This window comes from Clostridium pacaense, assembly GCF_020709765.2.
In the GTDB taxonomy this organism is placed as follows: domain Bacteria; phylum Bacillota; class Clostridia; order Lachnospirales; family Lachnospiraceae; genus Enterocloster; species Enterocloster hominis.
Genome location: NZ_JAJFEB020000020.1, coordinates 1 through 92,176 on the forward strand (window position 1 = coordinate 1; position 92,176 = coordinate 92,176).

At 51.9% G+C, this 92,176-nt stretch carries 77 protein-coding genes, 2 tRNA genes and 2 pseudogenes; 9 read left to right on the top strand and 72 right to left on the bottom strand.

Annotated elements, in window-relative coordinates:
* Window positions 1-80 precede the first annotated feature (80 nt).
* Complete coding sequence (locus tag LK536_RS52685) at window positions 81-716, top strand: GNAT family N-acetyltransferase (protein WP_120056773.1); 636 nt, start codon at window positions 81-83, stop codon at window positions 714-716.
* A 104-nt stretch (window positions 717-820) separates the two neighbouring features.
* On the opposite strand, the gene LK536_RS52690 is transcribed toward LK536_RS52685, so the two are convergent.
* The 6 genes from LK536_RS52690 to LK536_RS52715 form a co-directional block, all read right to left on the bottom strand.
* Window positions 821-1,198: an MGMT family protein gene (locus tag LK536_RS52690; protein ID WP_506092229.1), complete on the bottom strand. Its 378-nt coding sequence runs from the start codon at window positions 1,196-1,198 to the stop codon at window positions 821-823.
* A gap of 180 nt (window positions 1,199-1,378) precedes the next feature.
* Entirely contained in the window at window positions 1,379-2,074 is a 696-nt protein-coding gene (locus LK536_RS52695) for an L-ribulose-5-phosphate 4-epimerase (RefSeq protein ID WP_008722423.1), read from the bottom strand.
* A 128-nt stretch (window positions 2,075-2,202) separates the two neighbouring features.
* Window positions 2,203-3,810 carry a xylulokinase gene (locus LK536_RS52700; RefSeq protein ID WP_227796904.1) on the bottom strand — a complete coding sequence of 536 codons (1,608 nt, stop codon included), beginning with the start codon at window positions 3,808-3,810 and terminating at the stop codon, window positions 2,203-2,205.
* A 72-nt stretch (window positions 3,811-3,882) separates the two neighbouring features.
* Window positions 3,883-5,379: an L-arabinose isomerase gene (araA, locus tag LK536_RS52705; protein ID WP_008722420.1), complete on the bottom strand. Its 1,497-nt coding sequence runs from the start codon at window positions 5,377-5,379 to the stop codon at window positions 3,883-3,885.
* Entirely contained in the window at window positions 5,366-5,764 is a 399-nt protein-coding gene (locus tag LK536_RS52710) for a hypothetical protein (protein ID WP_227796905.1), read from the bottom strand. The genes araA and LK536_RS52710 overlap by 14 nt, the downstream gene beginning before the upstream one ends.
* Window positions 5,765-5,777: 13 nt before the next feature.
* Entirely contained in the window at window positions 5,778-6,872 is a 1,095-nt protein-coding gene (locus LK536_RS52715) for a GntR family transcriptional regulator (RefSeq protein ID WP_227796906.1), read from the bottom strand.
* Window positions 6,873-7,411: 539 nt separating this feature from the next.
* On the opposite strand from LK536_RS52715, the gene LK536_RS52720 reads away from it, so the two are divergent.
* Window positions 7,412-8,254 (top strand): DegV family protein, encoded by an 843-nt coding sequence (locus LK536_RS52720; RefSeq protein WP_227796907.1) that lies wholly within the window; start codon window positions 7,412-7,414, stop codon window positions 8,252-8,254.
* 339 nt (window positions 8,255-8,593) lie between these two features.
* Here LK536_RS52720 and LK536_RS52725 read toward each other — a convergent pair whose 3' ends face one another.
* The 10 genes from LK536_RS52725 to LK536_RS52770 form a co-directional block, all read right to left on the bottom strand.
* On the bottom strand, window positions 8,594-9,616 hold the full coding sequence (locus LK536_RS52725; protein ID WP_227796908.1) for an ABC transporter permease subunit: 1,023 nt from the start codon (window positions 9,614-9,616) through the stop codon (window positions 8,594-8,596).
* Window positions 9,616-10,668, bottom strand: coding sequence for an ABC transporter permease (locus LK536_RS52730; protein WP_034576169.1), 1,053 nt, complete (start codon window positions 10,666-10,668; stop codon window positions 9,616-9,618). Before LK536_RS52730 ends, LK536_RS52725 begins: the two co-directional genes overlap by 1 nt.
* Complete coding sequence (locus tag LK536_RS52735) at window positions 10,668-12,182, bottom strand: sugar ABC transporter ATP-binding protein (RefSeq protein ID WP_008722414.1); 1,515 nt, start codon at window positions 12,180-12,182, stop codon at window positions 10,668-10,670. Before LK536_RS52735 ends, LK536_RS52730 begins: the two co-directional genes overlap by 1 nt.
* A gap of 130 nt (window positions 12,183-12,312) precedes the next feature.
* Window positions 12,313-13,410, bottom strand: coding sequence for an ABC transporter substrate-binding protein (locus LK536_RS52740; protein ID WP_025482826.1), 1,098 nt, complete (start codon window positions 13,408-13,410; stop codon window positions 12,313-12,315).
* Window positions 13,411-13,585: 175 nt separating this feature from the next.
* Entirely contained in the window at window positions 13,586-15,169 is a 1,584-nt protein-coding gene (locus LK536_RS52745; RefSeq protein WP_040381482.1) for a sensor histidine kinase, read from the bottom strand.
* Window positions 15,124-16,752, bottom strand: coding sequence for a response regulator (locus LK536_RS52750; RefSeq protein ID WP_227796909.1), 1,629 nt, complete (start codon window positions 16,750-16,752; stop codon window positions 15,124-15,126). The genes LK536_RS52745 and LK536_RS52750 overlap by 46 nt, the downstream gene beginning before the upstream one ends.
* A 155-nt stretch (window positions 16,753-16,907) precedes the next feature.
* Window positions 16,908-17,864 carry an alpha/beta hydrolase gene (locus LK536_RS52755; RefSeq protein ID WP_227796910.1) on the bottom strand — a complete coding sequence of 319 codons (957 nt, stop codon included), beginning with the start codon at window positions 17,862-17,864 and terminating at the stop codon, window positions 16,908-16,910.
* A 167-nt stretch (window positions 17,865-18,031) separates the two neighbouring features.
* Window positions 18,032-21,796: a sensor domain-containing diguanylate cyclase/phosphohydrolase gene (locus LK536_RS52760; protein ID WP_227796911.1), complete on the bottom strand. Its 3,765-nt coding sequence runs from the start codon at window positions 21,794-21,796 to the stop codon at window positions 18,032-18,034.
* A 59-nt stretch (window positions 21,797-21,855) separates the two neighbouring features.
* Entirely contained in the window at window positions 21,856-22,215 is a 360-nt protein-coding gene (locus LK536_RS52765; protein WP_008722405.1) for an Hpt domain-containing protein, read from the bottom strand.
* 247 nt (window positions 22,216-22,462) lie between these two features.
* Window positions 22,463-22,546 (bottom strand) — tRNA-Leu (locus LK536_RS52770).
* A 196-nt stretch (window positions 22,547-22,742) separates the two neighbouring features.
* Here LK536_RS52770 and LK536_RS52775 point away from each other — a divergent pair.
* Window positions 22,743-22,826 (top strand) — tRNA-Leu (locus tag LK536_RS52775).
* 53 nt (window positions 22,827-22,879) lie between these two features.
* Here LK536_RS52775 and LK536_RS52780 read toward each other — a convergent pair.
* The 6 genes from LK536_RS52780 to LK536_RS52805 form a co-directional block, all read right to left on the bottom strand.
* Complete coding sequence (locus LK536_RS52780; RefSeq protein ID WP_025482832.1) at window positions 22,880-23,710, bottom strand: class I SAM-dependent methyltransferase; 831 nt, start codon at window positions 23,708-23,710, stop codon at window positions 22,880-22,882.
* Window positions 23,711-24,014: 304 nt separating this feature from the next.
* Complete coding sequence (locus tag LK536_RS52785; RefSeq protein WP_227796912.1) at window positions 24,015-25,118, bottom strand: hypothetical protein; 1,104 nt, start codon at window positions 25,116-25,118, stop codon at window positions 24,015-24,017.
* A complete protein-coding gene (locus LK536_RS52790) occupies window positions 25,115-26,302 on the bottom strand; it encodes an ABC transporter permease (protein WP_025482836.1) in 1,188 nt (395 codons plus the stop codon). Before LK536_RS52790 ends, LK536_RS52785 begins: the two co-directional genes overlap by 4 nt.
* A 98-nt stretch (window positions 26,303-26,400) precedes the next feature.
* Window positions 26,401-28,371, bottom strand: coding sequence for a zinc ribbon domain-containing protein (locus LK536_RS52795; protein WP_227796913.1), 1,971 nt, complete (start codon window positions 28,369-28,371; stop codon window positions 26,401-26,403).
* A gap of 56 nt (window positions 28,372-28,427) precedes the next feature.
* Window positions 28,428-29,102 (bottom strand): ABC transporter ATP-binding protein, encoded by a 675-nt coding sequence (locus LK536_RS52800; protein ID WP_008722396.1) that lies wholly within the window; start codon window positions 29,100-29,102, stop codon window positions 28,428-28,430.
* A 115-nt stretch (window positions 29,103-29,217) separates the two neighbouring features.
* The gene (locus tag LK536_RS52805) at window positions 29,218-30,126 is read right to left on the bottom strand and encodes a DMT family transporter (RefSeq protein WP_025482839.1); all 909 of its coding nucleotides are present in this window, start codon (window positions 30,124-30,126) and stop codon (window positions 29,218-29,220) included.
* Window positions 30,127-30,260: 134 nt separating this feature from the next.
* On the opposite strand from LK536_RS52805, the gene LK536_RS52810 reads away from it, so the two are divergent.
* Window positions 30,261-31,067, top strand: coding sequence for an N-acetylmuramoyl-L-alanine amidase family protein (locus LK536_RS52810; RefSeq protein WP_227796914.1), 807 nt, complete (start codon window positions 30,261-30,263; stop codon window positions 31,065-31,067).
* Window positions 31,068-31,154: 87 nt separating this feature from the next.
* Here the strand turns inward: LK536_RS52810 and rplT are convergent, their stop codons facing one another.
* The 26 genes from rplT to LK536_RS52940 all read right to left on the bottom strand — a co-directional run bounded on the left by rplT (window position 31,155) and on the right by LK536_RS52940 (window position 60,434).
* Window positions 31,155-31,511, bottom strand: coding sequence for a 50S ribosomal protein L20 (rplT, locus tag LK536_RS52815; protein WP_008722392.1), 357 nt, complete (start codon window positions 31,509-31,511; stop codon window positions 31,155-31,157).
* Window positions 31,512-31,538: 27 nt separating this feature from the next.
* On the bottom strand, window positions 31,539-31,736 hold the full coding sequence (gene rpmI / locus LK536_RS52820; RefSeq protein ID WP_002565216.1) for a 50S ribosomal protein L35: 198 nt from the start codon (window positions 31,734-31,736) through the stop codon (window positions 31,539-31,541).
* A gap of 28 nt (window positions 31,737-31,764) precedes the next feature.
* Window positions 31,765-32,259, bottom strand: coding sequence for a translation initiation factor IF-3 (gene infC / locus LK536_RS52825; protein ID WP_008722378.1), 495 nt, complete (start codon window positions 32,257-32,259; stop codon window positions 31,765-31,767).
* 315 nt (window positions 32,260-32,574) lie between these two features.
* Window positions 32,575-34,059 (bottom strand): GntR family transcriptional regulator, encoded by a 1,485-nt coding sequence (locus LK536_RS52830; protein WP_227796915.1) that lies wholly within the window; start codon window positions 34,057-34,059, stop codon window positions 32,575-32,577.
* A complete protein-coding gene (locus LK536_RS52835) occupies window positions 34,043-36,628 on the bottom strand; it encodes an ATP-binding protein (protein ID WP_227796916.1) in 2,586 nt (861 codons plus the stop codon). Before LK536_RS52835 ends, LK536_RS52830 begins: the two co-directional genes overlap by 17 nt.
* A 39-nt stretch (window positions 36,629-36,667) precedes the next feature.
* Window positions 36,668-38,611, bottom strand: coding sequence for an extracellular solute-binding protein (locus LK536_RS52840; RefSeq protein ID WP_025482847.1), 1,944 nt, complete (start codon window positions 38,609-38,611; stop codon window positions 36,668-36,670).
* A 209-nt stretch (window positions 38,612-38,820) separates the two neighbouring features.
* A complete protein-coding gene (locus LK536_RS52845) occupies window positions 38,821-39,135 on the bottom strand; it encodes a DUF1540 domain-containing protein (RefSeq protein WP_025482848.1) in 315 nt (104 codons plus the stop codon).
* Between the two features lie 60 nt (window positions 39,136-39,195).
* On the bottom strand, window positions 39,196-40,812 hold the full coding sequence (locus LK536_RS52850; RefSeq protein ID WP_227796917.1) for a glycoside hydrolase family 113 protein: 1,617 nt from the start codon (window positions 40,810-40,812) through the stop codon (window positions 39,196-39,198).
* The gene (locus tag LK536_RS52855) at window positions 40,809-42,182 is read right to left on the bottom strand and encodes an MATE family efflux transporter (protein WP_025482850.1); all 1,374 of its coding nucleotides are present in this window, start codon (window positions 42,180-42,182) and stop codon (window positions 40,809-40,811) included. Before LK536_RS52855 ends, LK536_RS52850 begins: the two co-directional genes overlap by 4 nt.
* Before the next feature lie 51 nt (window positions 42,183-42,233).
* A complete protein-coding gene (locus tag LK536_RS52860) occupies window positions 42,234-42,824 on the bottom strand; it encodes a nucleotidyltransferase family protein (protein WP_227796918.1) in 591 nt (196 codons plus the stop codon).
* A gap of 1 nt (window position 42,825) precedes the next feature.
* A complete protein-coding gene (gene yqeC / locus LK536_RS52865; RefSeq protein ID WP_227809772.1) occupies window positions 42,826-43,644 on the bottom strand; it encodes a selenium cofactor biosynthesis protein YqeC in 819 nt (272 codons plus the stop codon).
* A gap of 459 nt (window positions 43,645-44,103) precedes the next feature.
* On the bottom strand, window positions 44,104-45,144 hold the full coding sequence (locus LK536_RS52870) for an XdhC family protein (RefSeq protein ID WP_227796920.1): 1,041 nt from the start codon (window positions 45,142-45,144) through the stop codon (window positions 44,104-44,106).
* The gene (locus LK536_RS52875) at window positions 45,141-46,082 is read right to left on the bottom strand and encodes an NTP transferase domain-containing protein (RefSeq protein WP_025482852.1); all 942 of its coding nucleotides are present in this window, start codon (window positions 46,080-46,082) and stop codon (window positions 45,141-45,143) included. Before LK536_RS52875 ends, LK536_RS52870 begins: the two co-directional genes overlap by 4 nt.
* Before the next feature lie 15 nt (window positions 46,083-46,097).
* A complete protein-coding gene (locus LK536_RS52880) occupies window positions 46,098-47,261 on the bottom strand; it encodes a sulfate/molybdate ABC transporter ATP-binding protein (protein ID WP_235712258.1) in 1,164 nt (387 codons plus the stop codon).
* Window positions 47,262-47,264: 3 nt separating this feature from the next.
* Window positions 47,265-47,936, bottom strand: coding sequence for a molybdate ABC transporter permease subunit (gene modB, locus LK536_RS52885; RefSeq protein ID WP_025482854.1), 672 nt, complete (start codon window positions 47,934-47,936; stop codon window positions 47,265-47,267).
* A 162-nt stretch (window positions 47,937-48,098) separates the two neighbouring features.
* Window positions 48,099-49,007, bottom strand: a complete 909-nt coding sequence (modA, locus tag LK536_RS52890) for a molybdate ABC transporter substrate-binding protein (protein WP_227796921.1) — start codon at window positions 49,005-49,007, stop codon at window positions 48,099-48,101.
* Window positions 49,008-49,202: 195 nt separating this feature from the next.
* The gene (locus tag LK536_RS52895; RefSeq protein WP_227796922.1) at window positions 49,203-50,261 is read right to left on the bottom strand and encodes an MOSC domain-containing protein; all 1,059 of its coding nucleotides are present in this window, start codon (window positions 50,259-50,261) and stop codon (window positions 49,203-49,205) included.
* A gap of 10 nt (window positions 50,262-50,271) precedes the next feature.
* Complete coding sequence (moaA, locus tag LK536_RS52900) at window positions 50,272-51,333, bottom strand: GTP 3',8-cyclase MoaA (RefSeq protein ID WP_227796923.1); 1,062 nt, start codon at window positions 51,331-51,333, stop codon at window positions 50,272-50,274.
* Window positions 51,334-51,350: 17 nt separating this feature from the next.
* Window positions 51,351-51,830 carry a cyclic pyranopterin monophosphate synthase MoaC gene (gene moaC, locus LK536_RS52905; protein ID WP_008722265.1) on the bottom strand — a complete coding sequence of 160 codons (480 nt, stop codon included), beginning with the start codon at window positions 51,828-51,830 and terminating at the stop codon, window positions 51,351-51,353.
* A gap of 13 nt (window positions 51,831-51,843) precedes the next feature.
* Window positions 51,844-52,902, bottom strand: coding sequence for a molybdopterin-binding protein (locus tag LK536_RS52910; RefSeq protein ID WP_227796924.1), 1,059 nt, complete (start codon window positions 52,900-52,902; stop codon window positions 51,844-51,846).
* A 133-nt stretch (window positions 52,903-53,035) separates the two neighbouring features.
* The gene (locus LK536_RS52915; protein WP_227796925.1) at window positions 53,036-54,091 is read right to left on the bottom strand and encodes a histidine phosphatase family protein; all 1,056 of its coding nucleotides are present in this window, start codon (window positions 54,089-54,091) and stop codon (window positions 53,036-53,038) included.
* Window positions 54,092-54,101: 10 nt separating this feature from the next.
* Window positions 54,102-55,046 carry an NTP transferase domain-containing protein gene (locus LK536_RS52920; RefSeq protein ID WP_008722259.1) on the bottom strand — a complete coding sequence of 315 codons (945 nt, stop codon included), beginning with the start codon at window positions 55,044-55,046 and terminating at the stop codon, window positions 54,102-54,104.
* A 294-nt stretch (window positions 55,047-55,340) separates the two neighbouring features.
* Window positions 55,341-56,798, bottom strand: a complete 1,458-nt coding sequence (locus tag LK536_RS52925) for a glycoside hydrolase family 1 protein (protein WP_227796926.1) — start codon at window positions 56,796-56,798, stop codon at window positions 55,341-55,343.
* 75 nt (window positions 56,799-56,873) lie between these two features.
* On the bottom strand, window positions 56,874-58,841 hold the full coding sequence (locus LK536_RS52930) for a beta-glucoside-specific PTS transporter subunit IIABC (RefSeq protein ID WP_227796927.1): 1,968 nt from the start codon (window positions 58,839-58,841) through the stop codon (window positions 56,874-56,876).
* A 165-nt stretch (window positions 58,842-59,006) separates the two neighbouring features.
* Window positions 59,007-59,852 (bottom strand): BglG family transcription antiterminator LicT, encoded by an 846-nt coding sequence (licT, locus tag LK536_RS52935; protein ID WP_227796928.1) that lies wholly within the window; start codon window positions 59,850-59,852, stop codon window positions 59,007-59,009.
* A 234-nt stretch (window positions 59,853-60,086) separates the two neighbouring features.
* Complete coding sequence (locus LK536_RS52940) at window positions 60,087-60,434, bottom strand: TIGR04076 family protein (protein ID WP_040381431.1); 348 nt, start codon at window positions 60,432-60,434, stop codon at window positions 60,087-60,089.
* A 123-nt stretch (window positions 60,435-60,557) separates the two neighbouring features.
* Between LK536_RS52940 and LK536_RS52945 the strand changes: the two genes are divergently transcribed.
* Window positions 60,558-61,232 carry a Crp/Fnr family transcriptional regulator gene (locus LK536_RS52945; RefSeq protein ID WP_025482862.1) on the top strand — a complete coding sequence of 225 codons (675 nt, stop codon included), beginning with the start codon at window positions 60,558-60,560 and terminating at the stop codon, window positions 61,230-61,232.
* Here the strand turns inward: LK536_RS52945 and LK536_RS52950 are convergent.
* Window positions 61,156-61,383: pseudogene (locus tag LK536_RS52950) on the bottom strand (DUF6783 domain-containing protein). The gene LK536_RS52945 and the pseudogene LK536_RS52950 sit on opposite strands and share 77 nt — an antisense overlap.
* Here LK536_RS52950 and LK536_RS52955 point away from each other — a divergent pair.
* A pseudogene (locus LK536_RS52955) lies at window positions 61,300-61,509 on the top strand (DUF6783 domain-containing protein); the annotation flags it as partial. The pseudogenes LK536_RS52950 and LK536_RS52955 overlap by 84 nt on opposite strands.
* A 151-nt stretch (window positions 61,510-61,660) precedes the next feature.
* Here LK536_RS52955 and LK536_RS52960 read toward each other — a convergent pair.
* The 15 genes from LK536_RS52960 to LK536_RS53030 form a co-directional block, all read right to left on the bottom strand.
* The gene (locus LK536_RS52960) at window positions 61,661-63,511 is read right to left on the bottom strand and encodes an EAL domain-containing protein (protein WP_227796929.1); all 1,851 of its coding nucleotides are present in this window, start codon (window positions 63,509-63,511) and stop codon (window positions 61,661-61,663) included.
* A gap of 442 nt (window positions 63,512-63,953) precedes the next feature.
* Window positions 63,954-64,817, bottom strand: a complete 864-nt coding sequence (locus LK536_RS52965; protein ID WP_040381429.1) for a helix-turn-helix domain-containing protein — start codon at window positions 64,815-64,817, stop codon at window positions 63,954-63,956.
* 82 nt (window positions 64,818-64,899) lie between these two features.
* A complete protein-coding gene (locus LK536_RS52970) occupies window positions 64,900-66,087 on the bottom strand; it encodes a trans-sulfuration enzyme family protein (protein WP_162158510.1) in 1,188 nt (395 codons plus the stop codon).
* Between the two features lie 41 nt (window positions 66,088-66,128).
* Window positions 66,129-67,595 (bottom strand): Na+/H+ antiporter NhaC, encoded by a 1,467-nt coding sequence (gene nhaC, locus LK536_RS52975; protein WP_008722243.1) that lies wholly within the window; start codon window positions 67,593-67,595, stop codon window positions 66,129-66,131.
* A 24-nt stretch (window positions 67,596-67,619) separates the two neighbouring features.
* Window positions 67,620-68,321: an RraA family protein gene (locus LK536_RS52980; RefSeq protein WP_227796930.1), complete on the bottom strand. Its 702-nt coding sequence runs from the start codon at window positions 68,319-68,321 to the stop codon at window positions 67,620-67,622.
* Window positions 68,318-69,988, bottom strand: a complete 1,671-nt coding sequence (gene ilvD / locus LK536_RS52985; RefSeq protein ID WP_227796931.1) for a dihydroxy-acid dehydratase — start codon at window positions 69,986-69,988, stop codon at window positions 68,318-68,320. The genes LK536_RS52980 and ilvD overlap by 4 nt, the downstream gene beginning before the upstream one ends.
* A 9-nt stretch (window positions 69,989-69,997) precedes the next feature.
* The gene (locus tag LK536_RS52990) at window positions 69,998-70,756 is read right to left on the bottom strand and encodes an SDR family NAD(P)-dependent oxidoreductase (protein WP_025482873.1); all 759 of its coding nucleotides are present in this window, start codon (window positions 70,754-70,756) and stop codon (window positions 69,998-70,000) included.
* A complete protein-coding gene (locus LK536_RS52995) occupies window positions 70,753-71,619 on the bottom strand; it encodes an SMP-30/gluconolactonase/LRE family protein (RefSeq protein WP_227796940.1) in 867 nt (288 codons plus the stop codon). Before LK536_RS52995 ends, LK536_RS52990 begins: the two co-directional genes overlap by 4 nt.
* 322 nt (window positions 71,620-71,941) lie before the next feature.
* Window positions 71,942-73,090: an ABC transporter substrate-binding protein gene (locus LK536_RS53000; RefSeq protein ID WP_227796932.1), complete on the bottom strand. Its 1,149-nt coding sequence runs from the start codon at window positions 73,088-73,090 to the stop codon at window positions 71,942-71,944.
* Between the two features lie 52 nt (window positions 73,091-73,142).
* Window positions 73,143-74,159 (bottom strand): ABC transporter permease, encoded by a 1,017-nt coding sequence (locus tag LK536_RS53005; protein WP_008722232.1) that lies wholly within the window; start codon window positions 74,157-74,159, stop codon window positions 73,143-73,145.
* Window positions 74,160-74,175: 16 nt separating this feature from the next.
* Window positions 74,176-75,669, bottom strand: coding sequence for a sugar ABC transporter ATP-binding protein (locus tag LK536_RS53010; RefSeq protein ID WP_227796933.1), 1,494 nt, complete (start codon window positions 75,667-75,669; stop codon window positions 74,176-74,178).
* 50 nt (window positions 75,670-75,719) lie between these two features.
* A complete protein-coding gene (locus LK536_RS53015) occupies window positions 75,720-76,169 on the bottom strand; it encodes an RbsD/FucU family protein (RefSeq protein WP_227796934.1) in 450 nt (149 codons plus the stop codon).
* The gene (locus LK536_RS53020) at window positions 76,163-76,867 is read right to left on the bottom strand and encodes a class II aldolase/adducin family protein (RefSeq protein ID WP_008722229.1); all 705 of its coding nucleotides are present in this window, start codon (window positions 76,865-76,867) and stop codon (window positions 76,163-76,165) included. Before LK536_RS53020 ends, LK536_RS53015 begins: the two co-directional genes overlap by 7 nt.
* A 71-nt stretch (window positions 76,868-76,938) precedes the next feature.
* Window positions 76,939-78,414, bottom strand: a complete 1,476-nt coding sequence (locus LK536_RS53025; protein WP_227796935.1) for a rhamnulokinase — start codon at window positions 78,412-78,414, stop codon at window positions 76,939-76,941.
* A gap of 12 nt (window positions 78,415-78,426) precedes the next feature.
* On the bottom strand, window positions 78,427-80,220 hold the full coding sequence (locus LK536_RS53030; RefSeq protein ID WP_227796936.1) for an L-fucose isomerase: 1,794 nt from the start codon (window positions 80,218-80,220) through the stop codon (window positions 78,427-78,429).
* A 231-nt stretch (window positions 80,221-80,451) separates the two neighbouring features.
* On the opposite strand from LK536_RS53030, the gene LK536_RS53035 reads away from it, so the two are divergent.
* Window positions 80,452-81,303, top strand: coding sequence for an AraC family transcriptional regulator (locus LK536_RS53035; RefSeq protein ID WP_025482880.1), 852 nt, complete (start codon window positions 80,452-80,454; stop codon window positions 81,301-81,303).
* 264 nt (window positions 81,304-81,567) lie between these two features.
* Here LK536_RS53035 and LK536_RS53040 read toward each other — a convergent pair whose 3' ends face one another.
* From LK536_RS53040 to LK536_RS53075, 8 genes are all read right to left on the bottom strand, one after another.
* Window positions 81,568-82,986, bottom strand: a complete 1,419-nt coding sequence (locus LK536_RS53040; RefSeq protein ID WP_227796937.1) for a 6-phospho-beta-glucosidase — start codon at window positions 82,984-82,986, stop codon at window positions 81,568-81,570.
* A gap of 35 nt (window positions 82,987-83,021) precedes the next feature.
* On the bottom strand, window positions 83,022-84,977 hold the full coding sequence (locus LK536_RS53045; RefSeq protein ID WP_227796938.1) for a beta-glucoside-specific PTS transporter subunit IIABC: 1,956 nt from the start codon (window positions 84,975-84,977) through the stop codon (window positions 83,022-83,024).
* Window positions 84,978-85,137: 160 nt separating this feature from the next.
* On the bottom strand, window positions 85,138-86,022 hold the full coding sequence (locus LK536_RS53050) for a MurR/RpiR family transcriptional regulator (RefSeq protein WP_008722216.1): 885 nt from the start codon (window positions 86,020-86,022) through the stop codon (window positions 85,138-85,140).
* 12 nt (window positions 86,023-86,034) lie between these two features.
* Complete coding sequence (locus LK536_RS53055; protein ID WP_120056806.1) at window positions 86,035-86,217, bottom strand: hypothetical protein; 183 nt, start codon at window positions 86,215-86,217, stop codon at window positions 86,035-86,037.
* Window positions 86,218-86,634: 417 nt separating this feature from the next.
* A complete protein-coding gene (locus tag LK536_RS53060; RefSeq protein WP_130789561.1) occupies window positions 86,635-87,942 on the bottom strand; it encodes a sodium/glutamate symporter in 1,308 nt (435 codons plus the stop codon).
* A gap of 34 nt (window positions 87,943-87,976) precedes the next feature.
* The gene (locus LK536_RS53065) at window positions 87,977-88,672 is read right to left on the bottom strand and encodes an RraA family protein (protein ID WP_008722209.1); all 696 of its coding nucleotides are present in this window, start codon (window positions 88,670-88,672) and stop codon (window positions 87,977-87,979) included.
* Window positions 88,673-88,689: 17 nt separating this feature from the next.
* A complete protein-coding gene (locus LK536_RS53070) occupies window positions 88,690-89,613 on the bottom strand; it encodes an NAD(P)-dependent oxidoreductase (RefSeq protein ID WP_025482884.1) in 924 nt (307 codons plus the stop codon).
* Between the two features lie 559 nt (window positions 89,614-90,172).
* On the bottom strand, window positions 90,173-91,036 hold the full coding sequence (locus LK536_RS53075; protein WP_025482886.1) for a MurR/RpiR family transcriptional regulator: 864 nt from the start codon (window positions 91,034-91,036) through the stop codon (window positions 90,173-90,175).
* A gap of 474 nt (window positions 91,037-91,510) precedes the next feature.
* Between LK536_RS53075 and LK536_RS53080 the strand changes: the two genes are divergently transcribed.
* Window positions 91,511-91,726: a helix-turn-helix domain-containing protein gene (locus LK536_RS53080; RefSeq protein WP_025482888.1), complete on the top strand. Its 216-nt coding sequence runs from the start codon at window positions 91,511-91,513 to the stop codon at window positions 91,724-91,726.
* A 51-nt stretch (window positions 91,727-91,777) separates the two neighbouring features.
* Window positions 91,778-92,080: a zinc ribbon domain-containing protein gene (locus LK536_RS53085; RefSeq protein ID WP_025482889.1), complete on the top strand. Its 303-nt coding sequence runs from the start codon at window positions 91,778-91,780 to the stop codon at window positions 92,078-92,080.
* Window positions 92,081-92,176 lie beyond the last annotated feature (96 nt).

The following is a 92,176-nucleotide window of genomic DNA, read 5'->3' on the forward strand; positions in this document are numbered from 1 at the left end:
TTTACAACACAGCGTAGAGAGTTGGAAGACTTTCATAACTATTTGTGCCGCCATCCGAAGGCGGCGGAATGGAGATTTATATGATTAAAATCAGAAATGAAGAAGCAGCAGACTACAGGACAGTGGAGGAACTCACAAGAAAGGCTTTTTATAACATATACATCCCAGGGTGCGCCGAGCACTATCTTGTGCATGTCATGCGTTCCCACGAGGACTTTCTCCCGGAACTGGATTTTGTAATCGAAGACAACCATCAAATCGTAGGGAATATCATGTATACAAAATCCTGGCTGACCGATGAGGCCGGAGAAGAAAAAGAAATCCTGACCTTCGGCCCGGTATCCATACTACCTGAATACCAGAGGATGGGATATGGGAAATCATTAATGGAACATTCCTTTAAAAAGGCCGTTGAACTCGGCTACGATGTGATTGTAATATTCGGGAATCCCGGTAATTACGTCGGACGTGGCTTTAAAAGCTGTAAAAAGTATAACATCTGCGCTGAGAACGGAACTTATCCCGCAGCGATGATGGCAAAGGAACTAAAGCCAAATGCTTTGGACGGCAGGAAATGGTTCTACCGCGACAGCCCTGCCATGAAAATCGATGAAGAAGAAGCCCAGCGCTTTGACCAGGGATTTGAAGGGATGGAGAAAAAGTACCAGGCGAGCCAGGAAGAATTTTACATCCTTTCCAACGCCGTCATACAATAAACATCCCATCTGCGGCGCCGGACCGGAGCCGCCGGACCAAATTAACTCTATATAATGAAGTATGCAGATTGAGACCAGAGTGACGGATAACCGCTACTCTGGTCTCAGATTTTCTCCCTTTCAAATTGCCTCAGAAGCATTTCTGCTTCCATCATGGTATTCTTCCAGCCAAACTCCTTTAAATCCACCCTGTTATCCCCGGACACCTTCACGCCCTCTTCCTCCAGAAGGCGTCTTTGCAGTCCCGGATAATCGAAGCTGGCCGCACCGCTCAGATACCCCTGCCCGTTAACCACCCGGTGGGCAGGAACCGGTCCGGAGAGGTCATTCCTCAGGGCATACCCAACCTGACGTGAATTCTTTGGCCTGCCACAGAGAAGGGCAACCTGCCCATAGGATACCACACGTCCCTCAGGAACAGCCCTCAGCACGATTCCTACCCGGCGGTAAAAATCCATGTTTGTCTTGCCTGCATTTTCCATATACATATTATCCAATCCGCTTCTTCTCATGTGCACACTATATCAGCATCATCTAATCCGCACTACCTAATCTGCACTTCTGAATCCGCACTTCCGATTCCGCACTTCCAAATCCGCATCGCGGCGTACACACCGCGATGCGCCACTCAACAATCCCGGGCGTGTTTGAAAGTCCATTCCCTACTTATGTCCCTGTCCATAATAAGCATTCGGTCCATGCTTACGCATGAAATGCTTATCCTGCAGCCACTGGGGCGCCGGTTCCACCTGGCGGTTCAGCATTTCCGTCATGAAGTTCATCTTAGCCACTTCCTCCAGGACCACCGCGTTATGCACTGCCTCAGCCGCATCCCTGCCCCAGGTAAACGGCCCATGGTTCTTGCACAGCACGGCCGGGATATACACCGGATTCTTACCCTCAAAGGTCTCGATGATGACCTTGCCCGTATTCATCTCATACCCTTCCTCAATCTCCTGGGCGGTCAGGTTCCTTGCGCACGGGATTTCCCCATAAAAATAGTCCGCATGGGTGGTGCCATAACAGGGAAGCGCCCTTCCGGCCTGGGCCCAGGCAGCCGCATGAGGGGAATGGGTGTGCACGATGCCCCCGATTTCCTTAAATGCCTTGTACAGCTCCACATGGGTCGGCGTGTCGGAGGACGGGTTCATATCCCCCTCCACCTTATTGCCGTCCAAATCCATTACCACCATATCCGATGCCTTCAGCTTATCATAATCCACACCGCTGGGCTTAATGACAAAAAGGCCTTTTTCCCGGTCAATGCCGCTGACATTGCCCCAGGTATAGGTAATCAGCCCTCTCTTAGGCAATTCCATGTTCGCCTCATATACAATCTGTTTCAGTTCCTCTAACATTTTTGTTCCTCCGTCATTTTCAACCGTATCCAATCATCCATATCCAGGCGGCATCTCAGGGCGCGTCTAAACATTGTTTTCCGTCACCCCGGCCGCCCGCAGCCCTTGAAGCCCTTCTATCCTGTTTCCTATCTCATATGCTCCACAGCAGCCCGCTCAACGGCAAGGCCCTCTGCATACCGCTCCATGAATGCCTCAAATCCTTCCACATCTTCCTTAACAGGTTCCACCGTGATGCCCTTATCACCGCCAAAGACCTTATCTGCCAGATATGCATCCAGTGACTCGCCCACTTGCCGGTTCTTCATATAGGATGCCAGCAGAGCGATTCCCCATGCGCCGCCTTCACCGGCCGTCTCCATGACGGACACCGGGGCGTTCATTGCGCCTGCCAGGATCCTCTGTCCCACGCCCTTTGTCTTAAACAGGCCGCCGTGTCCCAGAAGGGTATCCACCTTCACATTTTCCTTCTTTAACAGGATATCCATGCCGGTCTTAAGGGCGCCCAGGGAAGTATACAGGTGCACCCTCATGAAGTTGGCAAGGTTAAACCTGCTGTCAGGCATACGCGCAAACAGCGGGCGTCCCTCCTCAAAGTGGGTGATGTGTTCTCCTGAGAAATAATTGTACGCCAGCAGTCCGCCGCAGTCCGCGTCCCCTTCCAGCGCCTTGTTGTAAAGCTTCCCGAACAGGTCATCCATATCCACCTTCATGCCCATTGTCTGTGCAAACTCCCTGAACAGGTTTACCCAGGCGTTCAGGTCGGACGTACAGTTGTTGCAGTGCACCATGGCCACCATATCGCCTGCCGGCGTGGTTACCAGGTCAATCTCAGGATACACATGCTCCAGCTCCTTTTCCAGCACCACCATGGCAAACACGCTTGTACCGGCGGAAACATTGCCCGTACGCACCGCAACGCTGTTGGTGGCAGCCATCCCGGTCCCCGCGTCCCCCTCAGGCGGACACATGGGGATGCCGGCTTTCAGGTTTCCGGACACATCAAGCAGCTTTGCGCCTTCCTCTGTCAATACGCCCGCATCCTGTCCGGCCACCAGGGCCTTTGGAAGAATGTCCCTCAGTTTCCATGGGAAATGCTCCCCTGCCACCAGTTCATCAAACTGGTCAATCCGCTTCTGGTCAAAATCCTTTGTATGGATGTCCACCGGGAACATGCCTGCCACATCGCCAATACCAAGAACCCGCTTCCCGGTCAGCATCCAGTGCACATACCCCTCCAGTGTAATGAGATAATCAATATCCTTTACATGTTCCTCCTTATTAAGGATAGCCTGGTACAGATGGGCAATGCTCCATCTCTGGGGTACATTGTACTGGAAAACCTGGGTCAGCTTCTCAGAGGCAGGCCCTGTAATGGTATTCCTCCATGTGCGGAAGGGAACCAGCAGCTTCCCATCCTTATCAAAGGCCATATACCCGTGCATCATGGCGGAAAATCCAATGGAACCAATGGTGGTAAGGGTCACGCCGTACCTTTCCTTCACATCAGCCGCCATCTTTGAATAACAGTCCCTGATTCCATTCCATATGTCCTCCAGGGTATAGGTCCAGATGTGGTCCACATACCGGTTTTCCCAGTCATGGCTTCCAGAGGCAATGGGCGTATGGTCCTCCCCAATGAGCACTGCCTTGATCCTGGTGGAGCCCAGCTCGATTCCCAGCGATGTATTTCCCTTTTCGATTCCTTCCTTAACTGCATTATGATCTAAACTCATGAATTACCCCTCCTTCATTGAAACACCGGGAGCCGCAGCCGTCATCCCGGCTGCGGCTTCACCCGCGTTTTCCTATCTGTAAGCCGCTGCGTTCCAGCGCAGTTCATTTTTCAGGCCCCGGATGGTTGTATCCTTGTCAATATACACAACCTCAATGCCCATGGAATCTGCCCAGTCGCCCATCTGCTCCGCCGTCAGGTCATAGGAGAATGCCGTATGGTGGGCGCCTCCTGCCAGGATCCAGGCTTCTGCCCCGGTTGCCAGGCTTGGCTCCGGTGTCCAGAATGCGGTTGCAACCGGAAGCTTAGGCATTGCCTTTTCCGTCTTCCTGCATTCCACATCATTGATGATCAGGCGGAACCTGGTTCCCAGATCCACCAGCGAGGTGGCGATTCCGTGACCCGTCTTGGAAGTGAACACCAGTCTTGCAGGGTCTTCCCTGTCACCCATGGACAGCGGGTTCACCTTGATGCTGATATCCCCGTCGGCAATGGACGGGCAGACCTCCAGCATGTGCGCTTCCAGGATGCCCTCCTTACCCGGAACCAGGTTATATGTATAATCCTCCATAAAGGATGTGCCCTTGGCATCCTTCACTCCCTGGGCCATGATCTTCATCAGCCTTACCATGGCAGCCGTCTTCCAGTCGCCTTCCCCGCCGAATCCGTAACCCTTTTCCATCAGTCTCTGGATTGCCAGGCCGGGAAGCTGCTGCAGCTCGCCTAAATCGCCGAAATGTGTGACAATCGCATGATAATCCTTCTCAACAAGGAACTTCTCAAGGCCAGCCTCAATCTGGGCCTGGACAGCCACATGGCGCTTAAATTCCTCGGGGTCCCTTCCCTCTAACAGGATGGTGTACTTACTGTAATACTCATCCAACAGGGCCGTGATATCCCCCTTTGGAACTGCCTTCACATATTCGCACAGCTCATTCACAGGATATGCATCCACTTCCCAGCCAAACTTCATCTGGGCCTCAACCTTATCGCCCTCGGTAACAGCAACATTCCTCATGTTATCGGCAAATCTTGCCACCCTTACATGACTGCTCTCCATGATGCCCACCGCGGTGCGCATCCACCCGGCAATGCGTCCCTGCACCTTCTCATCGCTCCAGTGTCCCACAATGACCTTGCGCTCAATACCCATGCGGGTAACCATATGTCCGTATTCCCTGTCCCCATGCGCGGACTGGTTCTCATTCATGAAATCCATGTCAATGGTGTCATAGGGAATCTCCTGGTTGAACTGTGTATGGAAATGCATCAGAGGCTTCCGAAACTCCTGAAGTCCCAGGATCCATGACTTGGCCGGTGAAAATGTATGCATCCATGTGATGACGCCCGCGCACTCCTCATCAGAATTAGCTTCATTAAAGGTCCTGCGGATCAGTTCATTGGTAATCAGGGTTGGTTTCCACACCACCTCATAGGGCAGGATACCCGACTGGTTCAGGTTGTCTACAATAATCCTGGAATGCTCCGCCACATGCGCCAGGCATTCATCCCCATACAGATCCTGTGAACCGGTACAGAACCAGAACTTATAACTTTTAACTCCTATCATTTCCATCGTCCTCCTGAATATTTATTATTTTTTCGGTGTCATCTGCCTCAGGCGTTTCCTCCGCAGCTTCTTTTGTCCCATCAGCCGCTCCCGCATCCTCAGCCGATTCTTCGTCCGTCTGCGTTTCCCCTCCATCAGCACGTTCACCGTTTTTCACATAATCACCTTTTATAAGCTTCATTCCAGACCAGACAGCCAGTCCGGCCCCCACTGCAAAGAAAAACGCAGCACATCCCAGCTGGTAAATCTTCCCGCCCTCCACGGGATTAAGATAAATCTTAAATAAATCATGGGCCAGATACACCAGATACCCTCCTGCAATCAGGCGTATGACCACCGTTGCCTGAAGAGGTTTTGCGCCTCCCCTGTCCTTCCCTTTCTCCATAAGCCGCCTCCTTTTAGCTGCCACTGCCAAGTATCTTCACGGAAGCCCGTTCCACCACATCTGAATCAAACAGGTAATTCCCGTCAAAACACGGATTCTCAATCATCTTCACAATATTCTCCGCCGCCTTCCTGCCCAGTTCCTCCATAGGATAGGGAAGGGATGTAATCTGCACATCGGCCAGTGTGGAAAGCTCGGAATTATCAATGCCAACCAGCGATAACTGGTCCGGTATACGGATTCCCCGTCTTTCGCAGATTCCGGAAAATATATACGCCACCTCATCGTTATAGCACACAAGGGCCGTACAGTCCCCTATCCTGCTAAACAGATAGTCCGACCAATATTCCATATCCACCAGATCCTCTGAATCAATCCATACCACATTGCGGTCCTTTGCCCTCAGTCCGGCTTCCTGCATCCCCTGCATGAACCCTTTATACCGAAGGAGTCCCTGGCCGTCATCACACTTGAAAATGCCTCCAATCCGCCTGTGTCCGGCCTTCACCAGATATTCCACAGCCTTCCTTCCCACCCGGACATCATCCATGGCCACATAGGGCAGCCCCAGTTCCGGATAATTGCTGTTAAAGAAAAGGACAGGTATCTGCCGCTTCATCAGTTCCCTGTAATAATGCAGGTTGGGATTGGGCAGGGCGCTCTTGGCCGGTTCCACAATCAGCCCGTCAATGATATCCTTATCAATCAGGTTACTTAATATCTCCTGCTCCCTGCCAACCCGGTTGCCTGTAAATGCAATCTGGGTCGTATATCCCTTCCCGGACAGCACGCTCTCAATCTCCCTTAACACGGTGGGGAACACGTAGCTGTCCACATACGTACTGATGACAGCAATATTCATATACCGCTCCCGGCGTCCCTGCCTGACTTCCCCGCCCACATAGGTCCCGCTGCCCCTGACCCTGGTCACCAGCTTCTGCTGTCCTAAAAGGTCAATGGCATGGCGGATTGTCTGACGGCTCAGCCCAAACCGCGCACTAAGCTCATTCTCCGAGGGAAGCCTGTCTCCCGCCTTCAGCTCCCCGCTGTTGATATTATCAACAATCCAGTTATAAACTGCCTTATACTTAGGCTCCTGTATCCCCATAAGCATCCCTGTTCCTTTTCCTTATCCATCCCCCGGTCACGCCTGCATCCATCTAATCCTGATTCCCGAGTCTTAGGGCGTGATTCTCATGTGTCAGCCATCAATCGTCAGTCCTCAGTTTTCGACCATCGACTACCAACCACCAACCACATCACCAAGTCTCATACCACCAGGCCTACACCACCAGCACTTCTGTACGTACAACTTGTTTCATGCTAACAATCCATTTATTTTTTGCCATCTCACAACATCCAACGAATCTTATCACCCAGCCCATGCACTCATCAGTACTTTTCACTGATTCTACCAGAAATTCCCCAATCAATTCCGTTCATTTCCCCAATAAATCCTCTATACTCCTACTATACATTTTTCATTCATCATTGTCAATAAGTATTGATAACTTTTTTAATCTCCCAAAATTTGTACGTACAACTTTGCTTATAAATTACACTCCTATCACCTTTCACCTTGACACAGGCCATATATTATGAGATACTTTAATATATAGTTTTAAATACTACATACGGAGGTGTTGTATGAAGACTGCAATATTAATTGACTCTGGCTGCGATGTATCAGAAGAGCTGCTTCAGAGATACCACATGAAGGTGATGCGCCTTCATGTCATTTACCCGGAAGGGGATTATGTTGACGACATGAACATCACGGCTGAAACCGTTTATCAGCGTTTCCCCCGTGAGATTCCCATCACATCCACCCCCAGCCCCCAGGAAGTACAGAGCATGGCAGAAGAAATCAAAGCAGAAGGGTACACCCATGTCCTGGCTTTCTGCATATCCAGCGGTTTAAGCGGAACCTACAACACGGTATGCTGCGTCCTGGAGCAGGAAAAGGACCTGACCACCTTTGTCCTGGACACCCGGAACATATCCTTTGGCGCCGGAGTCCTGGCTGTCTGGGCTGCCATGGAATTAGAAAAAGGAAAAACCTTTGATGAACTGACGGAAATACTTCCTGAGAAAGTCAAGGATTCCAAAGTATTCTATTACATGGATACACTGACCTACCTGCGCAAGGGCGGCCGAATCGGCCTGGTCACCTCCGTGGTAGGCAGTATGTTAAACATCAAGCCCATCATCTCCTGTGATGATGACGGCGTTTATTACACGGTTGCCAAGATACGCGGGGCAAGACATGGGCAGTCCAGGCTGTTGGAAGAAGCCCGGGCATTTGCCGGCAGCGGTCCATGCCTGACCGCACTGTTAAACGGCCAGGGCCAGGAAGCTGCCAATGCCCTGCGTCCCAGGCTGATTTCAGGCATTCCAAGTGGACATCTCATCATGGAGAAATCCATCGTCCCCTCCATGGCCGTCCACACCGGTCCGGGCCTGGTAGGCATCGGAATCCTACGCCTCTAACCACCATTGAAACAATTGACCTGCCTTCCTGGCCATTTGGCCCATATCCCGGCCGGAAGTCCCCAGTCCGCGGAGGACGCCAGGGCGGGCGGCGGTTTGGGCGCATTGTGGAGGAGGCCGCAGCTTCTTAGATTCTGGCAGGCGGAAAGACGGGGGTGGATTCCTGCATCAAAGCAAGAATCCAAGGTGCTCTGAGCTGAGAAAGTCCATCAGGATTTCTCAGCGAATAGCACCGGTCCCCCGTCTTTCCGCCTGTCAGGGTCTTAGGGCATGTCTGAAAATTCATTCCCGCCCTCTGCACGCCCACCTCCGCGGACGCAGCCTCCGCACACCCATCCCTTACTTACTCTTCCTCTTAAACGCCGCAATCAAACTCTGCAGCACAATAAAGAAACAAAGCAGCGCCGCAATGGTAATCCTTACCCACCAGGAAGACAGCGTCCCCTGGAAGGTGATAAATGATTCAATGGTACCTTTAATCAGCACTCCGAACAGGCTGCCGATTACATTTCCCACACCGCCTGTAAGAAGGGTCCCGCCGATTACAGATGATGCAATGGCATCCATCTCAAATCCCTTGGCCTGCTCCACGAAACCGGAACAGGTATTCATGCAGAACAGGAGTCCCCCAAGTCCGGCCAGGAAGCCATCCAGTATGTAAGCCTGAAGCTTGATTTTCCTGACATTCAGGCCCAGAAGCAGGGCTGACTGTTCATTTCCGCCGATGGCGTAGATGGAGCGTCCGAATTTCGTATATTTCAGCACCACGAAAATCAGCAGGAGCACCACAAGGGCAATGATGACACTGGGATAGATATAAGGGTATATCATGATTCCCTTCTTGTTCAGGTATCCCCCAAAGGGCAGGTACATCTTAAAGGTTGCAATGGATTTAAACGTTTCGTTGTTAATGCTTATCATCTCCTGGCTGATGATGGAGGTCATGCCTCTTGCAAAGAACATGCCTGCCAGGGTCACGATAAAGGGCTGGATTTTCAGGTACGCCACCAAAAAGCCCTGCACCAGGCCGAACACACAGCCTGTTATGAGCACGATGATGATTGCCGGAACCGCGCCGATTCCCGCCTTTTCCATCATCCATGCCAGCATCATGCATATGAGGGCCACCACGGAGCCAACGGAAATATCAATGCCGCCCGTAATCATGACAATGGTCATGCCGGTAGCCACCACAATCAGTCCGGCATTGGAGATGAACAGGTTCAGGAAATTCTGTACCTTTGCAAATCCGCGGTCACCGAACATGATGATACCCACAATGTACATTGCAAAGAACAGTACGATAGTCACGACCAGCAGGAAGGAGTTGCCGTCCAGTTTTTTCTTATTGCTGTTTTTCATTATGCCGCTCCTCCTTCCACTGTCTTGGATGTATGTTTTGCAGTCATGCGCTTTTTCAGTTTCCTAAGTTCCTCAGACTGTACCGCCACGATCAGGATGACCACGATTGCCTTATACACGGGAATCTGGTCGGAAGGCACGCTCATGGCGTACAGGGTGGTGGTCAGGGCCTGGATGGTATAGGCGCCGATGACGGAACCCAGCAGAGAGAACTTTCCGCCTCCCAGTGAATTTCCGCCCAGGGCAACCGCCGCAATGGCGTCCAGTTCCATGTTAAGGCCGATGTTATTGGCGTCCGCGGAATAGATACGGGAGGATGCCACCAGTCCTGCAATGCCTGCGCACAGGCCGCAGAACGCATAGGCCAGCCAGATGATCTTGGTGGATTTAAGTCCCACCAGCCGTGAGGCCCGTTCATTGATGCCCACTGCCTGTATATACATGCCAAGGGCCGTCTTCTTGAGAAGCACATAGGTCAGGGCCACCACGATCACAGCCACGAAAATCGGGGTTGGGATGGGGATTCCCGGAATATTGTTGCCCAGAAGCTTATATGCGTCCACACGGATATATGTAATCTGTCCGTTGGTGACCAGCTGTGAGATGCCGCGCCCTGCCGTGAACAGGATCAGGGTCGCCACCATGGGCTGTATCTTCAGCTTCGCCACCAGGAAACCGTTAAAGCAGCCGCACACAACCGCCACGGCCAGGCCTCCCAGGACCGCCAGGATATAAGGGTTGGCATATTCATTGACCGACACCTCCCCTGCCGCAAGGATGCGGGTGCACACAGAAGCAGCCACCGCCATCACGGCGCCCACGGAAATATCCGTACCAGCCGAGGCGGACACCACCAGGGTCATGCCCACAGCCAGCACTACCAGCTCGCTGGCACGGTTGATGACATCGATGATGTAGCCGTAGAGGACTCCATTGGTAATGGATATCTTGAAAAATGTAGGCGTGGTTATCAGGTTGATCAGCAGTACGATGAGCAGACAGGACAGCGGGAGAAAAAGCCGGTATCCTGTTATCTTCTTCACTTTTTCCATTATTCTTCCCCTCCTCCTGCAATTGCCTTCATGATGGAATCCTGGCTCAGCTCGCCCTCTGCCAGCTCCCCTACCTTCTCGCCGTCACGCAGGACCGCCATACGGCTGCAGGTGCGGAGCATTTCCTCAATCTCTGAGGAAATGAACACCACGCTCATCCCATCTTCAGCCAGCTTAAGTACCAGCTTCTGTATCTCTGTCTTGGTTCCGATGTCAATACCCCTGGTCGGCTCATCCAGTATAAGGAAATCCGGCTGGGTCAGAAGCCATCTTCCCAGGATTACCTTCTGCTGGTTGCCGCCTGACAGCTGCTTGATGGGTGTCTCCCTGTCAGCCGTCTTGATCTGGAGGATATCAATGTATTTATCCGTAAATTCTTCCTGTTCCTTTTTGGACATCAGCTTGAACATGCCCTGTTTGGCCTGAAGGGCAATGATGATATTCTCACGCACGGACAGGTCGGCGATGATGCCTTCCTCCTTGCGGTTCTCGGGCAGGTATGCCATTCCCTGCATCATTGCATCGATGGGTGTGCTGGCCTTTAACTTCTTCCCCTTCACGGTCAGCTCCCCGCTGTCAGGCTTATCCGCTCCGTAGATGACCCTGACCAGCTCGGAACGGCCTGAGCCCAGAAGTCCTGTAAGCCCGATGACCTCGCCTTTATGGATATCCAGGTCAAAGGGCTTGATGGTCCCCTTATGTCCCAGCCCCTTGGCGCGGATGATCACATCCTCCTTTACCGTGGAAACGCCTTCCTTCTTAATGGCTGCCAGGTCATCAAAATCCTTACCCATCATCCTGGCCACCAGCTGTACCCTGGGCAGTTCCTCTGTCTTAAACTCACCCACCAGGGTTCCGTTCCTGAGGACCGTTATCCTGTCGCAGACCGCATACACCTGTTCCAGGAAATGTGTCACGAAAATGATTCCAATCCCCTTATCCCGCAGCTGGCGCATCAGCACAAATAATTTCTCCACCTCACCGTCATCCAGGGAAGAGGTTGGCTCATCCAGTATCAATACCTTGGCCGACATATCCACTGCCCGGGCAATGGCTATCATCTGCTGGATGGCGATGGAGTAATTCTCCACTGCCGCCGTCACATCAATGTAGATGTCCAGGCTCTTAAGCAGTTCCTGTGCATTCCTCTTCATGGCCTTCCAGTCAATCATAGGCCCAAGTTTTGGCTCCCTGCCGATATAGAGGTTCTCTGCCACGGACAGGTTGGGACAGAGATTGACCTCCTGGTACACTGTGCTGATTCCATTTTCCTGCGCTTCCTGGGGCGACCGGTTGATGATTGTGCTGGACGAACCATCAATTCGGATTGTGCCGGTCTCAAATTCCTCCACACCGGTCAGCACCTTTATCAGCGTAGACTTCCCGGCACCATTTTCACCCATAAGGGCGTGAATTTCGCCTTTCCTCAAAGTAAAATCCACATTCTGCAGTGCCTTTACACCGGGGAAATTCTTATTAATCCCCCGCATTTCCAAAACAACGTTCTGCTCCATGCGATTTCCGCCTTTCTACCGTTTTCCGCCCCATCCACAGGGCACGTTTTTGCTGTCTGCCTGGCCGCCAGGCCCTAAAAGGGGGAGAGCCGTGAAACGACTCTCCCCACCGCCTTTCCTCTAATGGCTATTAATAAGCACGCTCAGCCTTGATGGCTTCCAGATCCATGGATGTATCGAAGTAAGCCTCGTCTACATACTGGATTTTCTCAACCGTCTCGCCTTTTTCCAGCTTCTTGATGATTTCATCCACACGTGGTCCGTGAAGTGGGTTACACTCAAATGCTGCGTTTAAGTCGCCTGCTATCATTGCGTCAAATGCCGCCTTAACCGCGTCGAAGGAGAAGATGATGATGTCACCATCAGGTCCGCAGGTCTTGCCTGCTGCCTTGATTGCATCAATTGCGCCGAATGCCATGTTATCGTTCTCAGCCACTACCACATCGATATCATCATAGGATTTTAAGAAGGATTCCATGACTTCCTGGCCCTTGGCCTGTGTGAACTCACCGGTCTGCTTATCTAACATCTTCCAGTTGCTGTGCTGTGCAAGGATGTTTGCAAAACCGTCCGTACGGCCAACCTGTGCGGATGCGCCGATGGTTCCCTGAAGGGTTACGATATTGATTTCCTCATCGCCCCTGCCCTGGTCCTCTAAGTACTTAGCCAGCCAGTTGCCTGCGTCCTCACCTTCCTTGATGAAGTTGCCGCCAACCCAGCACTCATATAAACTTTCATCCACATCCATCATACGGTCGGACAGGATGACCGGGATCCCAGCTTCCTGTGCTTCCTGAAGGACTGCTTCCCATCCGGTCTCAACCACAGGCGCTACTACGATGTAATCAACATCCTGCTGGATGAAGCTTCTGATGGCCTTGATCTGATTCTCCTGTTTCTGCTGTGCATCATCGAAAATCAGCTTATATCCGTTTGCTTCCGTAAATGTGGATTTAAAGGACTCTGTGTTTGCTGTCCTCCAGTCAGACTCAGCTCCGACCTGGGCATATCCAACCACGATCAGGTCATCTGAAGATGCCGCCTCAGCTGCGGGAGCCTCTGTGTCAGCCTCAGGAGCCGCTGTTGTGTCAGCTGCAGGAGCTGCGGTTGTCTCTGCTGCGGGAGCCGCTGTTGTTGCGTCAGCTGGTTTGCTTCCTCCGCCGCACCCTGAAAGCAGGGACGCTGCCATTGCTGCACCTAATACAACACTTAATGTTTTCTTCCTCATAATACGTAAACCTCCTTAGATTTGATGTTTTGTTTCCCCTTGTTGATGGTTATATGATACCAGTTGTAAATAACAAAAACAACGGAATTTCTCCGTTGTTTTGTACACGATTTTTCGAATTTTCACAGTTTGTTCATACTTCCGGGTGTTTTTTTACGAAAAAAGGGGGAATTTTTTAAACAGCCTCATATTCCATGTCCAGAGGGATGCATACCAGCGCAGTGGTCCCCTCTCCCTGGACGCTGTGGAATTCCAGGCTGCACCGCCCTCCATAGTTAAGCCTCAGCCGTTCCGCCACATTGAACAGCCCGAACCCGCCCTTGGAGGCTGACCCGTTCCTGTCCGAAGGCCGGTCCCCGCCCTTAAGCTTGCGCTGCACCGCCTCCATTTCCTCCTGCGTCATCCCGGCCCCATCGTCCCGGATCTCGAAGACAGCCATGTCGTCCCTGGCATATCCCCGGACCCAGATATGCCCCCTGCCCCGTTTGTTCTTAATGCCGTGGTAGAGGGCATTTTCCACAAGAGGCTGCAGGGTAAGCTTGAGTATGCGGTACTCTTCCAGGGATTCATCCAGCGTCACTTCATAATCCAGGATATCCTGGTAGCGGATTTTCTGAATCTGCAGGTAGCTCTCAATATGGCCCATCTCCTCCTTGATGGTTATGAAATCCTTGCCCCCGCTTAAGGTGGTCCTGAAGAATTCGGACAGGGAGGTAACCATGTCCACCACCTCCCGGTTCTGCCCTCCCTCTGCCAGCCATACAATGGTGTCCAGGGTGTTGTAGAGGAAATGCGGATTGATCTGCTCCTGCAAAAGCTGCAGCTCCATGACCCTGCGCTGGTTCTGCTCCTGGCGTATATCCTCAATCAGACGGCCGATTTCCCCTTTCATATGGTCAAAGCTTCCGGTGAGGATAGCCAGTTCATCCCCTGATTCAATCTTCGGCCCCGAGGTAAAGTCCCCCCGCGCCACCCGTTCTGTCTCATTGCATAATTTCTGGATTGGCTCCGTGACGCTCTTTGTTATCCTGCGGCTGAGGATCAGGCCCAGGCCCAGGATCATCCCCAGGAGGCTCAGGCTTACCACCATGGCCGTGCGTTCCTGGCGTTCCAGCTGCCGCTGGATCTCCTGCACATGAAGCGTCTCATAGTAGATGTATTCCTGGCTCTGTTCCGCGATATCCTCTGTCAGCATATAGACTCCCATGTCCAGAAGCTGCATGTTCTTGTCATAGCCGCCGTAGGGAAGGTTGTCCTCTATCTCATTGACCCTGTCCTCCAGCTGGTCCAGGCAGTGGATGATCCAGGTAATCCTGCGCCGGTTCCCATCATCCGTGGTCCGCTTTAAGAGCTGGCGGTACACCTTCCTGGTGGAATTAATCATCTCATGGGGATCCTTTATCTGTTCCCATCCGTATGGCCTGTCCTCCTCAGGCATATCATGGATATCCTGGTAGGTCATGGTGCCGATTGCAATCCGGTACATGGTGTAGTCCAGGTCTTCCCGGAAATACGCCATGCTGTTGTTCACATCCGTGATGTTGACAATGCTCTGGTTATAGGCATTGCAGAACTTCACCACAGTGGCCATAAGATAGATGACCAGCACGGTCAGCGGGATGATGATGATGAATGTCATGGTGTTCAGCCTTTTTTCCAGGGGAAGGCGGTCTAAAAGCCGTTTTTCCCTTTCCCGGAACTGTCCGGGCGCCCTCATAAGCGCTCCCTGCTTCCTGCCCGGTACTCTTTTGGCGTGCATCCCACTGTCTTCTTAAACAGATATCCGAAATAGTGGGAATCCTTATACCCGACTTCATAGCCGATTTCAGTGGTTTTCATGTTGGAGCACATGAGCAGTTCCTTGGCCCGCTCCATCCTGACGCCGGTCAGGTATTCCACAAAGGTCACGCCCATCTCCTGGCTGAATATGGAGCTGAAATAGCTGGGACTGATGTTCACCCTGGCAGCCACCGTGTTAAGGGAAATCTCCTCCTTGGCATAGTTCTCACGGATGAACGCCCTGGCCTCCTCCAGCACCTGACTGTATTTGCTGGCTGTCTGGCTGTCCCGAAGGAGCATGGTCCCCTCAAACAGACGGATCAGGCTCTCCTTTAAGGCCGTAATGGAGTGGCTTTCCTTCAGCACCATATCCATGTCAGCCACTCCCTCGGGAAGCTTTAACATATCCATTCCCAGTTCCTCCAGGAAGGTGCGCGCACACAGATAGCAGTCCATGATGATATACTGGCGGAACATGAAGGACTGGTAATTCTTCTCACCCACATTCTGGAAATATTCCTCCACAAAGCCCCTGGCTTCCTCTGATGTCCCCTGTTTCAGGAAATTCTCCAGGGTTTTCCGGTTTACTTTGGAGCCGTCCACCGAATGGATATCAATGGGTTCCCCTGTGGCGGAAAACATCTGCTCCATCTGATTGTAATCCACCACCTGGTTCATTTCCGAGAAAAAGCGGCAGGCAAATGCCTGGCTGGCCTGCTGGTAGGACTGCTGGAGATCCCCCAGCCGGTTGACACAGCTCCCGATACTGCCAAAATACTGTATGTCCCTGTATGTATGCACCAGTTCCCCCAGACGGACCGCGCATTCCTTCATCCTGCGCCCCACCTCCTGCTCGGACTCCCCGGTCAGGATAAAGGCCCAGCCCTCGTCCCCCCGGTCAAATACAAGGATGTGGGACCTTCCCTCCATATGTTCCTCAATGGCCTCCTGGCAGGAAACCACCATGTCGGACCATATGCTGGAAGGGCCGGAAGGAACCAGCTTAAAAAGCATGAGCTGGTAAAAGGAGGCCGACAGCTCCAGGCCCAGCTCCTCCCCCCGTTCAAAGGCCTCCTTAAAGTTGATGCGGCTGGTCACCAGATCCTTGAACAGGCGCTGGCGCTCCAGCACCGTGTTCTCCGCCATCTCCAGGCGGTAGCGCTCCAGCATCCCCTCCTCTTCCCTCTCTTTCTCAATCACATCCGCCACCTTTTTCACTGCCTCCAGCAGTTTGGACGCGGTAATGGGCTTTAAGAGGTAATCCGTGACCCCGATGTGGATGGCCTGTTTTGCATAGTCAAACTCATTATAACCGCTGAGGATGATGATCTTGATTTTGGGGAATTCCTTTTTCACCAGCTCTGAAAGCTCCAGTCCGTCCATGAACGGCATGCGGATATCCGTAATCAGGATATCCGGCTGCGCTTTCTTTATCATGGGATACGCCAGTTCCCCGTCGCTTGCCTCACCTGCGAACATGAGGCCCTCCTTTTCCCACGGAATGTTGTTCTTGATGCCATTGCGCATGACAACCTCATCTTCCACAAGAAATACCTTTATCATAACCTGCCCGCCCCTCTTATGCAATTCAGTCCCGTACATCCCATTTTCCTGCTGCCAGGGTATGTACGGTCCGATTGTTTGTTGTTACTTAGTATAGAATATAAGCAGGTTAATTTCAAGATGTTTCCTTTTTACCTGAAAAACCGGGGCCGCTGTTATCTGTTTTTCCGGTTTATCCACTCCGTGGAAACATCCATCGCAGCCCTGCACGCCCTGGTCTGGTCCAGGGAATTGAGCATGACAAAATCATGGATGATGGCCTGGAAGCGGATGGCGGTCACATCCACCCCGGCTTCCCTCAGGCGCCTGGCATAGGCCTCGCCTTCATCCCGGAGCACATCGGCTTCCCCATTGAGGATCATGGCAGGAGGCAGCCCCTTTAACTGGTCCCTTACAGCCCTGAGCGGGGATGCTGTTATCTGGTTCCTGTCCTTCTGGCACATGGTATACTGATTCCAGAACCACTCCATCCCGGCCCGGTACAGATAATATCCTTCCGCAAACTCATGGTAGGTACATGTGTCAAAGCAGGCATTGGCCACAGGATAATACAGCAGCTGCTTCTGGATGGCCGGCCCTTTCCTGTACTTTGCCATGATTGTCATCACCGTGGCCATATTGCCTCCCACGCTGTCCCCGGCCACGGTCAGCGTTCCCGGATTGGCGGTAAAGCCCATGGACCGGACCAGTTCCGGCACCATGCACAGCACGCTGTAGCACTGTTCAATGGCCACAGGGTAACGTGCCTCCGGGGAACGGCTGTATTCCGGGAAGATAAGCAGGGAACCGGTCCTGGACGCCAGCTCCCGCACCAGCTTCTCATGGGTATGATAGCTGCCGAACACCCAGCCGGCGCCGTGGATGAAGAAAATCACATTGGACAACGCCGGCGTATTGCCCGGATTCACCAGGTAAACCGGTATCGTCCCCCATCTTCCGGTATTGACACTGACCCGGCTTACCTGGGCAGGATATTTGTACACCGGACTGTCCTGGGCCGTTTCTAATGCCATCCTTCCCTGGGCAGGGGGAAGTTCAAATATAAGGGGCGGTTTGGAATTGGCCTCGCAGACAGCTTCCGCTGCCGGTTCTAACGGTACGCAACGTTTCATATGGTAACTCCTCTTGGCGCCGCCGGGTGTGGACCAGGGATACAATACCCCCAGTGCACGGGGGGTTGGCCCCGGTACACTGAGGGTATCCGGCTATTGATACCAGGCGGCACCTGTTTCTTTATAATCAGGATATTCCGTTCCTTCCATATGTGCCCCTGAAAATCTTAATTCTTTGTTATTTCCTCCCGGCCTTCCTTATACTTGGTGATATCATGGCATGCAAGAAGGCAGGCGTCCCGCTTTCCCCAGCGGATCAGGGAGGCATCCGCCAGCGACCATACCTTAAGGATTGGGTTATATACCTCCAGCGTACAGTTGATTTTCTGTCTAATATCATTCATCGGACATTTGATACAAGGCTCATCCCTGCAGAAAAACGCTTCATGGCAGCGCATCCCCACCCTGGAATCCGGGGCAATCCCGTGGGTCTTCTCATTGATGTAGAGAAGCTCCCTTGTCTCTGCATCCACCACATATATCCATGAATTCTGGTGGTCCAGCACCGTGCGCAGATCCTCCGCCAGCTCCATGGCATTGTCCTGGGCCCTGCGCTTTAGAAGGAACAGAGACAGCAGTTCGGAGATAAATGACAGGACCTCTATCTGGCTGATGGTCCACATGCATTTGGACGTACAGTCGTCAAAACCCACCCAGCCCTTAAATTCACCATTATCCTTGATTGCGCACTGGAGCATGGACTGGATTCCCTGGCTGGCCAGATTCTCCCTTATATCCTTCGGGAGCTTGTTTATGTCATCACAGTAGAGGATGCCCCTCTCGTTGAAAAAGCTTTTATAATCCACGCTCAGACCGGCGTATGGCATGTCCTGGAGCATATCCTTCTGGGACTTGATTCCCTCCCTGCACCATTCAAATGTATTGCTGTAGGACCGGCCGTCTTCTGAATTCTCAAATATATAGGCACGGCTTACCTGAAGGCGTTCCCCCAGCAGCTCCAGCACATTCTCAACCGCCCGGTCCAGCTGCACCGCCTTGCTGAAGATATTAAAGGCCCGTGGAAGGAGGTCGTTCAACACCACTTCACTGCCTTCCTCCGATTCGATGGTCGTGTTGGCAGCTGTCTGTCTTGGGGCATTCTGGCCATATGCCTTATTCTCCATGGACTGTTCATAAATCTGGTATTGTTTTTTGCCGCAGGCCTTTGCATGGTACAGGGCCACATCCGCTTTTTGGAACAGGGTCTGGAAATCCTCCCCATCTTCCGGGCACACTGCAATTCCCGTGCTGCATGTAATACTGCATTCCTTGGGCAGTTCCTCCAGGACCCGGTCAAAGCATTCCAGGATACGGTCCGCAACCACCCGCACCTGGTCCCCGTTCAGCACGCCCTGGAGCAGGGCCATGAACTCATCCCCGCCGATACGCGATACAATATCGCTGCTTCTGAACAGACGGGAGAGCTGGGCCGCAATCTTGGTAAGCACGGCATCGCCGAACATATGGCCGTACATATCATTGACCAGCTTAAAGTTATCAATGTCAATGATGAACAGGGCAAGCCCTTCCCCCTCTTCCCGGTTCACCAGCATGTATTCAATCCTCTGGCGGGCAGAGGCCTTATTGTACAGCTTGGTAAGGGTATCCCGTTCAGCCCTGGCCTTCAGTTCCTGGGCCGCCATTTTCTCGTCATTGATATCTATCACGATCCCGATTGCCTTGCACGGCCTTCCCTGGTCATCAAACTGCATGGTTGCCCTGAGCTTGCACCACTGGTAGCGGCCCCTGGAATCCGATACCTTGAACTCCAGCTCCCCGTAACGTCTGCCGGAGCGCATTTCCTTAATGAATGCCCCAAAGGGGGCCATATCCTCCGGATGGAGATGGGATATCTTGGGTATACGCTCCGATGCCCTGGTTGAGATGGGATCGTATCCGAACTTTGTCTTCCAGTTAGAGGAATAGGCAACCGTATCTGTTTCCACATCCCACTCAAAAAAGATATCGTTGGTCTGTTCCATGACGATTTTATACCGCTCCAGGCCAAGGCGCAGTTCCTCCTGGGCATGTTTTGTCTGGTTGATATCAATGACCACGCTGTAAAGATACTCCTGGCCCGACCGGTCCGTCATCAGGCAGCCCTTGGTCAGCACCCAGTTGATGCATCCATCCGCGTCAATCACCCTGTGCTCCAGCTCAAACTCACTTCCCCTGTTCAGCTGGTCCAGCAGTTCCTTCTTAACACGTCCCCTGTCCTCCGGATGGATGATTTCCAGATAGCGGTCATTAAACTTACTGCGGATGGCATCCCTTCCATATCCCATGAATCCATCGTCAATATCAAGGATGGTAAACCACTGGTCGTTGCGGTAACGGGAAATCCCCTTTAATATCTGATGGAGGATCCGGCTGTCATCTTTATCCTCAGGAACAGCCTGTTTCCCTTCCCCAGCCGAATCCTCCTCCAGGGCCTTCCACAAAAGCAGGGCCTTTCTCTGGCGCGGATGCTCCGTATCAATCCTGAGGATGGTCAGCTCATACCAGCACCAGCCCAGCCCTTCCCTGACACGGTGCTTCCAGGACTGCTTTAACAGTCCCTGCGCAAAGAACCCGGGCATTTCCTCCTTCCATGCAATCTGCATGTACTCCCGGTCTTCCGGTTTGACCATCTCGGAAATATACCGTTCTGCCGCATCCTCCAGGCGCTCTCCCTGAAAGGCACGCTTAATCCGGAGATTGGGCGCATATACCAAGTGATAGCTTCCCGAAGAAAAATCCACCTCGGCCACCATCGTATTCTCATAACGCAGCATGGCCAGGTATTTCAGCTGCTCCAACTGAAGCGCGCTGATGCCGTTCTCAACCGCAGCCTGCTCCTGGTCCTGCATGTTAAGCGGGTCCCCAAAGGGCACATTGCCGTCGGCATACTTCTGGCACAGGGCGGACAGCACCGGCAGCATCGGCTTAAAGCATTCCATCAGCCTGGGGGAGTATGTGCCGCATTCCCCATTGAGGATCATATTGGCGGCCTGCTGGTAAGGGATTGCCTTCTTATATACCCGGTCCGAAGTCAGGGCGTCAAATGCATCCACCACCGACACGGCCTGGGCGCAGACCGGGATTGAATCCCCGCAGAGTCCTTCCGGATATCCCTTTCCATCCCACCGTTCATGGTGATAGCGGCAGATATTATAGGCATACTGCAGATATTCCTTGTCACTCATCCTCCCCAGGCTTTCCAGTATCTGGCATCCCTTGGTGGTATGGGTCTTCATCACATTGAACTCTTCCGGGGTCAGGCGCCCGGGCTTGTTGAGGATGCGGTCCTCAATGGCAATCTTGCCAATGTCATGGAGGGCTGAGGCAGATGCAATCACCTCAATCTTATGCTGGTCCAGTCCATATTCCGGACAGTTTTTGGCCAGTTCCTGAAGAAGGACCTTGGTAAGAAGGCGGATCCGCTTTATGTGCTGGCCCGATTCCAGGCTCCTGTACTCAATGACAGAGGACAGGGCGTCCACCAGCACGTCATTGGATTCCTTCAGCTTATGGGCCTGCTGGTCCACCATGTCCTCCAGGTTATGCTTATGCAGGTAAAGCTCAATGATATTATGTACACGCCGCTTCACCACATGTGGCTCAAAGGGCTTTACAATGATGTCCGAGGCGCCCAGGTCAAAGGAGCGCAGTTCCCCTTCCAGGGAGTTATCTGCTGTAATGACCACCACCGGCACCTCACCCAGAAGTCCGCTGCCCCCCATCTCCTTCATGACCTGATATCCATCCATAACAGGCATGACCACATCCAGCAGCATGATTGCTATATTGCTGTGATACTGCTTCAGAAGCAGAAGGGCCTGTTCTCCGTTCTCAGCTTCCAACAGATGATATTCTTCCTGGAACAAACCGCTCAGTATGACCCGGTTAACCTCCATATCATCTACTATCAGAATCGTATCTCGCTGACGCATGTCAATTCTTCCTCTCTACGGATCCCCGTGAATCCGCACTTCCGTTCCATGGAGTATTTTTAAAGAAAGCCTTTTTCCAGAATCCCGCAGATTTCATCATATGCGGTTTTCAGGTCAGGAAAAGTCCCGGCCGCCGCCCCATAATCACCGCCCCTTATCAGGTTCACCATCTCAGATGAAATATCATAAAGCTTTGTAAGCCCCAGGTTGGCCGTCAGCCCCTTAAAGGTATGGGTGGCTGTCAGGGCCTTCTGCTCATCCCCTGCCGCAAATGCATCCGACACCATCCCAAAGGTTGGGTCGGATAAAAACTTATTAAGGAACCGCTCATAAAGCCCTGAATTGCCGCTGAACCGCCTCACTGCGCCCTCTGTATCCACCCCAGCCTCCTGAAGTGTAAGTATTGTATTTAAATCCATAATGCCTCCTTCTACCGGAACCGGACATGAGCGATTCCCACACTGCCGCCGGTTTTATATACACATCGTCTGATCTGTCACTCTCAGGTCATATGTTCTTATCCACATGTTTTCATTTTAGCATATCCCATCCCAAATTACACCTGTATTTTGTAAAATCCCGGGCCTGTCCCAAGGTGTGTCCGGAACCACATGCGCAGAAAAAAAGGAACCTTTGCAATCCAGCAAAGATTCCTCTTACAAATAGTGCGGGAGATGGGACTTGAACCCACACGATCATACAACCACTAGATCCTTAGTCTAGCCTGTCTGCCAATTCCAGCACTCCCGCAACACGAATGATAGTATATCACAGAGTTTTTAAATTGGCAACTATTTTTTGAAATTTTTTCTAATTTTTTTTATGTATGTTTTATGCGCAATAAATTTGGTAATCACAGGAAATTTTTTTGAAAATAGTGTTGACAAAAAGGCCAACCTATCTTATAATAACTTTCGTTGCCTGAGACAACAGCCTGGCATCAGACGCAGAAGTGGCGGAATTGGCAGACGCGCACGGTTCAGGTCCGTGTGGTAGTAATACCTTGAGGGTTCGACTCCCTTCTTCTGCACTTGCAGGAAAAACCCGGATTTCAATTATGGAATCCGGGTTTTTTGTTTACTGTCACTTCATAGCCAGGACACAGATCGTATCATCTGCATCTTCACATTTTTTACCGGCAACATTGCCGTAGAACTGTATCCGGCCAAATCCGGCCTTCCTCAGATCCCGTTCCAGCTCTTCAAATGTAAAGGTATGCTCCCAGATATTATAATAGGCGGTTCCATCTTCCATCCCAACCACATACTGGTTCAGGAATGTGTTGTCCTCATCATACCGCCAGAACGAATGGAGCAGCAGGTATTGTTTCTCATGCCAGAAACCATTTTCCTCCACCTTCCAGTCCCTGGTTTCTTCCATCCCGCTGTATCTTACCGGTTTGAACACATCGAACAGCAATGCGCCTTCCGGGGCCAGGGAATCGTAAATGCGGGCCAGCAGCGTCATCCGCGTATCCCGGGCCAGCACGCCAAAATCACAGTATATCAGGGTAATCAGGTCATAACAGCCCCCAAGGCCGGACGCCGTATAGTCCTTCCGGCAATATTGGATTGCCAGACCCTTCTGTCCGGCCGACTCACGGGCGAACCCGATGGAGCGCCTCGATATGTCCACGCCGGTCACCTCATACCCCTTATGGCAGAACAGTTCAGCATAAATACCCGGACCGCAGCCCAGGTCCAGAAGCCTCCTGTAACGTTCAGGCGGAAGCAGGGATGCAATCCACCCTGCGGATTCCCTTACAAAATCCATCTTCCTTGTTGCGGAATCGAATCCTTCATCCAGATGCGCGGCCAGCATCTGCTTTGATATATGTGGGTCATCCCACATATTCACAGGCGAGGCCTCATATAAAGCTGGTTTTTCTTTTAACATTTTCAATAAATTCTTCATGATATCCTGTCCTTTCAATTTGGATTACGGCAGCTTACGGTAACTATGGGGATTAAAAAAACTGTGGAAGAATCCCACAGTTAATGTTAAATCGTATTAACGCGGAATTCCTGATAATCATGCTGGCACGACAACAGAACCTGTGGATACAGGCCTTGTCCCTTATGCAGTTCTGATCATCTTGGTTTCCACGTTCCACTTATGCTACTGATTGTGCAGCATCAAGTGCGCCGGACAGAATCATCTCCTTTATAGTTACCGTAACCCTTATTATACCAGCCTTTACATCAGAATACAATGTTTATCATCCGAACCACCTGAGGTAATACCAGGGCGGGAATATTTTCCCAACCTGGTCAAGGACATCCAGATACCGTCCCGCGTCAATGAACACCGGGCAGAACAGAAGGCTTCCGATGACAAAAAAAGGAATGATACAGCACAGGACCTGGGGCCTGCGGCAGATAACCTTTAAAAGCCAGGAAACAGCCGTCACAGCCATACAGTAGACCGCCATTGCCACGATTTCCTTTACAGGGCCAACAAGGCTTCTGCTGGCCCACAAAGCCAGCAGGCCGGACACGGCTGCCATGGCCACGGGAGCCGCCATGGATGCAAGGCGGCAGGGCGTCCTGTAACCATAGGAAAGGGGCAGGAACAGCCCTCTCTCCTCATCCCCGCACAGCACCACGGCCCCGTAAAGGCCTGTCACGAACACGTAAACAGCAACCATGCCCCTTACCGGGAACACAGTCTCCTGAGTCTGCGTACCGGGCAGGTCTGCGGCCCCTTCCTGACCCTGAAAGCTGTATTCAAACCGGAAGGTGCTTCCATTGTCAAGCCATTTGTCATACAGTGCGCCGGCCTCCAGGGCAGATTGTTCCCTGTCCCTGCTTCCCGGCGCTCCCAGGGAATCAAACAGGCTTTCCTCCGCCACATAGGCTGTCAGTAAATCCCGGTCGTAAATCTCCATCAGCGCCGCAAACACGGTTTCCGTGGATAGGGATGCCGCCACGGTGGAGGGAGCGGAATAAACAAGGATGCTGCGTCTGTATTTGCCGGAATCCAGTTTTTCCCGGAGTCCCTCCGTTATCACATAGCCGCATTCCGCCCGTCTGGAAGCCACCTCATCCTTTACCTGTTCCTCATCCCTGCATGCGTAAAAACGGAACATACCCGCATCTACGCCCCGCCTGCGGTTCACAAGGCTTTCTGCCAGCCGCCGGCCCAGTTCATTCCCATCGCCTCCCTGGACGCTGACAGCAATCTTAATCTCCTGCTCCTTATGGCCCTGGCTCCTGTCTGCCGCCAGGATTCCAAGGGGAAGCAGAAGGAGGATGACCAGGAAGGATGGCTTTCGCACATACCGCTTGCAGGACAGGAGGAACCAGATCATGACCTTTTTCATCGTCTTCCCACCTCCACCCACAGGCTGAGCAGGAAGCATACCGCCATGACAGCCGCCAGCCTGACAAATATGACAGGGTCCATGACAGACGTCACCGCCATCTTCATGCCCTCCATGAATATATAGGACGGCAGGAACGGCGCTGCCGCCCGGATGGATGCCGGAAGGAACACCAGCGGAAGGAATCCGCCTGCCATGAAATGCATGGCCGTCACGGTCAAAAACAGCAGCATGACGCCTCCCATCAGGCTTCCCGCAGCCTGATACAGGAACACGATCATGGAAGCAGCCGACAGGCATACGGCGGTCACAGGCAGCACGGTCTTCACCCCCCATGGAATGAATCCCGCGCCGCCGGCCGCTGCCGCCGCCGGAAGTGCAACCGCTGCCAGAAGCAGTCCCAGGCCCAGTATCCTGACCCCCAGGACCGTCACGTTCCCGATTCCAAGTATCTTAAGCTTCTGTTTCATCACGGGACGGGCCGGTGACAGGTACGCCGATACGGGAATGGCACACAGAAGCAGGAACAGCACCGCCGCGCTGATACCATAAAAATGCAGGGTATCCACATCCCCCGTGGCAGTCACCTTCATATTCCTGAAATAATCCATCCTGGGAAGGCTATATCCCATGAAAATCCGGTTCAGGTCCGCCTCCAGGACAGGGATGGAGTCCGTCATGCCTTCCAGGACGCAGAGTTCATCCCCGGCGTAGATTCCCGCCTGGCTGGCCCCCAGGGTCTTGGCCCCTGCGTCCGTCAGTTCCTTGAATATCCTGCCCTCCAGACCCGCGCCCCCAGGCAGTACAATCCGCACAGGCGTGTTGGTCCCGTTCATGATATCCTGCACAAATCCTTCAGGCACTTCCATCACCGCGTAAAGCTTCCCTTCCTTCAGTTTCCGGATGCCCTCTTCCTTGTCCATATATTCAAAATCACAGATACTTTTTACGCTTTCCAGGGAGCTGACCATGGCCACCGCCTTCTGTGCCACGGCATCACCCTCAGGAAGCACTACCCCCACGGTAATCCTCCCTGCTGCCTGCTCCCCATACAACATCCTGCTTGCCAAAAAGGCAACCGTAACCGCTAATAGTAACAGCACGATTGCCCCTGCAATGATGTGGGGAAGCTTTTTACATGCTCGTTTTAACTCCAGCTTGAGATAAACCAGACGTGCAGACATATTTCCCCATTCCTTTTTGTTATGATCCGGCCCCGGCCCATCTCCGGACGGAAATGAACCAAAGGCCCTGTTTTATTCCTGTTTTACCGTTTTTGGCATCAGCCCATGGGAACTTCAAGCTGTCCTGAAAGTCCGATGATGCCGAATACCATTTCCATAAGGACATTGTTCCAGTCCTCTTCGGTTGCTGACAGTATGTCCATCGGCTCGCCATCAAGAGGTGTTACCTCAGCGCTTAACGGACGGCTGTAAAGCTCGCCGCTGAGTACCATGTTCATGGAATTATCCATGGCGGCAATCTCCAGGGCATCGATATCCATATGGTAAGCCTTGCCCTTTTCCATCTGGTCCACAATACCGGTTGCAGACATCTTAAAGAGCTGGGAACCCTCGCCTCCAAGTTCCACAGCGGCATGGTAGCTGCCGTCATTGGAATCATAGGTGCCTGTGTACATGAAGTTATAAACAGATGCATCCGGTGCAGTCACATCCACCGACAGGTCGCAGGTCAGCATCTTTCCGTCATAGGTTCCCTGCTTTGACAGGTCCACCTTAACCGTGTCGTCTGCGTCTTCCAGTGTTATATTGCCCTTTACGTTCTGTGTCAGGTATGCGCCGCCTTCCAGCGTAAGGTTAAATGTCACTGCAACATAGCCCTCTTCTTCCGCAAGCGAATCATCCACGTACAGGTTGGTGCTTCCCTCTAACGCCGCAAGGTTACCGTCCTTATCCACATAAACCGTCATCTGGATATCGGTCAGGGACTTGTCCAGATATGTAATCATCTCATCCACAGCGTCTTTTACTTCATCGTAGGCCTGTTCCTGCATCTGCTCGGCAGACATGGAACCCATGCCGGTCATGGCGCTGCCCATCAGCTCGCTCATCCTGACCGTGGCTTCCAGCTGTTTCAGGTAATCCGCCTTCAAGGTCTCATCCTGAAGGAAGAAATCAGAAGAGGTGCGCAGGAATTCAATCATGGAATCCTTGCTGATCGTCACATCGTATCCCTGGCAGCTGACCTGTGCGCCGTTCATGGTGTAGGTGCCCTTGTCAGCCTTCTCAACGGTCATGGCCGCCTTGAAATTCTCCTGTGCATTGCTGCCTTCCCTGTAGCGGGTAAGCAGGGCTTCGATATCAAATGGGGCCTTGCCCTCTTCCTCAGCCTTCTCGGCCTCGTCGATCAGGTCTGTAAAGTATCCGGCCAGTCCGTCCACATCCACACCGTTCTCTGCCAGCAGAGGACCTACTGTAGGTGAATTTTTAATGCGCTCCCCAAGGCCTTCTCCCAGGTCCAGGGTAAACACCCTGCCGCTCAGTTCAGGAACCGCCATCATCAGGGTGTCCTCACCGTAGTAGGCATCCAGGTTAGCCAGGTCCATCCCATTATAAATCACACCCATATTAAAGGAGGATTTTCCATTTGTCTTGTCACTCCTGCCCTCGAGACGCAGCCCGCTTCCCGCAAACTGGTTTACATCCGGGTCGGAGCAGCTGTCCATCTTAAGGGTAAGACCGCTTTCCATGTCAGCCTTAAGCGCTGCCTCTGAGAAATCCTTAAAGCCGAACAGTTCCTCTGATGGGAACACCTGGCCTTCGGTATAGACCTTCTCAAATGCATCGATTACCACCTGCTTGGGGTCTTTGGCATTCATCTTCACGTATGCCACTGCCGCGACGGCAATCACTGCCAATACCGCGATGACCGCGAACAGGATCTTCAGGAACTTCTTGTTTGGCTCCGGTTCGCCTGACGCCGGTACCGGAACCGACATGGGACCGTCTGCCTTTGGCTCTTCTGCCTTGACAGCAGGCTCTGCTGGTGATGGCTCTGTCCCGGCCTCTTCAGCAGGCTCAGTAACCGTCTCTGCCGCCTCCGGCTGTCCTTCTTCCGGCGCCTGCGCCTCTGCGCTGACCGTCCCGGCTTCTGCTTCCCCATCTGCCTGGGCATCCATGGCAGGCTCTGTCCCTGCCTGGGAATCCTGGCCTTCATCTCCCATAGGAGCGCCGCACTGGGTACAGAACTTTACGTCTTCCCCGTACTCAGCACCACATTTTTTGCATTTCATTCTTATTTTCCTCCCTTACATCAGGTCCATGCCGGGTGGCATGTGCCTTCGTATTTCTATCGAAACTGGCGGATCAGCTCTTCTGCTGACGAACCATTAACGATCTTTGTCAAACGGCATTGCTTCAGCACATACATATCCGTGCACATGGCCAGTTCAGCCAGTTCATGGGATGTCAGCACCACGGCGCCGCCCCCTGCCATATACTCCCGCAGGTAATTCCGTATCAGTTCCTTGCACTCCAGGTCCAGGGCCGCCCCCGGCTCGTCCATGATCAGCACAGGCGCATGGTTGGACAGGGCGCATGCAATGCTGACCCGCTTCTTCATGCCTCCGGAAAGCTTGCCGGCCGTGCGGTTTAACATCTTATCCACTCCCAGCATGGCGGCTGCGCCGCTTCGCAGGTCTTCTTCCATCCTTGTCCTGCTGCCCCGGTACCACAACATCAGGTTGTCCCTGACCGACAGTTCCTCCATCAGGGGATTCTCCTGGGGGACATAGGCTGCTTCCTCTGCAAACACGCGGGGATGGCCCACCGCCTGCTTCCCGTTAAACAGGATGCTTCCTTTGTCAGCCTTTAATGCGCCTGCAATAATAGACAAAAGAGTGGTTTTCCCGCAGCCGTTATATCCCACAATCCCCACGCACTCCCCCGGTCTGACCGTGAGTTCCACCCCGTCAAGGATGTTCTGTCTGCGATAGGATTTGCATATACCCGATAATTCCAGCATTGTCTTAAACCACTCCTGATTATTGTTAAATTTGTAACTTCATAAATCAGTGTATCATAGTTTAGGGCTTAATGCAAAATAATAATTATTACGCATTTCTTAACGGAATCCTAACCTAATCCTCCCCGCCGGCCGCCAAACTGTTGCCGATCATGCCAGCCACAATCACGGCAATCCCGGCCAGCCCCACTGCATCCGGCACCCCGTCATGCAGCAGGAAAATGCCTCCAAGCAGGGTAAATACCACTTCCCCGCACTGGGTGGCCTCAATCACGGCCAGATGCCTTGGATTGTGCTTCACCATATCGGTTGCCTTAAAGAACAGGACCGTGGCTATGACGCCGGAGAAAAGGGCCACACAGACGGACTGAAGCACCTGTCCCCGTCCCGGCATCCCCGTGCGCACCGCCGCCAATATGGACAGCAGAAGCCAGAAGGGCATGCTGCAGAACGTCATGCCGGCCACCCGCCCAATGGTCGTCATGGACGGCGGGCACAGCGCCATCATCTTCCGGTTCCCCAGGGGATAGGAAAATGCAGCCACCAGTATGGGGGCCAGGGTAAGGAACACCGTCCTCCCGTCCGTCTGTTCCATATGGGGCACCTGGAGAAAGAATATACCGGCCAGGATGAACATGGACCAGGCCAGGTTCTTAACCGGAATCCTTTTTCCAAAAAGGGGTGTCAGGACCACTCCCGCCACAATGGTCAGCTGCCAGGTGGCCGCCGCCAGCCAGGACTCCCCGAACACGGAGCCAAAGGTGAGCGGGGCATAGAACAGCCCGAACCCCACCGTGCTCCACAAAAACCAGCTTCCAGGCCTGTGTCTGATTGCCTTCAGTACCTCTGTCACAGCCCCCTTCTCCCGCGCAAGCATAAGCGCCATCATGGGAAGGGTGAACAGGTACCGCAGGCAGGCCGACCACAGCCAGTATCCTCCGGCCAGGTTCATGCTCCGGTTCAGTATAAATGTAAAGGCAAAGAAAAACGATGCCAGTATTCCATAAAATAAAGCTTTCTTCATGTTCTTTTCCTCCCATCCGTAATCTTGGTATTCCCTCCCATACATATGATATGCCGCATATGATAAGTACAGGTTGTATTTCCCCATTCCCCTTCATATAATGTTCATATCATAAAATAAGAAGGAGGAGTAATATGAGGATATGCAGATCCATCACTGCCCTGGCAGGCGCCCTGGCCCTCTCCGTCATGTGGGCCGTCCCTTCCCTTGCCGCAGGATGGCAGCTTAACAGCACCGGATACTGGTATGAAAGGGAGGACAGGTCCTATCCCGCAGACACCTGGGAACAGATAGACGGGACATGGTATCTGTTTGACCGGGACGGCTACATGCTCACAGGATGGCAGCAGAAGGAGGGAATCTGGTACTATCTCGGCCCGGACGGGGCCATGGTATCGGACACCACCATGACCATTGACAATGTCCCCTACACCTTTGACCGCAGCGGCGCAATGACTGCCCAGGCCGGGGAGGCACCTGTGATGGGCCGCTGGACAGGTTCCACCTTTGTCAATGACTGGTCCAATATCCGCCTTACCGTTCCCCAGGGATTCATTAATTACGATTCCTCTTCCCTGTCACGGCTTGCAGGCCCGGACGCCTTCCTGGACATGCTGTCCATGAAAAATGAAAACTGCGCCGTGATGCTTCTCTACGCCCCCAACAAAGAAGGGGATGCCGCGGGCCAGGCCATGGCTTTCCTGAACATGTTCCAGGGCGGTTCCCACACGCTGGAGGAAGGCGGCAGGATTGAAGCAGTGCAGGCAGGGAACCTTGAGTTCCTGCGCTTTTACTTCCCTCCTGCCCAGTCCGGTTCCCTGTCCGGTTACCTGTATGTACGGAGCATGGGCAGCTACTACGCCGTCCTTGCCGCTGTCTCAGACCAGGCCAATGAACCGGATATAGAGGCCGTCCTGTCCTCCTTATCGGAGGCCAGGTAACAAACAAAGGTGCTGCAGCCCTTCACGCGGTTACCCGCCATCGGTTTACAGCACCTTTTATGATTACAGATTCAATTATGCAGATAATTAAGCAATCTTGGATTTAGCCAGCTCAGCTAACTTTGCAAATCCCTCAGCGTCATTGATAGCCATATCGGACAGGATCTTACGGTTTAAATCCACCTCAGCTAACTTTAAGCCATACATGAACTTGCTGTAGGACAGGCCATTGATACGTGCTGCTGCGTTGATACGTGCAATCCACAGCTGTCTGAACTGTCTCTTTCTCTCTTTCCTGCCTGCGTAGGAGCTGGTCAGTGCGCGCATTACGGACTGTTTTGCTACTCTATACTGTTTGGAACGGGCGCCTCTGTAGCCCTTTGCCATCTTTAAGACTCTATTGTGTTTCTTCTTTGCATTTAAACCGCCTTTAACTCTTGCCATCGGTATTTCCTCCTTCTACAATTCAACTTACAGATATGGTAAAATCTTCTTCATTACCTTTGAGTTGGTAGCATCGGTAACGATATCTTTTCTAAGATTTCTCTTTCTCTTAGTGGACTTCTTAGTTAAGATGTGAGACTTGTAAGCTTTATTGCGGACTAACTTACCGGTTCCTGTCTTTTTAAAGCGCTTTGCTGCTGCTCTGCTGGTTTTTAACTTTGGCATATTAATTTCCTCCTTAAAACTTTCTATTTTAACGTTTTGCAGTTAAAAACATTACCATGCTTCTTCCTTCTACCTTAGAGGGCTTATCAATTACTGCAATGTCCTTAAGACTCTCAGCGAAATCATCCAGGATGTATTTGGATTTGTACATGTGGGCCATCTCACGTCCGCGGAAACGGAGTGTGACTTTCACCTTATCACCCTTCTCTAAAAACTTCCTGGCAGCCCCCACCTTTGTATTCAGGTCGTTGGTGTCAATATTGGGGGACAAACGAACTTCCTTTATCTCGATTACCTTCTGTTTCTTCCTGGCTTCCTTCTCTTTGCGTGCCAGCTCATAACGGTACTTACCGTAGTCGATAATCTTACATACCGGCGGCTTTGCGGTAGGCGCAATCTTTACCAGGTCAAGCTCAGCATCCTGAGCCATCTTAAGTGCGTCCTTAAATTGGACTATGCCTAACTGCTCTCCGTCTTCGCCAATCAGTCTTACTTCCTTGTCTCTGATTTGTTCGTTAATCATTAATTCGCTAATGGTCGTACACCTCCATAATAAATAAGTCAATATGTTCAGGAATCAGCACGCCCCGTTTTTGTCTCCAGGGCAAAAAATAAAGCGGACAGTCAGACCATCCACTCTTAACACACATAAAATCATCTGCTGACCCATCTCCCATGGAAATGCTACAGCACATCACTTCATCTATGAACCCGGGTCACTTACTCGTGCCAGGGTGAGGCGGATACCTGCTTTCCTGTCAGTCGTTCTCACAACTTTTATTACTTTACTACATTCCGGACCGTTTGTCAATGTTTTTTTACAGGTTATTTTTACAGGTTACTTCCACAGCGCAGTTCCGTCATAGACGCCCATTGCGGCCTCATAGTATCCCAGGCTTTGGCATTTCCCAATTACCAGGTGACGTATGGCATCAAATAGCCGGGCGCATTTTTCAGGGAATCCCCCTTCATCCCCCATGGAAAGCGAGTCAACGGCTTCCACGCACTGTTCATGGACCTGGCGGTTCACGGTTATTTTTTCCGTGTCCAGCAGCCCCGGAATGCTGCGGCCAATCTTAAAATCCCTTTGCAGGAACATGTAAATGGCGCCGAACGCATCTATGCCTATGTGGCTGGCAATGAAATCCAGAAGGATGGCCGGCGTGCGCTCATACAGATACTCCTCATTCCACTGGCGGTCTATCTCCGCCTTCACTGCCTGCAGTCCTTCCCGGGTAATATGGGCTTTCGCGCAGGCAGCGGCGCCTTCGATTGTCAGGGCCAGAAGTTCCAGGGTATCCAGATAGCGCCTGACATGGTAAGCAATCAGGCGGGGAGGTATATGGACATCCCGGATATCGTTCCGGTCCATCTCCACAAATATACCGTTGCCCCGGACGGTCTTCACGACACCCCATTCCTGCAGGATCTGTACCGCCTTAAGGGTCGTGTCAACACTGACGCCGTAAATTTCCTGAAGTTCTTTGTGGGAAGGAAGCTGGTCCCCGCGTTGGTAGCGTCCCGCCGCAATCAGCCCCATAAGATCCATATACACCGCAGAATACCGTACCTCGGCTCCCTGCAGCATCTTTTCAAGCTGCTTCCTGCCAAGAAGGACCGCGGAGTCGGAGGCAACCTTAAAGGCCGGCCGGCTTCTGCCCGTCAGCCCATACATCCCGGACATATCATCAAAACGGACGCTTTCCGGTGCGCCTCCGGTTTCAATGGCATGCATCAGCTCCCGCAGCTGTCCGTAATATCTGATCCTGGCTTCCAGGCTGTCCTGCAGGGGTTTCAAGTCGGACAGGCCCAGGCTGTCCACTGCCTGCAAAACCAGGGCATTCCCATTGCGGGCAACAAAGAACCGCATGAACTGTTTGGACAGTTTCCAAAACCCTGACGGATCCTGGGGGTCCATGTTTTCCAGGATCCTGCGCGGAATGTCCAGGTCAGCCTGTCCACAAAGGGCGATTCCCTTTTTAATCACCGGATAACACAGCAGCACGCCTGTTTTCAGCACATCATTGGTGATGTCAGTGTCAATTCTTTTTAATGCAAGGGTTGTGGCGAGATGTCCCGTGCTTATATGACCGGCCACCACAGGGCGTTTCCTCTGTGCGGTTTCGATGAATCCCTTTTCCTTTAACATGTTAAGGGCACGGCGGATTGTCTTTTCCGAAGCCCCGAATTCCAGGCGCAGGTCCGCGCGGGAGGGAAGGCTGGACCCGGCCGGAAGCAGGCCGCTTTCTATTTTATTTTTTAAAATCCGGTATACCCTCTCATACATCATCATCTCGTATTTCAAATCATTGTTCCCTTTCATCAATCATGTCCTTTTCATCCAAGACCTCTGCATATGTACTGTAAATATCATTCATGACAAAGGGCTTTGCAATATGGGCATCCATGCCGCTGTCCAGGCATTTTTGGATATCCTCATGGAAGGAATTGGCCGTCATCGCGATGATGATGGCGCGTTTTGCATCGGAGCGGGGAAGCGCGCGGATGGCCCGCGTCGCGCTGTAACCGTCCATAACCGGCATCTGCACATCCATCAGTATGAGTTTATAGAAACCTTCCGGGGCTTCGCGGAACCGTTTTACCGCCTCCTGCCCGTTACTGGCCGTGGTGACAATGGCCCCTGCATCCTCCAGAAGGGCCACTGCAATATACAGGTTGATTTCATTATCCTCCACCACCAGAACCTGTTCCCCGTTCAATCCGCCGGATTGTTCCGGGATCCCCTTTCCCTGCGCCCGGGCCCTGAACTCCGTCATAAGCCCGGCAAGGTCAGAATGGAATACAGGCCGGCACAGGGTTGCATCGGCATCACATAATACGGAGGCATCGTCCAGTTCATCCTGGTCCTGTCCTGTCAGGATGATTTTAAGATTGCTATTTTTCCCTGTTTTTCGGAGAGTTTCAGTAAAACGCTTCATATCTTCCGAAAAATCCCACTTTATGAAGCACAATTCATATGGATTCCCGTTTTCCACGGCCGCCCGCATCATGCGCAGGGCAGTATCCTCAGTGGACGCCTTGTCAGCCACGAACCTTTCCTTTGTCAGCAGGGCAGCCAGATGTGTTTCCAATTCCGTAACCTGATTCATGACAAGGACCGGCTGGCCGTTGCCGCAGTAATCCGCATCCCGTTCTCCCTCATCCCCTGCATAGGCAAAGGGTATATCAACCGTGAATATGCTGCCGGCGCCCACCTTGCTGGAAACGGTTATGGAACCGCCCATCATTTCCACAAAGTTCTTCGTAATGGGCAGGCCCAGCCCGGTCCCGCCGTACTGGCGGGCAATTCCGCTGTTTTCCTGTGTGAAAGCCTCAAATACCCGGTCAATATTCTCCGGGGCAATCCCCCGTCCGGTGTCCCTGACTTCAAAACGGAGCCATATCCCGCTTTCATCACGCCGCAGTTCCGATACGTTCAGGCTGACCTGCCCCTGTGCAGGCGTGAACTTTAATGCATTGGACAGCAGGTTGGTCAGGATCTGGTTCAGACGGAGCGAATCCCCTGTCAGATATTCCTCTATCTCCCCGTAAAGGAAAATATGGTAATCAATCTGACGGCTGACCGCCTGCACATGGAACACGGTTGTCAGGGCACGCAGAAGCTGTCCCAGATCAAACCGTTCCATATGAAGTTCAATTTTCCCGCTTTCGATTTTGGACATATCCAGTATGTCGTTGATCAGGGAAAGAAGGTGTGTTGATGAAAGCGTGATCTTATCCAGGCAATTGCGCATCCTGTCCGGCTCCCCTGTATGGCTTTTTCCAAGCTCCGCCATGCCCATGATTCCGTTGAGCGGAGTCCTGATTTCGTGGGACATCTGGGACAGGAAGTCGCTCTTGGCCCTGTTGGCCGCCTCTGCCCGCTCTTTTTCCGCAAGAAGAAGTTCACTGCTGAGCTTTTCCCTGTGCCTCAGCAATAAAAAGAATGCAAGGACCGTCGTAAGTATGATCAGGAAAATACCCACACATACAGTAACCATGAACTGGCTGAGATATAAGATCTGCCGGTTCACTATCTCGTATGCCATACTGGTAACCATATACCAGTCCGTTCCCTGAATCGGCATATAATAAATATAATCATGGCGGTTGCCCACGGTAAGCAGCGTCATGCCGCTTTCCCCTGCCCTGACCGCCGTGCGTATTCCCTCCAGGTCATAGCCCTCATCAAAAACAGCCTGCTGGCCATAGATTGTAAACAGGTTGGAACCGTATAGCACGTCCTCTGAAAAGGCGCTCTTAATCACGAAGTCCCCGTTCCTGGTTATGATATTGGTAGAGGAATTCGTTTCCTTCTCACTGTCCAGTCCCAGCTTTGCCCCCATGTCAGGAGTGGGGATTCCGATAATGAAGGCAACCAGCTGTCCGTCTTTAAACGGCAAGGGGCTTATGGGTGTGCCGAGCAGGATTGTATCGCTTTCCCAGATTGATTCATTGACGGAAATCAATTCCTGCGAACCGGCCAGAAGCTTATCAAGACCGGAGATTTTCGACATGGCCGGAACCGGGCCGCTGGGAGAATAGGCGATTCCCTTATCACTGATGACTGCCACGTGCGTGAAGTCATTGTCCGCCAGCACCACCTGCGACAGAAAACGTTCCAGGCTCTCCTCATCCCTTAAGTCATCCTCAGATACTGCACTGGCAATGGTGCGGATCTGGAAGAACTGGCTGTCCAGGTTGGTTTTGAAATGCCTGCCGATCTGGGCGGCCATTTCCTGTAAGTAAACCTTACTGATATTTGTCACGGTGCGTTCTGACTCTTTTTTATACACATTAACCGCAAACACACAGAGGACAGCCACCATCAGAAGCAGCGCGGAAACAAAAAGCGGTATCCGGTATTCCCCATTCCTCTTGTTGTGAGTCATCAATGGCACCTATCCTTTCCGCGCAGGAGGCCTGTCTGTCTATCCGTCCTGCCCTAAATCGCAGATCCTTCCTTCCAACCGGGGATCTGCCACGATGTCCCTGTGCTGTTCAAAATAAGCCGACATGGCATCGCGGTAATACAGCCCTGTTTCCTTTACCAGTTCCACATTGCCCTTCGGCAGGCCGGCGTCATAGCAGTTGAGCATGGTATATCCGTCCCCGTTGCCTTCAGCGTAACTCTTTGCACCGGCCATATAGTCCGTGACCGCCACCTGGTAGTCCGCACTTAAATCCAGATCCTGACCATCCGGCAATGTCACGCTTACAAGCCTGGTTCCGGCAGGTCTGCTGCTGTCAAAGGTATACCTGAGACCTGAGACCTGTAAAAAGCGGCCGCCGGGAAACTCATCCGTGCAGGCAGACACACCGTTTTCCAGCATATCCCACACGGTCCTGCCGTCCATTTCCAGAACAATGACCTGGTTGTCAAAGGGGCATACCGCTGCCATATCCCCGCCATAGACCACACCCTGATAAAAGCTGGCGCGGATCCCGCCTCCATTGACCACCGCTATCGGTGCCCCGGATGCCTGGGCAACACAATCCGCTATGAAATTCCCAATCTCGGTCTCGCCACGCCGCACATTAAAATCCTGCGCCATCAGGTCATGGCTTACAGTTCCGATGACAGTGAAATCGTAGGCAGATTGGTCCGTCCCCTCGCAGTAAAACTGGTCGATTGCCTGTAATGCCTGCTCCACAGAGCATGTCCCATTCATGATTTTCCTTACGTAACCGCCAAGGTATTCCACGGTTTTACTTGGGAACAGGACATTGTAAATGTATCCTGATTCCACATATCCTTCCACGCCCTTTGGAATCAGATCCTTCTGCTGGCTGTAATCCCGCAGGCAGGACATGCCTGCCCCCAAATCCTTAATCAGGGCGTCCTGCCCCTCAGGCGTTGAAAGCAGGTCCAGTATACGCTTGCAGGCATCCTGTTTTTCCTGGCTGGCGGCATTGTTAATACCCATGAGGGCTGAGGGTGAAAACAGAAACCAGGGCTTATTCCCTTCATCGCTGAAAAGCGGAAGCATCCGGTAGGTATATGCCTCCGAAATCCCCTCCTCTGCCTCTTTCCGGTTGGCTTCAATACATTCATAGTACAATGCCGAATCCCCAAAAGCCGCTGCCAGGGTACCGTTGCTTAAACGCTGTTTGCATAGTATTGAATTGCGCTGCCGGGCAATGGCGACAGGATCCATGACACCGGCCTCCACCAGGGAATCCGACAGCGAAAAGCATTGTTCCCAGACCCCGGAAAAGAACGCTTCTTTATTTTTAAAATCCGCCAGCCACTTAACCCCCTCAACGGTCCCCAGGAAATCAGGCACCATGCAGCCCACGTAAAACATGCCCACCGACGTGTTATAATCACTCATGATTGAAAAATTAATATCATCTTCCCCGATGCCGATTCCTTTTTCCTTCAGCCTGGAAAGGGAGTCCACCAGGTTTTCATTGCTTGTGGGAAATGGCAGGCCTGCCCGCTCAAACATGGTTTCATTGACCACATATCCGCTGTACACACCGGGCAGCGGGATCAGATATGTCTTCCCATCCAGTTTGGAGGCGTTCATGACAGTGCCGTCATACGCCGTACTGGCCTTTGTATCGCTGATGTCCAGCAGATATTTTTCCACCATATTGGAATCCGGCTGCATGGTGACCACCAGGTCCGGACCCACGCCCCGTTCCAGGCGCCTTAGCTGTTCGCTGGAATAAGGCGATATCTCCACCTGCAGGTCAATATCGTCATAGGTGGACTCAACCAGTGCCTCCACCTCCTTAAAGCTGCTTAAATAGAGAACCCTGATCACGGTCTTTTCCTCTGTTGCCTGACTGCTGCAGCCTGTCAATGCCCCCAACAGCATGGCAATGCACCATATACCTGCAATCCTCCCGGCTGTGCTGCGGCTCATATGCTTCATCTCCTCTTTTCCCAAGGCAAAAATCTTGGACCCTTATCCAGATTATTATATGATAAAACGCCCTGATTTGCAAGCGGTTCACACATTCCGGCCCTTAATCCTGTCCCTTGGCAACCGGAATTTCGTGAAAAACAGAAAATTGGGGCTGCCATACCGTATCCTTCCGGTATGGCAGCCCCAATCTGCAGCCAAAGCCAATCTTATTTTGCTTTAAATGTATTGCACCTGGTCTCCGTACATTCACAGGCCCCGTCCCCGCTGATGTCAATGCGCTCAGCAGTACAGCGGTGCTCCTCGTTGTAAATGCATTTTACGGCGTCGCAGGCAATATCGAGCCTTGTCTCAGGAGTCTTAAACAGGTTGGTGAACCTTCCGCCCTTGTTCTCATCAAAGCTTGCACAGCATGTCTGCTCAGCTTCCTTTGCCTTGTTCCCGTCCACGGCAATGGCCGCCTTGCAGCAGCAGTTATCCGCATTGTGCACACAGTTCTTAACGCTACATTCCAGCTTAGTCATGATCATTTCCTCCTTCTCATGGTTTAAACGTCTACCGATGACAAGGATAGTATGCGCTTTTTATAGATTTTGATTCATTAGACGGAGCGCTTCAATGCAGCTTCCCTCGGAACCGTCCATCTGGTACAGTTCGCCCTGGGTCGTGAATGTAAATACCTGGACGTCATCCACATAGGCGGTGCTTCCGCTGACACTGATGGAGAAATCCTTTGCGCTGCAATTTTCAAAAACCAGCTCAACCGTGCGCGCGCCCTTTACCTCCAAGGTCCTGGTACGCCCTGACGCGCTGACGGACAGCTGGCTGCTGCCCTCGCTTTCCGCCAGGAACCTTACATGTGTATCCTTTCCTGTTGTGCCTGTCATACGGTTTCCGATATCCTGGTAAATGCCTGCGCCGCCCGGGATCATGGCCTGCCTGGTGCTGTCCCGCGTGACCACGCTGCTGCCGCCAGAAAACCTCCAGCCTTCCTGTCCCAGCCCGAACTGGGCATTGTAGAGCTTATTGTCGCCGTAATCCCGGTATGTCCATATGCCGTATCCCATGGTCATGCTTTTTAAGACAGGGGCCGCCTTCTCCAGGAACAGTGCCTTCTGGTCGTCCATCAGCTGGGCGTTGTGCTCATATCCCACTGTGTTGTCCGTGAAAAGGAACTGGTCGATGTACACCGGCTTTCCGCCGCTGTACACGTGAAGCCGGTTCATGAACACGGGAAGTTTCTCCAGGACCTCCTCTGCCGTAACCCTTTCATGTTCATTCAAAAAGCCCATTGGCACGCTGTACATGGTGCTTGTATAGGCTGCATCCCCGCATGGGAAGGTAGATGAATGCATGAATCCCTCCAGCGACCCGTCCCCGTGTTCCACAGGATCCACATCCAGCCGTACCTCCATGGAAAGGCCGGGAAATGCTTCCTGGCTTTCAGCCAGCAGTCCATTGAGGAAATCATCATAAAACTCAAAGAATATCTTCCTGGCATAGGAATCCTTTTCCGGAAAATACAGGTCGTCATAGCTTTCCAGGGAATGCCCGTATATGTCCTCCAGTTCCTCAAGGGTATAATGTTCCCCGGCATACTCCGTATAGCCGCACTGCCTGGCCATTTTCTTTCCGCTGGCTTTATTTCCCAGGCTGGCGCTGGTGTCCGTAAAGTTCCAGAAATCCTCCCATGTGATGAAGCCCCCGCAGAAATTCCCATGGGACGAGGCCCGTTCATAAAGACGGCCCACATATTCCATCCAGGCGTCCCGGACCTCCCCGTCATACATAAGCCCCCGGTAGCGGGAGAGCACATTATCCCTTCCGTAATAATCCCATGTATACCCCACGCGCAGCATGACGCTCAGTCCCTGGTCCGCGGCGGCTTCCATGACCCGGTCCAGCTTATCCCAGGCATAGCTGTTATAGGTGCAGGGCGATGTGTCCGGCTGGAACTCCCTCCAAGGCACCACAAGGATGATGTTGTTGAACCCGTCTTCGGCAATCTGCGCCAGTTCCTCATCCATACGGCTGCTTTCACTGTTCCAGAAATTGATGACCCAGTCATCGGAATAATAGGTGGCGGACCTTAAATATCCCGCCTGACCGGATGCATGGTCTTCCGCCCTGGCAAATCCGGTGGTGAACAGAAAGGCCGCCGCCCCAAGTGCTGCCGTTATCCTAAGTACATTTCTCTTCATTGGTTGGTTTTCTCCTTCGCCCCGCGTTTTAGCTCCGGCCACACCGTGAGCATCATGGTCCCGAAACATGCCGTACCGCCGATAAAGTTGGAGATTGGCTCTGCCATTAATATTCCCGCCGTACCCAGATTGAATACGGACGGCAGGATCAGGATCAGCGGAATGACAATGATGACCTTGCGGAAAATGGAAAAGAACACCGCATTCTTCGATTTTCCAAGCCCCACGAACACGGCCTGGCCCGCAAACTGGAGGGACATCATGAAAAATCCGAAGAAATACACCCGCATGGCAGGAACGCCCGCTTCCACCAGTTCCCCTTCCCGGTTAAAGATGCGGATGAAGAATTCCGGACATTCATGTACAAAGAGCCATACAACCACCGTGTATGCAATGCTGACCACGGACATGAACACAATGGACTTCCTGACCCTGCCGTATTCCCTTGCCCCGTAATTAAACCCCATCACCGGCTGGGCGCTGTTGGTAAGGCCATTGACCGGCATGGAAATGACCTCCCGCACCGAGTTGATGACCGTCATGATCCCCACATACAGGTCGCCGCCGAACTTCTGTAGCATGACATTGTACATGATCTGCACGGAGCTGTTGGTAATGGACATGGTAAAGCCGGACATGCCCAGCCCCACAATGCGCAGGATGCGGGCGCCTTCCAGCTTCATGGCGGACGGGCGCAGCCGCAGGATTGTCCTTTTTCCGGTGAGGAACGCGATGATCCACGCAGCAGACAGGAACTGTGACAGGATGGTTGCCAGGGCAGCCCCCCTGACGCCCATGTGGAACACAAAAATAAATATGGGGTCCAGTATGATGTTGCTCACAGCGCCCAGCAGCACGGTCATCATGCCCACGGTCCCGAATCCCTGGGAGTTGATGAAGCTGTTCATGCCAAGACCTGTCATCACGAAGATATTGCCCATCAGGTAGATGGTTATGTAGGCGTCCGCATAGCCTATGGTTGCGTCGCTGGCCCCGAACAGATACAGCATGGGGCGTTTGAATATAAGCCCCGTGGCCGTCAGGAGGATTCCCACTGCCATCATCATCACGAAGGCATTGCCCATGATGGACTCTGCCTCGGATGTATTGCCCCGCCCCCGTTCAATGGAACACAGCGGGGCGCCTCCCATGCCGAACAGGTTCGCAAAGGCAATGACAATGGATATGATGGGAAGGCACAGCCCCAATCCGGTCAGGGACAGGGTGGCGTTTTCCGGTATCATCCCTATGTATATCCGGTCAACGATATTGTACAGTACATTAATCAGCTGGGCCAGGGTCATGGGCAGGGCCAGCTTCAGGATATTCTTTATGACGCTGCCCTTTGAAAAGTCATTCATCTCACTCATACAATCCCCCCTTTCCCACAGGCACGGCCCGCGCACGGTCCCGCGGTACGGTTACCGTTCCAGGTCTTCCTGCACATCGATGTCCTTTAATTCCCCTGCCGGGACCTCCATGGTCCATACATCCTCCGGGTGCGCCTTCATGATTACGCTGCCGCCCCGGTCCCCCATAAGCGCCAGCAGCTCCTTTTTGTATCTGCGGGAAAATGCCGCCGGATTCCCTCTCCGGCCCCCGCTTTCCACACAGCCGATCCCGGATCCGCATCCTGCAAACCCGCGGACAAAGGAGGCCACGGTAGACCCCTTCATATAGGGCTGGTCCGCCACAAAAAACAGAAGGATGTCCGCATCCTCCCCCGCGGCTTCAGTGCCCAGGCGCAGGGAAGCCGTAATCCCCTGGCTGCTGGAACCGTTATACACGGTTTCCAGTCCCAGGCCGTTCCCATCCTCCAATATGTCCCGGTACTGGCTGACCAGTATCAGGCGCACGTCAAATCCATCCTTTTCCCTCAGTTCCCCGGCTGCCGCCAGCAGGCATTCCAGCCCATGGCGGTACAGCGGCCTGCCGTCCAGCATGGCGCACAGTTTGTTGGAGCCGAACCTGCTGCCATATCCGGACGCCATATAGATAAATGATATATTCATGTTAAAATAATCCTGCGGACGTTTCCTCCAGCAGCCTGCCTGCTGCAATCCCGCCCTCCTCCTTCATTTCATCCAAAAGCCCGGACGCAGCCCGTGCAAGTTCCACCGTGTCGGCCTGGTTCAATACAGGTATGGTCTCTGCCTGCGGATACTGCGCCCGGAGCGGTTCCAGATACCCATACCGCATCAGGCAGCCCATGTCCTCCAGGGTTATCCGCCACTGTCCGTCTTCCCCACCATCATAATCCCTGCGCCCATGGATCTCCATGACACGCTGCGCCGTCTCCAGGCGGAAGCACCTTTCAGCGGCCAGGCTGCCTGCGGCCATAAGTCCGCTGACACAGAGGATTAAATCCGTATTGTCCGGTATGACCGGCTCATTGCCCCGCGGCACCTTGAGAGGCAGCCGTTTGGCCCCGTCCGCCTCCACCAGCACCAGGTCGGCCAGGGCGCACAACCTGTGATAGGCCGCGTCCCCCATGTAGGAAATCTTCCCTTCCCCATTGGTCTGCCCGGCCACCACGGCGTGTTCCCGGTCAAGCATTGCCTTCACATCCTCTTCCCTGCACGAAAAAACGCCCAGGCGCAGCGGCACGGCCATGTGGGTGGTGGTGGTCACAAGGACTTTAAGCCCCTGTTCCATCCCCTCCCATGCAAGACGGCGGATCAGGGAGGTTTTTCCGCCTCCGCCTGTTAAGGAAATCACATATGGCCCGCTGCCTTTTTTTGCCTTCTGTCCCATCCGCCCTTTCAGGTCCAGCGCGTCAAAAAGCCTGTCCGACCGGTTCCATCCGCCTCCGTCCTTATAGTATGCATCCATGCCCATCCTCCCTCCTGTGCGCCATTCCAATCCTTCCCATTCCAACCCTTCAGTTTCCCGTACAGATTATCTTAACATAAATTACAATTTAAGGAAAGCCATAAACGCACAAAAACAGCCGGGAACCAGCGGCCCTGCCCTGTGTTCCTGACTGTTTTTCCTATCATTTGGTCAATTGCTTCCCATTTTATTTACGGATGTTATCCCTGATGACGCCATACAGCTCCACACTGAGGATGCCGTATGCAAGTATGATTGCAATTACTGCCATCTGCGTTCCCTTCTTTCAAAGTATTCTGCTTATCATTTGGATACTCTGATTATAGCCCGGAACCCGCTGGCGCACAATCCGCAATATAGATGATCTTTCAGACCGTACATCCTCTGTTTTTGTTTATTAATACAAATTATTTTAGGTTACCTAAAAATTTTTGTATTTTATTTAACGAAGTCTTATCCTCACTTCCTGCGTCCCATCCTGGCAGCCCGCTCACAGATTAACTCGCCTGCAATGCTGATGGCTATCTCTGCCGGTGTCTCCGCCCGGATTTCCGTCCCGATGGGCATGTGGCAGGCTTCTATCTCTTCCCTTGTAAAGCCGTCTGCCAGCAGTTTGTCCGTTACCACCCTGATTTTATTCCTGCTTCCCATGATGCCGATGTAGCCCGGCTTCATGGACAGGGCCTGGCGCTGCACATAGTAGTCAAACTGGTGGCCCCTGGTCATGACGCACACATAGTCGCAGGGCCTGACGTCAATGTAACTGCCAATCTCTTCCAGGTTCCCGACAATGGTTCCTGCTGCCTGGGGAAATACTTCACGGTTGGCAAATTCCTCCCGGTCGTCCATGACCACGCACCGGAACCCCACATGGGACAGGACAGGCACCAGCTCCTGGGCCACATGTCCGCCGCCGAAGATATAGACCGTCCCTGCCTGGACCAGGGGTTCGATGTAATATCTGCGTCCCCCGATTTCCTGCTGAAGGGTCCTGCCTGTAAAGAGCGGTTCCTGAAGCTCCAGCTCTGCCTGCTCCGGCCTGTCCATGCCTGTAAGGCCTGTGCTTTTGCTGTAAAGCCCCATCTGCCAGCAGGTTTCGTCCGTTATGTCCAGGAGCAGCCAGCTGTCCTCATCCCTGCCAAGGGCGTCCCGCACCTTGGTGCAGAATTCTGCAAATGCCCTGTCATCCGGGCGGATATACTGAAAGTAAACCACCACGTTGCCGCCGCAGACCATGCCGATATCAGCTACCTGGTTCCGGTTCAGGGTGAATCCCTTTGTATAGGAAGATTTATGTTTCATGGCTTCCATGGCCGTGAGTATGGCCTGGTATTCCACTGATCCGCCGCCCACGGTCCCCTTGATGGTGCCGTCCTGCCTCACCAGCATGCGCGAACCGGCGCCCCTGGGCGTGGAGCCGGAGCTGGCTATGATCGTGACCAGCACAGCCTCCTCCCCTTTTGCCAATACATTGGATAACTCTTCAAATAATGCTTTCATAGACCTGTCTCATCCTCCATGGAAAAATATTTTTCATATAGCTTCTGCGCATCCTCCCTCAGTTCCTTCTCCATCCGGAGGAAACGGGCCAGGAAATCCCTGGCCTTGGGGGTCAGCAGGGACGAACCTCCCTCTGCCCCGCCTGACTGGGTAATCAGCAGGGGGTATCCAAGCTGTTTTTCCGCTGCCTTCAGTATCTTCCAGCCCTTGGTATAGGACATGTGCATCTGTCTGCAGGCTGTCTGCATGGAACCCGTATGGTCAATCAAGGACAGGAACTGGGCCACGGAGGGACCGAAAAACCCGTCATCCCGCTCCAGAGTCAGCTGGACCTGGGGGAAAATGTCCAGCCGTTCATTGTCCAGGTTACTCTGGGCGCGGTCCTCATCCGTTTCCACGGCCAGGATGATTCCCTGGTCCTCCACCTCAACCTCGGCCGCGCACCGGTACACATCCGCCTGCCTGAGGGCGCCCCGAAGCCCCTGTTCCCCCTTGTAATTCAGCAGTTTACCGATGACGGCGCTGGAAACCAGCACCGGATGCCCCCTTCTTCCCTCAAATACAGGGCAGACCACCTGGGCATCGGTATCCATCATCCGCTTTATGGTTTCCGGAAGGAACATGGGGAACTTGGCAGGCAGGATGAATACCCGGTCGCATAAATCCTCAATATAGTTCAGGCCCAGACAGATGCTGTTATACATCTGGGTATGCCCATAATTCTGATTGCGCAGGCAGATGACGCGCAGGCCCGCAATGTGTTTCTCCACCTCATCCCCCTGTTCCCCTGTGATTACCACCACCGGGTCAATGCCGGACCGCTTAAGGGTGATGATGATCCTTCTGATGACCGTACTGTCCCCTATGGGAAGCATGGGTGAAAAACTGCTTACGGAACTTTTGTGCCCTGCCGCAACAACCACTGCGCCTGTCCTCATATCCACATTCTCCTTTTATCCATTTAACTCCCCTGTGAGTAACAGCAGTGCCGCAGGCTCCACCCGCAGCCACCCCGGTACAAGCCCGGCGGTATTGTGGGTGTGGATATCCTTTTCCTTTTTCCACCACAGGCCGTTGGACAATGTAATGTACCACTCAAAGGGCATCTCGGAAATATTGGGAGACCCCACCTGGATCAGGTTTCCGTTTTCCCTGCCTTTCCATTGCTCTGCCTCCCCATCGGACAGGGGTTCAAAATCATGTGCCCTGATACCCACCGCCGTGATGGAACCGTCCACATCCCGGTCCGTTGTAAGCTCTAACCCGCCCCAGTCCAGGGCCTTTATGCGCCGCGGACCCAGACGTCCAATCCTGGATATGTTCTTACAGCCCGTGAGCCTGGCTGCCTGGCAGGTGATGGGACACTGGAATATGTCCCTGGTCTTCCCACTGGCCAGCACACTTCCCCTGTCCAGCAGGAGAAGGCTGTCACAAAGCTGGTACGCCTCATCCCTGTCATGGGTCACCATGACGCTGACCCCGTCGTAATCCTTCAGGACGCTGGCCAGTTCCAGCCTCAGCCCTTCCCTTAGATACGTATCCATGGCTGAAAATGGTTCATCTAACAATAGCACCTCCGGCCCATATGCAAGGATGCGGGCCAGGGCCACCCTCTGCTGCTGCCCCCCGGAAAGCTGTGCCGGATAGCGCTGTTCCAGGCCTTCCAGCCTGAACCTTGAAAGCATTTCCCTGACCTTTCCGTCCTTCTCCTTCTGGGTCAGGGGCTGGCGCTTCCTGGACACGGCCTTCCTTCCGCCCGCGCTGTTTAAGCCGGTCAATATGTTCTGTTCCACCGTCATGTTGGGAAACAGGGCGTAATTCTGGAACAGGTAGCCTACCCTGCGCACCTGGGGCCTTTCATTGACCTTTAAGGATGAATCGTAAAGCACCCTTCCCCCTGCCGCTTCCCCCTGGGCATACTGGATTGCTATCCTGCCCGAATCCGGCCTTACAATGCCTGCAATGGATTTAAGGGTCATGCTTTTGCCGCAGCCCGATGGTCCCAGTATCCCAAGACATCCCATTCCGGCCTCAAATCCAATGTCCAGGCTGAATTCCTTCAGCTTCTTTTTTATATCCACTCCCAAACGGAGATCATGTACTGAATCCACAACCATATCCTAACCCCTCCTGCTTCCGGTCCGAAGGGCCGCCCAGTTCATAAGAAAAACCGAAATAAATGCAATCACCACAATGATGGCCACATAGCTGTATGCCTTATCCATGTTTCCGGCAGCCACCTCGGAATAGACCGCCATGGGCAGGGTCCTTGTCTTGCCCGCGATGTTGCCGGCAATCATGGCCGTGGCGCCGAACTCCCCAAGCCCTCTTGCAAAGGCCAGCACGCCGCCGCTGACAACGCCCGGCACTGCGTTGGCAATCAATACCTTCCAGAAAATACTCCACTCGCTCATACCCAGGGTCCTGGCCGCCGCCACCAGGTTCTGGTCCACCTGTTCAAATGCGCCTCTGGCCGACCTGTACATCAGCGGAAAGGACATGACGATGGCCGCAATGACGGTGGCCGCCCAGGAAAATGCAATCTTAATGCTGAAATAGTCAATAAAAAACTGCCCTACCGGGCGTTTGACCCCAAATATATAGAGAAGGAAAAAGCCGGCCACCGTAGGCGGAAGCACCAGCGGAAGCGTCAGCACCCCGTCCCAGAACAGCCTCCACACCTCATTTTTAAGGCTTACCACTGCCCAGGCAGCAAAAATCCCAAGGAAAAATGTAATCAAAATCGACAGGCTGGCTGTCTTCATCGAAATCAGTATGGGTGACCAATCCATGTATGTACCCTCTCTCCCATTATTATGTCTGACCAGGGCCGCAGATGGCGGGAATGAATGATCAAACAGACCCCGGACCGCCCAGGCCGGCGTACACCGGAACACATCATAGCCGTTGTCCCGGTGCATCCGGCAAAACCTTTACTCCTGCTTCTGCCCTTACTATTCTCCCTTTGTGAATCCGTAAGACTCAAACACCTTCATGGCTTCATCAGTTTTCAGGAATTCGACAAAGTTCTTAGCCGCCTCTTCATTGGCAGTGTTCTTCACAACGGCAACCGGATAGATTACCTTCTTGGCCAGGCTGCCCTCCGGAGCCTCTGCAACCACCTGAACCTGGTCTGCCATGCTGGCTGCATCGGTTGCATATACGATGCCTGCGTCCGCGCTGGCTGCCGCAACCTGGTTAAGTACCTCTGTCACGTTTGTGCCAAAGCTTACCTTATCCTGAATTTTATCCCAAATCCCAAGGCTCGTCAATGCTTCTTCCGCATACTGTCCTGCCGGGACACTGGCCGGGTCTCCCAGTGCAATGCTCTCAGCCTTTTCAATGTCCTCAAACCTGGCAAGGCCAGAACCGCTGCCCGCGGGTACGATCAGCACAATCTTGTTCTCCAGCAGGTTGGTGATGGTGTCAGAAGCAATCATCCCTTCCCCGTCAAGGGCCGTCATCTGCTTGGTTGCCGCCGACATGAATACATCGGCTTCCAGGCCTTCCTCAATCTGTGTCTGGAGCTTGCCTGAACTGTCATAGGTCCCCTTCACAGTAACGCCCGGATACTTGGCCTGGAACATGGGAATCAGTTCTTCCTCATAGGCATTCTTAAGGCTGGCCGCTGCCGCCACCAGGATTTCGGTCTCCTGGCCGGAGGCCGCCTCTGCCTTGGTATCTGCCTCCGCCTTGGTATCTGCTTCGGTTTCTGTCCCCGCGTCAGTCCCTGCCGTGGTCCCGGCTTCTGCCGCAGTCTCAGAAGGCGCTGCTGTGGTTGCCGCTTCCTTGGATGCCCCGCATCCTGCCAGTACGGTTGCTGCCATCACGGCCGCCATCATCATGGTAATGTGTTTTTTCATAATCTTCTGCTCCTTTTTATTATAATATGATGTATTGTAAACGGACAAGAACCGTCCGTTATACTCGAATGGATATATCGAAGTCCAGGCAAAAGCCCACCCATGACAGGTGGGCCTGCCGGTTTGTATCCGTTATATGCTGTGATTAAACAGTTGCTGCCTGCCGCGGCAATCGTCCGCCCCGCATCCCGCCATTCAGTGTCTGGCGCACTCGGATGCGCTTCCGCGCAGTATCTTAATCCCATGTTCCAGGGAATCCATGATGAATCCAAGGCTTTCCTTAACCGCCTTGGGGCTGCCCGGAAGGTTTACGATCAATGTTTTCTTACGGATTACGGACGCGCCCCTGCTGAGCATGGCCCTGTCTGTGATCTGAAGGGATTTATAGCGGATTGCCTCCGCAATCCCAGGCGCATTCCGGTCCGCCACTGCCAGGGTTGCCTCCGGCGTCTGGTCCCTCAGGGAAAATCCGGTCCCGCCGCTGGTAAGGATCAGATCCACCTGGCGTCCGTCCGCCAGGCGCATGAGCTGTGTCTTTAACAAGGCAGGTTCATCCGGTATGAGAAGGGTTTCCACCACCTCATAACCCGCCTGCTCCAGCATTTCCCTGGCAGCGGGGCCGCTCTCATCCTTCCGCTCGCCTCTGGCGCCTTTGTCGCTGAGGGTAATGACAGCCGCGGTAAAGGGCCTGTCTTCCTTTGGCAGTTCAATACGCATCTCATCGCCCGGACGGATGACGCCTTCCTTCAGCACCTTGGCAAACACGCCCTCCCTTGGCATGATGCATTCGCCCATGCGTTTGTAGATGGCGCAGTGGCTGTGGCATTCCTTGCCGATCTGGGTCATCACAAGCTCCACGGTTCCCGCGTACAGCTTCGTGCCCACCGGCAGGGCACGGAAGTCCAGGCCTTCCACCACCAGGTTCTCCCCGAAGGCCCCATCGCCCACGTCAGCTCCCCTCTCGTTAAACGCCTTTACCTTATCATAGGAAAGAAGGCTCACCTGACGGTGCCAATTGCCGCCATGGGCATCCCCTTCAATTCCGAAATCCACCAGGAAATGCCCTTCCTCAATGGCCCTTTTTTCAATTCCCCTGATGTCGCTGATGCAGATGGCCTTCACCACGCCCGTGGGCAGCACGCCTTCCCCTCTTGTAGGAAGTGCTCCTTCCCCGCCTGTAGGAAGTACTCCTTCCACACGTTTCCCCGGCTGATCCAGCTGAGGGCTTTCCTTTTTCTCTGTCATGTCTCCCATAACCCTTCCATTATCCTCCGATAGCAATCATATTGTGTGATTCCGTTATCATCCCCGGCCGCTCAAAGCAGTGGGCCGCAGGCTTTTCTGTTATGGCCTTTTCCATGGCGGCCGCAAGACGGGCCTGAAGCTTTTCATCGCCCGGACATTCCCTTAATGGCCAATGGTAATGGCCGTCGCCCTCCGGCGTCCTTAAGCCCTCCCGCAGGACCGCGCGCAGGTCCACACCGTCCTCATAGCACAGGCAGGTCTTTAAAAAGCCCTGTGAGGTCAGGCGGACACGGTTGCACGCATCACAGAACTTCCCGTGGATGGCGCTGATAAGCCCAACGCTTCCAAGGGCGCCCGGTATCCGGTAGTATACGGCCGGTCCATAGCCGTGCTCCGTATCATCCTCTGTAAGCCCCGGATATTCCCTGTGCATCTCTTCCAGCAGGTCCTTGTGGTTGATGGTCTTAAACTGCCTGCCGTATCCGATGGGCATCATTTCAATAAAACGCACGTCTACCGGATAACGGCTGGTCAGTTCCACCAGCTCCTTCCACCAGATTCCCTCGGGGCCATGGCAGTCTTCCCCGCCCATGGAACTAAAATCAATGGAAACAGCATTGATCTTAATCCTTACAGGCAGATTCGCGGACCGCTCTATGGTCTTCATCACGGCGGCCAGCCTGTCAAAGCCTGTAATCCGCTCATACATACACGGGTCCAGGGTATCCAGGCTGATGTTGATGCCATCAATCCCCGCCTCTATGAGAGGCTCCAGATACCGGTCCAGCAGCACGCCGTTGGTGGTGATGGTCACCTTCTCAATACCGGGTATGGATTTTAACAGCTTCACCAGCTGGCAGCAGTCCCTGCGCACCAGAGGTTCCCCGCCCGTCACCTTAATCCGGCTGATGCCAAGGGAAGCGGCGCAGATGGCAATGGCCTCAATCTCCTCCAGGGACAGGATTTCCGAACGTGCCAGGCTTTCCACACCGTTTGGCATGCAGTACCTGCACCGCAGGTTGCACCGGTCCGTGATGGATATCCTCATATAGTCAATATTTCTTCCAAATGAATCTTTCATAGTAAAATGCTCCAACATCACTTCCTGGGGTTATGAAACTCCCCGCTCTTGCCTCCGGATTTGTGCTCCAGATAAATATTGCCAAGTTCCATGGTCTTGTCCACTGCCTTGCACATGTCATAGATGGTCAGGAGGGCAACCGTCACGCCTGTCAGCGCCTCCATCTCCACCCCGGTCCTGCCGGTGGTCCTGGCCGTGCAGGCCGCCTGTATCTCATGATTTTCTTCTATGATGGTAAAATCAATGGCCAGCTTTGTCAGGTTCAGGATATGGCACAGGGGAATCAGGTCGGAGGTGCGTTTTGCCCCCATGATTCCCGCCACCCTGGCAACCCCCAGCACATCGCCCTTGGCCATGGTGCCTTCCGCCACCTTTTTAAGACATTCGCTGCTCATGAAAATGCTGCCCTTTGCCACTGCCTCCCTTTTGGTGTCCGCCTTGTCACCCACGTCCACCATCAGGGCATTGCCCTGTTCATCAAAATGTGTGAATTCCATATTGCCGTCCCTCCTACAGTCCTTTTCCAAATCCGCAGTTGGGGAAGGTACAGACAGGACAGTTCAGGCACAGGCCGCCCTGTCCAAGGGCCGCAAGATCCTGGGCCGTCACCTCATCATCCGCCATGACCCTTGGAAGCACCAGGTCGAATATGGTGCGCTTTGCATACATCACACAGCCCGGAAGCCCCATGATGGCAACGGTGCGCCTTTCATCCCCCTGCGTCACGTCATAGTAGGCCAGAAGGAACATGGCCCCCGGAAGCACCGGCGCCCCGTATGACACAACCCTGGCCCCTGTGTTGCGGATGGCAAGAGGCGTCTTGTCGTCCGGGTCAACGCTCATGCCTCCGGTACAGATCACCACGTCGGCTCCCTTCTTAATCATGTCAAGGATGCTGGCCGTCACCTTGGCATCATTGTCATCCCAGGTCACATGGTCAATGACCTCCGTGTCAAACTCACTGATTTTTTCTTCGATGACAGGCGTGAAGGTATCCTTGATGCGCCCGTGGAAAACCTCATTGCCAGTGGTGACAATACCCACTTTTTTATGTACGAACGGTTTCAGCTCCAGGATCGGCCTTCCCTTCGTTGCCTGGGAGGCGGCTTCCTTTGCAGCAGCCATCTTCTCTTCCTCAATCACCAGAGGGATAATCCTGGTGCCCGCCAGCTTGTCCCCCTTCTTTACCGCGAAATTACCGTGGCGGGTGGCAATCATCATCTGCCCGAATCCATTGACCGCCTTAAGCCCGTCATTGTCCACCTTTAAAAGGCCGTCGCAGGAAGCAGTCAGTTCAATCTTCCCTTCCTTTGCCTGGGAGCGTTCCATATGCGCGCCCAGGCACATGGCGCAGAGTATCTCCGCCGCGTCATTCTCATGGAGCATCCCCTCTTCCTTCTCCCATACATAGAGCTGGTCCTTGCCAACGCTTAAAAGCACGGGGATGTCTTCCTTTGTCACCACATGTCCCTTGCGGAACACGGCGTCCTTGGTAACCCCCTTGATGATCTGCGTAATATCATGACACAGCACGGTTCCCTCTGCGTCCACTGTCTGAATCAGTTTCATTTGTCCTTAACCTCCACCCGTTATTTATTTTTTAAAATAACGCCATTTACAGGATATCACTTTTCAAGATTTTTGTAAACACTTTTGCAGTCAATAATTTCATTGTCAGAATACGGAAGCCTGACACCGGAACTCATCCTGTCTTCAATCCTGTCAGGCAGTTCCTTACCTTTTCCTCCATGGTCCTGGCCTGGCGGTAGCGCCGCTCATGGGCCGCCAGGGCGCCAGGATTTCCCCCGCATCTGGCCCTGCTCCTGGAAAACCGTTCATCCAGGGACATTTCCTGTTCCCCCTGGATCCATTTATCCGCCAGGTATACCACCGAGGTTTCGTTGATGATTTCATGCTCCAGGTCATGATGGCAGCGTATGATCTCAGCCACCAGGGGATAGCCCTCCCTTGTGAGGACCCTGGCCCCTTCCGCGGCATGGTCCTTCCTGTCCCTGACCACGTCGTGCAGCAGGGCCGCGCTGTGTATCAGCTCCATATTGACATAATATCCGGCCTCCTTAAGCGCACGCCCCAGACGGTCCGCCTGCTGCGCCACGGCCTTACAGTGGAGCCTTACACGCTCCGGGGTCCCATAGTGGTCCCATATGTCCCTGCACTCCCTGTCACAGGGGGATATCCTTGGTTTCCTGCCAGACTCAGCGGCAAAGACAGCTCCCCTGTCGTCAACTATGATCCGGCTGATCCCGCCGTAGGGCTGGGTCAGCGCCCTGGAGGTGTTAAGCGGATGGCCCGTTAGCCCGGCCAGATAACAGCAGTTAATCCCTGCATGGGCCACTGCCACCACATCCCCCTGCGTATGTGAAAGGATATGCTTAATGGTGTGGTCCATCCGCATAAGTCCGTGCTCCCGGCCCTCCCCCAAAAGAGGTTCGGATTCCAGTTCCTTCTTAAGGTCGCAGAGAGGGACATTTTCCCACTCCCCCATATCAAGCTCGGCCAGTCCCTCTGTCTCCAGCACAGGGAACCTGCCTCCCGCAAGGATTTTAGCGGTTTCCACCGAACGGGCCAGGGGACTGCAGAAGACCGCCTCCACGGGCCTGGTGCGGAAATACTCCCCCAGATCCTCTGCCTGTTTCCTGCCCACCTCATTAAGCGGAAGGTCGGTGCGGCCGATGCAGCGCCTCTTTCCTCCCGGAAAATCCACCATGCCATGCCTTACAAGATATACCGTCCTCATATATCCTCCTTTAGCCGTAAAGCCCCTTTCCGAAATATTTCCGGAAAATCACTTCCGTGCTCCGTGAAACCTCTGCAACCATCTGTTCATAGCCTTCTAAAAGCCTTGTGCCTTCCTCTGTCAGGCTGGAGCCGCCTCCGCCCATGCCCCCGGTCCTGCGGTTGACCACCGGGATTCCCAGCTGGCGCTCCACTTCCTTTATCATCCTGGTCCCCTTGCTGTAGGAAAGCCCAATCCGCAGACAGGCCTCCTGGATGGAGCCGGTCTGGCGTATCATATGGAGGAGCTGTCCTGTACCCGGCCCGAAGAACACATCCCCGGCCCTGAGCCTGACCTGCACCAGGGGGCTGATTGGATGCCCCATGCCCCTCCTGTAATTCCATTCAACCAGTTCCTGGTACTCCTCCTTTGTGTCCACATCGCGGTAAATCCCCTCATCCTCCACTTCCAGGTCCGTGACGCTGATGCCGGATTCCTCAATGGCCCCCCTGAGTCCCCGTCCGCCCTCATAGGCGCACAGCTGCCCTGCTATCTCATTTTGGAACATGATCGGATGCCCCGGCTCGCCTTTGCACACGGTGCGCACGATCCCGGCGTCAATCATCAGCACCTGGCGGATGGTCCGGGGCATGATGGCCGGTGTATCCATGGGCATCACCATGATCCGCTCACATTGTCCGGCAATGGCTTTCAAGCCCAGCCTGACCGAATCAAACATCTGCGTTTCCCTGTACCGTTCGTTCCTCACAAACCGAACGCCTGCATGGGAAAGATGGCGTTCCAGCTCCTCTGCCCGGTATCCCGTCACCACCACCAGGGGCGATACCTCCAGGCGCTTTAACATCATGACAATATGCAGCGCAATGGTAGAATCCCCAAAGGGCAGCATAGGCTTAAAATCCCCCATCCTGGATGAGAGTCCCGCCGCCACCAGCACGGCTCCTGTCTTCTTCATGGCCTCACCTGCTTTCATATTGACATTATTATATCAGAGGCGGGAAGGGGTTGATAGTAGTGTGGGATACAGGGTTTGCATATGTGACATGGAACAGGATGTTTTTCATGATGATCGGAATGCAAAAAAGGCCTGCGGCTTCCTCCTTCCATCACGAAGCCGCAGACCTTTTCATTTAATCCTGTGCGCCTGGTTCACGGATATTTCCTATCAGGCTTATCCTTTCAACGGGTTCCTGACCTTGGGTTGAACCACTTATCCTTTCAGCAGGCTCCTGACCTTGGGTTGAACCACTTATCCTTCCAGCAGGCTCCTGCCGTTGGACCCAATCACTTCTTTATACCATGCATAGCTGTCCTTCTTATACCGGGTCATGGGCGCTCCTTCCTCTTCCTCCCGGTCCACATAGATGAATCCATACCGCTTCTGGTACCCGTTCAGCCAGCTGAGCAGGTCCGTGAATGACCATGTGCAGTAAGCCAGCACCTCGCAACCTTCCTGGATGGCCCGGGCCAGGGCCTTTAAGTGTTCCTTCAGATACTCAATCCGGTAGGCATCATGGATGCTCCCGTCCTCTTCCTTCCTGTCAAATGCCCCCAGCCCGTTTTCAGATATCACAATGGGAAGGCCGTACCGGCTGGTAATCTCACGGCAGCAGAACTGAAGTCCCACCGGGTCAATGCTCCAGTCCCAGTCAGTTGTCATCAGATAGGGGTTGGCGGGATTTTTGTAGATTCCTGGGATGCCCACTTCCTGGGCGGAGCCTTTTACCCCGGTTGTATTCATGGTTCCGTACGGCGTCACACCGTCCGGCGGGTTGTATTCACACACACAGCTCTGGTAATAGTTCACCCCCATGAAGGTGATTTCCGCTGCCGCGCGCCTCAGGACGGACTCGTCCCCCGGCTGCATCCTAGGCGCTATTCCCTGCTCCTTCAGATAGGCCATGGCTGCCTTAGGGTAGCGGCCGTAAGCATACACGTCCATCCACCAGTAATTCTTCAGGTCATCGTAGTTGCATTTTGCCATTGCATTTTCCGGGCGGCAGTCCAGGGCGTAGGACGGGGTATAGGCAAAGCTGGCGCCGATGTGTCCCTTGCCCCCCATTTCCCGGTATTTAAGCACTGCTTTGGCGTGGGCCATGAACGCGTGATGGTTTACCTGATAGAACATCTTCCGGTCATCAAAATGCCCTGGGGGATGCTGGGCCGTAAGCCATCCAAGGGAGGTGAAGATGTTCTGTTCATTTAATGTGATCCAGTATTTAACCTTATTCCCGAAACGGCTGAATAAGGTTTGGGCATAAGCCACGTAATCGTCGATGATCCGCGGGCTTTCCCAGCCGCCGTAGGAATCAACCAGGGCCTGGGGCAGGTCCCAGTGGTAGATGGTGACCATGGGTTCGATATGGTGTTTCAGGCATTCATCGATAAGGGACTCATAGAAGGCCAGCCCCTTCTCGTTGACCTCACCGCTTCCAGACGGATAAATCCTTGCCCAGGCCACGGAAAAACGGTACGTCTTAAGCCCCATTTCAGCCATGAGGGCAATGTCCTCCCTGTATCTGTGGTAATGGTCCACCGCCACGTCCCCGGTGGTGGCCTTGAAGGTTTTTCCCGGTATGCGCACAAAGGTATCCCAGTTGGTCAGTCCCTTCCCGTCATCCAGGTATCCGCCCTCTACCTGATACGCGGCAGATGCGCTTCCCCAGAGAAAACCTTCCGGGAACTGGTTTGCTTTTATCTGAATCATGATTTTCCTCCTTGTTTAACATGTATTGCATTTATTTAGAAAGTGAATGGAACAAAAAGCAGATGGGACCGGTATTCATCTGACGGACAGGATGGGGTCCAATGCGGCAACCGTGCCGTTGCCAGATGAAGCGACTTCCCTGTATCGGTCCGTGTTGGATACGATCACAGGCGTAGTGATGTCATAACCCGCGTCCAGGATTTCCTGTACGTCAAAGGTCAGAAGCATTTCCCCCCTTTTGACCGTGTCCCCGGTGCGCTTCAGCGGATGGAAGTGCCGGCCCTTCAGGTTCACGGTGTCAATGCCCACGTGGATGATCAGCTCAATACCCGTATCGCTTACCAGCCCCACCGCGTGCCCTGTCTCAAACATGACGGATACGGTTCCGTCGAACGGTGCCGCCACGGTTCCTGCCGATGGGATGACGGCGGTTCCTTTCCCTAATACTTCATTTGCAAAGGTGGCGTCCTTTACTTCGCTGAGGGGTATCTGTTTTCCTGCCAGAGGACTTGGGATTGTAAATGTTTCCGATGGTTCTTCCGCTGCCTGGATGACGGCGGTTTCCTTGCCTGACGCCTTCATTTCCCCTGACTCTTCCACTTCTGCTTCCACCTTCTCGTCCTCATACGCCACATCCTCATCTGCCTCATCCTCATCCGCCTCATCCTCCACATCCTCAAACCCGATGATTAATGTGGCGGTGAATGCAACTACCACGGTAAGCAGGATGGTCAGCGCCGCAATGACCAGGCTCATGGGACGGCTGTCCTCCACGTACTGTACGATGGTCACGATGGCAGGGGTTGCGATGCCGAAGCATTTCATCTGGAAAAATCCTCCGAACAGTCCTCCGGCCAGCGCGCCGATACACGCCCCCAGCATGGGTTTCTTCAGCCTCAGGGTGACCCCGTAGAGCGCAGGCTCGGTTATGCCTGCCACAAGGGCAGAGAATGCGGAGGAACCTGCAACCTGCTTAAAATCCTTGTTCTTACTTTTCAGTGCAACGGCCGCGGAAGCAGCACCCTGGGCCATATTGGAGCAAAGCTCGCCAATGCAGATAAAGTTCTCAAATCCCGTTGTGGCTATCATTCCCAGCTTAATGGGCGTAAACGCGTGGTGCATGCCTGCCATGACAACAAATGGATAGATTCCCGCGACCAGCCCGATTGCAATGAATCCCAGCTTGTCGTGGATGAAGTAGACCGCATCTGACAGGACATTTCCCATAATAGCGCCCAGCGGCCCAAGGACAATCAGGGCAATGGGAGCCTCAATCAGCATGACCAGCATGGGTCTTAAGAAGTTCTTGGTGATGACCGGAGTAATCCTGTCAGCCAGCTTTTCCACGTATTTCAGCGACCATACGGCCAGGATGATGGGGATGACCGAGTAGGAGTAGGATGCATAGGTGACCGGCATTACACTCAGGAAATGAATGGTCTGCCCTGCGTCGTGGGCCTGGCCCATCATGCTGATGAAATTAGGATGCAGCATGATGAGTGCGATACTGGCCGAATAATATACGTTTGTGCCAAACTTCCTGGAAGCCGAGACCGCAATCAGCACAGGCATGAAAAAGAACGCGCCGTCGCCGATTACGCTGAGCAGCTGATATGTCTCACCCGCGGTGTCCAGGATTCCAATCATCGGAAGCAAGGTAAGGAGGACCTTAATCATGGCCGCGCCGATGATGGCCGGGATGACCGGAGTCATGATTCCGGAAATGGTATCCATCAGCATGGAGAACAGGTTCTGCTTTTCTTTTGGTTTGCCCTGTTTCTCAGGAACCTTATCTGAGAAATCCCCCAGCCTGCACAATTCCGCGTAAACGTTAGCCACGTCATTGCCGATAATGATCTGGTACTGGCCTGCCTTCTTCATAATTCCCATAACGCCCTTTGTCTTTTTTACCGCCTCGTCATCCACCACGGACTCATCCTTCAGGGTAAAACGCAGCCTTGTCATACAGTGGATCAGGCTGACTACATTTTCACTGCCGCCCACACGCTGTAAGATTTTTTTTGCCATCACTTCATAATCCATATCATCCACCTCTTCTTCATGATTGAAATAAATAAAGACCTGATTACAAAAGGCACACCTTCCCGGGGTCTGCGCCTTTCATAACCAAGTCTTGCTTAACTTAATAATAACAAACTTAATCATCATCTATTCAGTTGTCCCTGTACCGGATGCCGCTCTATCCGGTCAGGGGAATTCCCTCTCCTCATCCAATATCCGCTTCAGATGGATCAGCAGGTAGAGCTGTTCATCCACGGATAAGGTGTAACTGTACTGCTTTTTAATAAAATCAGCCACTTTCCTGACGCCGGAATAAGCCTCCTCATTCTGGGTCACAAGCACCTGGTAGATTTCTTTCATGCTGTCCTGGTAAGCCCCATGGTCAAACACCCTTGCTGAGAAAAACTTCAGGTGCGTCACAAACCGCTGGTAGGAAACAGAGTCCTCATGGAACTCAATCTTAAAATGGAACCTGACAATCTGCAGGATAGCGTTCATCAGCTCCGTTATCTTCTGGATGTCCATCATCTTACTGTTATCCAGTTCCGAGGTCACGATGTGCATGGCGATGAAGGCCGCCTCATCATCCTCCAGGTCTATTCCGGTTTCCTCAAGGACCCAGCCCACCGCCATTTGCCCTATGGCATATTCCTTTTCATAGAACCTGCGCATATCCATCTTCATCATGTTCTTCAGGGCAATGCCGGACCGGAGGCGTTCCACCGCTGAATTGATGTGGTCGGTGAGCGTGATATATAACACGTCATTCACCTTCAGCCCCTCATTCCTCGCCGCATCCACCACCCGCCCTGCAATGCCCAGGTACTGCTCGGAGACGGACTGGACGATCTGCTGGAGCCTGCGGCTGTCCTCACCGCTTCGCAGGCAGTATGTCTTGTCAATTAATTCCTCAGCCAGCTGTTCGCCTTTCTTTTTCTGAAATCCGATTCCCGGCCCGGTGACAATGACCTCCCGTCTGTCCTTATCCAGCGTTACAACTGCATTTGTGTTCAGGACTCTGATTATCTTCAATGACCCTTCCTCCATAAAACCGGCATGTCATGGGAGCGTATAATCCAACTCCCCGCCAAATAAAAAAACTGCTTATAATACTACCCAAAGTATCATAAACAGTCTTGCTTACCCTAACGTAATAACAAACTTGTTTTTCTGAAATCACTATAGCACCTTCAATACAGATTTGTCTAGTGGTAATTTCAGATTCAGTGTTTTTACTATTTTATAAGGTGGTTTTTTGTCTATTATTCACAATACGTCCTGGACATCCATCCGTTCAATCTTAAAGATGACCGGGCGGGTCCCGTCATTGCAGCATGCAATCATCATCTTCTCATCATTGGTCCAGCCTTTCATGATGGAGCCGCCCTGGAGGGCCGTATACACATACCGGCTGACGGCATCCCATGCCTCCGAACAGAATCTCCCGTCCAGCATATGCCAGAAATCGTCCCTGTCCCCATTCCGCTCTAAAATGAACTCCTGGCCAACTTCAAACATGGGGCATGGGCCTGACTTCGGGTCCGCCAGATACTGCTCCTGTAAATCCTCATAACACTCCTTGCGTATTACCGTAATCTTACACCTGTGTTCCATTCTTCCCATCCTTTCATTTTCTTTTACCCTGGGGTATCCGCATGTTAGGGCGTGTTTGAAATTGCAAATATTTCCTCCAGATGGTATAGTAAGCTTAACTTACACATATGCCGAGGTGGTACCATGCAGACTCCCCGTTATTATTTTGCTCATGATTATGACCCGTTTCATGGATATTTCCTTTCCCAGCCCCATCAGAAAAAAGCCTTTAAAAAAGGAGACTTTCTCTGGAAGCCAAACCAGCCCCACGGTAAGATATATTACATCCTTTCAGGCATGGCCATGCACTATGTCAATCACGAAAACGGCCATAGGAAAATCATCAGCTTCCATGGCAGCGGCACCGTCTTCCCCGGCTACCACCGGCTGGATTTCAAGATAGAACTTTCCCTTATCGTGGAAGCCCTCACGGATATGGAGGTCTTAGAGTTCACAAAGGACGGATTCCAAAACATGTTTGAGACAAATGTGGACCTCAGCGAAAAGGTCGTGGATTGGTATGCCATGTATGTGAACCGGTTCCTGTTTGAATCCGCACATCAGGAATATAATACATCCCTTATGAAAATCTGCAACCTGTTATATCTTCTGACAGAAAACCGCTTATCCTGTTCCTCCTCAGCCATTGACATGACCCAGGATGAGATTGCCGATATACTGGGCCTGAGCCGGGTCCATGTGGCACGCGGCCTGTCGGAACTGCGGGAAAAAAACATCATCCTCACCCAGAGGAAACAGATCCAGGTAACTGACCTGCCTGCCCTGGAAACGTATTGTTCGGAGGAGACACGCTCCTAGAGTGTGTTTGAAAATTCATTCCCGCCGTCTGCACGCCCCACTTTGCGGTATATTTGGCCCCGATTCAGTCAGCGTAGCCCGCTACGCCTCCACCATCGGGACCAAATCTCCCACAAAGTGGGACGCACAGCCGACGGAAAGCAATTTTCAAACACGCTCTAGCAGCGGCCTGCGACGCCCTGGTATCTGCGCAAGGCCGTACTGGTATTTTAATTCCTTCCTAATACGCTGCATCCCCATTATAAAAGGACGGCGGTTGATTGTCTGTAAAAAATGATACACATATAAATAAAAATACAAAAGGCCGGTATATCCATTGTCATGGGTTTCCGGCCTCGCTGCTGCATATCTATGAAAATCTGCGCATCTTATTCTGTTTCATCTTTCCATATCCTTCATCAAAGCAATTCGGCTGAAACAGCCCAGGCCTACTCCTGTCCGTCCAGCAGACGTTCAAACTCCGCCTGGGGTACCGGGCGGTAGAATACATAGCCCTGGACATAGTCACATCCAATCTGCTTCAGCATCTCCACCTGGCTTTCGGATTCCACGCCCTCTGCCACTGTCCGTATATTGAACTTGTGGACCAGTTCAACAATCCCCTGTACAACGGCCATATCCCGCTCAGGGTCATTGCTTTCCGAAAAGAAAAAGCGGTCTATCTTAAGCACGTCAATGGGCAAGGTCTTTAACAGGCTCAGGGATGAATAGCCCTTGCCGAAATCATCAATGGAGCAGGAAAACCCGGCCTGCTTCAGCTGATCCACAATACTGGTCAGCAGGCTGGTATTGTCAATGGCAATGGATTCTGTAAATTCGATTTCCAGCAATTCGGCGGGAATCTGGTAATGGTCCCGGATTTCCACATACCGTTTCACGAAGTTCTGGTCAAAAAACTGAAGCCGCGAGACATTGACGGAAACCGGAAGCACACGCCTGCCCGCCTTCAGCCGTCCGTTTAAGAACCGGCAGACTTCTTCAAACACATACTGGTCCAGTCGGTCAATCATATATTTACGTTCAAACACCGGAATGAACCGGTCCGGGGGAATGATGGAACCGCTCTGTGACTTCCAGCGCACCAGGGATTCAGAACAGGCTATCTTTCCCGTGCCCAGCTCTACCTTTGGCTGGTAAAACACGGTAAATTCGTGATTTTCCAGGGCGGCCAGCATACTGCTCTCCACATTTTTTTCCTCACGGAGACGGTTGCGTATACTCTCATCATAAAATACATAGTTGGAATGGGTTCCGTTCTTCACTGTCTTGCGCGCGAAGTTGGCCCGGTCCAGGAAACCGTCAATCCTCAAATCCTCCACGACGTCCTCCACACAGCAGATGCCGCAGCAGGTGGGCACGGACTGCCTGTTATGGGAACTGTGCATGAAACGGATGATTTCCGTATCCGCCTCCCGCTGTCTTGCCGCCACCTCTTCCCGGTCCTGGTAACGGAGCAGAAGGACGAAATTATCCGCTGACACGCGTCCGCAAAGCTCCCCATCCCCCACCAGCCTGTTTAATATTTCCCCGTACCGTTTCAGGATACTGTCCCCGTACGCATACCCGAAAACATCGTTGATGTACTTGAAATCTGAAAAATCCGTATAGACAAACGCTATTTTCCCGTCATGCCCCGCATCCAGATACCGCTGGGCTTCTTCCTTGAAGGCATCCAGCTGGTATACGCCGGTCAATGTATCCCTGCGGGCCAGGTCATTCAGCTTTTGGTTGGTATCCTCCAGGTGCAGCAGCTTTTTCCAGTAGGCCCATATGATGAACAGCCATGTAAGCAGCATGATGATAAGCATTACGATACAGATTACATTCAGTCCCTGGATACACCTTGCCGCATATTCGTCCGCTGCAAAAACCGTGTCGTTGGCCTGCTTAAAGTAGACTTCACTCAGGGACAGAAGGGTTGTCCCGTCATCCAGGCCATTGCGGTAGGCTGATATCTGGACTTTCATTTCTTCCCACATAGCGCTAAGTCCAGCCAGCTTCTGCTGATAATTGCTGTCTTTTGGAAGGGGCAGCCCATACTCGCCGTCCCCTGTTTCCAGTTCCTTAAGGATTCCATCCAGGTATTCAATAAGCGGTTCACTCGGCTGGTCCATCAGCTCCAGCTTCACCAGGCGCTGGGTGGCTCCCCGTACAATCCCCACATAATTAACCAGCCGGCTGTAATGCTGGGACTGCGACACCGTATGCAGGGTCATTCCACCAAACAGCATAAGCAGCAGGAACAGGACAACCAGTCCACTTTTCAAAAAACGTTTCATATTCAACCCCCATCAGCCTTTTGCAGCATCCTTCCCCGCAATCCCCCAAGGCTGTACTTTTATCTTTCAGCTTATATAAACCGGCTTATCCCACGATTTTTCCCGTTTTCATCCCATGCACGCATCCTGTTTCCGCATCCCCCGCATACAGGAGCAGGATAGCCGAAAGGTCTCCCATTCCGGAGAGACCAGCAGGTATATGGATTTACTTTTCACGTTCGTTCAGGTATAGTCCTGCTCATTAAATGTTTTTTCCATTATACCTTATATTTTTGTAAAACGCAATCAGGTTACAAGGATATATATGGTACAGGACAATGGGGCAATAGGGGCAGTCCGGTTATAAAAAACGGTGAGGCATGTCTGTCCATGCTCCCACCGTCTTCCTATCAGGCCATATCCATCCCGTCTTTAATTTTACACGGTCCCACGTGCCTAAATCCTACTTCCGCTTCCCATCCCCGGACCAAAGCTTCCGGTATCCTACCGGTGTCAGGTTGGTAAAGCTTTTAAAAATCCTGCAAAAGTATTGGGAATTGCCGAATCCTGTCAGGCTTGCTATATCCGTTATGCTCAGATTGAAATTCCACAGTAATTCCTTTGCCTTATTAACCCGCAATGTGTTGATGTACTGGGAACTGTTCATCCCAATCTCCTCCTGGAACCGCTTCCTTATATACCGGGAACTGATTCCGTAATCCACGCTGAGCCGTTCCATGTCTATTACTTCCGTGAAATTATCATTGATATACTGTACAATCTGGCCAAACCTGTCGTTCTTTCTTGGTACATACCGGTCCTCTTCCTTATACTTTTCCGACAGGGATACATACAGCGCGGCCAGCTGCAGATCCATCTGCAAAAGGCCCGCCCCATCCGGATGTGCGGCATTTTTGTGTCTGCAGATCATTTCTATATAATCGCAGATGGACTCGCAGTTGGAGCATTTCCTGTACTGCCGTCTTCCCCCCAGTTCATCCAAAAACCGGTTTTCATATTGCCTGGCCGGAACCTGTATCTTCATCTCCAGCTGTGTCAGACGGCAGCTCTGCTTCAGGTTCACCATGAAGGAATGGGGCGTATGGCGGTAAATGATGATACATTCCCCTTTTTTCATGGGCACGAACTCATCCCCAATCCCCATAAGGCAGCAGCCCGCGGCCACATAATTAATTTCAATTTCCTCGTGTTCATGGCGCTCAAACTTATAGCTGGATGGGAAACGGAATACGCCCACCTTATAGATGTCCGTCCTATAATCCCTGTCCTGCATCAGCTCCATCAGTTCCGCCCGTTCCATACGCATCCTTCCATCTCCTTTCTGCCACCACAGGCAGGAGGCACGGCAACCTGCCCGCGCCTCCTGCCTCCAGGAACACATCCAAGATTTATTTCATGATTTTATCCAGCGCCTGTTTCAGGTCGCTTACCAGGTCCTCTGCCGGTTCCATCCCCAGATACAGGCGGATCAATCCGCCAGGGATGTGGGCCTCCTTCAGATACGCCTCATTATCGCCATGGTTCTGGGGCAGGATCAGGCTCTCAAATCCGCCCCAGCTGACCCCGATCTGGAATATCCCACATGCATCCGCCACTGTCCTCACATCCTCAAAGGCATCTGTGTGAAGGTCTATGGACAGCAGGCTTGTATACCCTGTCAGGTACCTGTCTGCCAGTTCCTTCTGTTTTCCGGTAAAACAGAGGGGATGGTTCACAGTCTTGACCATGGGATGGTCCTTAAGCATTTCCACTACGGCCTGTGTGGTACGGGCCTGGTGTTCCAGACGCGCCTCCAGGGAACGCAGTCCCCTGATCAGCAGCCAGGCTTCGAAAGGACCGATGGCCGCGCCGCTAAACTGGTGCCCTATCTCAAATATCCGGTCCACGATCTCATGCCTTGATATGACAGCCCCGGCCATTACATCGCTGTGTCCGCCAATGTACTTTGTGCAGGAATGGATTACGATATCCACCCCATGGGTAAGCGGTTTCTGATAAAACGGGGTTGACCATGTATTATCTGTCATGGTAAGGATGTCATGGCGCCGCGCAATATCCACTATCGTATCGATATCCAGCATGTACATCATCTGGGTGGATGGGCTTTCATAATAAATGATCTTTGTATTCGGTTTCACATACTGTTCTATTTCCCCGGCATCCTGGACAAACACATTCGTACATTCCACATGGAACTTTTCCAGGGTCTTCGAATAAATGGTCGCCGGTCCATATACATTGTTCACCAGCAGGATGTGGTCTCCTGCCTCCAAAAGGGTAAATAATGTGGCTGATATGGCCCCCATTCCGGAACCGAACACCTTTGCCTGTTCCCCGCATTCCAGTCTGGCCAGTTTCTTCTCCAGGATTTCCGTAGTGGGATTCACCCCGCGGCAGTACAGATGGTTCTCCCTTTCATGGTTGCTTGCTTCAATGAATGCGTCAAATGTATCGAATGTAAACAGCGTGGTCTGCACGATCGGCGGCGTGACCGCCCCATAGTAGTTGCTGTTATCCTCAAAATAGTGCTGGCATATGGCCGCATCCTTCCATTCATTTCCATTTACATGTTTCATGATCTGCTCCCTTTCTTCTCCTCTGAATAACATCCGTGGTCTTATGATTGTGCTGCCGCTTTCCTGTCATCTATCCCTGCCCTTTTTCCTGTCTTATAGGAAAATGCAAACTTCCCGATACTCTTATAGGTACATGCATAGAAGATTGACATCAGGGTACAGGACCAGTTAAATATAGAGAACGGCAGGTAATCAATGGTTGCAACCCCCAAAGTGGTAGCCATATAGATACCGGATATGGTCCACGGCATGATACCTTCCGTCACTGTCACGAAATCCTCCAGTACCCTTGACAGGTTCTGTTCCTTCAGATCCAGTTCCTCGAACTTCTTTCCGAATATGTCCGCTACCAGGAAATAGGAAATGTAGGAGTTCTGCGCAATGGCTACAATGGCGGCAGCCGAAAAACCGGCCGCATTCACCACGGAGGTAATGGTCTTCAAGGGTTTCATGACATGCTTAAGGGCGATTTCCAGGCAGTTGGTCAGCTGGATGATCCCGCCAAAGGTAAAGGCTATGATGACATAGATGACGCCCTCGAACATGGAGGCAGCGCCGCCGCGGTTGAGCAGGGTAAGGATTTCCCCTGACAGCTCCTTTCCCGGAAATGCAGCCGCCGCAGAGAAACCGGATTTAGCTGCCGTGAATACAATGTCATGACCAAACCCCTGGATGGTCAGTCCCAGCACCATGGCCACTGCCGAGGACAGGATCAACACCGGAACAGTGGGCTTCTTAAGGATTGCGCCGCCGATGACAAGGACTGGCGGAAGTACAAGGAACGGGCTGAAACGGAAATTGGCAGACAGGTCCCTGAGCATGTTGGTATATATCTCTGAATCAATGGTACTGGATTTAAACTGGAGTCCCATGACTGTAAACGCAACGCAGGCTATGATCATGGCCGGTATGGTTGTGACAAACATCTGCTTAATATGGTCATAAAGGTTAGCCTTTGCAGCTAATGCGGACATGTTAGTGGTATCTGACAGAGGTGACATCTTATCCCCGAAGTATGCGCCTGAGATAACCGCTCCTGCAACCATGGGAAGAGGCACACCCAGCCCCACTCCCACTCCAATCAGGGCCACGCCGATGGTTCCCACGGTTCCCCACGATGTGCCTGTGGCAATGGAAATGAACACACTGACCCAGAATGCGGTCAAAAGGAGGAAGTTAGGGTTTACAATCTTAAGTCCATAGTAAATCATGGCCGGAATGACGCCTCCTGCCATCCAGGTCCCTACCAAAAGCCCGATGCTGAGCAGGATCAATATGGCGGGCATGGCTTCCGCTATCTTCTTTGATACCGCCCCCGTAATGTCATCCCAGGAATATCCCAGATAAAGTGCAAACAGGCCCGCTATGACGGCTGCCACGGTTAACATGATGATACCATCAACCTTCAGGACTGTAAATCCAATTATTAATGATGCAAGAATCAATACAACCACACATACTGCCTGTCCATTGGTGGCTGTGCGTATTTCCCTTTTTTTATTCTCCATTTTTTATCCCTCTCCATCCTGTTTTTACATGATTCCGTACGTCTCAAAGGCTTCCTTGGCAGGCATCCCCTTCTTAATGGCTTCCCCCACGGTCTTCTCGCCCGTGGCTTTTTCATAGGATTGCCGGATTACCTCCCCTTCAATTTCCCTGGGAATGACCACCACCCCGTCCATATCCCCGAATATGATATCCCCCGGGCGGATCCGTACCCCTTCTATCTCAATGGGCACCCTGTAGTCAATCACCTTGCCCCTGGGCGCCTGGTCCTGCGCATATCTTCCGTAGGAAAAACACGGAAAGCCTAATTCCTCAATTCCTTTTGTATCCCGGTGGAACCCATTTACCACAGCTCCCGCCGCACCCAGGATCTGCATGCGGGTACACATCAGTTCCCCCACCAATGCGTAATCCGGGGAAGCGCCCGTGCATATGTACACCTCATCCTCTTTTATATCATCCAAAGCTTCCAGCATCAACCCAAACGGCTTGTTCATCACCGGATTATGGGAATCCGATACGTCCTCAAAGGCATCTGCCTCCAGGACGGTCATGGCCCTTCCGGCCACCACCATGCCCTTATCCAGGGGCTGTATCCTCCACGGAAGGAATTGATGGTAATAATGCATCTTATCCAATATATCCCCTATGACGGCTGAATACAACACTTCCCTCATTTTCCCAAATAATTCCTTGTCATCCGACCACTGCATCTGCATCCTCCTCATTCCACCACAGCCCCCTGGGCTGCTGATCTGCTGATTTTCCTGTATGTTTCCAGGTATCCTGGTTCTATCTGTTTCTCCGGCACGCTCCACCGTGCCATCCGCTCACGCAGTTCCCCTTCGGGTACGTCCAGCGTCAGTTTCCTGTCCGGTATATCCATAATGATGCGGTCCCCGTCCTCAACAACGGCCAGCAGGCCGCCCTCAAACGCTTCCGGTGATATATGTCCCACAAAGCATCCGCGGTTGGAACCCGAGAAACGGCCATCGGTAATCAGGGCGCAGCTTCCTGAAAGCCCCATCCCCTCCAGGCATTTCATAGGACGGTACATTTCCGGCATACCCGGCCCGCCCTTCGGTCCCTCATATCTGAGCACTACCACGGACTGTTCCCTTACATCGCCGGACAGGATTCCGTCAATGGCCTCCTGCTCGCTTGCAAACACCCTGGCCCGGCCTTCAAAATGCATCATGTGGGAGGGGATTGCCGCCGGCTTCACCACACTTCCAAGGGGCGCCAGGTTTCCCGTCAGGATTGCCACCCCTCCATTGCTGTTAAACGGATGGGATGCTGTCCTGATTACTTCCCTTCTGCTGGCAGGCTGGGTCCCTGCAAGGATTTCCCCCACTGTTTTCCCGGATACCGTCAATGCCCCCTCATGCAGGAACCCCTGAAGCTCTTTTAACAACGCCGGGACGCCTCCCGCCTCATAAAAATCCACCATGTCATAAGGTGAGGCAGGGTAAATGGACGCAACCTGAGGAACCTTCCTGCTGAATCCGTCAAATACGGTCAGGGGCAGGCTGCCCAGCCCGGCCTCCTTGTATATGGCCTGCAGATGCATGATGGCGTTGGTGGAACCGCCCATGCCCATAAGGGCTGTGATGCCGTTATAAAAAGCCTCCTTTGTGAGTATGTCCCTGGCCCGGATTCCCCTGTGCACAAGTTCCATGACCGCGCGTCCTGACTCATAGGCCAGGGAAAGACGCCGGGACAGGACTGCCGGGACAGTGCCGCTGCCAGGCAGGGACATACCCATCACTTCCGCAAGGCATCCCATGGTGTTGGCCGTGCCCAGCATTGCGCAGGAACCGGCGCATGGCTCCGCGATATTTTCTATGTACTCAAATTCCTCCTGGGTGATTTCCCCCCGCTGTTTCCATCCAACCGCCTCGGTCACGATATTCCCATCATAATGCTTTTCCTTATAAACAGCCGGATACATCGGTCCCCCATTAAGGAACACGGACGGGATATTGATCCTGGCCGCAGCCATCAGCATACCCGGCACGATCTTATCACAGGAGCCAAGCAGGACCATGCCGTCAAACCGGTGGGCCCTCACCATGCACTCCACGGAGGAGGCTATCAGATCCCTGGAAGGCAGCACATAACGCATCCCGTCATGACCTTCCGCAATCCCGTCACAGGGTGCGATGGTGCCGAACACCATTGCAGTCCCACCTGCGGCCTCTATCCCCTTTTGTACCTGTCCGCACAGCTGGTTCAGGTTATAGTGGCCCGGCGTTGCATTGGTGTAGGAATTCACAACCGCTATCAGCGGTTTTTGCAAGGCCTCGTCCGTAAATCCCATGGATTTATAGAGCGCGCGCTTCAAAGCCCCCTGGTCCCCCTTTAATAATCTGTTGTAATAACGTTCATCTTCCATTCTTCAACCTCATGTGAAATCATTGGCCGCTACCACCGGTAACGTTGCCCCTCCGTCAATGGTAAGGGTGGTGCCTGTTATGTACGCCGCGTGTCCGGATGCCAGATATGCCACGGCCTCGGCTATCTCCCTTGTGGATGCAAACCGTCCAAAAGGCAGGCGTTTTGCAGCCTCCCACCGTATATCATCCGGCTCCCAGCCCACATCCGTATACCCCGGGGCTACCGCAGCCATCCGTATACCGTATCCGGCCAGCTCCATGGCGGCATTTTTCGTAAACTTTGACACCGCCGCCTTGGTAGGCCCATAGATGGTGGCCCTTGGCCAGCACCCATCCGTCTGATTGGAGGAGATATTGATGATCACTCCCTGAATCCCGCGGGCTATCATGTTTTTAGCCGCTTCCTGGGAGCTGAAGTACAGCCCTTTCCAGTCAATCGCCGTCATCCTGTCAAAATCCTTTTCCTCTGCATCCAGGAAATATACCTCGCTGCTGATTCCCGCGTTGTTCACCACCAGGTCAACTCCTCCAAAGGTCTCATCTGCCTGGCCGTGCATCGCCTTTATGTCCGTAACCTTTGACATATCCGCATAAATAGCCAGCGTCCTGGCCCCAAAGGACTCCGCCTCGCGGCAGACTTCCTTTGCCGCCTGCGGGTCCGTATGGTAATTCACCGCTATGTCATAACCTTTTTCAGCCAGGGTAATGGCAATCTGTTTTCCTATCCCCTTTGCCGCCCCCGTTATTAAAGCTGCCGGTCGTCTCATTTTTCTTCCTCTTCTTTCCAACAAAATTCATAGGGGTATGTTCCCGCCACCCCAGCATCCGCCACATAGACATTGCCGCCGGCCTGTCCTTCCCTGGCAGTCGTGATGTACAGTTCATCCAGATGTCCACCGCCAAAGGTACAGCTGGATACATCAGCATCCGGCAGCGCCACTTCCATGAGCTTCATGCCGGACGCCGGATTGACACAGATGACCTTGTATCCTCCCCACATGGCAATCCACAGGTTTCCGTCCCGGTCTATGGCCATTCCGTCCGGAACACCTTTCTCACCGGATAAATCCACGGACTTCTTGGGATTCCGTATCGTATGCCAGTCCTGATGGCAGCTATAAGAATAAACAGCCTGCTCCTCCGTCCTTACATGGTAAAATATCCCCTTTTCCAAATCCCAGGCCATTCCGTTCGGGATTGCCAGGGACGGCTCCACACAGCAGGTCCGGCCGGCCGGCCCGATCCGGTACAGCCCGCCTTCCGGCCTGTCCTTCTGCCCGCTGACTGCCATCGTCCCTATCCACAGCTGTCCTCCCGGTCCGCATTTGCCATCGTTGAACCGGATACCATCTGCCATGGGAAAGCGGCATAGGGTTTCTGCCCTGCCGTCCTCCGGATGAAACACGTTCAGGCAATCGTCAACCGCAGCAATCATTTCATCACGGTCCCTGCCAGGTATAATACATCCAACATAAGTCCCCAGCTTCCAATGCTGGATTTTTTCAGTTTTCGGAATATATTCAAAGACAGTGCCGTTTAATATATCCGTAAAAAATAAACTATTCCGTTTTTTACACCACATAGGTCCTTCGACTAATTCCCCGATGGAACCAGCACATTTTCTCACCATCAACTGTATATCATCCCCCTCTCAGCATAAAATCGTACAAAGCTTTGATAGTTCCGATTATAATCCATTTTCCCTGCGATTGCTTCTCCTATGAGGAACTGGAATACGATTCTTTTATCCTTTTCGGAACAAACAATAAAACTGTTCTGTCTAAATGCCGGTATGGGATTTCAGAAAATCCATAGCTATCTCAATTTAAATAGAAAAAATCCCTGATTTCTTCGCTAATCAAAGAAATCAGGGACTTTCCACATTATTAATGTCCATCCATTCAGGACTATTATCTGAAAACCTCAAAAAATCAGGATACTTCTATAAAATATTACTTATAGAGACACGGAGCCACTTCCGCCGAATCCATATTGGTGCTGTCATACCACAGTGCGCCGGTGTCCACATCCTCTACCGGTTCTCCTTTGGCTGCCTTGGCGGCCAGGGTAACCGCCTGATATCCAATCTGTACCGGATTCTGCGTGATGGAACCTGCTAAGACACCGCTCTTGATGGCATCAAGCTGGATGGCGCCAGAGTCGAATCCAACGCCGATTACTTTATCCGCCCCCAGTACCTGAAGACTCTCATTGGCCGTCACCAGGTTCTTGGCTGTAAATTCGTTGGACGCATAAATAGCAATCAGGTCATTTTTATTCAGCAGGGTATTGGCCACGGTCACGCAAGCCGCATCATCCACGGTTGCCGGAATGCCTACATCGATAATCACCTTTGCTCCGTCAACTGCCTTGTTATACTTATCATGGCCCACTACCGTGCATTTATCCTCACCGATTAAGGTACACATCCTGTCTATGAAACCTCCGGTCCGTTCCCCAATGGACTGGGATGTGGCATCCTGGGAGACAACGCCGATCCTGACCGCTTCTGCCGGATCCGTGACCTTGTCCTTAATCATTTCATATAGTTTCTCCGCAGCCAGACCGCCTGCCGCATAGTTGTCCGTGGCTGCATTGGCTACAATGGCGCCTGCAGGGGCATCCGGCACACCGGAGTCAAACCCTACAATCGGAATATTTGCTGCCTGGGCATTGGAGATAGCATCCAGGGCCGCCTGTGTGTCCAAAGCAGCCAGGCAGATGGCGCTGGGCGCTTTGTTGACTGCATTGTTCAGCTGCTCAATCTGCTCAGCGACCGCACTCTCGCTGGCCGGACCCACAAAATTGGTGGACTTAAGCCCCAAATCCTTTGCAGCCTGTTCTGATCCCATCTTTACCGCTTTCCAGAAATCATGCTGGAAGCCTTTTGCCACAATCTCAACCGTGACATCGCTGTAATCCACAGCCCCATCCGGCTTGGCTGCCTCCGTATCCCCTGCTGTCGTGTCCTTTACCTCTGTCTCCGGAGCGGCCGTTGCCGCGGCCGTAGTGGCGGGCGCGCTGGCTCCGCTGGAGCAGCCCATTACCATCGTGGACACTATTGCTGCGCAGATGACTGTACTTAATAATTTTTTCTTCATGAATAATCCTCCCTTATTTTATCCCGCTTTGCGGGTTATTAGCAATTGCGTACTAATCCTTCCCCTGTTTCCTTCTATTTAAAACATCTACAAATACGGCTATGATCAATACAAATCCCGTAATCAGCAACTGATAATGTGGCTGTACCCCCACAAAGGGAAGGCCTGTCTTCAAAACGGACATAATAAAAACACCAATTAAAGTACCCGATATGGAACCCACGCCACCTGCCAGGGATGTTCCGCCAATCACGACTCCGGCGATTGCATCCAGTTCAAATCCATTTCCGGTTCCAGGCATGAGTGTGGAGTATACTGCCGCATAAGACACGCCCGCCAGTCCGGCAAACAGACCGCTTATGACATAAGCCAAGGTCTCCCACTTTACCACATTCACACCGGAAAGCCGGGTCGCCTCCTTATTACTCCCAAGGGACAGTATATAGCGTCCCGGACGCGCCTTGTTGAGAAGGATGGCCATCAGGATTGCGAGTACAATCAGCAGTATGAATCCCGTGGGGATACCGGCCTGCGGAAGCCCTGCACCTTTTAACTTGAAAATGCCTCTGAATGAGCCGCCTGGTGCAGAAGCCTGTGGAAATGTCACGGTCGCCGTGTTTGTCACAATCGAGCCCAGGCCCCTGGTAATCATCATGGTTCCCAGTGTGGCAATAAAGGCCGGAAGCCTCATGACAGATACCATAAGTCCATTGGCAAGCCCGAACAGGCCTCCCATCAGTATGGCCAGGATAACGCACAGCGGCATAGGCAGTCCCAGTTTTGTATACAGCGTCCCTGAAATCAGGGAACAGCAGATACAGACCGTGCCGATGGATAAGTCGATTCCTCCGGTGATGATTACAAATGTCACGCCTATCGCCATAAAGCCAATATAATAGGACGAATCAAAAATGCTGACCAGTGTGCTGTACTTTGCAAAATTGTCCCCAAAAATCCAGAAGAACATGAATAATACAATCAACGCAATCACTGCCACCAATTTCTGAGTGCCGATGGCCTTGAACAATCCATCCGGCTCCTTTTTTACCTGATTCTTATTATCCGACATGTCTTTAACCTCCCCTTTACTCCCTCAGTGTAGCGGCATGCATGATTTTTTCCTGGGTAGCTTCTTCTATGCTGATTTCTCCTGTTTTACGGCCCTCACACATAATCAGGATACGGTCGCTCATCCGCAGCACTTCCGTCAGTTCAGAGGATATCATGATGATGGACTTCCCCTGTTTTACAAGATTATTCATCAATGTATAAATCTCGCTTTTTGCCCCGACGTCAATCCCTCTCGTGGGCTCGTCAAATATCAGGATGTCGCAGTTCCTGGTAAGCCATTTGGCAATGACCACCTTCTGCTGGTTTCCACCCGACAGGTTGCGCACCTGCTGTTCCACGGACGGCGTCTTGGTCCTCAGCGCCTCCACAAATTGTTCCGCTGTTTCTTTTTCCGCTTTCTTGTCAATAAACATGCCTTTGCAGAATGCTTTCAGGGAAGCCATTGTCGTGTTCTCAGCCACTGTTTTCTCGATTATCACGCCATAGCGCTTGCGGTCCTCCGACAGATATCCGATCCCGGCGTCAACCGCGTCCTGTGGGTTCCTGATATCCACCCGTTTTCCATTCACATAAATATCGCCGCTGTCCCTCCTGTCAGCACCAAAGATAGCCCTGGCCGTCTCCGTCCTTCCTGCTCCCATGAGTCCTGAAAAACCCAGGATTTCTCCTTTGCGGAGTTCAAAGCTTACGTCTTTTACTGTTTTTCCAACATTCAGGTGTTCAACCTTCAGCACCACCGGGGCATCCGGCCTTACATTGCTGAAGCTCTTAGGCTCCTCATACACCGTGCGCCCTACCATCATCTGGATGATGTCGTCTTTCGTGGAATCCCTGGTTATGAGCGTACCCACATATTCCCCGTCCCTCATGACCGTTACCCTGTCAGTAATCTGGTTAATCTCATCCATGCGGTGGGAAATGTATACAATCCCGATATCCTTGGCCCTCAGGTCACGGATGATTTTGAACAGCTCGCTGATTTCGGAATCGGTCAGCGCGGCAGTCGGTTCATCAAATACGATTACCTTGGCATCTGTAGAGATTGCCTTTGCTATCTCACACATCTGCTGGCGCCCCACCGTCAGCCTCCCCATTGTTTCCCTTGGGTCAATCTTGATATTCAGTAATCCGAACAGTTTTTCTGCCTCTTCCACCATCCTGCGGTCATCAATCAGCTTTCCGTTCATTTTTTCTTTGCCGATAAAGATATTCTGGGCCACCGTTAAGTGGTTCATCATGTTCAATTCCTGATGCACGATTACAATGCCGGCGCCCTGCGCTTCCCTGGGACTTTTAAACTCCACTTGGCGCCCCTCATACACAATGGTACCGCTGTCCTTGCTGTAGATTCCTGTCAATATCTTCATGAGGGTGGATTTTCCGGCGCCATTCTCACCCATCAGTGCATGGACCTCGCCCTTTTTAAGTTCCAGACAGGCATTTTTTAACGCGTGTACCCCGACAAAGGACTTATCAATGTCTTTCATGGTCAGAATTACTTCTCCCACATCATCACCTTCCGTTTCTTTACTAATTGAACAGTTTTGGCGGAACCCATTTACAGGCCCTGGTTGGTAACTACCCCTTTTTGCAGCATGATGTTGGCATAAAGCGCCTGCTCGCTGGTGGCGATAATCGCATAAGCTTTCTTTGCCTCCTCATAAAACCTGAACCGTTCCATATGGCCCACGGCACTTCTGCCCCTGCCGTCACACGCTTGCACCAATGTCACGTATTGATCCCAGATCGGTGTTTCAACCGTATCCCCGTCCATCACCGACATCAGGCAGACAGGCTGTCCTACGTAGGTGTCCAGGGGGAAAAGCAAAAGGATTGCTTCCAGTATCTCCGGCACGCCATGTCCTTCCATATGTATGACATGGGCATCCCTGCCCATGGACTCTGCCGGGAAATTCCCATCGGCAATCACCAGCCGGTCGCCGTGGCCCATTTCACATAATATCTTTAGCAGTTCAGGAGATAGTATATGGGGTATTCCTCTCAGCATCTGTCTTCCCCCTGTTTACTGTATTTTTTATAACCGGGGTGCCTGCCGGTTACCCCATATCCTTTCCTCATTGAGATAAGGCGGTCAATATTTTCCCTGGATATCTCCTGTGCACCTCCCAGCATTCTGGCGTTAAGGCTGATTTTTGCAAAGAGTTCCAGTGTCTCCATGCGGTAATAAGCGGTAATCACATCAGCCCCCACGGTCAAAGCCCCATGATTCTGGAGCAGCATTGCGTCATGTTCCCCCAGATAGGGCGCTATGTTATCCGGTACTTCGTAAGTGGAAGGGGTTCCGTAAGGCGTTACCGGAATCGAACCCAGGGCAATTACCGTCTCAATCATGGAATACTCGTCCAACGCTACATTGGCTACCGCGTATCCGGTGGCCACAGGCGGGTGGGCGTGAAGCACGGAATTAACATCCTCACGCTCTTTATAGCAGCGGAGATGCATCTTAATCTCTGAAGAGGGCCTGTATCCGGGAAGGCCTTCCAACACCTCACCTTTCCCATCAATACGGACCAGCTTTTCCGGTGTAATGAAACTTTTGCTCATTCCGGTGGGAGTGGCAAGAAAGGTTCCGTCATCCAGCCTGGCGGAAACGTTGCCGTCATTGGCTGCCACCCAGCCAAGCTGCCACATCTTATGGCACACATCGCAGATCTGTTCCCTTAGTTCCATATAGCTTAATTCCATAATACCTCCTTCTTTGCCAGGTTACCCCGGCCTTTGGTCATTCATATGCTGCCATCCCACCGCAATAAACCTCAGTCTGCGGCAAGCATTTCTTTATATTGTCCGTATACCTGCTCCCACTGATCCGTATCCTTCGGCTCATAGATACTTACCTTGGCGGAAGCCCCTACCACACTTCTCACCTGTTCCAGATTCCTAAGTTCCCCTGTGGCAAGCAGCTGCGTGGCTGCGTTGCCCAGTACGGTAGCCTCCACCGGTCCGGCAATCACCGGGCAATGACACGCATTGGCCGTCATCTGGCAGAGAAGCCCGCTCTGTGTCCCACCACCCACCATATGAATGGCCGGGTACTCCTTTCCGGTACACATCTTAATTTCATCCAATGTCATGCGGTACTTAAACGCCAGGCTCTCATCGATACATCTCACAAGCTCCGCCTCATTCTCCGGCACCCTCTGTCCGCTTTTACGGCAGTATCCCCGGATTCTCTCAGGAATGTTTCCAGCCGGGACAAACTCTGGCGCATCAGGATCAATCAGCGCTTTGAATGGCTTTGCATCTGCGGCCATTTGTTCCAGATGCCCGAAACTGTACTCCTTTCCCTCACGAATCCACTGTCTCCTGCTTTCCTGGACCAGCCACAGCCCGATAATATTCTTTAGGAAGGAAATCCTTCCCTGGCACCCGCCTTCGTTTGTGATATTCAGCCGTTCTGACAACCCGTTGATAACAGGTCCGTCCAGTTCCGTGCCAAACAGCGACCATGTCCCGCAACTGATGAAGATGAAATCCTTATCCCTGGCAGGAACAGCCGCAAGCGCACTTTGCGTATCGTGTCCTGCCACGGCAATGACTTTTGCAGGCTCAATCCCCAGCTCCTGACAGATCCCGGTTTTCATGGGACCAAGTCCTGTTCCGCATGGAACGATGCCGCACAGGATCCGTTCCGGGATGCCGAGGCTTTCCAACACTTCCTTTGACCACATCTTAGTACGGGCATTAAGCATCTGCGTGGTGGACGCGATGGAGTACTCGCTGACCTGCGCCCCACATAGGTAATAATTAAATAAGTCCGGCATCAACAGAAGCCTGGAAGTTCCCTCCAGAAGCCCGGGCCGCTGTTCCAGCAGGGCCAAGAGTTGGAATACCGTGTTAATCTCCATGAACTGGTTGCCTGTAATCTGATAAAAGCGGTCCTTATCCATTTTCCCAAAACTCTTTTCAAGCATCCCTGCGGTCCGGGCATCCCGGTAATGCACCGGGTTTTCTAAAAGATTTCCCGCCTTGTCGATCAGGCCGAAATCCACGCCCCAGGTATCCACGCCGATGCTGTCAATCTTTCCATACTTCCTGGCTTTCACCAGTCCCTGCTTCACCTCATGAAACAGCCGCAGGAAATCCCAGTACATGGTTCCGTTTAATATGACCGGATCATTGGGGAAACGATGGATTTCCTGTATGGATATCCTGTTCCCATCAAAGCTTCCCAGCATTACCCTTCCACTGGAAGCGCCGAAATCCACTGCCAGCACATTTTTATGGTTCATAGACACACCGCCTTACTTATATAAAGGCCCATAAGCCGCACAGGCCCGGAAATCCTGCCCCTCTTTGTCCATTCCAAATGCGTTCCAGGCTGCAGGGCGGAATATTTTTTCCTCAGGCACATTGTGCATGCTGACAGGAATCCTTAAGATGGAGCAGAGTGTAATGAGGTCCGCCCCAATATGTCCGTAGCTGATTGCACCGTGGTTGGCTCCCCAGTGATTCATCACGTCATAGGCGGAGGCAAATGCTCCCCGGCCTGTCACCCTGGGCGCAAACCAGGTGCACGGCCATGTGTAGTCCGTCCTCTTCCATAGGATATCCGTTACGTCCTCCGGCAGCTTCACGGTCCAGCCTTCTGCAATCTGCAGCATAGGTCCCAGTCCCTTTACCAGGTTTAAGCGGATCATGGTACATGGCATCTGGGCTTTAGTAACATATCTGGATGAATAGCCGCCGCCTCTGAAATACCCAAAATCAGCCTCATTCCATGTGGTTGCTTCCAGCATTGCCTTCTGGTCCTCCGCCGTCACCTCATACCATGGCTTCATGACCGGCTGTCCGTCTTCATCCAGGGCTTTACCCGTGGCATCCAGACAGGCCGCTCCTGAGTTGATCAGATGCAGGAAACCGCCTGCTTCCTTTGCGACTCCTTCCAGATCATATCCCGCCGCCTTCTTAACAGCCTCCGGACTCCAGTACGTACGCACATCTGCAAAAATCTGTGCCCTGTTGGTGAGCAGCTTCATGAACAGCATTCCCAGCCCATTTAATGTGTCGTTCTCAGTAGCCAGTATGTACGGCTCCCTTGCGCCGTTCCAGTCAAAGGAGGAATTCAGCATGGACTCCGCGAAGTCACCATTGGGATAAAAATCCGTCCACTGCCTCTGTCCCTGGAAGCCTGCGGCGATGGCATTGTGTCCGATCCGCTCTTCCTCCCGCCCCTCCGGCAGATTGGGATTCCCATTCATCAAATCCTTGATGATGCACATCATCTTAACTACGAATTCCCAATCCTTATCCTTCTGTTCCCGGGTCTTCTGGACCTCGGGAGGGTTCTTGTCAAAGCCTTCCTTACAGTTTGCCTTTGTCCATGCAAGGGCCTTTTCAAACTCTTCTTTATCGTATATTTCCTCACTCATACGGCGGATCAGTTCCACTTCGTCTACGGATTCCACCCGCATCCCGAGATATTCCTCAATAAATGCCGGGTCTATGATGGAACCTCCAATTCCCATGCAGATAGAACCTATCTGGAGATATGACTTCCCCCTCATGGTAGCGGCAGCCACTGCGGCGCGTCCGAAACGGAGAAGTTTTTCCTTTACATCCTCAGGTATGCTTGTATCATCCGCATCCTGGACATCATGGCCATAGATACCAAAAGCCGGAAGCCCCTTCTGCGCATGGGTAGCCAGTACAGAGGCGAGATATACTGCGCCGGGCCGCTCCGTTCCGTTAAATCCCCACACGCCCTTGATTGTATGCGGGTCCATGTCCATGGTCTCTGCACCGTAACACCAGCATGGGGTCACAGTCAGGGTAATATCCACTCCGGCCCTGCGGAATTTATCCGCACAGGCAGCGCTTTCCCCCACCCGCCCAATGGTGGAATCCGCAATCACTACGTTTACCGGTTCCCCATTGCTGTAACACAGGTTTTCCCTAAACAGGGCCGCCGCGCTTTTGGCCATATTCATGGTCTGTCCTTCCATGGATTCCCTTACTTTCATATATCCCTGTCTTCCGTCTATTGTGGGTCTGATGCCGATGACCGGATAAGCCCCAATCAATCTGTTTGCTGCCATAGTGTGTCCTCCTTCTTATTTTTGGATTATGTTCTTTTTAATTTATCTGTGTTCTTATTATATTTTTTGTGTCCCTTTTACATAATTGTATTATACTATTGATATACAGCTATTTGCTGTGATATAATGGCAAAAAATATGACGATATTCATTTTATTGGTCATTTTACCCATCTATCCGTTGTAACTCTCTGTATTTATGGTCATTTTTATATCTTAAGGAGGGGATAATATGCATTATTTGGACTATAATGAAAAAAAGCAGCACGGGACCCCGGACTTTCCTATTGAATATTACCATGTGGACGTGCACCATCCCCGTTATAACATGCCCTTCCACTGTCACAAAGAATTGGAAATCATCCGGATTTTGGAGGGAATCCTCTATTTAAAATTAGACGATGAGGAGCTTGAAGCCAAAGCCGGGGATATCATTTTTATTAATGAGGGGGTTATTCATGGCGGTTTGCCCCAGAATTGTATTTATGAATGTATTGTGTTTGATATCCAGCGTCTTCTCATGCACACAGATACCTGCCGGTTTTATATCCGCCTCATTACAAAGCATCAGATTATTGTCCAGAATCATTTTACAAAAAGCAACCGTTCCCTGCACCGGATCATCGGCCATCTTTTCGTATCCATGCAGCACAGCGAGCCTGGAAGCGAGCTGATAACCATGGGCACTTTATTTGAAATCTTTGGAATCATTTACCAGAAAAAGCTTTATCAGGATAAGGCTGATGATACAAAATCTTCCAGGAAGATGATGCAGCTTAAACCTGTGCTGGAATACATAGACAGTAATTACGGGAAGGCCATGACACTGAACGAATTGTCCAGGATTGCCGGGATGTCTCCCAAATATTTCTGTAGTTATTTCCATTCCATCATCCACAGAACCCCCATTGATTATTTGAACTACTATCGTATTGAGCGCGCCTGCAGCGAATTAAGTACCTCTGATTTAACCTTGACAGAGGTTGCCTATCGATGTGGTTTTAGCGATGTAAGCTATTTTATCAAAACATTTAAACGGTATAAGGGAATCACACCACACCGGTATTGCCTGAATATTGGATAGTACCTGCTTTTTAACTGGCGCCTGGTTTCGTACCACGTTCCTGAAAACAGCCGGCAGGGACCTGGTTTCCCTCTGGGCCTTCTTAAACCTGACCACAATCTGTTTAAACCAGAAAGGCACATTATATCCTAACAGTCCGATGCTTGATTGTCAGTTCCAGAAAAAGTGGCTGACGCAAAATAATCTTCATTTTCCGTCAGCCACTTTTTATTAATCTGTTTATTTGATTTCCAGAACAGACACCGGTATATGAAATACTTCCCTTTACTTTAAGACCGCCCCATTGCCCGCAATCACCTTCTTATACCACTCAAAGGATTTCTTCCTGGTCCGCCCCAGTGTCCCCTGTCCCTTATCGTCCTTATCCACATAGATAAACCCATACCGCTTTGACATCTCCCCTGTCGTCGCGCTGACTAAATCAATGCATCCCCAGGGCGTATACCCCAACAGATCCACGCCATCCTCTTCCACTGCATACATCATCGCTTTGATGTGTGCTTCCAGATATTCAATCCGGTAATCGTCATTAATATTGCCGTCTCCATCCACCTGATCCACAGCCCCCAGCCCGTTTTCCACAATAAACAGCGGTTTCTGATAGCGGTCATACAGATCATTCAGGGTAATGCGCAGCCCCAGTGGATCAATGGGCCATCCCCACTGGCTGTAGGTCAGGTAGGGATTCTTCGCCGATTCAAAGACATTGCCTCCAGCCATTTCCCCGCCGCCGTCAGTCCTGACACAGCGGCTGTTGTAATAGGATAATGAGATAAAATCCACCGTGTTTTCCCTCAGGATTTTCTCATCCTCCACGCCGGTTTCCAGAACAATCCCCTCCCTCTCCAGGAATTTCTTCGCATAGGCGGGGTACTCCCCCCTGGCCTGCACATCGATAAAGAAATAGTTTTCCCGGTCCTGCTTCAAGCTCTCCCAGACATCCTCGGGACGGCAGCTGTATGGATAGACGCTGCCAGCCGCCAGCATGCATCCCACCTGGAAACCGGGATTTATTTCATGCGCCAGCCTGGTGGCCATGGCGGAGGCGACCAGTTCATGGTGCGCCGCCTGGTACCTGACCTGCAGGCTGTTTTCCTCCTGACCGATGAGGATTCCCGCCCCCATGAACGGCAGATGCATGATCATGTTGATTTCGTTAAATGTAATCCAATACCGCACCTTATCCTTAAACCGCCGGAAAATCACTTCACAGTAGCGCAAAAAGCAGCCAATGGTCTCCCGGCTTCTCCATGAGCCGTACTTTTCCACAAGAGCCAGCGGAATATCGAAATGACAGATGGTCACCACCGGTTCAATCCCGTACTTCAGCAGCTCCTCAATCAGATCTTCATAAAACCTTAACCCCTCCTCGTCCGGCTCCGTTTCCTCGCCGGTGGGGAAAATGCGTGACCAGGAAAATGAGAACCGGTAGCACCGGAATCCCATTTCAGCAAACAGGGCGATATCTTCCCTGTAGCGGTGGTACATGTCAATGGCATCCCTGCCCGGATAATAGGAACCAGCAGGCAGGTTTCTGTAATCCATGACGCCTTTCATAACCGGGAGACGGTTTTCGCCCTGGGGAATGACATCCACAACAGCCATCCCCCGTCCTCCTGACTGCCAGCCGCCCTCGCATTGGCTGGCAGCTGTGGCGCCGCCCCATAAAAAATCTTTTCTCATGAGTTTCGTCCTTTCCAATCGAATGCCTGCCGGTATCAGGATAATGTAAGCAGCCTGCTGCCCACCTCTACCCGCTCCTCTGCAGTGGGGAACACCCCGGCAAACTGCGCAAAATTCGTAATCAGCACCGGCGTCACCAGAGAATATCCCGCATCCTGTATGAGTTTCATGTCAAATTCCAACAGCTTCTGCCCCTGCTTTACGGTATCCCCTGCTGTAACCAATGGATAGAAGCCTTTTCCTTCCAGCTTCACCGTATCCATACCCACATGAACCAGCACTTCCGTGCCCCCGCCGCTTACCAGGCCGATGGCATGGCCGGTCGGGAAAAGCGCGGAAACCGTACCGTCTACGGGCGCATATACCGCGCCCTCCTCCGGCAGGATGGCAATCCCTTTTCCCAGAAGTCCTGACGCAAACGCCTCGTCTGCGACCTCGGACAGTTTCATGGTCCTGCCTTTCATGGGGCTGGCAACGGTGATGGATTTACTTACGGACGCCTCTGCGGGGCCGTTCTCCCTTTCCGGTACCTCTGCAAGGCACCTCTCCTTTTCCGGCGCATTGATTGCTGATTCCGGCTCCCGGTAAAAAATCATGGTGAGTATGAAACCAGCCGCCATGGAAACCGCAATGCCGATAAAAGCTATGATCAGATTGTCCATCGTACCATCCGGATTCATCATATTGGGCAGTTCAAAGATTCCCATACCGCCCATATCGAACTTCCTGAAATTAAAGCGGCCATAGAACGCGCCGCCGATGCCACCGGCAATACAGCTGATGACCAGCGGTTTTTTCAATGGCAGCAGCATGCCATAAATAGCTGGTTCCGTGACACCGAAAATACCTGAGATAAAATTGGGGATTGCCATCTCCTTCATTTTCTTATTCTTTGTCCTGAAAAAAATCGCAAGCACAACCGCCGAGGTGGCAAACGTGCAGGCAAAGAACGGCATCATGACATTATCGTATCCCAGCGTCATGATATTGTTGATGTAAACCGGAATGAATCCCCAGTGCATGCCAAATATGACCAGGATCTGCCAGGTAAGCCCCACAACCGCGCCAGCCAGCATAGGGCTGAAGCCCCTGACGGCCAGTGTGAACTGAGAAATGATGGCAGAACCAAATGTCGCAACCGGCCCAAGGAAAATGACTGTCACCGGCAGTGCGGCCAGCAGGGTCAGCATCGGCACAAAGAAAAACTTAACCAGATCCGGCACGAACTTATTGAAAAAGCGTTCACATTCCGATGCAAACCAGACCGCCAGAATGACCGGAATCACCGTTCCCGTGTAATCGACGGAAATAACCGGTATGCCAAAAAAGTCCATATACACCGGCGAGGCAAACATCGTGCCTGTTAAAACCGTATACAGGGGTTCTGTACCGGCCGATACCACGCTGGCCTGGATTCCCGGATAGCACATGGCCGCCCCCATGGCCAATCCAAGCATGGGCTTCAATCCAAATTTTTTGGCTGCTGTGTAACCCAGAAACAGGGGCAGGAAGTTAAAAAGCGCATCGCCGGCCGCATTGATTACCAGGTAACCCCCGCTGGCCGCACTGTAAAGCCCCAGCGTCACAAACAGGGTGTTAAATCCTTTCAGCATGCCGCAGGCCGCCATGATACCCAGAATCGGCTGGAAAATACCCGATACCACATCGATTGCCTTATCAAGCAGCCTGCCGTGTTTCTTCTCCCCGGATCCTGCTTCTGACGGAACGTTTTCCACGCATTCCAGGTTGAGCAGCGGACATACATCCGCATACACCTCCCCCACATGATTGCCAATCACGACCTGGTACTGGCCGCCGCTCTTCATCACAGTGACAACGCCGTCCATGGCCTTCAACACCTCATCCTTCGCCAGGCCTTCATCCTTAAGCGTAAAACGCAGCCTTGTAATGCAATGCACCAGGCCTGCCACATTTTCTTCCCCGCCAACATTTTCTACAATCTGTTCTGCCAGTTCCTTATACTTCCCCATGCCCTGCTCCTTCCGGAATCTCAATTCCTGTTTTTGATACACCCAGCTTATCATATGTTTCCGGTCATTGAAATATCTGGAAAGCCGGGAGATTCAACGGTTCAGGATAAGCTGAAAAAGGACCCCTGTTTTTGTAACAGTGATCCAAAATCCGCGTATCCTATTCTTTTTCTGTCCCCTCCTCAAAATGCCAGTAGGGCTGATTCAGCAGTAATGGCATATGCTTCAGCATTTCTATGGAGGATTTCGCGTGCTCCTTATAGCGTCTGGAAAGGAGCAGGGCAAAGAAAATGTCCAGCACATAGTTGGCTGCGGTAAATGATGATATGACGTCCAGGCTCAGGAGGGAATCCCGGTTGGAGATTTCTACAATCTCATGGCACCATTGCCGGATGTCGCTGCTGTGCGGTCCCATGATTCCCACTACATGATTATTCGTGGCTTCCCTTAAATATCTGGCCATGCTGTTGACCGTCCGGTTGGCCCCGGTAAAGCTGATTAGGAATGAAACCGTTTTTTTATGGCTCCGCGCCGCAAGGTAGTGGCTGTTGATACTCTCGTACGCAGAGCTCTCCACCCCCAGCGTGGCGAACTTGAACGTGGCTGCCTGGGCCAGGATGTAGCTGATGCCCGTTCCATAGATATCAATGCATTCCGCCTTCTGTAAGACATTGTTGATCCGGTTCATGCTGTTGGTGTCCAGGGACAGCCTCGTCCTGGTAACAGCCTTGTCATAGAGCACTGGCAGCGTGCTGACAATGTCCGCATAGGAACTTTTATCCGTGATGGGGTCATTGGCAAGCATCTGGCTGATCCGGTTGTCCTGGTTAATCTCCGCAACCAGACGGAGTTTTAACTCCTGATACCCCGCCAGGCCTAATTTCTGGCTCAGGCGCACCACGGTCGCCTTGCTCGTCAGGGAGGCGCTGGCCAGGTCACCTGCCGACATGCCGGGAATCTGTTCCCTGTGCTCCAGTATATAGAGGGCAACATCCTTCTCATGTTTTGTAAAGTTCAGCTGCTCTTTTAATTGCTCTAACAACATAAGACATCCTCCTCACACGGGCTGAAATCCGTACTCCATCTTCAGACGTTCAAAAATTCCAAATGCCACCGGACACACAGATTTAAAACCAGCCCGATTCAGTTTTTTCCCCTTCCTTTTATCCGTCCCAGCGTTCTTATTTTCACCATCCCTGAATGCAGGTTCAAACAACCTGCTGGTATCTTCCTGCTTCATGGATACAGCATATCATGCAAAATTAAATTTTTCAATCTCTGTATAAAAGCAATATAAGAACTGCTGATTGGGGGATTAAAGGTATGGATAAACGTATTCTTCTTCAGGCTTCCCGGCTGCTTCAATGCTCTGGGCCTTTAAAATCAGGATGTGTTTTTAGCAGTAATAACAGGTAAATGTACAAAAAAACAAGGCGGTTTCCCAGCCCAAAAACGCCGCCTCCAGACAGTGTATCCTGACGCGCAGAGCGCACTGTCCCAAGGGATAACGGTTATATGGATAGAAAACAGCCTTGCCGGAAGGAAGTTTTAATCATCTAAACGGATTTCTTCCACAATGTCAAGAGGTGCAAATTCAGCAGCCAACAGTCCAGTACCTGAACAGCCTCCACGTTACAGGATACGTTTATAATATCCTTTAAGGCTTCCTGACAATAAATTCATTGAATGCAATCATCGCTGCCGATATGGCGGTCCCGATACCTACCAATATCCAGATGTTGTTGATTGCGATTACCGGAAGTATGGCAACCAGGGTGGATGTGACAGGGACAAAACATCCCTGGGCCACTCCGAACGCTTCCCAGCTTTCGGTTTTAACATCCGGATCCACACATCGTGCCAGAGCAAGCCCGCTCGGGGTCGACCCACATCCCGCGCCGAAGAACATCAATGCCAGCGGGAACCAGTCCTCACCAAACCAGCGGCGCATGAGGACCATACACACAAATGACATGAGCAGGATTACCACCAGCATATGAATCATGATCGGCGCAAGATTGTTTGCGAAAAAATTCAGGTCCAGGGTTGCCGTTGCCGAACAGATACAGATTTCAAGGGCCACTCCCCCAATATTGTCTATGGTGTCCGTATCGGCATATTTATCCAGGTGGGTTTTCCGTAACACAAACCATACGATGATTGCGCCTACAATACCATACAGAAGGGATGGGATATTGCTGGCCGCCGGGATGGCTTTTGCAACCGCACCGAAAATCACGCTTCCAATCCACATGCTGAGGAATACAAAACACATCTGCAGCGCCAGGCCATTAATGGAGTCAGAAGCAACGGTTGCATGCCCCAGCGGTTTCTGCTTATCCCTGGGTATATAGTCATTCTTCCTTTCATCCTCCTTGTTCTTGGCATCCGGCAATGCCCTTGCCCATCCCCTCCTGACGCCGATGTTAACCCATACCATTCCTACCACCATGGCAACAATCAATCCCAGCGTCGCAAGAATCAGCCCGACACTTAACATCCCTTCTATCCCAAGTTCTTCAAACAGGGTTCCCGAAGAGGTTGCTGCCCCATGGCCGCCCCAGTAGGTAAAGACCGTCATGACACCCCATTCCCTCGGAAGTCCTGTCCATATCTTCTGAAGCCCCAATGCCGCCAGGATTCCGACTGCAAGCTGTGAAAAATAAGACAGCAGGTTGGAACTGATTGCCCCTGCAAAGGACTTCATCTTTGAAAGGCTGATGGATATGCCGAAAAGGGTTGTTGTCAATACAATATTAATCATCGGAGACGCCATGCTGGACCAGTTTTCCGGGATTTTAATAAGTCCCAGTACCTGCGGTCCCATGACCAATGCAAGCGCCCCGCCAATCAGGCCTGACGGCAGGTACAGCTTACGCAGTGGCTTAACCACTGAGCGCAGCGCAACACCTGCAAGCAAAAAAAGAAACAGATACATTAATTCATTTACTGCCGTAGTAAACATAACATTACCCCCAATATTCTGATATTACCCCATTTTAAAATTCCATATATTCCACATATTCCACACCAAGGGATTTCATCTTCTCATCCACCCATGGCCGTATATAGGTACCCTCTTTTTCAATTGTCTCAATTATCCTCAGTTCATTTTCATGAAGGGCGTTTACCTTTTTCAGCAGCTCCTCTGCCTCAGAAGGGCGGATGAATATGACGCCGTCCTCATCGCCCAGGACAATATCGCCCGGATATACGGTCCTCCCACCGCAGACAACCGGCGTATTAACCTCCCCTGGTCCATTTTTATAAGGGCCATCAGGCGTCACACCGCGGGCATATACTGCAAAGTCTGTCAGGTCCTCCATTGCGCCCGCATCCCGGATGGACCCGTCTACTACAATACCATTAATCCCACGCTTCCTGCAATATGTAACCATCAGTTCCCCAAAGATGGAACGCCTTGTATCCCCTCCCGCGTCAATCACAATAACATCCCCTGGTTTTGCAAGGTCCATGGCCACATGGAACATCAGGTTATCACCCTCCGGTACTTTTACGGTAAATGCGGTACCAAGCAGACAGCTCTTATTAACCGGACATATATCCTCATGGACCGCCGAGATACGGTTCATGCAGTCATCCAGATTGGCCACTGCCACACCTGCGAACTTCTCTACCAGTTCCCTTGCCGGGCGCTTAAAATCCTTAACAACCACGCATCCTGTTTTGTTCATTTTCTTATCCTCCTCATTCATACCACACGGTTTTTTACTTCCATCCCATCAATTACATGAAATACCCCTTCCACTACCTCCATCCCCATCCGGTAAAGCGCTTCCTCTGTATTGGCTCCGATATGGGGGGTTGCACAGAAATTGTCAAGGGTCATCAGCTTATTCCTGCCATTAGGCGGTTCTTCAACAAATGCATCGCATGCAGCAGCCCTGAGCCTTCCCTCCTTTAACGCCTGATACAGATCATCCTCGTTCACCACGCCTCCCCTGGCAGCATTTATCAGGATTGCATTTTTCCTGAAATGCTCAAAGTTTGCTGACGAAATCATATTTTCTGTTGAAGGTGTCAGCGGGACACTGATATTCACAATATCCGATACCTCCAGCATATGGTCCAAATCTTCAAACTTCTCAATCCCATAGGAATCAGCCTGCCCGTTGGAACAGTACGGATCATACCCCACAAGTCTGGCATTGAAACCATTTTTCAGGATTTCCCCCATACGCCGGGCAATATTCCCCATGCCCACAAGCCCCACGGTCTTGCCTGTCAGTTCAATTCCTGTCATCTCCGGCGGCGCAATACATGGAAACCCTTCCCCCCTGCTTCTTTTATCGCACGCCGATATATTCCTGCTTATATCCAGCATCAGCCCCACAATCAGTTCTGCTACGGAATTGGTATTGGCAAAGGGAGTATTAATGACGGGAATCCCTAATTCCTTTGCAGCGGCCAAATCTATGGTATTACAGCCCACGCCGTGTTTCCCTATCACTTTTAGGTTCACGGCCCGGGACATGATGTCCCGTCCTATATGGACGGTGCGTAATATGATTCCATCCACATCCTGTATACGGTCAAAACTATCCGTTATCTCTGCGCGCTGCCTGATTAAGCGGACCGCATCCGGATGTATGTACTCACTTAAATAAATAAGCATTACTTCATCTCCTTTTGTTTAACTGGGTTTATGTTTTCAAAGTTGTGCATTCTACAATTATCCGGATTATTTGTAGTGTGTTTTTCATTTCGTACAATAAGTATAATTGTTGTGTGCACTACTGTCAATATCTAATTTGTAGTATATTTTTTAACAATGTTAATTTTTGTAGTGTTTACGACATCATCAATCCGTATCTCTATGAGTACTTTTTTATTGTTTATACTTCTCAGTGCTCCATCCTGTCTTTCATAGTAGTGACAGTACTGAATATTTTGTCCGTCTGCAAGGCGAAGGAAGAAGGGTGTAGTATGCTGGTGTGGAGTCCCTCTGATGTGGAGTCCCCCTGCTGTGGAGTCTCCCCCTGTCGGCTGACAACAACATGACAGATGACAAAACAGGCTGTACTGCTGCTGTTAATTGGATAAGGTACTAACCTTTAACATAAATTCTTTCATTTCAGATATGTGCCAGAAGATTGACACAAAAAAAACAAGCCTGGAAAATTCAGCTTGTTTTGTCACCTCACTACAAAATGTTAACAATTCGTTCATATATTTTACAATACCAGACGGAATCCTTCGGTCACAGTATCACGCTCTTTTGCCCGCTTTCTATATTCATCCTTATTTTTTCGGCACACAAGGGTTATGATGTATTCAGCAATCATATCAACCCCAATAGCGGAGTTAAAGAAACTCATATGTGATGTTTCCACTAAAAGGGCAATATCCGCATATTGGACCATGGGCGCCATCAGGCTGTCCGTAACCACACAGATCCTGGCCTTATGTTCCCTGGCCATGTTCACCAACAACATATCAATCTTATAATAACGTGCAAAAGAAAATAAGATGAATATATCTTCTGAATCAATATCCTGCAGCGCGCCCACCACTTCTGTCTCACTGCTGCCGGGCATCTGGACCACTCCCTTAATTGCAAATCCCAGCAGTCTGGTAAAGTGGCTGGAAACCCCCATACACCCCCTGAGCCCCACTACATATTTTCTCCTGGATTTGATGATCATATCAGCTAATGCTTCATAACTCTCCAGGGAATTCTGCTGAAAGGTCCTGGTAATATTATAGTTCATCATCTCCACAAAGGAACCCGGAATGTCATCCTCCTGGTATCTTCCCGTCAGCACATCAAACCGTTCCGACAGCTGCATGTTCCGCACAGATGCACTGGTTTCCCCAATCAGGGAATTATATATGTCATTTTTCAGATCCGTAAAGCCCAGATATCCGATGGCCCTGGCAAAACGTATGATGGACGCGTCACTGACCCCGATTTCCTTCGCCACATCCATAGATGACATATTGCCGATCCGTTCCTGATTTTTAAAAAAATAGTCCGCTATCCTCCGCTGCTGCGGTGTCAGCTTTGCTCCCTTTAATCTATCTGATAAACGATCCATTGGTCCTCCTCATAACAAAACTGCTTGGCCTGCCTACTTCGTATCTCCGTTGTGAATTCTGTTATAAGTATATCAAAAAGGAGTAACCACTACAATAGATTGTGTCTGATAATCCTGTGTATTTTCTGTATGGATTGTCTTGTATCAGGCACAATTGGATGCCCCTGGTATATCCGGTTAATCCGCCTGCAGGTTACCGGTTATTCAGCCTCAGGAAAATCCTTACCCGTGTTCCCTTATCTGCGGCGCTCTGTATCCGCAGGTATCCTCCACACAGTGTTTCAAGGCGTTGTCTGACATTCTCGATTCCGGTCCGAGGCCAAGATTACTTTATTTCCACGTTTGCATTATACACCCTGTGAGCTTATTTATCAGCTTTTAATTTGTAAAATAATGCACAATCATTAAACCTATATGTTGTGAAACAGCATCAAACGTTTTATAATCAGCCTATAAGCTGATTGGAGAATGGATATGATATATAATACCCCAAAAGAATTGTTGTCTGAGATTAAACATATAATGGACTTAAGAGACATCCCAATGAAAGATCTTGCGTCACGTTTAAATGTATCCCAACAAACAGTAAGTAAGATTTTCGGAAAATCAAATCCACAATTGTCTACGGTTTTACAGATATGTGAAGCTCTTAATATTGCAATGGACATTAAGTTTGTCGATAATGAATAATATGTGAAAAAGGGGGACACGGGATATATTGAACACATACCCGGATAATTTATGAAACAATGCCCATACTGCGGAAGCGATCTTCCCAATGAAAAAGATATATTTTGTGTCAAATGCAACCATATAATTGATGATGATTTCCTCCTTCGAAAAGAAATCAAAAAAGAACTGGAATCCATGAGTCCGACAAAAATGAAAGCAAAGGATATAAAGAATCATAAACAGCCATCTGTATCCAATCACCGTGACAGCGACGATTATGTTCCCATAAATTATAATGAAAAAAAGTCATATGCCAATATAATTTTAATAGCCATTGTAGTGGTATTCATCTTATATATGCTTTTTAAATAATATAGTACTGTCCTAAGGTGTGTTTGAAAATTATATATCCTTAGTCATTTTAACCAAATTAAGATTGAAGCAATGCATATGAACCCCAGATAGGTA

Bases quoted from the DNA above. Each gene is read 5' to 3' on its own strand.
- LK536_RS52685 (WP_120056773.1), top strand. From the start codon at position 81: ATGATTAAAATCAGAAATGAAGAAGCAGCAGACTACAGGACAGTGGAG.
- LK536_RS52690 (WP_506092229.1), bottom strand. From the start codon at position 1,198: ATGGAAAATGCAGGCAAGACAAACATGGATTTTTACCGCCGGGTAGGA.
- LK536_RS52695 (WP_008722423.1), bottom strand. From the start codon at position 2,074: ATGTTAGAGGAACTGAAACAGATTGTATATGAGGCGAACATGGAATTG.
- LK536_RS52700 (WP_227796904.1), bottom strand. From the start codon at position 3,810: ATGAGTTTAGATCATAATGCAGTTAAGGAAGGAATCGAAAAGGGAAAT.
- araA (WP_008722420.1), bottom strand. From the start codon at position 5,379: ATGATAGGAGTTAAAAGTTATAAGTTCTGGTTCTGTACCGGTTCACAG.
- LK536_RS52710 (WP_227796905.1), bottom strand. From the start codon at position 5,764: ATGGAGAAAGGGAAGGACAGGGGAGGCGCAAAACCTCTTCAGGCAACG.
- LK536_RS52715 (WP_227796906.1), bottom strand. From the start codon at position 6,872: ATGGGGATACAGGAGCCTAAGTATAAGGCAGTTTATAACTGGATTGTT.
- LK536_RS52720 (WP_227796907.1), top strand. From the start codon at position 7,412: ATGAAGACTGCAATATTAATTGACTCTGGCTGCGATGTATCAGAAGAG.
- LK536_RS52725 (WP_227796908.1), bottom strand. From the start codon at position 9,616: ATGAAAAACAGCAATAAGAAAAAACTGGACGGCAACTCCTTCCTGCTG.
- LK536_RS52730 (WP_034576169.1), bottom strand. From the start codon at position 10,668: ATGGAAAAAGTGAAGAAGATAACAGGATACCGGCTTTTTCTCCCGCTG.
- LK536_RS52735 (WP_008722414.1), bottom strand. From the start codon at position 12,182: ATGGAGCAGAACGTTGTTTTGGAAATGCGGGGGATTAATAAGAATTTC.
- LK536_RS52740 (WP_025482826.1), bottom strand. From the start codon at position 13,410: ATGAGGAAGAAAACATTAAGTGTTGTATTAGGTGCAGCAATGGCAGCG.
- LK536_RS52745 (WP_040381482.1), bottom strand. From the start codon at position 15,169: ATGCACGCCAAAAGAGTACCGGGCAGGAAGCAGGGAGCGCTTATGAGG.
- LK536_RS52750 (WP_227796909.1), bottom strand. From the start codon at position 16,752: ATGATAAAGGTATTTCTTGTGGAAGATGAGGTTGTCATGCGCAATGGC.
- LK536_RS52755 (WP_227796910.1), bottom strand. From the start codon at position 17,864: ATGAAACGTTGCGTACCGTTAGAACCGGCAGCGGAAGCTGTCTGCGAG.
- LK536_RS52760 (WP_227796911.1), bottom strand. From the start codon at position 21,796: ATGCGTCAGCGAGATACGATTCTGATAGTAGATGATATGGAGGTTAAC.
- LK536_RS52765 (WP_008722405.1), bottom strand. From the start codon at position 22,215: ATGGATTTAAATACAATACTTACACTTCAGGAGGCTGGGGTGGATACA.
- LK536_RS52780 (WP_025482832.1), bottom strand. From the start codon at position 23,710: ATGAAGAATTTATTGAAAATGTTAAAAGAAAAACCAGCTTTATATGAG.
- LK536_RS52785 (WP_227796912.1), bottom strand. From the start codon at position 25,118: ATGAAAAAGGTCATGATCTGGTTCCTCCTGTCCTGCAAGCGGTATGTG.
- LK536_RS52790 (WP_025482836.1), bottom strand. From the start codon at position 26,302: ATGTCTGCACGTCTGGTTTATCTCAAGCTGGAGTTAAAACGAGCATGT.
- LK536_RS52795 (WP_227796913.1), bottom strand. From the start codon at position 28,371: ATGAAATGCAAAAAATGTGGTGCTGAGTACGGGGAAGACGTAAAGTTC.
- LK536_RS52800 (WP_008722396.1), bottom strand. From the start codon at position 29,102: ATGCTGGAATTATCGGGTATATGCAAATCCTATCGCAGACAGAACATC.
- LK536_RS52805 (WP_025482839.1), bottom strand. From the start codon at position 30,126: ATGAAGAAAGCTTTATTTTATGGAATACTGGCATCGTTTTTCTTTGCC.
- LK536_RS52810 (WP_227796914.1), top strand. From the start codon at position 30,261: ATGAGGATATGCAGATCCATCACTGCCCTGGCAGGCGCCCTGGCCCTC.
- rplT (WP_008722392.1), bottom strand. From the start codon at position 31,511: ATGGCAAGAGTTAAAGGCGGTTTAAATGCAAAGAAGAAACACAATAGA.
- rpmI (WP_002565216.1), bottom strand. From the start codon at position 31,736: ATGCCAAAGTTAAAAACCAGCAGAGCAGCAGCAAAGCGCTTTAAAAAG.
- infC (WP_008722378.1), bottom strand. From the start codon at position 32,259: ATGATTAACGAACAAATCAGAGACAAGGAAGTAAGACTGATTGGCGAA.
- LK536_RS52830 (WP_227796915.1), bottom strand. From the start codon at position 34,059: ATGAAAGGGAACAATGATTTGAAATACGAGATGATGATGTATGAGAGG.
- LK536_RS52835 (WP_227796916.1), bottom strand. From the start codon at position 36,628: ATGACTCACAACAAGAGGAATGGGGAATACCGGATACCGCTTTTTGTT.
- LK536_RS52840 (WP_025482847.1), bottom strand. From the start codon at position 38,611: ATGAGCCGCAGCACAGCCGGGAGGATTGCAGGTATATGGTGCATTGCC.
- LK536_RS52845 (WP_025482848.1), bottom strand. From the start codon at position 39,135: ATGACTAAGCTGGAATGTAGCGTTAAGAACTGTGTGCACAATGCGGAT.
- LK536_RS52850 (WP_227796917.1), bottom strand. From the start codon at position 40,812: ATGAAGAGAAATGTACTTAGGATAACGGCAGCACTTGGGGCGGCGGCC.
- LK536_RS52855 (WP_025482850.1), bottom strand. From the start codon at position 42,182: ATGAGTGAGATGAATGACTTTTCAAAGGGCAGCGTCATAAAGAATATC.
- LK536_RS52860 (WP_227796918.1), bottom strand. From the start codon at position 42,824: ATGAATATATCATTTATCTATATGGCGTCCGGATATGGCAGCAGGTTC.
- yqeC (WP_227809772.1), bottom strand. From the start codon at position 43,644: ATGGATGCATACTATAAGGACGGAGGCGGATGGAACCGGTCGGACAGG.
- LK536_RS52870 (WP_227796920.1), bottom strand. From the start codon at position 45,144: ATGAAAGCATTATTTGAAGAGTTATCCAATGTATTGGCAAAAGGGGAG.
- LK536_RS52875 (WP_025482852.1), bottom strand. From the start codon at position 46,082: ATGAGGACAGGCGCAGTGGTTGTTGCGGCAGGGCACAAAAGTTCCGTA.
- LK536_RS52880 (WP_235712258.1), bottom strand. From the start codon at position 47,261: ATGGTTGTGGATTCAGTACATGATCTCCGTTTGGGAGTGGATATAAAA.
- modB (WP_025482854.1), bottom strand. From the start codon at position 47,936: ATGGATTGGTCACCCATACTGATTTCGATGAAGACAGCCAGCCTGTCG.
- modA (WP_227796921.1), bottom strand. From the start codon at position 49,007: ATGAAAAAACACATTACCATGATGATGGCGGCCGTGATGGCAGCAACC.
- LK536_RS52895 (WP_227796922.1), bottom strand. From the start codon at position 50,261: ATGGGAGACATGACAGAGAAAAAGGAAAGCCCTCAGCTGGATCAGCCG.
- moaA (WP_227796923.1), bottom strand. From the start codon at position 51,333: ATGAAAGATTCATTTGGAAGAAATATTGACTATATGAGGATATCCATC.
- moaC (WP_008722265.1), bottom strand. From the start codon at position 51,830: ATGGAATTCACACATTTTGATGAACAGGGCAATGCCCTGATGGTGGAC.
- LK536_RS52910 (WP_227796924.1), bottom strand. From the start codon at position 52,902: ATGAAACTGATTCAGACAGTGGACGCAGAGGGAACCGTGCTGTGTCAT.
- LK536_RS52915 (WP_227796925.1), bottom strand. From the start codon at position 54,091: ATGAGGACGGTATATCTTGTAAGGCATGGCATGGTGGATTTTCCGGGA.
- LK536_RS52920 (WP_008722259.1), bottom strand. From the start codon at position 55,046: ATGAAGAAGACAGGAGCCGTGCTGGTGGCGGCGGGACTCTCATCCAGG.
- LK536_RS52925 (WP_227796926.1), bottom strand. From the start codon at position 56,798: ATGATTCAGATAAAAGCAAACCAGTTCCCGGAAGGTTTTCTCTGGGGA.
- LK536_RS52930 (WP_227796927.1), bottom strand. From the start codon at position 58,841: ATGGATTATGAAGTGATGGCAAAAAAAATCTTACAGCGTGTGGGCGGC.
- LK536_RS52940 (WP_040381431.1), bottom strand. From the start codon at position 60,434: ATGGAACACAGGTGTAAGATTACGGTAATACGCAAGGAGTGTTATGAG.
- LK536_RS52945 (WP_025482862.1), top strand. From the start codon at position 60,558: ATGCAGACTCCCCGTTATTATTTTGCTCATGATTATGACCCGTTTCAT.
- LK536_RS52960 (WP_227796929.1), bottom strand. From the start codon at position 63,511: ATGAAACGTTTTTTGAAAAGTGGACTGGTTGTCCTGTTCCTGCTGCTT.
- LK536_RS52965 (WP_040381429.1), bottom strand. From the start codon at position 64,817: ATGCGTATGGAACGGGCGGAACTGATGGAGCTGATGCAGGACAGGGAT.
- LK536_RS52970 (WP_162158510.1), bottom strand. From the start codon at position 66,087: ATGAAACATGTAAATGGAAATGAATGGAAGGATGCGGCCATATGCCAG.
- nhaC (WP_008722243.1), bottom strand. From the start codon at position 67,595: ATGGAGAATAAAAAAAGGGAAATACGCACAGCCACCAATGGACAGGCA.
- LK536_RS52980 (WP_227796930.1), bottom strand. From the start codon at position 68,321: ATGAGGAGGATGCAGATGCAGTGGTCGGATGACAAGGAATTATTTGGG.
- ilvD (WP_227796931.1), bottom strand. From the start codon at position 69,988: ATGGAAGATGAACGTTATTACAACAGATTATTAAAGGGGGACCAGGGG.
- LK536_RS52990 (WP_025482873.1), bottom strand. From the start codon at position 70,756: ATGAGACGACCGGCAGCTTTAATAACGGGGGCGGCAAAGGGGATAGGA.
- LK536_RS52995 (WP_227796940.1), bottom strand. From the start codon at position 71,619: ATGGTGAGAAAATGTGCTGGTTCCATCGGGGAATTAGTCGAAGGACCT.
- LK536_RS53000 (WP_227796932.1), bottom strand. From the start codon at position 73,090: ATGAAGAAAAAATTATTAAGTACAGTCATCTGCGCAGCAATAGTGTCC.
- LK536_RS53005 (WP_008722232.1), bottom strand. From the start codon at position 74,159: ATGTCGGATAATAAGAATCAGGTAAAAAAGGAGCCGGATGGATTGTTC.
- LK536_RS53015 (WP_227796934.1), bottom strand. From the start codon at position 76,169: ATGCTGAGAGGAATACCCCATATACTATCTCCTGAACTGCTAAAGATA.
- LK536_RS53020 (WP_008722229.1), bottom strand. From the start codon at position 76,867: ATGGAATTAAGCTATATGGAACTAAGGGAACAGATCTGCGATGTGTGC.
- LK536_RS53025 (WP_227796935.1), bottom strand. From the start codon at position 78,414: ATGAACCATAAAAATGTGCTGGCAGTGGATTTCGGCGCTTCCAGTGGA.
- LK536_RS53030 (WP_227796936.1), bottom strand. From the start codon at position 80,220: ATGGCAGCAAACAGATTGATTGGGGCTTATCCGGTCATCGGCATCAGA.
- LK536_RS53035 (WP_025482880.1), top strand. From the start codon at position 80,452: ATGCATTATTTGGACTATAATGAAAAAAAGCAGCACGGGACCCCGGAC.
- LK536_RS53040 (WP_227796937.1), bottom strand. From the start codon at position 82,986: ATGAGAAAAGATTTTTTATGGGGCGGCGCCACAGCTGCCAGCCAATGC.
- LK536_RS53045 (WP_227796938.1), bottom strand. From the start codon at position 84,977: ATGGGGAAGTATAAGGAACTGGCAGAACAGATTGTAGAAAATGTTGGC.
- LK536_RS53050 (WP_008722216.1), bottom strand. From the start codon at position 86,022: ATGTTGTTAGAGCAATTAAAAGAGCAGCTGAACTTTACAAAACATGAG.
- LK536_RS53055 (WP_120056806.1), bottom strand. From the start codon at position 86,217: ATGAAGCAGGAAGATACCAGCAGGTTGTTTGAACCTGCATTCAGGGAT.
- LK536_RS53060 (WP_130789561.1), bottom strand. From the start codon at position 87,942: ATGTTTACTACGGCAGTAAATGAATTAATGTATCTGTTTCTTTTTTTG.
- LK536_RS53065 (WP_008722209.1), bottom strand. From the start codon at position 88,672: ATGAACAAAACAGGATGCGTGGTTGTTAAGGATTTTAAGCGCCCGGCA.
- LK536_RS53070 (WP_025482884.1), bottom strand. From the start codon at position 89,613: ATGCTTATTTATTTAAGTGAGTACATACATCCGGATGCGGTCCGCTTA.
- LK536_RS53075 (WP_025482886.1), bottom strand. From the start codon at position 91,036: ATGGATCGTTTATCAGATAGATTAAAGGGAGCAAAGCTGACACCGCAG.
- LK536_RS53080 (WP_025482888.1), top strand. From the start codon at position 91,511: ATGATATATAATACCCCAAAAGAATTGTTGTCTGAGATTAAACATATA.
- LK536_RS53085 (WP_025482889.1), top strand. From the start codon at position 91,778: ATGAAACAATGCCCATACTGCGGAAGCGATCTTCCCAATGAAAAAGAT.